Consider the following 114,134-nt stretch of genomic DNA (forward strand, 5'->3'; position numbering starts at 1 on the left):
TCCAAACTCAGGTGAGGGTAACAGCTTCCCATTTGTCATTCTCCATGCAAGGTTCTGTTTTGATACAGAATTTGCACTTCGTTTGTGAATCCACCTCCACTTATCGGAAGTACATCATAATAAGTTGCCATCTGCTTAAACCTATAACGTCTGGATGCCGCCGACCAGTTTGTGTCGAACCTTTTTCCTCTCTGCCTCGATCTTATAGCTCTAACTTTCCTCCTAAAGTCATCACTCCTACTCGACTGCGGACCCTAGAGCAGATGCAGCAAAGGGCACTAAGTCCGCTCAGCCGTCACTCGGCTTCGCTCTTGGCATCGTAAGGCGCTCGCCATCGCAGCGAAAGACTGCTTCGAGCCCATATTGACCGATGCTGCGCTCTGCGCGAACGGGCGCGAAGCCGATAAAGCTGCCACTACTGTTAAAGAAAGCAGCTCAGGATTAGAAACTGGCCTTCTGATTAATCGCTGGAAGACTGCACTCTCGTGATCGGCATCCGTTGACTTGTTAGATTTTCAAACCAGATATTGGTGCTGCGTTGAGCCATAATTCCTCGCGTCGATCCCTAGAAACCCGTTAGAAATTCCCTTCAAATGGGTCGTTTAGTCGATGTTTATCTTGCGCCATTGTTAATCGTTTCGCCTAGATCTTTGAGTAATCGATTCAGTTCATCCCGTTGCGTGGACGACAACCCCTGCAACAGCCGACGCTGTGTCTCAACGTGATCGCTGACGGCCTTCTCAATCGTCGAAAATCCTGCTTGGGATAATTGGATCAAGAATCCGCGTTTGTCTTCAGGATTTGGTACCCGTTCGACGAGGCCGGCTTTGACGAGCCGGTCTATCCGATTGGTCATTGTCCCTGACGTCACCATGGTCAGTTCAAGCAATTCACCGGGAGACAAACCCTCGGGCTTTCCCGATCGTCTTAAGGTTGCCAATACATCGAAGCTGGCAGGATTGAGCCCGTAAACTTTCCAGGTCTTCTCCATCTCACCTCTGAGCCGAGCAGTAAGCCGCGAGAGACGCCCAATCGTTTCCATTGGTCCAACATCGAGGTCGGGGCGGGCCTTATTCCATTGAGTAATGATGCGGTCAACGTGGTCCATAGATGGCACCTTATGAAATATTCTCTTGACGTCAAGATAAAAAACATATCTTGACATCAAGAGAAATGGAGGCCCACTATGAAACATCACTTGGACATTGCGCTCACAGCCGTTGCGCCGCTGGTCTGGGGCAGCACTTATTACGTGACAACAGAATTCCTTCCCGAAGGGTATCCCGTCACGATGGCTGCGCTGCGTGCGCTGCCTGCTGGTCTAATGTTGCTCATTCTGGCGCGGCAACTTCCACGAGGTATCTGGTGGATGCGCGCCTTCGTTCTTGGCGCGCTCAATTTCACGCTGTTCTGGGCATTGCTGTTTGTGGCTGCTTATCGGCTGCCCGGGGGTGTTGCCGCGACAGTCGGTGCGATTCAGCCGTTAATTGTCGTGTTTCTTGCGGCGCTGCTATTGGGTACAGCTATTAGGGCCACAGCGGTGATCGCGGCTCTGATCGGCCTCTTTGGCGTCGGGTTTCTTGTACTCGGCTCAGGGATATCGCTTGATCCGATCGGGCTGCTCGCGGGGATCGGCGGCGCAGTCTCAATGGCGGCTGGCACGGTTTTGACCCGAAAATGGCAAGCCCCAGTGCCGCTTCTTACTTTTGCCGCTTGGCAATTGACTGCCGGTGGCCTGCTGTTGGTCCCGCTCGCGCTTCTTGTTGAACCACCGCTTCCTCCTTTGGATGCGCCAAACATCGCAGGCATCCTCTATCTCACCCTGATCGGTGCGGCACTGACCTATATCTTATGGTTTCGAGGTATTTCCCGGATCGAACCGAGTGCCGTGTCAGCGCTAAGCTTTCTCAGCCCGCTTTCCGCTGTCCTGATCGGCTGGGTTCTGCTGGATCAGGCCCTGATGCCCACCCAAATCGCTGGAGCTGGAATTGTACTCGCCGCGATCTGGCTTGGTCAGCGCGGAGGGCGCGATAACCGTCCCATCCTTCCCAAACCATCCCAACCTAAAGGAGAATTTCCATGAAACTCATCGTATTTGGTGCTTCAGGCGACGTCGGCTCTCGTGTCGTGACCGAAGCTCTGGCGCGTGGCCATAACGTCGCCGCAGCCGTTCGAAACGACGCAGGGCTCGGAAAATTGCCCAAAGGCGTCACCCCGGTTGTTGCGGATATTGCGGACCCCGCAGCCGTTGCCGCTGCTATGGCTGGACAGGATCTGGCCATCAGCGCCGTGCGCTCACCTACCGGGCGAGAAGGTGAAATCGTTACGCTGACCCGATCCATTCTCGATGCCGCGTCGCTCACCAATCTTCGGGTGATTATCGTCGGTGGGGCAGCGCGTTTACGTCTACCAGATGGCAGCCCGCACACAGTCCTGTCTGATCCAAACTTTTTACCTGAAAGCATCGTCCCGACGGCTCGCGCATCGATGGCCCAGTGGGAACTCTGTGCATCTGAAGAGTCTGTAAACTGGACTTACGCCAGCCCCTCCGCTTTGTTACAGCCCGGCCAGCGCCGGGGTGTGTTCAGAACCGACACGGACAAATTGCTTGTTGACGATGCTGGCAATTCCGAAATCTCGATGGAGGATTTCGCTGTTGCACTGGTGGATGAGGCTCAATCGGCCAAATTCCCGCGCGCCGCGTTTACCGTCGGCTACTGACAACTCAACGCCAAAGCGCAATGAATGAACGTCCTGCCAGTCGGATCGCTGGCAGGACGTCTTGTATTTGCCGTTATTTTTGGTGACGCGAAGCGCGAAATCCGGACATTAGCGCAGGAGCAGCGAAAGCTCGCTAAGTCCCGCACAGCGGTCCTAGCTCTCAACAAAACCAACGGCAGCTCTGAGTCAGGAGGGAGGGTAGTCTTTTGAAAGGCTGGTAAGAATTTTACCACTTAATAAAATTCGCATAAGGTTCAATATGTTCAAGAATTTGAGTTGCGACACGGACCAGTCATTTTAGCAGGAATTCCGTCCAAAAAGGCAGTCTTGTCGGTAGCGATAATGGGGACCATTATTGGCCAAAGTCCGTTAGGAGACCTCAGACGGAATGAAGCGAAGGTCCGCAAAGAGTCCACCTTGCTCGATGCTGCGGCATGTCTGAATGGCAGCTTTGCATTCAAAAAGAATAACATGGGTCAGCCCGCTCTGGACTGACCCAAATGTTTGCAGATGTGTTTCTTTGGTGGTTCATGCAGCCGCCAACAACGCCCGGCCAATTTTCTCGACATGCACATAGTCGGTGCCGCAACACCCACCAAAGACATTCATTTTCGGATGAGCAGCCCTGATGTCAACGTACTGGCCCGCTAATTCATCGGGGTTACCTTCTTCGAGATGACCCAATTGGCACAAGGTACCATGATCTAAAGAAGATGCGTTGGCCCGCAATCCACGGATGCGTTGTGCCCATGGTTCGCTGGCTAATGCTGGGCCGAAATCAACGGGGTGCGAGCAATTGATCATGTAATAGGCGGGCGCGTTTGCAGTTGCTGCATCAACCGTTTCAATCGCTTGTTTCAAGGTCTCACCACTGCGCAGTTTGCGATCCTTTTCAATTGTGAATGCGATGACCGACGGCAAGCCCACTTTGGCCGCGGCCCTGGCAATGCCAATCGCCTCGTCCGTTGTGTTCAGGGTCAGCGCCGTTACGATATCTGCACCCGCTTCTTTGAACGTCCCAATCTGCTCGGAGTGGTATGTTTCGGCACTTTCAGGAGTTAAGTCTTGATTAGTTTGGTAGGCGTCGCCCTTTGGTCCGATACATCCACTGATCACAGTGTTTTCCGCTGTCAGCCCGGCCGCAGCAGCGCATTTACGATAAAGCTCGAAACACTTGTGGTTCATCTCGGCGAGCCCTTCCGTGGAATACCCAAGCAAAGCACCCCAGTCACGACTGGCGCGGTAGGTCAGGCTGTCAAAGATGAAGGGCGTACCAAGCTTCACCGCGACTTCCGCAAAAGCGGAATAGTATTCCCGCAAGGCCACTGCGGACCGGCGGTCGTTCAGCAGATGAAAGGCGCTGAATTCCGGAAGATCGAAACCGCGCTTGTACATTAGCCAAGTTTCAGTGCCACCATCGGTTAGGAAAATATCACTGGTTTCGTGCGGTAATCGGGGGGATGTCGGGGTCATATTATGCTCCTGTCGCGAAAATTATTGTGTGTCCTCAGCGTAGGTTTTGTTCGTTACATCTGGCAAACGATCATAAATTGACTAATAGCTTAGATTTTCTATGGTATGGTCGATGACCAGACGTTTGCCTTCACTTAACCAACTACGTGCCTTTGAGGCAGCTGCCCGCCATGAAAGCATCAAGGTGGGGGCGGAGGAATTATGCGTGACCCCTGCAGCCGTCGGCCATCAAATCAAAGGATTAGAGCTTGATCTGAACACGACTTTATTTCGGCGCAAGACCCGTAAAATCGTCTTGACGGACGCGGGCCGCGCGCTGTCTGAACACTTGGGCAAAGCGTTGGACACAATCGACCAGGCCGTCGCCCAGGCTCGAACGAGTGAACTGACCGGAATGCTGAAAATCACGATTGCGCCGTTCTTTGGCAACCGCTGGTTGCTGCCGCGTCTTTCGAGCTTTCACAATCAACACCCCAGTATCGAGATCAAACCATCGCTTTCATTCGACTATGTCGACCTTGGGAAATCTGGCTTTGACGCCGCCGTGCGCTATGGTTCAGGCGATTGGGACGGGATGTCTTGTGTGCTCATCTGCAATGACGCTGTTAGTCCGGTTTGTGCGCCGCAATTGATAGCCGGACGTCAGTTGCCTTTGTCGGCCCAAGACATTCTAGACCTGCCGCTAGCCTGTGGCAGTCGGTGGCGTGAGGATTGGCTGGCTTGGGCAACCGCGTTGGGGGCGGCAATCGATGATCCTGAAAAAATCACCGAATACGAAAGCCGCGCCTTCATGTTTGACGCGGCCCTTTCGGGGCAAGCGGTGATCCTTGCAGACTCTAGGATGACAGCAGCGGATGAAGCCGCCGGTAGCCTTGTTCAGTTAAGCCCGGTCAAGGTTGAGCGCCCGCAGGGACTTTATGTGGTGTCTGAAACAACTCCAAACCCGGATCCGAAGCTCGACCTGTTTACAAACTGGATAAAACAACAGGCGGGCGGATGATTCAATTGGAACTGGATCCGCCGCGCGAAAACACCCTGTCTGCAAGCTTTAGCAGCCATTGGTCCGCCCGCAGCGAACGGCAACAAAGTCACGCGACATGTGAGTTCGTGCACCGTGCAGCGAAAGGTCAGCTTGAGATCCGGCGCGGTTGACCCGTTTGAACGGCCGCTTCGGTTAAATATGCTGCGCCGCCAAACAACCATCGCCGCGGTTGCGAACAGATGCTGCGTCAGCAATAGCCGCGTGTGCACAAGTCCGGTTTGTCCCGCATAGCTACCATCGATTCGGGAGGTATTTAGAGGCAGCTTTGGACCCAAAATCCCGATGATAGTGGATATCGGAAACATCATCGGACAGCTAAAAGGATCACCTCCTTACGAAACCGATTACACTAGAAGGGGTTGCGCCGAGCCATAGAAGTCTCGCCCTTTGGTTGAGTCACAGTATCAGTCATGACAGATGACAACGTAACAAAACCCGCTGGAGCGTGAAAACTTGGAATGACCACCAGTGCAAACTATAGGTCAAAATATCTACTTTAGTAAATTTATTAACTGCAAATTGACTTGCACACCTGCGCTATGCAAGGGTTTCTTAAGCCGTCTTTGCCGTTATGCGATACGTGGCATCGACGTTGGCGGATGTACGGGTTCAATATCGGGGAGGATAGATGAAAACCCTTAGAGCGGCGGCTTCCAGCTTCAGCGTTTTGGTTCCCAACTGATGCGGGTCAAAACACCCCTTGCTTCGCCTGACGACAAGCCGTCGTGCACTCAAGCTATGCGTTACAAGATGAAGCTGACGATGCGCGAGCCGACGACCGCAGTTGGTTTTGTCGTCGCGATTATCTTCGCTTATCTCATCCTGCTTCCCGTGCTGTCGATCCTTCTAGACGCCGTGAAAGTCCAACTTGGCGATGCCCGGCGCATTGGCGGGGAGGTTGGGGATGGAACGCTTTACTACCTGCATCGGACGTTCCTTAGCCCCGTTGCGCAGAATTTTTTCTGGGGGCCACTGAAGAACACACTGTCCGTCGCGCTCGGTGCGATCTTGCTATCTTTCCTCATAGGCACGCCGCTTGCATGGCTGCTAAGCCGCACCGACATGTTCGCGCGCCGCTGGTTCGCGACCGCTTTGATCGTGCCATACATGCTGCCATCATGGACCTTTGCTCTGGCTTGGACGACCTTATTCAAGAATCGTACCGTTGGTGGCCAACAAGGATGGCTCGAGGCGATGGGCATGACGCCGCCTGACTGGATGTCTTACGGGCAATTCCCGATCACCATTATTTTGTCGCTGCACTATGCGCCGTTCATCATTTTGCTGCTGGGCAACGGGTTGCGCCGTTTGGACAGTCAACTGGAGGATTCAGCACGGATCCTTGGTGCTACACGCGGACAGATCGCGGTTCAGATCCTATTGCCGCTGATGCGCCCGGCGCTGTTTTCAGCGGCGTTGTTGATATTTGCCAAGTGCCTTGGCGATTTTGGCGTGACTTATGTACTAGGACTGCCCGTGCAGTTCGACGTTCTAGCGACATCGCTCTACCGCTCCATTGGATCGCGTCAGACAGGCGTCGCAGGAGTTCTTGCAGGGTCGATCATGGCTATGGGGATCGTCGCGCTGCTGATCGACGCATATGTTGTGCGCGAGGCGCGCCGGTTCGTGACCGTCGGGTCCAAAGGGTCGATGGACCGCAAGTCCCAGCTGAAGAAATGGCGCATCCCCGCGACCGGATTTGCCGCCGTCATCTTTATAATCAGTGTCGGCTTGCCGGTCCTGACACTGACGCTTTCAACCATCATGTTCGTGCCGGCAAAGTTCACTTTGGATAATTTCACTCTGCAATACTGGATCGGCACAGACCTTGAAACCGTCGCGATGCGCACCGGTATTTTATTGGCGCCGGATATGTGGTCTGCGGCATGGAATACCTTGCGCATTGTCGGTACGGCAGCGGTTTCCGCCGGATTCCTCGGGCTGCTCGTAGGCTATGTCGTGGTGCGAACGCCTTTCCGGCCTTTGTCGACCTTCCTGAGGCATGTGACGTTCCTGCCGTATCTGGTGCCGGGCATCGCTTTTGCGGCCGCTTACCTATCGCTGTTTGCCGTATCGCACGGTCCGGTGCCGGCACTGTATGGCACCACTGCGATCCTGATCCTTGCGCTGACAGCAGATCAGATGCCCTATGCCTCACGCGCCGGGATTTCGGCGATGATGCAACTCGGCAAGGAGCCGGAAGAAGCGGCGCAGGTCGCTGGTGCCGGTTGGGTGCGTCGCATGAGGTCCATTGTGATCCCAATCCAGAAGCGTTCGCTGGTGACCGGTGTCCTTCTGCCGTTCATTTCGGGCATCAAGGGGCTCAGTCTTTTCGTCATGCTGGCTGTCCCAAGTACTGACGTTCTGACGACCTACTCGCTCCGCCTGATTGACTACAACTACACGCAGGCCGCGAATGCCGTGGTCCTTATCATCGCGGCGGTGGCCTATTTTGGCACACTTCTGGCGCAGCGTCTGACGAATACAAATCTTGCTGAAGGTCTGGGGGGCTAACATGCCAACAATCGCACTTAGTCAGGTCAGGAAGACCTATCCCGGATCCTCTACCGATGCGGTACGGTCGCTGGACCTGGAAATCGCTGATGGTGAATTCATGTGTCTGTTAGGGCCATCGGGCTGTGGTAAGACGACAACACTCAGGATGATTGCTGGGCTGGAAAACCTATCAGCCGGGGAGCTGAGGATCGGCGACAGGGTGGTCGACAGCGCAGTTGAGTCAACGTTTGTGCCGCCAGAAGACCGCAAACTTGGTCTTGTATTTCAAAGCTATGCGCTTTGGCCGCACCTGACCATCGAACGCAATACCGATTTCGGATTGCGTTTGCGTAAAGTGCCCAAAGCGGAGCGCATCAAGCGAACCGATGACGTGATGCGCGCGCTTGGGATCGAACAATACCGCGATCGCTATCCTTCGCAACTGTCAGGTGGGCAGCAACAGCGAGTAGCGTTGGCGCGCATGCTGGCGGTTAGTCCGGGCGTTTTGTTGCTGGACGAGCCATTGTCAAACCTTGATGCGCGGTTGCGGCTGGAAATGCGCGCCGAGCTGAAACGCATTCATGGCAAATTTGGAACCACGATCGTTTTCGTCACCCACGACCAATGGGAAGCAATGACGCTGGCCACTACGATTGCGGTGATGAACGACGGCGTAATCCAGCAGATGGGCACGCCCGACGACATCTATGAACGCCCCGCCAACCGGTTTGTAGCGGAATTCGTCGGCTCGCCACCAATAAACCTGATTGAACAGAACGCGAAGACGCCAATTGCTGCGGCGATTGACAGCTATCTGGACGGTCGGCTGCACGATGTCGGGGCCGTGGCGCTTACAGGTATCCGGCCGGAAGCGATTGTTTTGCACACCGATGCCAAAGATGTTCCGCAAGACAGTTTCAATCTCCGCGCAGAGATCGAAGGGGTTCTGCCAACCGGCGGCAGTTGGATCGTCGAAGTTCGCGCGGGGGGGCAATTGCTTTTTATGACAACCCATGTAGCCCCAACCCTGTCGGCAGGGGACGATGTTACGATGGTCGTCGAGCCCGCCGCTTTTCATCTCTTCGATACGGATGGGCAACGGATGCTTAACGCCGACAAAGCGCTAGGACGCAGCGCCTGATGAAAACCACCGCCAAAGACGTGGAAGCTTCTTTGGCATTGTACTCTTGCATCACTGGGTCATCGACCCGGCGGCAAGGCCAACACGAAAGGGAGAAATAACAATGAGAATTATCGACAGGACACGCATCGCGACGACATCGGCAAGTTTCGCCGCCCTGCTAGCAGGCAGCCTTGGCATGGCGCATGCACAGGATTTCGACCTCGACGCGTTGATCGAAGCCGCGCGCGCCGAACCGCAGCTGACGGTTTTTGACAGCACCGGCAAAATCAAGACAATGGCCGAAGCTTTCTCGGCCAAATACGGTATCGACGCTGTCGGAACCAAGATGAAGGCCCCAGCCCAGATCGAGATGTTTGACCGCGAAGCGCGCGCCGGAAATGTTCAGGCGGACGTTGCAATCATTTCGGATGCCTCCGCTGTTATCGCCCAGTTAATCCCGACCGGCGCGGTCACTAGCTGGTCGCCACCCGACTTGGCCGACAAGATCGATCCAGACTATCAGAACCCGCTAGTTGTCGTCGCCTCGGCCAACCTATGGACCTACAACACTGAGCTCTATGACTCTTGCCCAGTCTCCAATATTTGGCAACTGACTGAATCCGAATGGAAAGGCAAGGTTGCGATGCAGGATCCACTGCGAAATCCTGGACTGACCAACTGGTTCAACCAGCTTGAAATGCATCACGACGACAAGGTCGCGGCCGCCTATGAAGCGCAATACGGCAAGCCGCTGGACAGCGACGCAGGCAGCGCAACTAAGGCTTGGCTGAAGGCGCTCGGTCAGAACGCGCCATTGCTGGGATCCTCCGACAGCGCGGCTGCTGAATCCGTTGGAGCACCGGGCCAAAGCGAGGGCTTCATGGGGCTGATGGCGTCCGCCAAGTATCGCGACAACGCAGATAGCGATTACAAGCTGGGTCTGTGCGATGGCATCAAACCGTTCGTTGGCTTTACCAGCGTTAATGTCGGGGTAATTGCAACAGGGTCGGACAGCCCGAATGCGGCCAAGCTGTTCTTGCATTATGCGATGACACCTGAAGGCATCGCACCGCAAAACAACGACGGCAAGATGTCTTCCAACTCTGACGTGGGGTTGCCCGCTGACGAGGCATCGGGCGTTGGAAACGTCTTGGATCAAGTGCAAAACTACCGCATTTCCTCCGCGGCAGATGACTGGGAGACTCGCCAGGACTGGCAGGATTTCTGGCTGCTGAACTACAGCCGCTGATCATTTCCCCACCTTTCGGGACGATACGAGTCAATCACTCTGTATTTAGGGTTCGCGTCCTTCGCGTCTCCGGGCTTATCTCAAGTTCGGGGAGGCGGGTTTCAAACTGTCGTCACACCTAGGAATACACTCATGTCACAGCAACCAGAGCCTCTTGATCACGGCGCGTTGAAAGCGCGGGCTGAATTTTGTCGCGACTTGATCGCGAGCGCATCAGCGCTTGCACTGGAAGGGTTCAACAACCGCAACACAGGTGCCAGTGAACGTAAGGGGCCGCAGGATTTTCTGACGGAAACCGATGGTGCGGTCGAGCGGCACATTCGTGCACGCATAGCCGAAGCTTTCCCTGAAGACGGCTTTATGGGAGAAGAAACCGGTGGCGCGCCGACAGCACGCGTCTGGGTGGTTGATCCTATCGACGGAACCGCGAACTTCGCACGGGGAATACCACATTTCTGCGTCTCCATCGCGTTTGTCGCTGACGGGGAAATCAAGATCGGGTCAATCTGCGCGCCCGCAACTGACGATCTGTATTTCGCGCAAGCGGGGCAAGGTGCCACCCGCAATGGTGCACCTATCCATGCAGCAAAGACGGAAGATTTTGATGCTGCCTGCGTTGAGCTTGGCTGGTCGGGGCGAGTTCCGCAGGACCGGTACTTGAAAATCCTGACCGGCATTCTCGATTTGGGGGCCAATGTGCGGCGTGGTGCCTCGGGCGCGATGGGTTTGGCCTATGTCGCCGATGGGAGATCCGACGCCTATCTTGAGCTGCACATGAATGCTTGGGATTGCCTCGCGGGTCTGCTACTGGCGCAAGAAGCCGGTGCGCGAATCTGTGATTTCCTAGGAGACGGCCCGCTTGAGGGTGGCGGACCGGTCATTGCCAGCGTCTCGGCACTTGCCGACCAGTTAAGCGATGTCAGTGGGCTTGCCTTAGCACCTGCCGCGCGCGATCTCGCGTACGCTACTTGAGTCAGACACGACTCGGCGTCGTCGATTACACGCCGTTCCAGAAAGGATGCCAGATGGGCACAGCACATTACGAACGACCTGCGATTAACCTAATCGAAGAAAACGTGACCCCGTTTGACGTCGCGCTTTACATTGGCGGGCGTGAAGGCACTGCCGATTTGCCGCTCCTGAAGAAGCACGGAATTTCCATCGTCGTGAACTGTGCGGTGAATCTGGATCTCAACTATGTCCTGACGGAGGAACCATCCCACATTGATGCCCCGGTTCCTTATGGGCACGGCGCGTTGCGGTACTACAAGATCGGCTTGGTGGATGGGGCGGGAAGCCCGGCGTCGATGATGCTGGCCGGCTACTACATTCTGCGCGGTGCGCTGGTGCAGGAAATGCCGGATCGCCCCAGCTACCCCCATCGCGAACGAGGGAATATTCTGGTCAATTGTCGTGGCGGACGCAGTCGATCGACGGCCTTGGTCAGCCTGTTCCTGCACAAATCCATGCCGAATACCTATCCGACCATGGAAGCGGCCCTTGCCCATGTCCGCGAACGGCGAGAGTTACGCCCGGACGAATGGCACGAAACACCGAAACAAGTTCTGGTCGATGCAATAAAGCAAGCGTCGGATTGGATTGACATGATCGGTCACGATGATGTGCCACGCTATGATGGAAAAGGCACGGAATGACCTCGCAATGGACGGGACAGGTCGCCGTTCTGGCCGATCCGCATCTGCATGATGTAGCTGCCGGTCGTGCCTATGGGCTGGTTCACGAAGATTGTTTTCGCAGTTTGGCGGACACGGCCTCATCGACCCGAGTGTTCAATGAGGGCGGTGTAGCGTTGGTTCGTGCATTGGACATACTGGTGGAACATGGCGTGCGACTGGTGATGATCGCAGGTGATCTGACCGATGATGGCCAACCAGCAAACTGGAATGCCGCTGCCAGTCTATTGCATAAATATACGCAAAAATACGGGATGAGGTTCTTCCTGACGCCGGGCAATCACGATCAATGGTATGGTGACGGCAAGGCGCTGAAAAAAGGGATGGTAACGCGAGACGGAGTTATCTTTGCTGTTGCTGGCGACCCATCCGAACCAAGCGCTGTCCACGCCCCCGCGATGCGGCAAGTCGGACAGGCGGAGATGCTGGACTATGCGCGTTCATTTGGATTTTGCCGTCACGACGACGATCTGCATTGGGAAACGCCCTTCGGAGCGTCCAACGCTTTGGTGGATAGGATTGGAGCCCTAACGGGTTCGGATGGTAATCCGGTGCTGGTCCCTGATTTGTCCTATCTAGTAGAACCGGTGGCTGGGCTGTGGATTCTGTCGGTGGACGCCAATGTCTACCTGCCCGGCACCGATGGATGGGTCGATTGTGGGCAACAGGGCTGGAACGCTGTTCTGCGCCACAAGGCATGGTTGTTGGACTGGATGCGCGACGTCGCCGCACGGGCCAAAGTGCAGGGCAAGCAGCTTTTGACCATGTCACATTTCCCAGCGATCGATCTGCTGAACGACGTGTCCGGCGGGCTGGCTGAACGGGTGATGCCCACGCACTTAACCGCAGATGCCACCACAGCAACGGGCGTGGGCCTGCATTTCAGCGGGCATTGGCATATCAACCGCACGGGCGCACGGCACTGTGACAAGGACTGGTTGGTGAATGTGGCGGTTCCGTCGACCGCAAGCTTTCCTGCCGCCTTTAAGTTGGTCAATCTGGAGCTGACCTCTGCCTGCATTGACACCGTTCAGCTGGGACAGGTTCCGGGCTTCGATGCGGGCTTTGCGCATTACCTTGCCGAGCAGCCCAATGCGACGCTTCCGCTAAGTGAAAGCTATGCCGATTTTTTGCGGGAACATCTGGATGAGCTCACCGGTCGGCGGTATCTGGCGCGTGATTGGCCCACCGAATTCGGGGCGCGGCTAGAGAGGGAAACGCTGGCAGATATCCTAACGCAAACAGGGCGCAACGCAGATAGTGCCACGACAAACATTCCCGCACGGCTGGCAATTGACGACTATTACTTCTTGGAGCGTGGTGGGCAGCTTGCCGAAATTCCGGCTGAACGTTTGTGCCTCTACATGGCACTTGATCCGGCCGAGCCAATCAAAGGCGGTGACAGCCAAAGACGCCTGATCATGGGATTGGCACGCTATAGTCAGGCACTTCCGGATGACAAATTTTCAGTAGATTTGGCCAATGGCTCGGTCACTTAACGCGGACGCACCGTGTTGCGCCAAATCGGCATGGTCTTTAACGCGATTTCACGCCCAACGCCGCCCAACGGCGGATCGCCCAATAGGCGCCCGATCTGTTCCGCAATCTCGGTAACTGGCTGCCGAAATGTTGTCAGTCGGTAGGAAGTCCATTGCGCTTGCTCAATATCGTCAAATCCGATCACGCAAAGATCGTTGGGTATGTTCAGTTGAAATTCCTGCCTCGCAGTGTCCATGAAGCCAAGTGCCAGTATATCCGTAACGCAAAACGCCGCATCCGGTGTCGATGCGCGTCCAAAAACTCTGCGCGCGGCTTCTGCCCCCGTGGCATAGCTGGTAGGGCCGACGGCTACGATCTCCACCTCGTCACCAATCGCCTTCGCTTTGGCGACATAGGCCAGTTCACGAGCCGCGAGGCTTGGTGTCAGACTGGTCGAGGAAACAACGACATGGCGACGACAGCCGGCCCGCTTGTTAAGTCGAACTGCCTCGGTTGCTGCTCCTTCGTTGTCGATTGAAATTCGGTCGGCACCGTCGCGTCGCTCGCCGCGGTTCAGAAGGATGACGTGCTGACCATTTGCCAGACAAGTATCAACTAGGTCGTATGAAGGTTGGCCGGACAATACGATCGTGGCCTCGGCCCTAAAATTCAGACTTTGCGTTAGGGCTTGTGCCGCACCGTCGTCAACACCGTCGGCGTTGATAACCAGTGCTACGCGGCCTGAGGCCTGGAGAACCCTAATTATCTCGTCCATCATACGCGACTGATAGGGATTGCTGACGGATCGAATGACCAGCGACACGATGTTAGTGCGGTCCGCCAAAAGCCCGCGAGCAAGGTGGTTGACATGATAGCCTAGCTCTTTTGCCGCCGCGATGACCTTTTGTCGGGTTTCGGGTGAAACACTGCCGCCATCGGAGAATGTTCGTGACACGGCAGATCGGGAAACGCCTGCCAATTCCGCAACCTTCAGGGCGCTTACAAAACCCTTATTATGCACCTTCGTGGGATTCTTCATATTCGGCTTTCGGTTGTAGCGCTGGTGACTGAACTATAAATTTTTAATACGTTTATCGCCAGCGGAAGAAATACTCAGCAGCGAGGTATTGGGATTGTCTTCGGTCATGATGTATCCCTGCCCAAGGAGTCTTGGGGCAGAACGAAGCCTGACGTTGACCTTAGTCAATAGGGGCGATCAGTGCGGAAGTCGCCCATATCGCCGGAACGCTTGAACGGACATTCGTTCGGCTGAGTTAAATGTTGACTAGGTCCCGATTGTGTTGAAAAACTCCGAAATTCGGATGTCCTAATTTTCCGGCAAAAGCCCGTTATACTAGGAAGTCAAATGAGAACGTTCCTGAGGCGAAGAGAGTTGGCAATTGAGCGGCCAGAGGTCAATTTGGCCGAGCCTCTCGCCACCAAAAACTCATCGGCCTGTACAGCGAAAAAGCCCGGCAGTAAGTACCAAAAGCGGTGTTTTACAACACAATCTCCGCATCGCAGTAGCCCAATAAACGTAAGTCCAACGTCAGCTTCAACGAGAAATCGGTCAAATCCCAACGTTTGTCCACCGCGCTATGAACCGTTTCGGAATGCTTCAACACCAAATCAATGTCGAGCGAGCCGAACCTCAGCCCCCGTGATCTGGCTAATAACTCCCCCTGTGTTGACTGCGCTGTAGATTGATCTCGGCGGACGGGCGGTATTGGTAACGCTCCTATGCACCCAGCTTCGCTCTTCCATAGATTTCAGAGTCTGCGACAAAGCACGATCCGTAATCGTTAACAGGTTTCGCCTGATCTCGTTAAAATGGCGCGGCGTTTGAAGCGTTGTCAAAACTGGCAATGTCCATGAACGACGCAGCAAGTCCTGATCTTCGTCTCCAGAAACACTTTGAACTTTATAAGCGATTGCGGCGGCCGTTACGCCACTTGGCGTCAGACGAAACTCTGGCCGCAGCGGATGGCCGTGGCCGGGGTTCCGTTCCAGAAGCCCACTCTCAATAAGGTGTTCCATGCTTTGGCCGAAGGCTGATCTGCTGGCACCTGTTGCAGTCAGCAGCGCCGCCTGTCGCCCAGCAACACCTTCATGCAGGTTCGATAGAATGGAAAGTGCCCAAGCGCGAGAAGTGATGTTGACAAGAAAATCAATGTCCATAAAGTATAGTTACTATATTTTTTAACCAAAAGGAAGCCCATGCCACTCGTTTCAATAGAAAACACCATTACTATCGCTTTGTCAGTGACGGATCGATACAAAAGCGCCAAGTGGTATGAAAACATGCTGGGGTTTCAGACAAATTTTCATTCGGATGAGGCAGGCTGGTCTGAACTCCAGACCAAAACAACTGGGGTCACTATCGGTCTTGGTGAGCATACCAAACCTGCCCCCGGCAACTGCGTGCCAGTTTTCGGAATTGCTGACTTAGATACCGCGCGTCAAAAACTGGAGCATGCCAAAGTTAAGTTTGATGGTGAAACAGATGTCGTAGAGGGCATGGTAAAGACCGCGACCTTCTATGATCCTGATGGCAACGCGCTCATGCTTGCAGAAGATCTGACGGGTGGTATCTAACGATGAGATGGCTAACAAAAACCTCAATGGCACTTCTTGCGTCCACTAGTTTTGCCTCGGCAGAGCCGTTCGGCGAAGTCACAGTCGGTGTCCCCGTCTCATCGATCGCAGAAGCGGAGACATGGTATCTCAACTTTCTAGGTGCAGAAACCGAAATAATGCGGCCCTTTCCCGGCGTTGTTGAATTCAAAGTTGCGCCCGACACCTGGGTTCAACTCTTTGAAGTCGAAAACCAACAACCGTCCGGGGCCATCATCAGATTCTTGGTGGAAGATATGGCAGATGCGCAGCGCGAGCGTGCTGAACTTGGCATCAATACCGGGGACGCAATCGATATTCCCGGTGTTGTGACATACTCCGAATTCGCCGACCCCTTTGGCAATGCACTCGGACTATATGACCTGCCATAGATAGTGCCGAAAACGACCTATACTGGTGAGCAGCTCGACCTACCAAGTGTTGGATTTGGTCAGGAGGCATCACAATGTGGAAGCAAATCAAGGAAATATGGGTGGATGTCATCCTGATGTTGGCCCTTCAAGAACCAAGCTGAAAGCGTGTACCGAACAGGCTGGATAAGAAACGAAAGGAGCTAAACACGTATGTCAAATGACTTGATCACGATCGCGACGGTCGCGGTTCTCTATGCAGCGGTTGTGGTGAGCCCCGGTCCGAATTTCACGCTCATATCGAGGCTCGCGATTTCAGGCGCACCTCGAACTGCGCATGGAGCGACACTGGGGCTTGCTTTGGCGGCAACGCTATACGCTGTTCTCAGCATGACGGGTCTTGCGGTGGTCTTGTCACATATTGGTTGGCTTGGCAGCTTTGTTCAAGTCGCGGGTGGGTTGTTTTTGATTTATCTCGGACTTCAGAGCTGGCTTCGGCCCAACGCGTCCAAATCGAAAAGCCCGACGGTGTTGTCAGACGACGCTTTCGAACGTGGTCTCAGATTAGGACTTCTGATCAATCTTTCCAACCCTAAGGCGATAACCTTCTTTGTCAGCCTCTATGCGGTCGCGATACCATCCGAGACAGGACTTGGCGCCAAGTCCGCCATTCTCTTTATAGGATTCGGGATGGAGGTCTTATGGTACACGATCGTTGTCGCGATACTGTCTACTGGTCCTGCCCGTGCGATTTACAACCGATTTGGCGTTTGGTTCGAACGCACGCTTGGAACAATTTTGGTAGTATTTGGCATTCGAATGATTATGGAGCGCCAGCCATGACCATTCGCAACGCGACCCCATCAGACGCGTCAAGCATGGCAGCAATCTCAATGGAAGTTTGGATCGGGACCTATCTCAAAAGAGGCGTGAGCGCGCTCTTTGCCGAGTATGCGTTAAAGACTTTCACCTTTGAAAGACGAGCGTCCTGATATCCGACCCATACCAGTTCATTTTGGTTTCTGAAAACGCAGAAGGAATTGATGGCTTTTTACGTGTAACGCCGAGAAGCCCCGCCCCCCGTTGAAGGCTGTTCAGACACGGAAATTGCAACTTTCTATGTCCAACCGTGCCACCACGGACAAGGAATAGGCAAACGACTTCTGAACACTACGCTTAAACACTGTCACAAGTAGGGCGTTAGTTCTGTCTGGCTGGCGACAAATGCCGAAAACTCTCCAGCAATAGCCTTTTACATATCTCAAGGCCTCAAGCATGTCGGGGAAACAGAATTTCGAATTCAAGATCAAGGATACCTCAACAATGTCTATTCTTACGGATTGTCCGCCTCTGGTCGATAACATCTTTCAGATATCTGCGGCAGATAAGAACTCTCGGTACGCGGACGATACCAGGACTGGGGTTACAAGTGTCTGACATTGAAAATACGTTAAGCAGCTCGCAAGCGGGAACGGCAACTGCAAGCAAGGAAGTCCCCCAGATTTCCATACGCGGGGCCGACATCAGCGACGCCACGACAGTTGCCCCATTTGTCCATGCTCTCGTGGACGAATTGTCTGGTGGTGAGACAGCTACAATGGAGGAAGTCTTTGAGATAACATCGCGCGTCGTTTCAGACGCTGGTGTTATCGCGTTGATCGCCTTTGCGGATCACCAACCTGTCGGAGCGATGACCCTCAACGAATGCACAGCAATCTATGCAGGCGGCAAACTCGGGGAAATTTCAGAGCTATATGTCGACCCAAACCACCGATCGCACGGAATTGCCAAGCAACTGTTGGGCAGCGCTCAATCGGAGGCCAAACCGCATTCGTCAAATGTTATTTGCTTTGGATCTTCAGGCTTTGTCGGATCCAGCAGTAGACAAGTTTCGGTGTCGCAGTCACGACTATCCTAGGTTGCTCGCGCACAATCTGGGGCCAAAGGAAAGAAATCCCATTTTCCGCGAGTTACTCCTTCTCCGTCCTTATGCGGTGAGTTGGGGTAGCCTAAAAACTAATGTCGGCTTCGCCGCGGGCGCGTCATCAAGTGTTTCTGCGAAAGAAAAGGCGGCTTCGAGCCCACTTCGACCAATACTGCGCTGAACACAAAAGTCGGCTTAGGGTGACAAAGAGGCCGTTGCGTGTCGTAGTCGAATTCGTTTTCCAGCTTGCTCTACAATCGTAAGTCGTTTTGACCAATTCTTTCCCGCATTGGCTCACACCCTAGCAACTGCGAATCCGCAAGCTATTTCAAATTGCGTGCAAAGTATCCATCGCGCGAAGAGCATTCGGATTTGAGAATCCGTTGTCAAAGTATAACACTGATCGAGATGAACCACTTAGACATCCCATGTCGTTACCCTCGCGGAGCAGGTTGGCAGGTGTTGATGTCGCGCGGGCGACTGCCTTCGACACGTCGTCCCCCGCATTGTTAATCATGATCGAGAGTGCGCGTGGTATTTCCAAATCGGCTCCTGCGAGCGTGCCATCGGCCAAGGTCAAGCGATGATCCTTCCTGAATGCCTCGCGACCATTGATCAAAAAACTATTGATCTGGGAACCGGCCGTAGCCATAGCGTCCGTGACGAGGAAAATCCTGTCGGACTGTGGTTTTGAAGCTAAGGCAATGCGGATGGCAGCTGGGTGGACGTGAATGCCGTCTGCGATAAGCCCCGCGTAGATGTCGCCACGTTCAAGTGTCGCGCCGACCAAGCCGGGCTCGCGGTTTCCCAATTGGCTCATGGCGTTGAATAAATGCGTCACGCACCGAGCGCCTGCATCAAATGCGGCGTGGCATGTGTCGCGGTCTGCGTCCGTATGGCCCAGCGAAACGATGATGCCCGCCTCAGCCATTGATCTGATCTGTGCCAGCGTCGTGTTCTCTGGCGCAACGGTTACCATGACATTTGGCAAGCGCTCTGCTGCATACAATATCAGCGATAAGTCCTCGTCAGCCATGGCGCGGATCAACTTTGGATCGTGCGCCCCTTTGCGCGCGACAGACAGGTGCGGACCTTCCAGGTGGATGCCCACGATGCCGCTGATCCTCTCCGCAATTGCCTGCTCGACCGCATCAATCGCGGCTCGTGTGCGGTCAGGCGTGTCAGTGATCAATGTGGGTAGCAAAGCTTGTGTCCCGGTCGTCGCATGGGCGCCGGCAATGGTGCGCAGGGCGTCCACAGATTGATCGTCGTTGAACATGACGCCACCACCGCCATTGACCTGCAAATCGACAAATCCGGGGGTGATCACGCCCCCGTTCAGTTTTTGCGTCGGGCAGCCTGACGGAAGACTGTCAATCGCCTGAACGCTAAAGCGGCCGTCACCGTCGACCACAAGCGCATGATTTTCATGGAGCACTTGCCCGTCATGAATCTGCGCTCCGACATAGGCTTTGGTCATGTCGCTCATACCGTTTCGGTCACTTTCTTGAGATGCCGAGGCGCGTCCGGGTTAATGCCGCGCGATGCGGCTGTGCGCTCGACCATGGCGTAGAAGCTTGCGATGAGCGAGATCGGATCGGTCAGCGCATGACCCGTCCGCGTCACGGGCAACGCATTAGCTTGCCGCACTTTGTCGCTCGTCGCAAAAACCGTAGCCCCTTTTGCGGCGATCTCGTCTGCAACACTGGCCAATGCATCTTCAGCCTCATCACCTGACGCAAGGGCGATGACAGGAAAGCCGCTGTCCACAATGGAGACAGGGCCGTGCAGCACTTCTGCGGAAGAGTAGGATTCAGCGTGGATTTGACAGGTCTCTTTGAATTTCAGCGCGGCTTCATTCGATATGGCATAGGCTGGACCTCGGCCCAGACAGAAAATCGAATTGCGCGACCCGAGTGCGGCGCGGGCGTCCGGCCAGTCAATATTGACCGCCTCTTCCAGCTTGCTGGGCAGATCATGGATGGCGGCCCGCAATGCCTCGTCTTCCGCCCATTCCGCCAGAAGCCAAATGCCGGATACTGTTGAGTTCACGAATGTTTTTGTCGCGGCGACACTGAGTTCTTCGCCAGCGTGCAAATTCAGCGTGTGATCCGCCACCTGCGCCAAGGGGCTATCTGGGTGGTTTGTCATCGCAATCGACAATGCGCCGCCATTTCGCGCCATCCGTGCCATTTCAACGATGTCGGGGCTTTTGCCGGATTGAGACACCGACAGGCAGACGCTGCCATCCAGATTGAGTTTGCGGCCATAGATCGACGCAATAGATGGCCCGATTGACGCAATAGGTGTCCCGGTCAGCAGCTCGGACGCGTATTTAAGATAGGTGGCGACATGATCCGACGAGCCGCGCGCGACGGTCACCATGTAGCTGGGAGTACGGGCGCGCATTGCATCGGCGGCACGGCGGATGTCGTCGCCACCTTTGTGCAGCAGGCGGTCCACAGCAACGGGTATTTCAAGCACCTCGCGGCGCATCTGTGTTTGAGATGTGATCATTTTGGCAGTCCTATTCTTTGGCAAGGCGCAGCTCGGCTACGAAGTTGTAGGCGTCTCCGCGATATATGGATTGTGTGAACTCGACCGTGCGTCCGTCGGCCAGATACGAGGTGCGTTCGATCCGCAGCCCGGCTTTTCCCGGCGCGACATCCAGCAATGCCGCATTGTCTTCTTCGAGATTGATTGCAGAGATTTTTTGCAAAGCCCGAACCGGTCTGAACCCAGCCTGTCCAAGGACTTCATACAACGACGTCTCAACCAGAAGCGGATTGGGCAGCATTTCGGTTGAAAGTGACGCGCGCTCGATGGCCATGGGCTTGCCATCCGCTGTTCTGAGCCGTGCGATGCGCGATACGGAATCGTCAGGTGACAGGGCAAGGGCAAGAACCTCGTCCGGCGACGGCATGTAAACACCGCGCTCAAGCCAGACACTTGTTGAGGACATACCCCGCCTGGACATGTCTTCGCTGAAAGATGTCAGGCGCGACAACGATTGTTCAATCTGTGGTGCGTGTGAGGCCACAAATGACCCAGACCCCTGCTTTTGGATGATGATCCCGTCCCTAGCGAGGGCCTGTATGGCCTTGCGTACAGTGACGCGGGACAACTCAGTTATTGACGCTATCTCACGCTCAGGCGGCAACGGGCTCCCCGCTTTCAGAAGCCCTTGATCAACGCCCTCTGTTAGCCTTTCGCGCAATTGGACATAACGCGGCCCACCATCAGATTGCAGCCACTTATCTGGCGTCAAGAAGGCGGCTATTGTCATCAGTTGCTCTCCAGCTGGTTGACCAAATTTGATCTGGCAAGTTGAAACGCGCCGTCGAGCGCGCTGCCGCGTGACTCAATGCGACCTGACAGAAACTCTGCTGCTAGATAGTCCGCGTAATGTGGCCCAACGCCGCCAGACAGACAGAGCGTATCACCGGGCAGAAATCCAAGTCTTGTGAGGCAGCGCATCAGATGATCCGCGCCCTTTTTCATTATGGATTGCCCCCACGGGTCCAACGCCTGCGCACCTGCAATAATTTCGGGCGCTAGAGTGCCGAAGTCGCCGGGCTTGGCCGCCATGCTGAAGGCGACAATGGCGTTGGGATCATCGTCAAATTTCGAAAGTAGCGCGCGTGTAAGACGGGTATGATCAGTAAGGCCGTCATGGCACAGCATGACCTGCTCTAAGGCCGCGCGACCGAGCCATGCGCCTGACGCCTGATCCGCCACGGCGAACCCCCATCCGCCAACATAAGTGAAAGTGCCGGACGTGCTGGCGGCTGCTATTGTTCCGGTTCCAACAGATAGCAGGTAGCCATCTTGGCCGCCCAATGCGCCGGTTACCGCGGTAGGTCGGTCATCGGTCACAGTCATCGACCCGTAGGGCAAGCCAGACACGACTTGCGCGTTTTCTATTGGTCCCAACACTCCTGCAACACCGATATGCGCCGCGGCTTTGCTCAATTCAGCCCGCGGAATGCCGGCGCGCTCTGCGGCAGCCTCAACTGTGGACGTGATGTTTTTGATCGAAAGCGCAAAATCAGAAGCCACGTTGGCGCGCCCGCCTTCAGCCCGCGCAAGCACACCGTCATTAGGCGTTCCAATGGCTGCGCGGCATCCTGTGCCGCCGCCATCCACGCCGATAATGAGTGTGCGCCCTGAATCAGTCATACGATACCTTTATAATACCTATTTTATGAAAGATAGACCAAATAGCACTATTAGTGGTTATTGGCATTATTTTTTCGGCCAAATTATGGCGATTAAAGAAAATGGTAGACAATAGGTATTTAAAAGGTATTAGTTTAGACAGGGAGAATCTGATGCTGCTGCCAACGACAGAAAAAATATCAGCAAGACAGCCTATCGATGAGCTTTCATCGGTCGATGCGGTGTTTGCGTTGCTGGAAGGCCAGCAGGCTGCGATCAGTTCGATTCACGCGGCGGCGGCGGATATTGATCGGGGTGCAGAAGTTATGGCGTCGGCGATACGCTCCGGGTGCTGCCTGACATATGCAGCGGCTGGCAGTTCGGGGTTGATGGCATTGGCGGACGCCTGCGAGCTGTCAGGAACATTTGGTATTCCAGCCCGCGCGGTGCGCATCCATATGGCAGGCGGGGTGCCTGCCGACGGGTACATGCCGGGCGACACAGAAGACGACGCTGGGTCGGCAGAAATCGCAGTCCGCGACGTGAAGTCTGGCGACGCCGTTATCGTGCTGAGCGCAAGCGGGACGACACCTTATGCTTTAGCCGTCGCAAAATTGGCAAAGGCCAAGGGCGGCACCGTCGTCGCTATCGCGAACAATCCCGCAACCCCGCTTCTAGAGACCGCAGACGTGTCCATCTGCCTTGAAACACCACCCGAAGTGATCGCAGGATCAACCCGGCTGGGCGCGGGAACAGCGCAAAAAGCCGCGCTCAACTTGATGTCATCGTTGATGGGTGTGAAGCTGGGTCATGTCTATCAGGGCATGATGGTCAATGTAGTGGCCGACAATGCCAAGTTGGTGAAGCGGGCGACGGGTATCGTGTCTCATATCTCGGAAGTTTCGATGCAAGCCGCCGAAACGGCCTTGAATGCCGCAAGCGGCAATCCAAAAGTCGCCGTTTTGCTCGCCAAAGGCTGCTCTGCGTCGCAGGCGCAAGACTTGCTGGCTGCACATGACGGGCATCTTGGCCCTTGTTTGCAGTCACTTAAAACAAACCAAAACTAGATCGTTAAATAGGGAGAAGACCATGAAGAAGACCACACTAATCGGAGCCATGCTGGCCACGACGATGATCGCAGGCACAGCCTCGGCGCAGGACGTAACGCTGACCATTGAGAGCTGGCGCAACGACGACCTGGCAATCTGGCAGGATAAAATTATTCCTGCCTTTGAGGCCGCGCATGACGGCATCAAGCTGAAATTCACACCGTCCGCACCTGCGGAATACAACGCGGTGTTGAACTCGAAACTGGATGCGGGCTCTGCTGGTGACATCATCACGTGCCGCCCGTTTGACGCCTCGCAGGCCTTGTTTGAAGCGGGCCATTTGGCCGATATAAGCGACATCGAAGGCATGGCGAATTTCTCGCCCGTCTCGAAGTCTGGCTGGAGCACCGATGACGCGGCCACTCAGTACTGCGTGCCAATGGCCAGCGTGATCCACGGCTTCATCTACAACAAAGATGCGTTCGCCGAAGTCGGCGTCGAAGTTCCAAAGACCGAAGCCGAGTTCTTTGCGGTCTTGGACAAGATCAAAGAAGACGGCAATTACACCCCGATGGCGATGGGCACCAACGACCAGTGGGAAGCCGCCACAATGGGCTACAACAACATCGGTCCAAACTACTGGAAGGGTGAAGAGGGCCGTTTGGCGCTGATCGCAGGCGACCAGAAGCTGACCGATGAAGCATGGGTTGCCCCATATCGCCAGCTTGCCAAATGGGCGCCATATCTGGGCGATGGGTATGAGGCGCAAACTTACCCTGATAGCCAAAACATCTTCACCTTGGGCCGCGCGGCGATCTATCCGGCTGGTTCTTGGGAAGTCTCCGGCTTCAACGGGTTGGCCGATTTCGAGATGGGCGCGTTTTACCCACCTGTGCAAAACGCTGGCGACACTTGCTATATCTCGGACCACACCGACATCGGTATTGGCATGAACGCCGCCACGCCGAATGCAGAAGCCGCGAAAACCTTCCTGAACTGGGTTGGCTCGTCCGAATTCGCTACGATCTTTGCGAACGCGCTGCCGGGCTTCTTCCCGCTATCCTCCGCGCCAGTCACGCTTGAAGACCCGCTTGCGCAAGAGTTCATCTCTTGGCGGGGTGAATGCGAAAGCTCGATCCGGTCAACCTACCAGATCCTGTCGCGCGGCACACCGAACCTTGAGAACGACACATGGAACGCATCCGTGGCCGTGATCAAAGGCGAGGAAAGCCCGGAAGATGCAGGCAAGCGTCTGCAAGAAGGTCTTGCCAGCTGGTACGAACCACAGAAGTAACCAAACCTCCCAAAAACTCGAGTGGCGCCCTCTTAGGGCGACACTCCCCCTCATTCACCCCGTTTAGCGGTAGGATTTCCTGATGCCCGATCTCCAGACAAAACCAAAGTTCAGATGGTACATTGTCGTTTTTCTTGCACCTGCGGTGCTCGTTTACACAGCGGTAATGATTTACCCCTTGTTCAACACCTTGCGCCTGTCGTTGTTCACTGAGATCGGTCAAGAGCGTGTTTTCGTAGGCCTGCAAAACTTCCGCACCCTATTCGGGGACACCGTGTGGTCCACCCAGTTCTGGAACGCATTGGGCAACAATTTCTGGTTCTTTATCGTGCACATGCTGGTGCAAAACCCCATCGGCGTCGCGCTGGCCGCGATCCTGAGCCATCCAAAGCTGCGCTTTGCCAGCTTCTATCGGTCTGCAATTTTCATCCCGACGATCCTGAGCTTCGTCATCGTGGGTTTCGCGTGGAAACTGATCCTGTCGCCGATCTGGGGCATTGCGCCCGGGATGTTGGACGCGGTCGGCTTGAAATCCCTTTACGCGCCGTGGCTGGGCAAGGAAGCATACGCGCTGACCGCCCTCTCACTGGTATCAGTCTGGCAATTTGTCGGCATCCCGATGATGCTGATTTACGCCGCGCTTTTGTCTATCCCGGACGAAATTCTTGAGGCTGCCGAGGTTGAAGGCATCACTGGTTTCGCGGCGTTTTGGAAGATCAAACTGCCGCTGATCCTGCCATCTATTGGCATCATCTCGATCCTGACTTTCGTGGCGAACTTCAACGCGTTCGACCTGATCTATGCCGCGCAAGGGGCGCTGGCGGGCCCGGACTTCTCGACCGATATTCTGGGGACGTTCATGTACCGGACCTTCTTCGGCTTCCAATTGCAACTTGGCGATCCGCATATGGGCTCCACCATCGCGTCGGCCATGTTCGCCATCATCCTCGTCGGTGTGTGTCTGTACCTCTTTGGTATCCAGTCACGCATGCGCCGCTATCAGTTCTGAGGAGAAGGACATGAACTCTGCACGTCAAAACCCTTTCAGCACATACGCTGCCCACGGCGCGCTGATCCTCTACACCCTGATCGCGTTGTTTCCGGTTTTCGTGATCGTAATCAACAGCTTCAAGACCCGCAAAGCCATTTTCCGCGAGCCCTTGGCGATGCCCAATTCTGACAGCTTTTCGTTGATCGGATACGAGACTGTGCTCAAGCAGGGGGACTTCTTCCTCTACTTCCAGAACTCGATGATCGTCACCGTGGGGTCATTGTTTTTCATCTTGTTGTTCGGAGCAATGGCGGCCTTCGCGCTGGCTGAATACCGCTTCAAAGGCAACATGATCATGGGGCTGTATCTGGCCCTCGGCATCATGATCCCGATCCGGATCGGCACCGTCGCCATTCTGGAAATGATGGTGCAGACGGGTTTGGTGAACACCCTCTGGGCGCTGATCCTCGTCTATACGGCGCAGGGCCTGCCTCTGGCGGTGTTCATCCTGAGCGAGTTCATGCGGCAGGTCAGTGATGACCTGAAAAACGCGGGCCGCATTGACGGCTTGTCCGAGTACCGCATCTTCTTCCGTCTCGTCCTGCCACTTGTGCGGCCTGCAATGGCGACGGTTGCGGTGTTCAATATGATCCCAATCTGGAACGACCTTTGGTTCCCGCTGATCCTTGCCCCCGCCGAAGAGGTCAAAACCCTGACCCTTGGCAGCCAAGTGTTCATCGGTCAGTTCGTCACCGATTGGAACGCAGTCCTGTCTGCATTGTCGCTGGCGATCTTGCCGGTAATGGCGCTCTACGTCATCTTCTCGCGCCAACTGATCCGCGGCATCACCTCTGGTGCAGTCAAATGAGAGTTGTCATTGCAGGTCTTGGCAATATGGGGCGCAGCCATGCGCTTGCCTATCATGCCCATCCTGAGGCAGAGATCGTGGGGCTGGTAAACCGCTCCGACGTCGCTTTGCCCGCAGAGCTAGAAGGGTATCCGCGATTTGCGACCTTCGACGAAGGTTTGGCGCTCAAGCCCGACTTGGTTTGCATCGCGACTTATTCCGACAGCCACGCCGATTACGCCATTTCAGCGATGCAGGCAGGCGCGGATGTGTTCATTGAAAAGCCACTGGCAACCACCGTGGCAGACGCAGAACGCGTTGTTGCCACCGCCAAACGGCTGAACCGCAAGCTTGTCGTGGGCTACATCCTGCGCCACCACCCTAGCTGGCAACGCCTGATCTCTGAAGCGCGCGATTTGGGCGGGCCATATGTCTTCCGCATGAATCTCAACCAGCAATCGGATGGTCCGACTTGGGAGACCCATAAATCGCTGATGCAAACGACCAGCCCTATCGTCGATTGTGGCGTGCATTACGTGGATGTGATGTGCCAGATCACCGACGCCAAGCCTGTACGCGTCAGCGGCATGGGACTGCGCCTGTCAGACGAGATTGCACCGGAGATGTATAACTACGGCCAGCTACAGGTGTGGTTCGCGGATGGCTCGATCGGATGGTACGAAGCCGGATGGGGACCGATGATGTCCGAGACCGCGTTCTTCGTGAAAGACGTGGTGTCGCCCAACGGGGCCGTGTCTATCACCGACGGCAACAAGGGCGCATCTGACAACGTGGATGGCCATACCAAGGTTGGCGGCCTGCTTGTTCACCGCACCACCGGTGACGAACTGATCGAGCTGCCTGACGAGCCCGGTCACCAAGAGCTTTGCAATTCCGAGCAAGCGTTCATGATCGACGCGATTTCTCAAGACATAGACCTAACCCGGCACATGACCGATGCCGTGCAATCCTTGGGCATTTGCCTCGCCGCTGATGAAAGCATCCGCACTGGCCGCCCCGTTGAACTAGGAGTTACCCAATGACCGCCCTGAGCCTCACAAATGTCTGCAAATCCTTTGGGTCTGTAGAAGTCCTGAAAGACATCAATCTGACCGTAGAGGAAGGCGAATTCGTTGTATTTGTCGGGCCTTCGGGTTGTGGCAAATCCACCTTGCTGCGTGTGATCGCCGGGCTAGAGGACGCAACGGCGGGCACGGTGAACATCGGCGGGAATGTCGTCAACAATATCCCGCCCGCCAAACGCGGCATTGCGATGGTGTTTCAATCCTACGCGCTCTATCCGCACCTAAGCGTTCACGACAACATGGCGCTTGGCCTCAAGCAAGAGAAACAGCCGAAATCTGTGATCGAAGAGCGGGTTGGCAAGGCCGTCGAGATGCTCGATCTGAGCGCATATGTCGATCGTCGCCCGTCCGACCTGTCCGGCGGGCAACGCCAGCGAGTGGCCATTGGGCGCGCCATTGTGCGCGAGCCACAACTATTCCTGTTCGACGAGCCGTTGTCCAACCTCGACGCGGCGCTGCGGATGAACACCCGCATCGAAATCGCCGAGCTTCACCGCACGCTAAGTGCCTCGATGATCTACGTGACCCACGACCAGACAGAAGCCATGACACTTGCTGATAAGATCGTCGTTTTACGGGACGGGCGGGTGGAACAGGTTGGATCCCCGATGGAGCTGTACAACAACCCCGCCAACCAGTTTGTCGCAGGTTTCCTTGGGTCTCCCGCAATGAACTTCCTGAAGAAAGCCCCGCTTGCGATACCCGAAAATGGGGCGTTGGGTATTCGTCCAGAACATCTGCGACCAACAAAAGGTGGGCGGATCAAGGGGACGGTGACGCATGTTGAGCGCTTAGGTGGCGATACCAACCTGTTGGTGTCGACTGATGAGCAGGAAGCGCTGACAGTGCGCATATTCGGCCAGGATGGGACGCTTGTTGGAGAGAAAATCGAATTGGATTTCGATGACCATGCTGCCTTTGCCTTTGACGCAGAGCAGCATCGGGTGACCTTTGCCGCCTGAAGGACTCTGATGGCAACCCAATGGAGATCTCAAACGTTACCAGTATAGGCGCAAGATCTTGAGACCCTCGGTAGCTCAGCCATTTGAGCCGAAACACATAAGGCGGTGACATTTTGCCAGTAAACGATTGCACGACATTAGGTGGGCAAGTCGTTGTCAGGAATAGATACGCAAATAGATCGCAATTAATAATCGGACCGAGGTCTAGTTCGGGCTGGAAGCAGATTTTGTGAAAGCTATTCTGGGCGACAGCATTGTCCAGCAGATCCGACTTCGACACCACCCATTACCGAACCTGTCTGACGGAAAGGGGTAGATGACTGCTTAGAGTCCATACCATAAAATTTCTGCATTGCGGCGAATGGCGACTACTAAATACCATTGGCAAAGTTGGGGTGTGACTGGTCAACTAATGCGACCTATTCAATCTAAATGAAAAAGCACAAGCTCCACCATGACCTAGCCACGCGCCGCTACGGTATTTATTACCATATGATGATAACAAGTTTAAGTTGTGTTTAGTCGCCCTACGCCGGCGCTGCGTGACATCACACGAACAATGACGCTGATTATGATGATGATCAGTACCAGCATCAAAGTCACAGCGCTGGAATGCTGTGCCATGTCTTGTTCTTGGTAGCCAAATATTAGGCCTGTCAGAACCATGTTGCCCGGTGAAATCAGCAAAATAATCAACGATAGCTCCCGCATAGCCGTAATGAACGTCAACAACATCCCCGCAACAACCCCGCTCATGGATAAAGGAATGATGATGCGGAACATGCGCCTGAACCAACCAATTCCTTGAACCCGCGCGGCCTCTTCTAGCGATTGGTGAATCTGCAAAATTGCTGCAATTCCGGTGCGTGAGGTGAAGGGCAAGTTCTTGATCACCGTTATCAGGATCAAAATAGTGAATGTGCCATAAAGCGCCGGAACAGGGCCGATACTTGTGGAGAACATGCCGATATATATCGCGCCGAGTGCGATGGACGGGAAGATATACGGGGCGAATGCGATTGCTTCCAGCCATTGTGATAAGCGTTTTCCGCGCCCGCGAACCACTGCATAGCCAACCAATAGGCCCAACACACCGTTGAATAATGCTGCCGCAAACCCAAGCTTTATAGAATTGATCAAAGCGCCCATGATGCCTTTGTTGTGGATTACGCCGGGCTCGCCGTAGGCTAAATTCACATTGCCTTGCCCGACCCAAAAGTAGGTCGTCAGATTGGAAAGGCTGTAATCTCCGGGTATGAGTGTGAGCGATTCCCAAAGCAGCAAAATTAGCGGCAAGGCGACGGTCATGCACAGGAACAGAATCACAAATACGGTCGCAGGCCAGCGCAGTTTTCCAAGGTCGCTTTCGTGCTTGCGAAAGCCTTTGCCCGTCATGGTCACATAACTTTTGCGCACGCCTATAATGCGGCTATTGATCCAGATGAACGAGATTGCGAGAACGATCAATACCAGTGCCAACACAAACGCATCACCTTGGTTGCGCGCGTTGATGGAGGCATAGATTTGCGTCGAGAATGTAAAGAAGCGAACCGGAAGGCCTAGCAATGCAGGCGTTCCGAATGTCCCCAAAATGCGAATGAATGTCAGCACGATGGCCGATCCGATGGCCGGCATCAACAGTGGCATGGTGATCACGCGGATGCGCTTCCATTTGCCCATGCCGCTTGTCGCACCCGCTTCCTCAAGCTCGCTGTCGACCGTTGCCAAGGCTCCAGAGATCAGCAGATAGGCGTAGGCATAATAATGCAACGCCAGCGTGATCACGATCGGAAATAACCCGTAGGCCACCCAGTCAGGTGCTTGCGTTCCGGTCCAATAGGTCAGCAGCCCCTCGGACCCGCCAACACGGTCATTTTTGAACAGGCTTAGCCATGCAATTGCCATCACCCATGACGGCATCATATAGGGAAACACCAACATAGCACCGAAGACGCCTTTGAAATGGACATTGGTTCTGACCATCAACCACGCAAGGGAAAACCCAACTGTCAGCGCAATCACAGTGACGAAAAATCCCATCTTAAGACTGTTGACCAGCGGCTTGTAAAACAGCGCCGCAGAAATGGGCTGGTTAAAAACGCGATCCAGATGGAATAGCGTGAACTCGCCTACAACCCCGTCTGGATTGTAGGCAAGATCATAGCTCTGGAACGTAAAAGCATCTTTGATGATTTGCAGCAACGGCACCAATACGACGAAGCTTAGGAATCCAAGCGCCAGAAGCCCGATGATCAATTCCGGTCGGTTTTTCAGCCGGTAAGCTTGATACGAGATGTTTTGCAAAGACCAAAACGCCGGTTTACCGCTGTCTGCCATTGCCATGGAGTTAACCCACCTTGTTGCGCAGATTTTCCTGCGTGTCGGTGTCAAAGAAGCTTAAGGACTCGGGATCAAATTGCAGCCATAGCTCGGTGCCTGCAGGCAACGTCATGAACCCAGGCTGCATCAATGTGATTGGCGTATCGCCTACCTTGACCTCAACGATTGTATTGGCTCCCGTTGGTTGCAAAATCTCGGTCCGCGCTTTGAGCCAGCCGTCTTTTGCAGTCTCAGACACGTGCATCTTCTCAGGCCGAATGCCTGCGATCAAATCGCCGCCGTGCCGGGCAATGGCGTCAGGCAGAGGAATTGAGACGGCCCCGCAATCAAGCACCCCGTTGGCAATCGTACCATTGAACAGATTGATCCCCGGGTCACCAATGAACTCGGCGACAAAAATATTCGCGGGATGATGGTAGATGTCATAGGGCGAGCCCTCTTGCATAATTCGCCCGTCGTTCATGATGATCACGCGGTCCGACAGGGTTAACGCTTCGATCTGGTCATGGGTCACATAAACCGTTGTCGCCTCAAGATCACGGTGCAGCCGCTTGAGGCTTGCACGCATCTCTGTGCGCAATTTGGCATCAAGATTGGACAGCGGCTCGTCCATCAACAAAATCGACGGTCGCAAAGCAATCAATCGTGCCACCGCGACCCTTTGCTGCTGCCCGCCGGACAATTCAGAAGGGTAGCGTCCGGCGTAGCCCGTTAGCTGCACCATCTCCAACGCATTTTCCAACCGCCTTGCGATATCAGCTTTGGAGATATTTTGTTCCTTCAAAGCCAATGTAATATTCTTGGCCACAGTCATATGCGGCCACAATGCATAGCTTTGAAAAATCAACCCGAGGCGCCGCGCTTCGGGCGGGATAACCACGCCGTCTGCGCGCGAGAAAACCACGCGCTCCCCGAGTTGAATATTCCCTTGGTCCGGCTCCTCCAACCCTGCAATCATGCGCAGGGTTGTGGTTTTGCCGCAGCCGGATGGCCCAAGTATGGTCAGGAATTCACCCGGCTGAACTGTGAGGTCGAGGTTCTTGACCACGACCTCTTTGCCATAGGACTTTACGATCCCATCAAGACGTATTTGTCCCATCCATGCGCCTCAATTCTACTGGCTGGAGTGTATTAACCAGAAGTCACGCAAACGTGGGCCTTGTTCCCACATAAAGTCAGCAGACACGTTCCAGCCAACCATCTCGTCCCAAATCTCACCGCCCAGAGGCAGCGGTACATCATTCCGCGGGCTAACCGACCCGGCATCATGATACGGGGCCAAACCTTGGAGCAAATCGAAGCTTGCGCCCTCAATATAGGGCTTCTCCAGCTTGGTCTCTAGCGTGATGTCGGGGCTGCCCAACAGATAGGCGATCAACACTTTGGCCGCATTGGGGTTTGGTGCATTGGCTCCGATAGACATGAAATTCGGATAGACCATGCGCGATGCCGGATCGAGGTCAGAGATAATCGCGTTCACATTTCCTTTGTCATCATTGCGCGAAATATAGGTCATGCTCGTCATTGCTATCATCGCATCGTCTTGACCCTTTGCACCAGCGGCATCTGCCAATTTGGAGCCCGATTTGAAGATCACAACATCATTGGCCAACAAACGGCGCACGAATTCATATCCCGCATCTGGCACTCCGTCGCCCAACACAATGTCCTCGCCTGTCAGACGTTTGTAGGCTGCCGCCATCTCATCTGGGAACTGCACCAAAACGGCCAAACCCATAAGCGATGATCCTGATCCCATCGGGTCTTTGATCCCAACACGGCCTCGGAATTCTTCTTGGGTTAGCTCCCAAACATTGCTGATCGGTGCGCCTTCGGGATAGGTTTCTGTATTGTAGAAAAATACCATCGCCTCGTTCACGCGGATAAGCAGCGGGTCACGGTTTTCTTCGGGAATCTTGTCTTTAAAATGTGCCGGCACGTAGTTGAATATACGGTTATTGGCCAAAAGTTCATGGATAACTTGTCCGGAGTTTCCGGTGGTAACGACATCAGCAGTAAAGATACCCGCGTCTTGTTCGCGCACGGTTTTCTCGATGGTCTTAACTGAGCCCAGATCATACACTGTCAGCGTGATACCTGGGTAAAGTGCCTGAAAATGGTCCACGACTTTGGCGATCCGACCAGACGCGGTGTAGACGGAAACCTCTCCTTCTTCCTTCGCTGCCGCAACGATCTCGTCCCAGTTTTCTTCGCCCATCGCATGGGCCCCGAGAGCGTTCTCTTTGAGCCAGGCGTCAAGCTCTGCGGAAACCTCCTGAGCCGACGAAATAGAAGCCGTTGATGAAAGCAATGCCACCGTTGCCAAGCGTGTTAGCATTTGCAGGAAATATCGTTTCGTCAATTTCATCGTCATCCTCCCAGATGTATTTGTATCGCTCTAGTCTTAAATACTTCTTATTTTACAGGTCTATGAGGCTAAAGAGCCGAATGCGTTGTTGCAACAACAATTGCCTGTAGGCTATTGCGCCATAGTGTTTAAACTGTGCAATTGAACCAGACTTACCGTACGAAAAGTAAGTTTGACGCACGAGACGTCTATCGCGCAAGTTCCACTTGATGGGCAATGCTTAGGCCTTAAACGCAACAGCCGAGGTCTGACATCCCGTGACCCAATATCTAGATAAAATCTCAACGATTGCTTCAAACTACGATGCAATCGTTTTCGACCAATGGGGCGTTTTGCACGATGGTAGCGCGCCCTATGCGGGTGCGGTCGACTGTCTTGAACAGCTCGCGAACCGCAGCGTCCGTATGGCAGTGCTGTCCAATTCAGGCAAACGGAGTGCCCCCAATGCGGCTCGGATCGCAAACAAGGGGTTCGCCACCTCCTTATTTGAATTCGTAATGACCAGCGGCGAGGCGCTGTGGCGCGACATCGCAAACGCGTCAATTACCGAAGCTCGGTTCTTTCCCGTTGAGCGCGTCGCAGGCGACGCCGCGACGTGGGCTGATGGTTTAGATATCGAAATCGAAACTTCGGTGGAAACCGCTCAGGCTATTTTGCTAATGGGGTTGCCCGATGGTGATAGCGCAGATCAGTGGCAAGGCATTTTAGACCAAGCCTACGCAGCCGCGTTGCCAGTCTATTGCTCAAACCCTGATCTCAAAAGCCCGCGCGCAAACAGCCAGTTGGTGACCTCAGCCGGCACTTTGGCACATCAATATCACAAGCGTGGCGGCAAAGTTGTCTTTTATGGCAAGCCTCATCGCCGTATTTTTGACGAGTTAAGAGCAAAGCTTAATGCAGACCGGTTGTTGATGGTTGGGGACAGCTTGGAACATGACATCGCAGGCGGGCAAGCTGCTGGCTGGGATACGTTGCTCATCCAAGGCGGGCTTCATGCCGCTGAATTCAGTCACGGATCCCATGATGCTGTACTGGCCCGACTGGTTACGGAAAAAAACTGTGAGACACCCACTTACTCTATCGAGAAGTTGAAGTGAGAAAGGTCATTTCTACGTGATGCCAACCCGAATTCTCCCAGATTTGGACTGCCTGTATCAGAAGCTCGAAGGAAGTCAGTCGCAGTCTTCTAGGGCTGATCCTGACCCCTTTGAAGCGCTCATAAATTCTTTGATGCGTACTCGATAGTAGACGTTGATGCAGTTGCAGCGAAGTGACGCTTTGTCCCGCTTAGCCGCCACTCAAACATCCAATTTAGGGCGTAAATCGCTACTGCGGCGATGGTCTGCTTCGAGCCCAATGTGGGAATTTGCTTTTCTCGCTGCATGCGCTCGCAGCGAGGGAAATGCTGCGTCAGCGAAAGATTCGGTACTGCCGCGCAGCGGAAAAACCAGCCATTCGCGCAGAGTGGAGCGAGGATCAAAGGTTGAGCTGACAGACGGCTGGACTAAGCCGACTTAGGCCCACAGATCCAATATGCGCTAGATACTCTTGCGAAGCCAGGTAGCTTAACCCCTAGCGATGCATTTGCCGTTTACGATTTCGGGTGCGCTGCGTCGCCTCTTCCGAACCATCGTGATAGGTACCGAACCACTTATCCCAGGGCATTTCGGCATTGCCATAGTTGCACTCGTAATATCGGTGATGCAGTTGGTGAAAGAACGCACCAAGCAGCAGGGCTTGACGATCCCGCGTCCAGATCGCCTCGTATCCTGAATGCGACGAGGCAGCACCCAGCATCAGCCAATAACCCAGAAACAGCATATGTACCGGATGGCTTGGCAGGACGAAAACAATCAGGATCGCGCTGAGATATGCCAAGGCTTCGACGGGGTGCATCGACATGCCAGACCACGGGCCAGTATTGACGTTACGGTGATGCACTGAATGCACATGTTTGTAGATAGACGGCTGATGCAAGATGAGGTGCACACCATAAAAGTGAAAGCTCTGCCACAACGCAAGCAGAGGAAACAGCAGAACGAACCAGACGGGATGCGCGCTAAACGACAAGGTTCCGATCAATCCGCTGGCGTAGGACCAGCGCAGGAAACACTCCAAAACTGAAAGACTGGTGGCACCAAACGCCATTGAGTAATAGATGTTGTCCCAAGTCTGGTAGCCAAATGCGAACAATGCGTTCTTGCGTTTGAAATAGGGGCGTGGGTCGTATTTTAGTAATTTTCCCTGCCCGTCGATCCCGTAGAACCAGTGGTGTAGACCTCCGGCAACGATGCCCAGAAATAGCCAGTTTCGCAAAAATACCCATGCCACCCAGCCAAAACCGAGGCTTGCTTGCTCTTGCCCGACAGGTTGCAGCCAGAAGGCGACCAGAAACGCGAGCACCAGAAAGATCGAGCGATCCGAGAACTGCAGCCAATTCTGCCAAACCCATTTTGCCAAGGCGGCAGGTTTGGGCGGCCACAGCCAATAGGGTGCGTGCTTGACTGGCAGTTCTGGATGCCAGTGCCATTCACGGCTCATTGGTTCGGTGTCGGTCTTCTTCGTCATCTAGTCTTCACCTTGTTGGCATAGTGAAGACTATCCTGTCTGAATGTCAGTGCGTCTTATCCAAAAGCGACGTCCAGCACCCTGCAAACTGCCTTTCTCCTTGTTGGTGGGTAGGCGTCGAAGTCGAAGATGCCCTAAGCATTGCCGAGAAGATCGAGATCTGAATATTTGGCTAACGGCACTCTCAGCCGTTCGCCTTCCATAAGCAATCATGCGTCATCAGATGCCTGCGAGACGGCCCTTTGATTGCATTCAATTTTACGCAGCTTCTAAAAAACCAACACTTTGCGCAACGAACTCGTAAGCCTAGGATTACTGTCTGTCTTGCGAACTGCGATGTGGCTTGTGTTAAAAGCTGCAATCAAGCTCACTGTCTATGGTCAAGGGCGGCACACCCATAAAGGGCCGCGAAATCGTCTTCGATTGTGAAAAGACTTGGGGTTCGGGCGCCAAGGATGTCGCAAGGTTGCGCAAAGACTTCGATAAGTCGAGCCGTTGATATGCCTACAACAGCTCGGGCGACGCTGCCTGCTAGGTAGACGCCACAGGACGGTATGTAAGCCAGCGACAAATCACGCAACAGCTGTCCAATCAGGGCCGCGTAGTGATCAATGGCGTTGGAAATGGCAGGGTTGCTTGACGTCTTGTAGGACTGGATCGCAGTGGTACCGAGCAGGGTATTGTCGCCGGTAAACTGTTGGCAAAACAACGTAAAGCCGCGCCCTGAAAACAGTGTTTCGATCGTTGGAAACAGGTCTGGTGAAAGGTCGATTGCCTTAAGCATGTCCGACACGTTTTTCGGCATAGAAATATGCCCTGCTTCGACGGCGAGGCAATGAACGCCATTGAGTGTACTCAAAACGGGGCTAACGTTAAATCCCGTCCCAATCCCGACGACCAAAGATTGCCCAGTCTTGGACGGCAACGCAGGGCCGTTATAGATGCGCCGTAACTGGGTTGGGAGCAGTGAAGGGACCGCATACCCAAGTGCCGACAAATCATTGACCTGAACCACGTCCTTACAGCCGAACCGTTGGAGCAATTCGGTCGTTAGAATTGTCCACTTCCGGTTGGTCAGCACCGCTTTGTCGCCGTGAACTGGCCCCGCGACGGCGATGACCATGTCATCTAGCGGCGCGGGCGCGTGGTCTTTGAGATAGGCCGCTACGATATCGTAGAGGTGCGGCCAGTCGTCATTGCTGAAATTGCGAACGGATTGCGGGACGATTGCACCGTCTTTGCACAAAGCCAATCGTGCATTCGTCCCGCCAATATCTGCCACCAAACGCATGCGGTTAATTCAGCCGTAAACCGGTCTCGGGTTCAAAATAGGAGACTTTTCCAAGATCAAACGCCAGACGTTGTGCAGTGCCTGCGGCAGCTGTTGTTTCAGCATGCAAGCGCGCGGTCACGTGTTTACCGCCAAGCTGCATCACAGCAAACGTATCGGCGCCTGCGGGCTCAACAATATCGATCAGACAATCCGCTTGTTGCGTGTCGTCAGTGCGGGCAAGGGCGGCATCTACGATATCTTCAGGACGCACTCCAATAATGACATTCTCTGGCAAGTCGGTATTGCGCGTGTCTGTCAAAACAATCGGATCGGCGTCTTTGCGTGCGATTTCGATCTGCATGCCTTTGCCGTTCGCTTTTGTCTTAGCTGGGATCAGGTTCATCGCAGGGCTGCCCATGAAATCGGCCACAAACAGATTGGCAGGACGGTTGTAAATCTCAGCAGGGGTGCCGATCTGCTGGATCACACCGCCTTTCATCACCACGATCTTGGTCGCCAATGTCATGGCTTCGATCTGATCGTGTGTGACGTAAACCATGGACGCGCCGAGCCGTTGATGCAGCGCTTTAATCTCGGTGCGCATTTCGACGCGCAGTTTAGCGTCAAGGTTGGACAATGGTTCATCAAATAAGAACAACTTTGGATCCCGCACCAAGGCACGGCCCATCGCGACACGTTGGCGCTGACCACCGGACAATTGGCCCGGCTTGCGGTGCAACAGCGGTTCGATCTGTAACTGTGTGGACACGTGCTTAAGTTTGGCGTCCTGTGTAGCCTGATCGATGCCGCGAACTTTCATCCCGAAGGTGATGTTCTTGGCCACGGTCATGGTCGGATACAAAGCGTAGGATTGAAACACCATCGCGATGTCGCGGTCCTTGGGGCTGACGTTTGTCATGTTTTGCCCGCCAATAAACAAATCCCCCCCTGAGATCGGCTCAAGCCCAGCGATACAGTTTAACAGCGTTGACTTACCGCAACCGGAGGGCCCGACGAGGACCAGAAAGTCCCCTTTTTCGATCGACACATTGATGTCTTTCAGAACCTCGGTTGCCCCGTAGTTCTTGTAGAGGTTTTTAACTTCGAGAATAGGTGACATCTGATTTATCCCTTTACAGAACCAGCGGTCAGACCGCGGATGAAATATTTGCCAGCAACGACATAGACAAGCAGTGTCGGCAGGGCAGCGATGATCGCTGCGGCCATATCGACATTGTATTCTTTGACGCCAGTGGTTGAGTTTACGATGTTGTTAAGAGCAACCGTCACAGGCTGAGTGCCAGCTTGGCTAAAGCTTACCCCGAACAGGAAGTCGTTCCATATCTGGGTGAACTGCCAGATGACGGACACAACGATGATCGGCAGGCTCAGCGGCAGGAAGATCGACCAGAAGATACGAAAGAAGCCTGCGCCATCGACTTTTGCCGCCTTTGTCAGCTCGGACGGGATGCTAACGTAGTAGTTGCGGAAAAACAGCGTGGTAAAACCAAGGCCATAGATCACGTGGACGAAAATCAAACCCGGAATGGTGCCAGATATCCCCAATTTGCCCAGCACGATCGCCATAGGCAAAAGCACGACCTGAAACGGGATGAAGCACCCAAACAACAACAATGCAAAAAAGATGTTCGCACCTTTGAATTTCCATTGCGCCACAACGTAGCCATTCAACGCGCCGATGATCGTGGAGATAAGAACGGCAGGAATGGCGATCAGAAGTGAATTCAGGAAATAGGGGCGCACGCCTTCGCATTGGATACCCGTACAGGCACCAGACCATGCCGTGCGCCAAGCATCAAAAGTGACTTCGCGTGGCAGCGATACAAGATCGCCCGTGCGGATTTCATCCAAAGACTTCAGCGACGTTGTAATCATCACAAACAGCGGCATGAGATAAAACAGCGCAAAGACGCCAAGCAGGATGTAGAGGATAAAGCGCAGAACCAGTTTGGTCGTCGGGCTTTGGGTGCGGGTCGGGGCGTAAGACATATCAGTCATTTTTGGTCCTCAATTCTGAATAGAGGTAAGGGACAACAATCGTGAACACGACAAGCATCATGACCATGGCCGAACTTGCCGCCTGCCCGATGTCACCGCGCGAGAACGCCATGGCATACATGTAGGTGGCCGGAAGATCGGTCGCGTAACCCGGGCCACCGCCAGTAAGCGCGATGACGAGGTCAAAAGCTTTGATCGCGAGGTGGGCCAGCACGATGAACGCGCTGAGGAAAATTGGGGCCATCGACGGAATAATGATCGCGGAATAAACGCGCCAAGTGGGGATGCCATCAACCTGCGCGGCCTTGATGATTTCTTCATCCACAGAGCGAAGCCCGGCAAGGAATAGCGCCATAACGAAGCCGGAACTTTGCCAGACCGCGGCAAGCACAACGGTGTAGATCGCCATGTCCTGATCAACCAGCCAGTTGAATTCAAAATTGGCGAACCCCCAGCCCTTGACGGTGGCTTCGATTCCAAGTTCAGGGTTCAGGATCCATTTCCATGCGGTGCCTGTGACGATCATCGACAGGGCCATGGGATAAAGATAAATCGTGCGGATCGCGCCTTCGGTGCGGATTTTCTGGTCCAGCAGGATCGCCAGAAGCAGACCCAGAACCATAGCGATCACGATAAATAATGTGCCAAATATGGCGAGGTTCACCATCGCGGTCTCAAACCTTGGCGAGTCGGCGAGGCGTTCATACTGGATAAAGCTGTCCAGCTCGTAGCGCGGCATGAGACGCGAACGTGTCAGTGACACCCAAGCCGTCCAGCCGATAAAGCCGTATACAAACACCATGACGGCGATGAATGACGGCGCCAAAACGATTTTTGGCATGTTGTCTTGCAACCATCTTGTCATGTGAAGTCCCCCTTTGGTTGGTGGCCCTGCCCCAGATCGGGGCAAGGCCGTTTTCGTAATCTTTAAAAGATTACTGGGAGTTGGCGACAGCCTGAGACAACATCTGAACCGCTTCTTCAGAAGACATGTCAGAGTTGAAGTGCGCTGTAACAACGTCTGTGATCGCGCCGGACTGCGCACCAAACAGTGCCATCCCGTGTGCGTAAGATGGCATCAATGTGCCGCCCTCGTTCGTAGACGCCATGTCAGCAGCAGAAATCTGCGCGCACTCATCAAAGCCGGACAGATCAACGTCTGTACGGGCTGGGATGGAGCCTTTGTTCATGTTGAACACTTCTTGGAACGTTGGCCCCATGATGAGTTCAGCCAGCAGTTCCTGACCAGCGGCTTTGCCGTCACCTTCAACAGAGAACATCGCAAAGCTGTCTACGTTATAGAGGTAGCCGTCACCCGGAGTGGACGCACATGTGAAATCAACGCCTGGAACTTTTCCAGCAGCGAGGAATTCACCCTTTGCCCAGTCACCCATGATCTGGAAAGCGGCTTCGCCGTTCATGACCATTGCTGTGGCGAGGTTCCAGTCACGACCAGAGAAGTTTGGATCAACATAGCCGCGCATGGTGCGCATCTGATCAAACGCTGCAATCATCGTGTCAGATGTCAGCGCCTCTGGGTCGAGGTCTACGAGAGCTGCCTGATAGAACTCAGCGCCGCCGAGACCCAAAACAACAGTTTCGAACACAGTGGCGTCCTGCCAAGCCTGACCACCGTGGGCCAGTGGAATGATCCCAGCGGCTTGCAGTTTTTCGGCTGCGGCGTTGAACTCGTCCCAAGTTGTTGGCATCTCGATGCCGTTAGCAGCCAAGATTTCTGTGTTGGCCCAGATCCAGTCAACGCGGTGCACGTTTACTGGCGCCGCACACCAAGTGCCATCGCACTGCATGTGTGCTGCGATGGACGCTGGCAGCAGGTTTGCCCAGTCGTTGGCTTCTGCAACGCTGGAAATGTCAGCCAGAACGCCTTCCGCAAACCATTCCTGAATGGCTGGGCCTTTGATCTGTGCTGCTGTTGGCGCGTTGCCGGACAGAACGCGTGCACGAAGTGCCGTTCCAGCCGCGTCACCGCCGCCGCCAGCAACTGGCATGTCAGTCCATGTGCCGCCGTTTGCAGCGAACTCTTCTTGCAGAACTGCGACTGATTTCGCTTCGCCACCGGATGTCCAGTAGTGCAGAACTTCTGCTTCAGCGTGACCCTCAGCAAAAGCTGCGCCAGCGGCACAAACTGCAATCGCGGATGCGGTGCTCAATACGTAAGATTTCATTTTGGTTTCCTCCCAAAGAATTGCCCATCACGGGCTTGGTGCGGCGACATTGGTGCGGCGACATAAGCCATGCAACGGCTGACTAACGGCCTTTCGCCCTCATCATGCATTAATCTGGGCAAGCCGTTACAACTTGTTACGCAAGGCTCGATTTTGTTGCACAATGTTACGTAAGGATAGGGTCATCGCTGCTCGGGCGGCTGGCAAAGGGGGAAACAGACATGGCGATTCCACGCATCTTGGTTGTCGATGACGATGTAGAAATGCGCGCAATGATGACGCAGTTCTTGCAACAGAACGGGTCTATTGCCCTGCCTGCGGCAAACGAAGCGGAGGTGCGCCGCCACATCGACGGTGGCCGTGTCGATCTGGTGTTACTGGACGTCATGTTAGGCGACGAGAACGGTTTAGAGATTTGCAAGCATCTGCGCCGCGAGCAGGACGTGCCGATCATTATGGTGTCTGCCTTGTCTGCCGATCACCAACGTATGGAGGGGTATGCGGTTGGCGCGGACGACTACATTGCCAAACCGTTTAATCCTGAATTGTTGTTGGCGCGGGTCAAAGCGGTGCTATCGCGCACGCGACGGTCGGCGTCCTTAGTGCACCGTCGGAACACAAAAACCTTTCAGTTTCACGGCTGGACCTATGACGCAAAAACCAGCGAGGTCTTGTCGCCTACAAAGGTGCAAGTCGCCCTGTCGCACCGTGAAACCGCATTATTGCAAGTGTTGCTCGCCAACCCGCACATCCCTCTCACCCGCGAGGAAATTGCGGCCAACCTAGACGTCACAGGCGAAGGCCAGCCTCCGAGTGAGGCGACAGGTCGCGCGATTGATGTTTTGGTGGGGCGTTTGCGCAATAAGATCGAAACGAACCCGAAGGAGCCCAAAATTCTAAAAACGGAACGCGGGGTTGGGTATGTTTTCGCTGCGGATGTTGCGGTATCAGATACGTGAGAAACCCGCTAAACAGCCTGCGCATGATTGGGGCCATATTGGTTCTTGCGGCGCTTTTTATGGGTGGTGGCACGGTTTGGATGTGGGAAAAATCCACGTCCGATTGGCGCGCATATGGCACGGCGTCCTACGATGCTGGCGTGACTTTGTATTACGCACTGCAAAACGGAACCGCCCCGCCTGCTGGCATAAAGCTCACCCCCCTTCCCACCGACGATCAGGTCCATGCAACAAACGGATCATTCCGCCAAATTGCCGGGGCTCCGGCTGCCTCGCGGATCACGATTGTCCCAATCTTGCCCGATGTTGCCAATCAGATCACGGGTGCCTCTGTCACGATGGCGATCCTTTCCCCTGATCTCACCTATGGTCTTGCGGATCTGCCGCACCGTGACGGACAAACGGCGGCAGAAACCATGGGCGCGATCACCCGAAAACTGGCCACGTTCTGTAACGATCCGTTTGTCGTGGCCCGCATGGGTGATGCCGACTGGGTTGAAATAGACGGCAACGCCGTTTGGGGCTGCGCGGCTGCCCCCCCTGATCGCCGCATACTCGCAGCACTTTTGGCGGTGGTCGCAACAGGCATTCTCATGACCGTCGCGTTGAATTTGCCCGTTTCATTCTCGTCCTTCGCGGAACAGCTGAGCAATCGTAGACGCGTCGGTGGCCCCACCCGTTATGATCCGACTGGCCCGCAAGAACTGCAAGAAATCATAACAGCCGTTAACAGCTATCTGGAAGTTGAACGCGAACAATTGGCTGGCCGTGCCGCTGTCTTATCGGGTGTAAGCCACGACCTTGGCACACCTGCCACACGGCTGCGCTTGCGCGCTGCGTTGATCCAAGACACCGACTTGCGCCAAAAATTTGAAACCGACATCGACAGCATGACAGGTATCATCGAAAGCGTGCTGACCTATACCCATGTGGAAATGGGCGCCGAAGAACCGCGGAACCTGTCGTTGACGTCACTGTTGGACGCCATTGTCGCCAATTACCAGGATGTGGGCCGCCCGGTGACATTGCGCAAAGCCAAAGACGTCGTTTTACAGGGTGGGAAATCCATCTTCATGTCGCGCCAAGGCTACGGCGTGGTGTCCAATGATCGTGACACTGTGGTTTATGGCCGCCCCGTTTCGCTTGAACGGGCCATCACAAACCTGATCGAAAACGCGCTGAAATACGGCCGCCGCGCTACCGTTTCGCTGGAAGCAAACGCGCAGTCCGCGACGATCCTCATCGAAGATGAAGGCTCAGAAAGTTCAGCCGCCGAGATTGAAAAGCTTTTGGCTCCGTTTCAACGTGGTGAGAACACGGCAACGATAGATGGCCACGGACTTGGCCTGACAATTGTAGCGACCATTGCAAAATTGCATGGTGGCCAGCTGACGTTCGAAGATTCCGCAACGGGCGTGACAGCGCGGCTGGCTATTCAGAGATCTTAAGACACGGACCAAACAATAGACAGACACATCGTTTAGATCTGCAAAGCCTCAGCTGGCCAGAAGCGAGTTTTTCATTCCCGACAGCCGCCGGAATGGTCGGAGTTTATCATAAGGTTGTTACAACTCTCAAAAGGATGGTTCGTGCGGGCAGTAGATCATCGAGCCATCCGAAGCAGCGCAACCCTACAATGTTCGGTTTGGCAAAGTCGCAATTGGATTCTATTTTTATTATCAAAAGCCGCTGAAAGCCGAGAGCCGATATTGCATCCGTTGGCATGATCAGCGTCTCGTTGGTTCCAGCATTGCGCAACTGAAGTAAAATTTGGATTTGGCCTATAAGATCTAGATTGAACGGCCGCTTTGGAGACCCGTGCCGCTTGGCGGTGACAAGTATACCGCACGCGCGAGTAAATGCTGCGTCTGCGAAGTGGGAAAAACGAATGTCGGGAAAGTCCCGCATTGCAGACCTTGGCAGCTAAAATTCTGCGCGATTGACCAACGTGCGCGTTCTTTAAGCTGCGCCGCAGCTTCGCGAAGCTCTTCCAGTGTCCGCCATGGTGCAAAGGGAGACGAGGCACTGAACGGTTTCAAGTGCGTATCGCAATCCTAAATGGTTGCACCACCCTCGGCATCCCCGTCACGAAAACCATAGGATGAATCCGCCTGGGAAAGGGAGCCATGTCCGACAAATGAATTGTGCTACAGAGTCGCTACGCATTGTCACCCATCGCCTCGAGTATGCCGTCGAAGATCTTCGCTTTTTCAGATTCTGACAAATTTCGGGGATCGATCGTTTTCTTGATGCCAATGCTCTCCAGTACCTCAAAACGCCGACCATCTGACATCGTACCGTAGTGGCGTTCTGTGGTCCTCTCGCTTTCGTGTCCCATGTTGAGCGACCACGCTTTGCGTTCTTCGTGCGTGAGCGAGCGTATATCGCGTTCCGCACCGATGGTGTGCTTGGCAGCATGCGGCGTGTATTTAGTATCGCTATTATGGCAGGCGATGGCGAACGCTTCGGTTACGGCTTGCGTCGTGGACATGACCGGAACGGTTGCAGCTTTGCCATCATTCACGTCAATGCGATGCTTCAAATATTTGGAGTCGGGGAAAAGAGCATCGTCTTCTGAAAAGCCCAAGCCTTGAAGTACATCAACCCATCCGACAACGACATCCTCAAAAACTTTGGGGATCTGGAACCAAATAATGGCAAGGCTCTTGCCTGCTTTAGCGCGCACGACCCTGGCATCTTGCAAGATCCGCCTCCGTTGTATGTCAAAGTGCTTAATCTGAAGCGATACCAACGTGTCTGCTCTCAACGCGCCCAGAAAGGCCAAAGCAAAAAGCGCGCGAGCGCGTAAGTCGACCAGAGACTTGGATGGCATAGCGTTCAGGAGCTTTTCGGCCTCAAGAAGACTGGGAAATTTTCTCTGCTTAACTTGCGCAGATCGCGCCACGACTGCCTTTGGCAGTTTGAGATAACCTGCAAAATCTCTTGGCAAGCGTCTGTAGCCATCCTGCTTCAACAGCCAATCGAAAAATGTGCCGAGATGCGAGACAGTATGCTTGATCGTCGACGCCGACATACTGTCTGTCGCCTTTACCGCTGCACGCCTTTTCAACTCGTCGCGCACCGCCGAAAAATCATTTATCATGAGCTTGGCAAAGGGCTTTCCCTCTAGATAATCCTCAAAAAACCGTATTGCCGCGAGGTGCTTATCAATCGTCTTCTCGCTGTAGCTGCCGGCGTAGGTTTGCCATTGATGGATGATCCTATCGTTCTTGGCGTGAAAAACTGGGACATCTTTTTCCTCGGACATCCAAATACCCCCACGAACTAAGGTATTTCCTTCGTGTAGGCAGTCCGTGGGAGTATTTGGATTGCGACAATCCTCGACCAAGTCTCGATCAGTCTCAGCTGATATCTTTTTAAGCTTAGAAAGGCATTTTGGACACTCGGCAGAGTACATATGCTTACCGTTTTTTGCGACGCAATCTACGACCGTTTCGGTCCGAGGAAACACGGCGGTCTGGCATATGCGGCACTGAAACTCTCCAGGGCGAAAATTGCTTTGTACCCGTTTACGTTTTTCTCTGTGGAACTCTTGAACTGCCTCACCTCGAAACAGATACGGCCTTTGGTGATCCGACGTCCTCAAGCCTTCTCCAACCCAGTTTGATACCGTATTTGCGGTGACTGAATATGCTGCGATCAACTGCTGGACAGAATACACTCTGTGCTTTTTGAGGGTAACGCCTTTGTAGGATCTGCTCATCAGGCACCATCCAGGGCTTGCATTTTCACCTCGAACCTAACCAGCTCGCTTAACTTCCAGCGCGATGTTCCAGGGCTCAATTTGATCCGCCGGGGAAAATCTGGATTGTTTGTGTGCCAACGCCACACAGTGGCTTTCGAGATATCAAAGCGCGCGGCGACCTGATGGTCTGACAAATATTGCTCGGCACAATGAGAACAGGGCGTAGGAGGCTGGATTCGAGAACATTGTCTCGGTTCAGAGCTCGTTGCGACAGCTTCGAACAGACTCAACTGCTCGACTTTTTGCCTGATAGACATGATTAGCCCAAGCCACAGTCAAGTGATGGGCGATGGTTCGAGACTACGGACAGGGCACCATTCAAGTCCTGCAGGTGTATCGGGATTGGAAAACGCGTGGACATTAAATTACGTCGTTCGCGTTCGGGTCAACCCGGCAAGCCTCGGCCCACGCGTTCAAATCCACCCCACGGTAGATGACCTTCCGCCCGAGTTTGTAGAAGGCAGGGCCCATGTTTTTGTGACGCCACTGTGCGAGCTTGTCGCGGTCACCGATCAGATCAAGCTCGGGGTCGCCGAGGACGTAGTTTCGGTTGTTTTCAAAAAGACCGGGCACTCTGGGTGTTCCTTTCGCTGCCTTCAATTGCAACGAGTGAGTGCCGTTAGCTTACTCCGAAGGGCAGTCCCCGATTTCGAAATCGGGGACCCGAAAGTGTTGATATATATACTAAAGAAATCTGATTATTCGGATCAACATAGGGTTTTGAGATACCCTTGGGACAGTTTTGGCTAAGACTGCGACGAACTTGCTCAGCAATTTTCAGAATGTCTTTTTTCCGAGTGGGATTGCTCTCACAGAAATCAATGGCCATCCCAATGTGAGCTACGCCTCGGTAGGTACTCCAATTCTTCCGAATGACGTCCTTATCTTTCGCGCCCCTGATATTTCCTTCTCTCCCTGCATCCTGGACCTGCTGCAATATCCCATTAGGTGTTTGCACACCCTCAAATTTTCCATCTTGTATGGAATGCCAGATCAGTTTGCCGGTGTGTTCAGCGACGTTGAGTTTCTTCTCATGCTTTGCCTCATATCGCGTCTTCACCTCGGAGAACTCGTGAACCGCTTCGTGTCGCTCAGCAGCGCTATCCGCGATCCACCTTACGAGATCTGCGTTTCCTGGCTCAAGTGTCCAGTCAGGACCATACCTATCATTGAGCAGTGCCAGCCGCATCGCCACGATGTCATGTTTAACTGCTTTGACGGCTTTTAACCTCGCGCCTTGGGTCTCTTCGCTTAGCGCCACTCGAATGAGGTCAATTGAGAGCAGCTCTGGCTGATTAATAGGGATTGTTAACATGGTTGTTTGCCCGCATTCTGGTCACTGGTGATAAATTCGGACCACCTCTCCATAAGCGCTCGCCGTTTATCCAATAGATCAGACCGCGCGTATGCCCTCTCGACGTCCGATCCGACCCTGTGCGCCAAGCACATCTCTGCCACCTCTCGCGGCGCGTTGGCGACTTCGGACGCCCAGTCGCGAAACGTTGAGCGCAGCCCGTGCACCGTCGCGTCCCCTTTCGTTACTCGGCGCAGCAACATCAGCATCGACATATTCGATAACGGCCTATTCCGCTTCTGCCCTTCAAACACGAACTCGGAGTTCATCGCGCGCAAGTCTTCGACAATGGAGTGCATTGGGGATGTCAGAGGAACGCGATGCTCGACCCCCGTCTTCATGCGCTCCGCAGGACAGGTCCACAGACGCGCTTCAACATCCAACTCGTCCCAACGCATCTCAAGCACCTCAGTGGTGCGAGCTGCAGACAGCGCAGTAAACATCAGCGCCTTTGCAGCCATGCCGTCGCGCGTGCTCAGCACCTCAAACAGCCCTGGCATGTTTTGCCAACGAACCGCTTTGTGATGTTTTGGCTTCGCGGATACCCTCGGTAAAACCTGCGCGTCCTTGATTGCCGTCACTGGGTTCTCACCTGAACGAAACCCTTTCGATCTAGCCACGTCCAATACGATCTTGATACGCTGAGACAACCGACGCGCAGTTTCGTGCTTCTCGGTCCAGATCGGCGACAAGCACATCAGAACCTCCGGCTGGCCGATACTATCGATTGGCATGCGCCCGATCTTGGGAAAGGCATAGTCACGCAAGGTGTTGATCCATTGCTGCCCATGCTTGGGGTTCTTCCAAGTCGGCATACGTTCGATATGAACCTGCTGCGCGACCTCCTCGAAAGTCGGGATCTCGCGGGTGGCGGTGAATCTCGGGTTCAGACCTTGCTTCGCCATGCGCCGGTATTCTAGAGCGCGGTCTCGGGCTTGATTGATTGTGACGATATCTGCCCCGCCCAACCCAAAGTCGGTCCGCAAGGGAGCACCCTTCTTGTTCTTTTGACCTTTGACAACCACGCGAACAATCCAGCGCCGCGCACCGGATGGATCAACGACCAGATACAACCCGTTCCCGTCGCCATGCCGACCCGGTCCAAGGTTCTCTACCAACTTCTTCGTAAGCTTGCCGCCCAGCGCCGCCATCTAAAATACCACATTCCATACCACTCCAGAAAAGCATACGAGCACTATCGAAAGAAATCGAGGAAAACCGTAAAGTCACAAAAAATCCAATAAAACAAAGCAAAAGGGCCGCCCAAGGCGACCCAATCAAAGCGACCAAAAATGTATGGTGGCGGAGACGAAGGGATTCGAACCCTCGAGACCCTTCCGGGCCTACTCCCTTAGCAGGGGAGCGCCTTCGACCACTCGGCCACGTCTCCGCCGACCCGTTTAGCGATAGCTCGACAGGGCGGCAACCGAAAATGTGAGAAGTTGCGCAATCGGTTCAGGTCACTCGGTTTATCAACGATTATTCAATGCTCCACGGGCAAACGCCCGATCAGAACACGCCACCCGCTGCACCCACAACCAACACCCTTTCAGGCCGCTATCAGGTTCGCAGGGATGCCGCGACCGGAGATCATCCCAAGCTCGGCCGTTCGGGCAAGGATAGACCAATAGACCTCTGACGGAGCGCCACTGCGCAGGGCCATCACCTCGTCTGCCTCAACCGTGACGTCAGAGCTGCCAACCATCAGGGTGCCGCGCAAATAGACTAGCGACGGCAACATCTGCAGACGCTCCACAATCGGTGCCAACACATCAAGGTCTCCGGTCACCAACAGCGTCGGCCCGGACCGCGCCCCTGTGAGCTGCCACAGCAAATCACAGGGGCGGTCAGCAGACTCAAGCATTTGCACGTCAGACATGGCAGATCTCCTTTGCTCCGAACGTAAGGACGCAGCAGGAAACGCATCATGGGAAACCGCCGGAAATTTTCCCTCCCGACGACGACTGCACCGGTTGAATCTTCCAAGTCATCGGATACTCTTTTGCAACTATAGCTAACCCGCCTTGGGTTAAGATATTGCCAACGCGAGTGAATCTAGAGACCTCAGAGGCTAATCAAATGTTTGAGAAAACGCTCCACGGCGCGAACATTGCGACCTGCTGCGCGGCCTTGGCAACCGCCGCTGACCTGACCCTGACCGGGGGCGCGGCGGGCGCAATCGCGGCGGCGTTATCCGGTGTGGCTCTGTTCAAGAAGGCGGACACAACGACCCGTAACATGGCGAAGGACATGGCGGACGCGTTTGACGCGGCACTCGCACAGAACAACCTGCAAGGGGATCGGCGCAAGATCGCGGTACAGATGTTTGCGCACTTCCCGCCGTCCGAAGAGGAATTGGCCACGGGCAGCATGAGTCCCACAGTGATTGCAGCAAACATGCGCGCGCTCGTCGAAGCCACCGCTACCGACCCTGCGCATAAATCGGACACCGCCTTGAACGACTACACCGCAATTATCACCGCCGTCGCGACCCCTCTATGCGTCCCCTCCGATCAGAAAGAGGCGATGCTTGCGGAACTCCTGAAGCGCTCGGATCAATCGGGGCGGGCCGGTTCGTTGCGCGACGAAGGCATCACCGAAAAGGCCATCATCCGCCTCGCCCAGCGCATCGCTGCGGACACGGACGACATTGGCCAAGCATGGCTGGAATTGCAAAACGCCATGGACATCGCCGTGCGCGTGCAGGCAGAGGGGCAGGTGCAATCCAACCACGGCAATTTCGTCGACACCGTGCTGGCCCGCGTGGCGGAGCTAGCGAAGGACGGTGACTATACCGCCGCAGGGGCCGCGATTGATGAGGCCTTGGAGCAAGCCGAGGCGCAGGTTATCCGTCTTCTGGAAAGCGGCGTAGAGGTCGCTCTGCTGGATCGTGACACTGCCAAAGCCGCAGCCCTGTTGGTGCGCAAGGCGGATATGGAGGCAGGCGGGGTGGCGGAATTTGAAACGCTCAGTGCCCTGCAAGACCACTATTACGAGATCGGGCGCGACAAGGGCAGCAACCTCGACAGCATGCTTGCCATCGACCTCGCCAATTTGGTCCTCGCTCGCGCCACAACCCCAAATGAACGCGGGAATGCATGGAATGATCTTGGCTTGGCTTTGGGTAGGCTTGGAGAGCGCGAAAGCGGCAAGAACCGCCTTGAACAAGCCTTCACCGCCTTCATCCAAGCCTTCAAGGAAATCTCGCGAGACCGCACCCCGATGGACTGGGCCAAAATACAAGGAAACCTCGGAAACACGCTGGCAAGGCTGGGAGAACGCGACATTGGCTCCGACCGCCTAGAGCAAGCCGTCACTGCCTACACAGAAATACTGAAGGAACACTCCAGAGACCGCACGCCACTGGACTGGGCCATGACGCAAATGAACCTCGGCAATGCGCTGACAAAACTTGGAGAGCGCGAGAACGGTACAGCCCGCCTTTTGCAGGCCGTCACGGCGTATAGTCAGGCGCTCAAGGAATTCACCCGCAACGGCGTGCCGATGCAATGGGCAATGACACACTTGAACCTCGGAACCGTATTCTTAGCCCTCGGGGAGCGCGAGAACGCCACAGCACGTCTTGACCAAGCCGTCACCGCCTATACCGAAGCCCTCAAGGAATACACCCGCGACCGCACCCCGCTGGACTGGGCCATCACGCAGCTCAACCTTGCAGCTGTTGAAGGGGCCTACTTCGGCAAAACCAACGATCCGGCCCATCTTGATCGCGCGGCAAGTTTCGCTGACGTCGCTCGGGAGATTTTCGTGGAGGCGCAAGCCAGCCGATACATCATGATGACCGACCAAATCCTCGACGCCATCCAATCCCGCCGCTCTTAACCACTCCTTAGCGTGCGCCGCGTTAACCCCCGCGGAACCGCAGACCGGTGCCATACGCTTTGCCGACACGTTGCCGACGCATTGCAGACATCCGATTTGGCCTCGAAGCCCTTGTTAACCTGACGCCCAGCCCCCGACTCGCAAGCGCCGAAAAAATGCGCCCTACTTGTTAAACAAGAAGTGCAAAACGTCGCCGTCTTTGACCGTGTAGGCCTTGCCCTCGGCCCGCATCTTGCCAGCTTCTTTGGCAGGCTGTTCCCCGCCCAAACTGACGAAATCGTCATAGGCAATCGTTTCGGCGCGGATGAAGCCCTTCTCGAAATCGCCGTGGATAACCCCCGCCGCCTGAGGCGCCAGCGTGCCGTGCTTGATCGTCCAGGCCCGTGCTTCCTTGGGGCCAACGGTAAAATATGTCTCCAGATGCAGCAGCTCGTAACCCGCTCTAATCAAACGATCCAGACCCGCTTCTTCCAGGCCCATTTCAGTCAGGAACATCTCCGCCTCATCGGCCTCCAGCTGCGAAATCTCTTCCTCGATCTGGGCCGAGATCACCACATGCGCAGCCCCCTGCTCCGCCGCCATCACAGCGACTTTCTCGGAGAATTCATTGCCCGACGCAGACGACCCTTCGTCCACGTTGCACACATATAAAATAGGCTTAGACGTCAGTAATTGCAGCATTTTCCACTGCTTTACATCGTCGGCATCAACCTCAACAGTCCGCGCAGGCTTGCCGTTTTCCAACGCCTCCATGGCGGCTTTCATCAGGCGTTCCTGCTGGACCGCCTCCTTGTCGCCACCCCGGACTTTGCGCACGATATTGACCAGACGTTTCTCGATGCTTTCCATGTCGGCCAGCATCAACTCGGTCTCGATAACTTCGGCATCCGCGACCGGATCCACGCGGCCTTCCACATGGGTCACGTCGCCATCTTCAAAGCAGCGCAGCACATGAGCGATTGCGTCGGTCTCGCGGATGTTCGCCAAAAACTGGTTGCCCAACCCCTCCCCCTTGGACGCGCCCTTCACCAGACCGGCGATATCGACAAAGGTCATGCGGGTCGGGATGATCGCCTTGGAGCCTGCAATCTCGGCCAAAGTATCCAGCCGGGCATCCGGCACAGCGACCTCGCCCACATTGGGCTCGATGGTGCAAAACGGAAAGTTCGCCGCTTGCGCCGCCGCCGTGCGGGTCAGCGCGTTGAACAGCGTGGACTTACCTACGTTCGGCAGCCCGACAATACCCATCTTGAAACCCATGACACTCTCCTAGCTCCGGTTCGGGCGCATGTAGGGGCCGGGCGCGGGGCGGGTCAAGCATATATGGCTGTTAGCCGGTGATCGGTCGCGTCCTGCCCGCCACGCGGATCGGTGCCCCCGTCTCCGATTGTGCCGCCACATGCAGGCGGCTTGGCACGCCCATGTCGACGCCTTGCAGCACCTCGTAAGGCTGGGTCACCCCATAGGCATCCCGCAGATACCCCGCGACTGCCGAAGCCGAGGCACCGGTCGCCGGATCCTCATAGACCCCGTGGCCTGCGAACGGGTTGCGGGCGTGCATCAGGTCTGCACGCTCGAACCAAAACAATGGCAATGTGATAAATCCGTTGGCCCGCATGAACGCCGCCCCTTCGGCTTGGTCATAGGCCATGCTGCGCAGGTCTTCGTGCCGCGCCAAAGGAAGCGCTAGGAACTTGGCCTCGCCGGCAAAGGTAATGGCCGGGCGATAGGTGTCGCTGAGCACGCTTCGGTTCCAGCCGAACAATGCAAGCGCCTCTTGGACCATCTCGTCGGTCGCGTTCTCATACGATGTCGGTGGCGACACCAAGGCGATTTCACCAGTTGCGGAGGCCGTCACCGAAATGTCCCCGTCGTTCAGAATAAGCCGGTACTCCCCCGCCCCATGCGCCTTCATCAAGGCCGCGCCCAGTGCAATCGTCGCATGGCCGCAAAACGGCACTTCGGCTTCGGGGGCAAAGTAGCGCGTCCGCCATGCGTCGCCATCAGGGGCGGAAAACACCGTTTCGGAATAGCCGACTTCGGCGGCGACACGCTGCATGTCTGCCTCTGGTGGAAGCGTATCCAGCAGCACTACTCCGGCGGGATTGCCACCTGCGCCAGCTTCGGAAAAGGCGGCCAGTCTTTGCACGTTCATCACGAGTCCTCCGGTTGGGGTAGCCTCAAGCAAGCATCTTCTCCCCACCTTATACAAACGCCGATTTGTGATTGGCCCCATTCCTATGCAGAATAAATGCCCAAGCCCGTTGATTTCCCCCTGCATCATGGTGCAAACCGCTGTGAGCTATAAGTCAGGGGACGGCACATGACACGCATCGACGACACATTCGCGCGGCTGAAGGCCGAGGGCAAAAAGGCATTTGTCACCTATGTGATGGCTGGCGACCCTGACGCGACCCGCGCGCTGGAGATCGTCAAGGGCCTGCCCGCCGCAGGTGTCGACATCATCGAGCTGGGCCTGCCCTTCACCGATCCCATGGCTGACGGCGAGACCATCCAGCTGGCAGGCCAACGTGCCCTTGAAGCTGGCATGACGCTGGAGAAATTCCTGCAATTCGTCCGCGACTTCCGAGCCACCGATGACACCACGCCAATCGTCATGATGGGCTACTACAACCCGATCTATTCGCGCGGCGTCGAGCGGTTTCTGAAAGACGCCAAGGACGTCGGCATCGACGGCCTGATCATCGTGGACCTGCCCCCCGAGGAGGACGAGGAGCTGTGCATTCCCGCCCAAGCGGCAGGTCTGAACTTCATCCGTCTGGCAACCCCCACGACAGACGCCAAGCGCCTGCCCAAGGTCCTGCAAAACACTTCCGGCTTCGTCTATTACGTCTCGATCACCGGTATCACAGGTGCGGCCGAGGCCAGCGCCACCGACGTGGCCCCCGAGGTCGCGCGGATCAAGGAAAGCACCAACCTGCCCGTGATCGTAGGCTTCGGCGTCAAGACGCCCGAGACCGCGCAGGCCGTCGCGAGCGTCGCCGACGGCACAGTCGTAGGCTCCGCCATCGTGCAGAAAATCGCCAATGGCGACAGCGCGCGGGACGTGCTGACCTTCGTCAAGTCACTGGCCGACGGGGCGCATCGGGCCTGACGTCAGTTCCGCGCGTTGTCCAGGAAGACGCGGAGCTTGGTGAGGATTGGCAGAACCTGCTCCACCTCCCCAAGGCTGACGGCGGTTGCAATACCTTCGAACTCCGGGCCAAGTGCTGCTATCGTGGCGTCTCTCATTTTTCGCCCTTCAGGTTTCAACCAAACTTTCTTTGATCGCCCGTCCGCCGGGTTGGGCCGCATTTCCACCAATCCGTGCTTTTCCAAACCTGCCAAGGTATGCGTCATGGACGTCTTGGGCACTTGAAATGTCCGCGCCAGTTCCACCGGCGTGGACCCGTCGCCCACTGAAATCAAATGGTTGAGCACGCCGAAATGCGGTGCAATCAGCCCGTCCGGCAGCCGCGCCTCCAAAAAGGCGCGGCTGAGTTGCTCAAGGATGCCGATCTCTTTGAACAGCTGGAAGTAAACAGAATTGGCGGTATCAGGCATTGCGCAGGCGGGTCTCCAACGGCCAACGCGGGGTGCGTGGCGTTTTCGCACCGTATCCTAGTAGTCCGAGCATTTGAACCGTTTCGCCCGGTTGCGAAAATTCGCTTTGGATCGCCTCGAAAGGCCCCGCCATCTCTGGATATTCCTGCAAGGCCTGACTGACGGGCCGCAACGCCAGCCCCGCACCCGTGGCCGCCAGATTGAGGCGTAGCCATCGCGCCCCTGTCTCGATCTGGTCGATCCGGCTGTTGCCTGTGCTGGTCTGTACCACAAATGCCGGTGCCCCAAGGATTGCCGTGCGGGTGTCCTCAATCGCTCCTTGTGTGCCGGGGTTCTCCAGATCTGCTGCCGCCTCGCGAGAGAACAACCCCGCCAGCGCCAGACCTTCGAGGAACGGCCCGCCTGCATCAATTCCGTCTGGTTGCGCGTTGATCTCCACCTTTCCAATGCGCAACAGATCAATGCTTTCCTGCCACGCCGCAGGTGTGCTGGCTTCGATCATCCACGCCTCCACTGCAATCTCGCGGAGACGATCCGCCTCCGTGCCGCCAAGATATACTTGCCCAAAAGGTGCCAACGGCATGCTCGCCGCCTTGGTCACCTGTGTCGGCTCGAACGCGTCTTTGTGGCTGCGTCGCTCAAGCACATGCGCAAACAGGGGGTCACTTTGGCCTCCCCCGGTCAGTGTGCAATTCGCGACCGGCCCCTCATCGCCCTCGGGAAACAGATTCATTTCCAACGCTAGCCCCAGTTCACTTGCGGCCATACGGGTCAGTTCCAGAAAGCACCCCATCCCGATGGTCAATTGTCGCGCAAACGGGTCGGTCACCGGCAAATCGCGTTCGGGGTCCCGCCAAACGGTGAATTTGTCCTCCCCCTGAAGGTCGATCACCCACGGCTGGCGGTTATGCGGGTTCGGGGCAAGCAACCCATAGGACAGCGCCCAAAGTCGTGGGTCCGAAGGTTGTCCGGCTTGGTCCCATGGGGCCAGCGCCTTATGCGGCGTGCGTGTCACCACGAAGCCTGCTGATGCAGCAGTGGCAGCAAGAAGCGTGCCGCCACCGAGAAGTGCGAGGGTCTTGCGTCGGGTCAAGGTCATGTCAAATCTCCATCTAGTACGATATCGCATCATATATAGTTCGACATCGTATCAATCAAGTTGGAAACGTCGCATTGACTCGAAACACCCCGAATTGGTAACAAGACTTAACCAATTTGGACGGTAAGGGCTGGGAAATGGCTAAGATCACTGAAATCGAAGACCTGAAACGCATGTATAAGCGGCGCACGCCGAAAATGTTCTACGATTATTGCGAAAGCGGCAGTTGGACCGAGCAGACCTTCCGCGAGAACTCCTCGGACTTCGATCTAATCAAACTGCGCCAGCGGGTGGCGGTTGATATGACGGGCCGCAGCACTGCCAGCAAGATGATCGGGCAGGACGTGGCAATGCCTGTGGCGCTCGCCCCTGTCGGCTCCACCGGCATGCAGCATGCGGACGGTGAAATCCTCGCCGCCAAGGCCGCCGAGAAATTCGGCGTGCCGTTCACGCTTTCCACCATGTCCGTCTGCTCGCTTGAAGACGTGGCGGAGAACACGACCAAGCCGTTCTGGTTCCAACTCTACGTGATGCGCGACCGCGAGTTCACAAAACGTGCCATCCAGCGGGCCAAAGACGCCGGATGCTCTGCCTTGGTGCTGACGCTGGACCTGCAAATTCTGGGGCAGCGCCACAAAGACATCAAAAACGGCCTGACGGTGCCGATCAAACTGTCGCCACATACGTTGCTGGACCTTGCCACAAAATGGCGGTGGGGTTTGCAGATGCTGCAAACCAAACGGCGCAGCTTCGGTAACATCATCGGCCATATCGACGGGATCAGCGACATGAGTTCCCTGTCCGTCTGGGCGGCGGAAAGCTTCGATCCACAGTTGGACTGGGACTATGTCAAAGAGATCAAGGATCTGTGGGGCGGCCCGCTGATCCTCAAAGGTATTCTGGACGCTGACGACGCCAAAATGGCGTTGAACGTCGGCGCCGACGCAATCGTGGTCTCGAACCACGGCGGGCGGCAGTTGGACGGCGCGATGTCGTCGATCAAGGCGTTGCCGTCGATCATGGACGCCGTGGGCGACAAGATCGAGGTGCATCTGGACAGCGGTATCCGCTCCGGCCAAGACGTGCTGAAGGCTTTGGCCATGGGCGCGACAGGCACCTATATCGGGCGTGCGTTCGTTTATGGTTTGGGTGCGATGGGTCAGCACGGGGTCGAGGAAGCCTTGCGCGTCATCCACAAGGAACTCGACGTCACGATGGCTCTGTGCGGCGAGAAAAAGGTGCAGGACCTTGGCAAGCACAACCTGCTGGTGCCGCGCGACTTCTACGGCGACTGGGCTTAAGCGCCGCGTTTACGCAGCGCAAAAACCAGCGGCAAAAGCAACAACAGCAACAGCGCGACCGCCGCAAAGGCGGCGCGCAACCCGTAGCCCTCGGACACGAAACCCATGATGGTGGGGGCAGCAAAGAAGCCCAAGAACCCCAGCACCGCCGTGCGCGAGATTGCGACCGTGCGCAGCGAGGCCGGAACCAAGCGGCCCACCAATGCGAGGCCAAGCGGGCCGATCACAGATATGCCCAAGCCCATTGTGCCGAAGCCCAGATAGGCGACCAATGGCACGGGGGCGATCACCACCAGAACCGTGCCTGCCACCGCCAGCATCGTGGCCCATAAAATCACGCTGGTGTCGCTCAACCGTTCGCTGACGGCCTGCCCGCCAAAGCGACCAACGGCCATGGTCAGCCCCAGCATCGTTGGCCCCAACGCGCCTTCTGCCGCGCCTCCGCCCAAAGTGCGTTCGACATGCAAGGCGGACCATGTCTCGACAGCGGCCTCCGACATGAAGGCGATCAGCACCACCGCGCCGCATAGGATCACGATGCCCCAAGGCAGGGATGCCGGTGCGGAGTCGTCAGACGTTGCTGCGGGCTCCATCCGAAGCCTGCGCACGAGCAGCAAAACACCAAGCGCCAAAACCGCAAACAATACGCCGGGCTGCACTGCCGCCTCTCGGGCTAATCCTGTGGCGAACGCCCCGACGGCATAGGCCAGCGAGAACGATCCGTGGTTGGCGTTCATCAAGGATCGCCCCGATTGCGCCTCCAGATCGGACACGCGGGCGTTCATGATCACGTCGGTCAGGCCGGAGGCAAGCCCGCAGGCAAACATCGCCACAAAGAAGCCCGTCGGGCTGGTCACGACCCCCGGCAACAAGAAGGCTGCCGATAGCGACAGGGTGCTTAGCCCCATGGACCAGCGCCCCAGCCATCGGTCCACCATCGGGGCGAACCACATGGTCGTGGCCAGCCCGCACGCGGTGCCCAATAGCAGCAAGCCGAACAGGGCATCCCCCGCACCGACACGCTCTTTCAAGAGCGGCACGAAGGCGGCAAAGCTGCCCCAGTAGAGGCCAAGAATGGCAAAGGCCAAGGCGGGTATGTGTGACAGGCGAAGGGCGTTCAATACGGACATGTGCCTAGCGCTAGCGCTACGTCTGCGGACTGGCAATCCAAAAGCACGCAAAACCCCTTTCCAAGCAGGCGATTCCCTCCTATACGGCACTCTTCACGCGGCCCGACACCCTTGGAGGCAGCCGCACTAACTTTGAAAAGGAATATAGTCATGGCTGGTAAGATCCCTGATCTTGAAGTCGAGGCACGCGCGGGGACGGGCAAGGGGGCCGCTCGCGCAGCACGCCGTAACGGCATGGTGCCAGGTATCGTGTATGGTGGTGGTGAAGATCCGCAACCCATCCAGATCCCGTTCAACTCGCTGTTGAAGCAACTGCGCGCAGGCCGTTACATGTCGACGCTGCAGAACATGAAAATCGAAGGCCAAGACGACGTCCGCGTCATCTGCCGGAATGTGCAGCGCGATCTGGTCAAAGACCTGCCGACGCATATCGACTTCATGCGCTTGCGTCGCACCACCAAAATCAACCTGTTCATTCACGTTGATGTTGTGGGCGAAGACGTCTCTCCTGGCCTGAAAAAAGGCGGCACACTGACGCTCGTGCGTCCGGAAGTTGAGCTGATGGTCACCGCGGGCGATATCCCCGAGAGCATCACCATCGACGTCTCCGAGGCCGAAGTCGGCGATAGCATCACCATCTCCTCGGTGACGCTGCCAGAAGGCGCAAAAGCTACTATCGACCGTGACTTCGTGATCGCAACGCTGTCCGCTCCGTCCAGCCTGAAATCCGCAGGTGATGACGAGGACGAAGAAGAAGCGACAGAAGAAGGCGCAGAAGTACCAACAATTGACGAGACTGAAGAAGAGTAATCTTCTCCCGCTTCGAGCAACGATCCCAGAACGCGCGGCCTTCACGGGCCGCGCGTTTTTCGTTTTTGTTCAAGCTTGTAGGCAGCCCACCTTTAACGGAGCATAGTTCCTAACTCCCCAAGCATATACTGGCGCCAATTTAGGGAATTTCCGCTTCGAGCACCTCTTAGACGTTCAAATAGAGTTGATGTCGACTCTGCGCGGGTTTTCTGATGTTGTTTGGAAACAAGCCTTTACGTTTGGGAACGGCTAAACTCACGTAGATGGAAAACCCACTTGAAGCACGAGATTACATTCACCCGATTGCCGAAGATTGATCCGACCAAAATCATGGCTCATATGTCCGACCCTCGTGTTGCGGAGCATATGCCTCTTCTGACTTTCGAATGGGATGAAGCCGCCGTGGCTAAGTTTGTCGCCACCAAAGAGGAGCGCTGGAGCCGCGACGGACTTGGCCATTGGGCCATATTGCTAAACAGTAAATATGTCGGGTGGGGTGGTTTTCAAAAGGAGGGAAACGAGTGGGACTTCGGCTTAGTTCTCAAGCCAAACTCTTTTGGACTAGGCACACGCATCTCAAGAAAAGCAATTGAATTCGCCATTGCTGATGAACGCATCCCCTTCATAACTTTCCTGCTACCCCTGTCACGAAAAAACTTTGGTGCACTTGAGAGACTTGGGGCAACGCTTGTCGGCGAGATAGAATATGATGGATCAGCCTTCCTAAAATACCGGCTGGAAACCGAATGATTGCCAAATCCGCAAAGCGGACACTTGACTGCCCAAAAATTCCAACCGCCGATTGTAACCAGAACGCCTTTATCAAGAGCAACCAATGATCTGTCCAATCAAATTGCTACGCCCCAAAATTCTGCCCCCTCTGGCCCCCCGCACACGGACGGGATAAAACACCCAGATGAAACTCTTCGTAGGTCTCGGCAATCCGGGCGCAAAATATAGCCAGAACCGGCACAACATCGGCTTCATGGCCGTGGACCGCATTGCGCAGGACCACGGCTTTGCGCCGTGGAAATCCAAGTTCCAAGGCCAGATCACCGAAGGCCGTCTTGGCCACGAGAAGGTGATGATGCTCAAGCCCGCCACCTTCATGAACCTGTCCGGCCAGTCGGTGGGCGAGGCGATGCGATTCTACAAGCTCGACAGCACCGACATCACCGTCTTCCATGACGAGATCGACCTTGCCCCCGCCAAGACCAAGTGCAAATCGGGTGGCGGCCATGCGGGGCATAACGGGCTGCGTTCCATCCACCAGCATATCGGGCCGCATTACGACCGCGTGCGCCTTGGCGTGGGCCATCCCGGCCATAAGGACAAGGTGCCGTCCTACGTGCTGAACGACTTCGCCAAGGCGGAACAAGACTGGCTTGATGACGTGCTGCGCGGTGTCTCGGACGGTGCGCCCTATCTGGCGGAAGGGGACACTGCAAAATTTCTCAACGCGGTTGGGCTGCGGGTCGCCCCTGCCCGCTCCTCGACCACCAAACCGAAACCGACGGCCAAAGCAGACCCGACGCCAGAACCCGAAGACATCCGCAATCCGCTGCAAAAATTGATGGATCGCTTCAGCTAACCTGAGACCAACGGAGACCGCCCCATGCGACTGATCATGAAATGGGCCCTGCGCCTTGTCGCGCTGTTAGTGGTGGTTGCGGTTCTCGCGGGCCTCTGGAAGCGCGAAGAACTGACGCGCCTCATGGCGGTCAACTCCCTCTTCGCGCCCGAGAAGATCGTCGACAACTTCTCAAACATGAACAAGGCGTTCCTCTGGACGGAACTCACCTTGCCCGACGCCGCTCCAACTCCGTTGCCCAAAGGCCCTGATGCCACTCTGCCCGCGCGGACCCAAGACTGGGTCGAGGCACGCGACGTGACCGCACTAGTCGTCGTCAAGGACAGCCAGATCGTCCATGAGAGCTACTATAAAGGCACCGAAGCAAGCGACCGCCGCATCTCGTGGTCCGTCGCCAAAAGCTATCTGTCGGCGCTGATGGGCGTGCTGCTGGACGACGGCTCCATCGCCTCTATTGACGATCCCGTGACCAAATACGCTCCCACCCTCGTCGGCACCGCCTATGATGACGCCACAATCCGCAACGTGCTGAACATGTCATCGGGCGTGACCTTCAACGAAGACTATCTCGACAAGTCGTCCGACATAAACCGCATGGGCCGCGTGCTGGCGCTTGGGGGTACGATGGACGGGTTTACCGAGGGATTGGCGGAAACCTTCGCGGCGCCGGGACAGACATGGAAATACGTCTCCATCGACACCCATGTGCTGTCGATGGTCATTCGCGGGGCCACGCGCCGCTCCATCCCTGACCTCATGAGCGAAAAAATCATCGGCCCGATGGGTTTGGAAGTGCCGCCCTACTATCTGACCGACGGCGTCGGTGTGGCCTTCGTGCTAGGCGGGCTGAACATGATCACCCGCGACTATGCCCGCATGGGGCAGATGTTCTTGCAACGCGGACAACTCAACGGACAGCAGATCGTGCCTGCGACTTGGGTGGATGCCTCGACGCAAGCGACCGCCCCCACTGCGCAGGATGCCATCGGCTATGGCTTCCAATGGTGGGTGCCAAAAGGGGCGGATGAAGGCGAGTTCATGGCCCGCGGGGTCTATGGTCAATACATCTATATCAATCGCCCGCGGGGCGTGGTCATCGCCACCAATGCCGCGGATCGCCAATTTCGAGAGGACGGTGTAAACGACGAGAATGTCGCCATGTTCCGTGCTATTGCGGCAGCGATATGAGCTTGCCCGATGCCCTTCGCGATCAAGCAAGCCATTGCAAGGCGCTTGGATCGCCCTTTATGGCGCGCCTTCTCTTGCTGTTGGCGGATCGGCTGAACCCAGATGCGCCACTCACTCAACGCCTGTTTAGCTGGCGTGGTGACCTCAGCCCGCACGGTGATTCCGTGCCGCTTCGCCTCGCGGGTGCTTTACACGCTCATGTCCTGCGCGCGCCCGATAGCGAGCTTGCCCGCGCCTATCCGCCCCATGAGGTGAGCAACGAGAAACTTTGGGGCGCAATCAACCAAACTCTAAGTGCGGAGGCAGAATTCCTCGACGCCTTTCTCAACAGCCCGCCGCAGACCAACGAGGTCCGCCGCAGCGCTGCCGCCCTGCCCGCGGCCTTGGTTGTGGCTGACCATTTCGGCCTGCCCCTGACCTTGTCGGAGCTAGGGGCGAGCGCAGGGTTGAACCTGACGTTTGATCGCTATGCCGTGCAGATAGGTGGTCAAAGCTACGGCGCGCTTGACCCCGCACTAACCCTCACGCCCGATTGGACTGGCCCGCCACCCCCTGCGGTCCCGCTGACTGTCATAGATCGGCGCGGCGTCGACCTGAACCCTCTGACCGCGCCAGAAGATGCACAGCGTTTGCGCGCTTACCTATGGGCGGACCAGCCCGAGCGACGCGTACTGACCAACGCAGCACTCGCCTTGCCACGCCCTCAGATAGACCGTGCCGACGCGGCGGATTGGTTGGAGGAACGCCTCTCACAAATCCATACCGGCAGCACGCATTTTCTGTTCCACACCATCGCGTGGCAGTATTTTCCCGACGCGGTTCAAGCCCGCTGCGAAACCGCTATTCAAGCCGCCGCAGATCATGCCACGCCTGATGCCCCGCTAGCTTGGTTCTCGATGGAATCCGACAATGGCGCAGGCGGCGAGGGGGCCAAGCTGACCTTGCGGCTTTGGCCCGGAGCGTTAGTCTTGGACTTAGGACGTGCGGATTTTCACGGGCGCTGGATCAACTGGAGCTAGATCATGGAACGCGAGCCATCTCTCAACGTGCTAGGCGACGAGCTGCAAAGCTGCTCCCACGATCCCGTCACCGGGTTCTTCCGCAACGGGTGCTGCGACACGGGGCCGATGGATCAAGGCAGCCATACGGTCTGCGCGATCATGACGGCTGAGTTCCTCGCCTTCTCCAAATACTTAGGTAACGACCTGTCCACCCCGCGCCCGGAACACGGCTTCGCCGGATTGAACCCCGGTGACCAATGGTGCCTATGCGCTGCTCGGTTCTTGCAAGCCGATGACGAAGGTGCCGCGCCAAAGGTGCGGCTTGCGTCCACACACCAGCGTGCGCTTGATGTTGTGCCACTTAAGGCGCTCATTAAAAATGCGCTGGACGCGAACTGAGAGCACCACACAAAAAAGGCGCCTCAACGTGCGCCTCTTTCCTGACAATATGAAAGCCTGCTAGGCGAATTCGCCCATCTCGAAGTCCAACGCACGGGCGACGGTGAAGATGTCTTTGTCGCCGCGTCCGCACATGTTCATGCAGATGATATGATCCTTTGGCAGATCAGGCGCGATTTTCATCACATGGGCCAGCGCGTGGGATGGCTCAAGTGCGGGTATGATCCCTTCCAATGAACAGCACAGCTGGAACGCTTCGAGCGCTTCCTTGTCGGTGATTGCCACATATTGCGCGCGGCCAATCTCGTGCAACCACGAATGCTCCGGCCCGATGCCCGGATAGTCCAGACCGGCGGAAATCGAGAACCCTTCAAGGATTTGCCCGTCATCGTCTTGCAGCAGATAGGTGCGGTTGCCATGCAACACGCCGGGGCGGCCACCCGTGAGCGACGCGCAATGCTCCATCTTGGCGTTCACGCCCTTACCGCCAGCTTCGACACCAATGATCTCGACGTCCTTGTCATCAAGAAACGGAAAGAACAGGCCCATCGCGTTGGAGCCACCACCGATTGCAGCAACCAACGTATCGGGCAGACGTCCTTCGGCCTCCATCAACTGCACTTTGGCTTCGTTGCCGATGATGGCTTGGAAGTCGCGGACCATGGCAGGGTACGGATGTGGGCCGGCGACCGTGCCGATGCAATAAAACGTGTCGCGCACGTTGGTCACCCAGTCGCGCATCGCGTCGTTCATCGCATCTTTCAGCGTGCCGCGGCCGGACGTCACAGACACCACCTCGGCACCCAGCAAGCGCATACGGAACACGTTGGGGGCCTGACGTTCCACGTCATGCGCGCCCATATAGACGACGCATTTCAGGCCGAACTTGGCACAAACAGTCGCGGTGGCCACGCCGTGCTGGCCCGCACCGGTTTCCGCGATGATGCGGGTTTTGCCCATGCGGCGGGCAAGGATGATCTGGCCCAGCACGTTGTTGATCTTGTGCGCACCGGTATGGTTCAGCTCGTCACGCTTGAGGTAGATCTTTGCGCCGCCCAAATGCTCGGACAGGCGCTCGGCGTGGTACATCGGCGACGGGCGGCCCACGTAATGCTTCCACAGGAAATCCATTTCGTCCCAGAACGATTTGTCGGTTTTGGCGTGCTCGTATTGCTCTTCCAGTTCAAGGATCAGCGGCATCAGCGTTTCGGACACAAAGCGCCCGCCAAAATCACCAAAGCGGCCCTTTTCGTCAGGGCCGGTCTTGTAGCTGTTCAGCAGATCATCAGGCATTTTGGAACACTCCCGTTGCAACTCTGTTGATGTAGCCCGTGATCCGGTCGGGGTAAAGCGCAAGGCCGTCAGAGTTTCGTCGAAACTCTGTGTCCAAATCCTCGTCGAGGATTTGGCATCAAACACTCTTGGAGTGTTTGAACCTGCCCTGACGTGACCCAAACCTGATCGGCATTACAAAAAATCACCACTTGCCCTGCATTCTCAACCGCTGTGTATCCACGGCGGGCGAGTTCTTCGTAGAACCGCCTTCGCCCGACCATGCGTTCCATATCGCGGACCTTGCGGCGAACAATGCCACCATCGAGGGCGGCCTTGGCCTTGAACAGGTGCCGAAACCAAACTTCGGGCGTCATCGGAGGTACAGCGTGCATCATATGCCGATCCTGACACCGCAATGGTAAAAACCGAGTTTATTCCGCCTTTGCTGCCAAGCAAAAATCCCTGATCAGGGTCGCGTCCTTCACCCCTGGCGCGCTTTCCACGCCAGAGGACACATCGACCTGCTTGGCCCCCGTCAGACGGATCGCCTCCGCCACGTTGTCTGGCGTTAACCCGCCAGCAAGCATCCACGGAACAGACCAGCGACGGCCCGCGATCAGACGCCAGTCAAAGGCCAACCCGTTGCCCCCCGGCAGATCAGCACCCTTCGGCGGCTTGGCATCGACCAAAATCTGGTCAGCCACACGCATGTAATCCTCCAGCACCGCCAGATCGCCTTCATCGGCGATCCCGACCGCTTTCATCACCGGCAGGCCAAAACGGTCGCGCACCTCTGCCACACGCTCAGGGGTCTCCGAGCCATGAAGTTGCAGCATGTCCAGCGGCACCTGATCCAGCAAAGCGTCCAGCGCCGCATTATCCGCGTTGACGGTCAGCGCCACCTTGGCAAGGCCCAGCGGCACCTCCGTGGCAAGCGCGCGTGCGGCGTCCAAGCTCAGATGCCGAGGAGATTTTTCGAAGAACACGAACCCCACATAGGCCGCACCTGCCGCCGCACAGGCGGCCACATCAGCGGGGCGGCCCAAGCCGCAGATTTTGATACGGGTTGTCATGCGATAGACCTAGCGCGCGGCAGCGCTGTCGTCGAGCAAAGCCAGAACTTCGTCCTTGCCTTCATTCGACTTGCGTTTGAGGCCTTTGACCTCGCGCTCCAGCTTTTCTTTCTCACGCTTTTGCAGGCGGGCGTCGGCGCGGTGTTTGTGTTCGCGAAACCATTCCCAAACGAAACCGATCAGCAGGCCGACGATGATGCCGCCAAAGATCACGACGAACAGGGGCAGGTCATAAGACAGGGGCTGCCCCAGATAGGCCGCCATTTCTTCGGGCAGCAGTTTGATCGTGACCATGCCGCGGTTGGCAAGGGCGACCAGAATCAAGGAGAGGCCGACGACGGCCATAAACACATAGCGAATGTAGCGCATTTAGTTCAGCTTTCGTTTCCGTTGAGCCGATCTCGTAGCAGCTTGCCGGTCTTGAAGAAAGGCACATGCTTCTCTTCGACATGGACACTTTCGCCCGTGCGCGGGTTACGGCCTGTGCGCGCATCGCGCTTCTTGACCGAGAATGCCCCGAAGCCACGCAACTCGACACGGTTGCCCGAGGCCACGGCCTCAACAATTTCTTCGAAGATGGTGTTCACGATGCGCTCTACATCCCGTTGGTACAGGTGCGGGTTTTCATCGGCGATCTTTTGGATCAGCTCAGAGCGTATCATCAAATATCCTCCCCAGGACTTTGTTTGTGCAACGGGTGGCCACCGTGCTTCGGGGAACTATAGGACAAATAATCCAACTGAGGGAAGCGTTTACAAGGGGCGCAGAACGGTCATGCGTGAGAAAATGGCGTGAAAAATACCGCTTGGCACCGCAAATTGCGCCTATGCGTCACATAAATGGGCGCAAGGCGCATGGCGTGGCGGATCGAATTCCAGTCGATTCGGAGGCTCTACAAACGAAAACGGCCCCGCCAGTATTGGCAGGGCCGTCCTCAAACTTTATCGAGAAGATTACTCGTCGTCGGACTTCAGAGCCGCGCCAAGGATATCACCCAAGGACGCGCCAGAGTCAGAGGAGCCATACTGCTCGACTGCTTCTTTCTCTTCCGCGATCTCGCGTGCCTTGATGGACAGACCCAAACGGCGGGTCTTGGCGTCCACATTGGTCACACGTACGTCCAGCTTGTCTCCAACGCCGAAACGCTCGGGGCGTTGCTCGGCACGGTCACGCGACAGGTCGGAGCGGCGGATGAAGGATTTAGCACCCTCATATTCCACTTCGATGCCGCCCTCTTCGATCGAGGTAACTTCGACGGTGATAATGGAGCCGCGCTTGACGCCGTCCACAGCAGTGTCGAACGAGCCGTCCAGAGCTTTGATCGAGAGCGAGATACGCTCTTTCTCAACGTCCACTTCGGTGACAACGGCCTTAACCATGTCGCCTTTGCGGAAGTCGCCCAATGCGTCTTCGCCACGGCCGTCCCATGTGATGTCGGACAGGTGAACCATGCCGTCGATGTCGTTGTCGAGACCAACGAACAGACCGAATTCGGTGATGTTCTTGACTTCGCCTTCGATCTCTTTGCCGACAGGGTTGTTCTCTGCGAACACTTCCCATGGGTTGCGCTGTGTCTGCTTGAGACCCAGGGAAACGCGACGCTTGGCGCTGTCGATTTCCAGAACCATGACTTCGACTTCTTGCGAAGTAGACACGATCTTGCCGGGGTGCACGTTCTTCTTGGTCCAGGACATCTCGGAGACGTGGACAAGACCTTCAACACCGGGCTCCAGCTCAACAAATGCGCCGTAGTCGGTGATGTTGGTAACGCGGCCCTGATGCGTGGAATCCAGAGCGTATTTCGCGGCAACTTCGCCCCATGGATCGTCCTGCAGCTGTTTCATGCCGAGGGAGATACGGTGGGTCTCTTTGTTGATCTTGATGACCTGAACCTTGACGGTCTCGCCAATTGTCAGGATCTCGCGCGGGTCGTTGACGCGGCGCCATGCCATGTCGGTGACGTGCAGCAGGCCGTCTACGCCGCCAAGGTCGACGAATGCGCCGTACTCGGTGATGTTTTTGACCACGCCGTCAACAGCCTGACCTTCGGTGAGGTTGCCGATGACTTCTGCACGCTGTTCAGCACGCGATTCTTCCAGAATGGCACGGCGCGACACAACGATGTTGCCACGGCGACGGTCCATTTTCAGGATTTGGAACGGCTGCTTCAGACCCATCAGGGGACCAGCGTCGCGCACAGGGCGCACGTCGACTTGGGAGCCGGGGAGGAACGCAACCGCGCCGCCCAGATCCACGGTGAAGCCACCTTTGACGCGGCCAAAGATTGCGCCTTCGACGCGCTCTTCGTCTGCGTATGCTTTTTCCAGACGGTCCCAAGCTTCCTCGCGGCGCGCTTTGTCGCGGCTGATGGAGGCTTCGCCGCGGGCGTTCTCAACGCGGTCGAGGAAAACCTCAACTTCGTCGCCCACTTCGATTTTTGCGGATTCGCCTGGTTCTGCGAATTCTTTAAGATCGATACGGCCTTCCATTTTGTAGCCGATATCGATGATGGCCTGACCGGCTTCGATCGCCAGTACTTTGCCTTTGACAACCGAACCTTCGTCCGGTGTGTCCATTTCGAAGCTTTCGTTCAAGAGGGCTTCGAATTCGTCCATAGATGCATTTGTAGCCATGTGGCGTGGGTTTCCTAATCTAATGTTTATGCGGGCCGAGCGGTTGTCTCCGCCGGTCTTTGGGTTTCAGTTGGTCTTCGGGTTTTCAAAACAAGAAGGGCCGGAAAACCGACCCTGCTCGCCCTGAGACTGTTCTCGCCCCTTAGACAGTCGCGCGTATAGCGTGGGTTGAGCGGGAGGGCAAGTCTGTAAGGGTTAGCACTATTGCATCGCGCCCAATCGAGGCTTGGGTGCAAAACGCACCCAGTAGCGGTGGTTCGGGCGTTTTGGGGGAGCAGTGCTCAGGCATCCGAGGATTGACCTCGATGTTTTTTGGGCGGAACAACTTAAAACGCCCGTTCCCAATAGCGCAGTATGGTCCGCTTTGCGGGACAAACCAGACTTTGGTGTGCTTCCAACCAATGGCCGCTTTCACCGCACTGCATGTGCAGACTAGCGCGCCTTGGGCGGGGAGCGCACCCACACTACAGGTGCAAAGTTGCGAGGGCAGCAATGAAAAGCAGACTTCTGAAAGGTCGTCGGTTGGCTATGCAAGGATCTGTCGAGCCGAGAATGAGCCATCTGCGACCTACTGGATTCCCTACTTGAATTCGTGAAAGTCGCTAGGGGCTTCAACAAATAGCATTTTGACCTTCTCAATAAAGGAGGTGACCAGTTGCGAATTTCCCGTTGCGCGACAGGCAATGTGCAGCTCGATCCGTTGATCGCCATTCTCGTAGGGCACGAAAGATACGCCTGGCGGCGCGATCTCTTTGACCCAAGCGGGCGCCAAGCCGATCCCCAGCCCATGAGTGACAAATTGGAGCAGAGTGGACTTGTCGATCACTTCGCAAACGATGTTCGGTTGGCGGTTAATCGCGCGAAAACCGCTCCATAGCATTTCATGCAGGATCGGGCGGGCGTGTCGAGGATAGCCAACGATCGGCTCGTCGACAATGTCTTGAGCGCAAAGCATCTTGCGGCGGGAGAGTGGGTTGGCGTCAGACACAGCCACGACGACAGGCTGCGCGTGCAACAGCGTGCTCTCAAGAAAGTCATCGGTCGGTTGGCTGCGGACAAAGGCGATATCGGCGCGGTGGTTGAACAACTCCTGTGCGTGCTGATCCGACGACGAGATTTCCAGAATATGCAATGCGGCCTTCGGGAACTCTTTTCGGAACTCCACAAGTGCCACTGGAAGAACCATGGATATCGCTTCGTCCACGCCGCTGATCCGCAGAAGCCGCATGCCCTCCTCAGATTTCTGCTTAGCGTTCGAAATCGAGCGATTCACATCCGCCAGTATCTTTTTGGCGTCGCGCAGAAAATCAGCTCCCGCTTGCGTTACGCTGACCTGCCGCGTTGTCCGAAAAAAGAGCGCCAGACCCAGCTCATGCTCCAGCGCTGAGATCCGATCAGACAGAGCGGATTGACTAAGCCCCAAGCGTTCGCCAGCCTTTCGGAAGTGCAATTCTTCTGCGACGGCCACGAAACATTCCAATTGCCTAAGGTCCAAGTCGCTCTCCTATTTGATCACCCTGACACGCATCTTATCGGTCAAACCGGCCTCAAAGGCCCTGATGGTCTCCGCGTATTCCAGTGTATCGAGAGTATCATCGCCGCCCCGGATCAGCGCGTTTTGGGTTGCACCGTCAATTTGGAAGGGGACCGTGATATTGCTAGCAGTGATGGTACGCGTTTCGATGTTAATGCAGAACTCCCCTCCGTCTGGATCGGCGGCGAGGGTCATTAACTGATCCCTGACCTCCGGCGTCACGATGGGCAGGGCCAGACCGTTCTTGCGGGCATTGTCGTAGAAGATCCCGGCGAACCCGGTGCCGATTGCCGCAGTGAAGCCCAGTTGCGCCATGCCCCAAACAGCGTGTTCGCGGCTGGAGCCGCAGCCGAAGTTGTCGCCTACGATCAAGATCGTGGCCTTGTTCCATGGTGTCTGGTTCAGGATGAAATCAGGGCGTGGCGCTCCTGCATCGTCAAAGCGCAGATCCGCAAATGTGCCGTCGGCCAGACCTTCCCGCGTGATGGTGATCAAGAACCGTTTCGGCATGATCACGTCCGTGTCTACATTTGCCAACGGCAGCGGCGCGGCATGGCCTTTGATGGTCTTTGGCATCTCAACCCTCCTCAGTGCGAAACGTGCGTACGTCGGCCAAATGGCCAGATATTGCAGCGGCGGCGACCATCGCGGGGCTCATCAGATGGGTCCGGGCGCCGCGTCCCTGCCGACCTTCAAAGTTGCGGTTAGTGGAAGAGGCCAACCGTTCCCCGTCCATCGCGATGTCGTCATTCATCGCAAGACACATGGAGCATCCACTTTCCGGTCGCCAATCGAACCCCGCTTCGCGAAACACCTGGTCCAGCCCCTCGGCCTCGGCCTGCATGCGCGTGAACGTGGAGCCTGGCACAACAATCGCGTTCACGCCCTCCGCCACCTTGCGCCCCTTCAGAACGCTAGCGGCAGCGCGTAAGTCCTCGATCCGGCTGTTCGTGCACGACCCGATAAAGGCGCTGTCGATTGGGATGTCCTGCACCGATTGGCCCGCCACTAGCCCCATGTAGGTAAGCGCACGATCAAGCGCCGCTCGGGCCTTTGGTGTCATGTCGCGGGTCACAACCGGCACGGTGCCATCAATCGGCACGGATTGGTCGGGACTGGTGCCCCAACTGATCAACGGCGCAATTTGCGCGGCATCAATATGGAATACCTTGTCGTATTTCGCACCGGGATCTGCGGACCATTCCTCGGTATCGAAATGTAGCAAGTCGCTATGAGCCCGGCCAGCCGCCATGCGGTACGCCGCGTCATCCGCGTCCATGAGTGCTGCGCGCGCACCCAATTCGACTGCCATATTGCAGATCGTCATGCGGCCCGCCATGCCCTGCGTCTTGATGGCGGAGCCCGCGAATTCCACAGCATAGCCATTGGCCCCACCGGCACCCACCACCTGCACCACCTTCATGATGATATCTTTCGCGGTAACGCCCGGCCCCAAGTCACCGTCCACGACTACCTGCATTGTTTTCAGACGCTTATAGCGAAGGGTTTGGGTGGCTAGGACATGCTCAACCTCAGACGTACCAATTCCAAACCCAAGCGCTCCATAGGCGCCATATGTCGTTGTGTGGCTGTCACCGCAGGCGATCAGCATACCGGGCACAACCAGTCCCTGTTCGGGCACGACCACATGCTCAATCCCCTGGCGTTGATCGCCGAGACCGTAAAAAGCGATGCCGTGCTTTGAGCAATTAGCCTCAAGGTTTTCGATCAGAAGCTTGGAAGCATCGTCATGGGGGTCGCGCTGGCGCGTGGCATTGACGTGGTCGATCACCGCCAAATGCGCTTCGGGTCGCCAAACGTTCAATCCCTTCTGGTCCAGCCCTGAAAACGCCTGCGGGCTGGTGTATTCATTCATGATATGGAAATCGACATAGATCAGCATATCGCCGTCCGGCAGGTCACAGACTTTATGGGCATCAACCAGCTTATCGTAGAGCGTTCGGCTCATTGCGCGGCCTCCTGTTTTGACATATGGGGGTGAAAAATGCGATCATGTGTGCCAGAATTTCGTCCGGAATTTCTTCAGCCATGTAGTGTGTCGCGTCGACTTCGGTGCAGGTCACGTTTTCTGCCCGTTCGGCCCAAAGGGCCGCAGCATCGAAGCAGCGCCCGATGACCCCGTGTTTAGCCCAAATTGCTTTCAACGGCATCGCCAGCTTTCGGCTGCCGTCTTCATCGTCATGGCGCAAGTCGATTGTTGCTGCGGCCCGATAATCCTCGCATGTGGCATGAATCGTGGCGGGATCGCGAAAGGCATCCAGATATTCGGCAAGGGCGGCGTCCGAGAACGGATTATCGCCACCGGCCTGATTGAAGCACTTCAGCTTCCAGTAGCTTTCGGGATTTTCGCCGATCATGGTCTCGGGGATCGGGTAGTCTTGGATCAGGAAAAACCAATGCCAGTAAGCCTTCGCAAACGCATCGGATGTGTTGGCATACATCTCGCGCGTGGGCGCGATGTCGAGGAATACCATCGATTTGACCCGTTCGCCATGGTCCAGCCCCAACCGGTGGCAGACCCGTGCGCCCCGATCGTGGGCGCCAACATGGAACCGCTCATGACCCAGTTCGCTCATCACGGCAGCGATATCGCTTGCCATGGCACGTTTAGAATAGGGCGAGTGCTGGGCATCTGAGGGTGGCTTGTCTGACCTCCCATAGCCTCTTAAATCTGGACAAATCACTTGAAAGTTCTTGGCCAGCTCAGGTGCCAATTGATGCCACATCGCGGAGGTCTGTGGATAACCATGGACCAATACCAAGGGCTCTGCCCCAAGCGGACCCGCACGACGTACGAAGATTTTGGCGCCATTGCCGGCGATCATTTCTTCGGTGAAGCCTTCAAACATCTACATCCCCTTGCAACAGATCTTTATGCAGTATTTCAGATTTATTGCAGTATATTAATCGGAAAAACTGAACAGTTTTCGCGAATAATGCACCCGCCCCAAATCGCTATTCTTTGTACCAATGGACCTCTCGCTAGGTTCAGAATCACTTTTGGAACGAAGAGGGAGGTCTTCATGACAAAGACTATATTGACTGTAAGCGCGTTGAGCCTGATGGCCAGTGCAACACTGGCGCTGGCCGACGGCCACCAGGACCGGACCGGATGGCCCGAGAGCTTTACGCTTGGCACAGCATCGCAGGGCGGCACCTATTTTGCCTATGGCTCAGGTTGGGCTAACCTTGTGGCCGAAGAGCTAGGCATTTCCGGTGGTGGTGAAATCACTGGCGGCCCAATGCAAAACATGGCACTGGTTCACACCGGAGAGATCGCCTTTGGCCTGACAACCCTCGGGCCCGCGTTCGAGTCGTTGACCGGCAATAACCCAATCGCGCCCGGCCTGCAGATGACCAATGCCTGCGCGATGTTTCCCATGTACCAAACGCCATTCTCGATCACGACATTGAGTTCGTCGGGCATCACATCAGTGGCCGATATCCCCGCGGGGTCGCGGATCGGGTTTGGCCCAGCGGGTTCCACGTCGGACACCTATTTCCCTAGAATGATGGAAACGCTTGGTGTCGACTTCGAGCGCCGCAACGGTGGCTGGTCGGATCTGGGTGGTCAGTTGCAAGATGGTCTTCTGGACGTGATCGCTTTCGCTGCTGGTGTACCCGTTCCGGCGGTTAGCCAACTCGAGGTACAGGCCGATATCAATATCATTGAGTTCACCGAAGACGAACAGGCCCAGATCCTGGAAACCTACCCGGTGGCCCCATTCCAGATTTCGGCGGATAGTTATTCCACCATCGATGCAGATGTACGTTCGGTGTCGATGTGGAATTTCGCCATTGCCAATTGCGAATTGCCGGAGAGCTTTGTTTATGCGGTGGTCGACGTGATTATGTCCGACAATGAGCGGATGGTGAATATCCACCGCGCCTCGCGATCGACGATCCCTGAAAACTACGACCGCAACAATGTTCTGATGTGGCACCCGGGCGCCGCCCGCTGGTTCACCGAGAATGCAGGCGCCATGATCGATGACGGGATGATCCACCAAGACATGTAACGGGCAGCTGCCCCTAGCATTACGCTGTCGCGCTCGTTTCGTTCGGGCGCGGCGGCATCCATTCAATGGGATCTGCACCTGGGCGAGGACGCCTTGAGCGCAAACGGAGGGATCATGACAGATCAAACTGCAAATCAGGAGGATATCGTCCTAGCCGAGGGCGTGGATGAAGAACCGGTTGAGCGGAACAGACGACTTTTTTCAGGTAATAATCTGATCGTCTTCGCATCGCTGGCAACCTTATATGCCGCTTTTCACATGCTTGCACTAAACGGTGTCTCGATCAGCGCATGGACAGGCATTGAACTGCCGTTCTTGCCGCAGTTTCCGGTAGAGACCTGGAGTTTCCGCATCGTGCACATCGCAGGTGCTCTGGCACTTGGTTTTCTATTGTTCAATGCAAGGCTCTTCTCTGATGAAGACGTCTCTGCAACACCACTTCTTTCGAAAGCAGGCTATCTGCTCTTCATTCCTGCGGCGATCTCCCTCTATACCGTTTTTGGCTTCATGCAGCTGGTGAATTCCGGCACGCTGCCGGTAATGGGCGGGTTGACCTCTTGGGCCGCTTTCCCAGGGACCGAGATCTACCAGACTGAGATTGCCTGGTTTGGCGTACCGCTTCTGATCGCCGCACTTGGGGCCATCGCTCTGGGATGGTTTGAAAAGGCACCGCGTGACAGGTTTGCCACCGCGGACCTAGTCATGGCGCTTTGCAGTCTGATCGTCGCATTCTACCTCATCACGGTTTATTCGACGGCCGCGCGTAATTCGGTGGGCACGCCTTTTGTTCCTGTCGGAGTGGCTTTCGCGGCGACGGCAGGGGCTGGATTAATCCTGGAATTGACCCGCCGCGTCGCAGGCTTGGCGCTTGTGATCATTGCCGGAGTCTTTTTGGTCTACACATTCACGGCCCATCTGATGCCCGGCATATTGGCGGTATCGAACGCCTACACCTGGCAGCGTTTCTTTGGCCACGTATATTCCGACGCAGGTATCATTGGGCCAACCACGGCCGTGTCATCTACCTACATCATCCTCTTCATTATTTTCGCGGCGTTTTTGCAGGCCTCGAAAGTGGGCGACTACTTCGTGAACTTTGCCTTCGCTGCTGCCGGTCGTGCACGCGGCGGCCCGGCAAAGGTGGCAATCTTTGCCTCGGGCCTTATGGGGATGATCAATGGCACCTCGGCGGGCAATGTTGTGGCCACAGGGTCGCTAACAATCCCTCTAATGAAGAAAGTGGGCTATAAAGGTCGCACAGCAGGCGCAATTGAGGCCGCCGCCTCGACGGGTGGCCAAATCATGCCGCCCATCATGGGGGCCGGCGCATTCATCATGGCCGAAATCACCGGCATTCCCTATCAGGAAATTGCGATTGCCGCGATCATTCCAGCGATCCTCTACTTCGCGTCGATCTATTTCATGGTGGACCTTGAGGCCGCCAAACTGGGCATGACCGGAATGAACGAGGACGAGATTCCGAAGTTCAAGAAACTCGTGCGCCAGGTCTATTTGTTCATCCCGATCCTGATCCTGATATTCGCGCTTTTCTTGGGGTACTCGGTTATTCGCGCAGGCACATTGGCGACAGTTTCGGCTGCAATGGTATCCTGGCTAACGCCCCATAGAATGGGTGTCCGATCGATCCTGAAAGCCTTTGAACTGGCCGGGGTCATGTCGGTTCAGATCATCACGGTCTGCGCTTGTGCAGGCATCATCGTGGGCGTGATCAGTTTGACTGGCGTCGGCGCCCGTTTCTCGTCAATGCTGCTCGGTATTGCGGACGCAAGCCAACTGCTCGCACTCATCTTTGCAATGTGCATTGCGATCCTGTTGGGCATGGGTATGCCGACAACTGCAGCTTACGCTGTGGCGGCATCGGTGGTCGCACCAGGCCTTGTTAATCTCGGTATCCCAATGCTGACGGCCCATTTCTTCGTCTTCTACTTCGCGGTTGTCTCAGCGATCACACCACCCGTAGCTTTGGCGAGTTACGCTGCGGCGGGCATTTCAGGATCTAACCCGATGGCCACTTCGGTCACGTCATTCAAGATCGGCATCTCCGCCTTCGTCGTGCCGTTTATGTTCTTCTACAATTCCGCCATTCTGATGGACGGAACTTGGCTTGAGATCATGCAGGCAAGCGGCACCGCCCTTGTTGGAGTGTTTTTGTTGTCTTCGGGCATCCAAGGCTGGTTTGTAGGCGGGCGCATTGCGTGGTTCCTACGGGTGGGCCTTGTCGTCGCCGCACTGTTTTTGATCGAAGGCGGTTTCATCACCGACCTCATCGGTCTGGGGGGCACGGCCCTGGTCGTCTTTGTCCAGAAAATCATCAGACCATCGCCAAATCTACAATTTGAGGTCCGCGGTTCCGATTAGCAAAAGGTGCAGACGGCTGAGGCGATTGGTTGTCTGCACGAAGGCCCTTCAATCGCGAGCGTCAAGGTCACAATTGGCGTTCGCGCCGCATCAAGTACCCTTAGGTCTAAGGTTACCCCACGTTGAAATCTATGACCGTAAAGGACCATGTCAGGATATGTGCAGAATTTTCGGGGCTATAAATGATAGGTCGGTGGGCGAGGACAAACTACTGCGAGCTTCAGAGGCTATGTTCAGCGGCGGCCCTGATAGTCAATGGATAGAACAAGGCGATGGTTGGTCCGTCGGCACCAATCGCCTTGCAATTCAAGGGATCGATGGAGGAAATCTCTGCGGGTAAATTAGTGCAGTTACTACCTGATTGGAGCTTGCCTGAACAACCTATGGCCTTGATCTATCATCGTGACCGGTACAGGCCGCAAAGGCTAACAAAATTCATCGATTTCGTGAAGTCAGTTTTTAGGAGCCAACTCGCATAGCCGACATTTGAGGAATCTGCAGCATCAGTCACATTGGGCTCGAAGCCGCCATTCGCGCGTAGCCTCTTTGAATACCCCAACGCCCACTGCTACCCCAATTGACCTAACGCAACGACCAGGCACGCCAGTGCGTGTAAACTCAGGGGAGCACTTCAAACGAAACCCAGTAGGAGATGGCACCATGTACAAAAACATCCTCGTTCCGGTCGTTTTCGATAAAGACCACGAAACTCAGGCATCCTATGCCGTCGCGCGTGCGCTGGCCGATAAGGATGCAAAATTCACGGTGGCGCATGTGATAGAGGACATTCCGGACTACGTCACATCCTCTATTCCGCGCGACGTTCTGGCCTCGACGCGCCGCGAGGCCGAGGCTTCTCTGGCTCAGGCGGCCAAGGATCTTTCAGGTGCAGCGCCGAAGATGATTTCCGGTCACGCGGGGCGCTCCATCGTCGACTACGCCAACGATAATGACATCGACTGCATCGTGCTGGCATCGCACAGACCGGGGTTCAGCGACCTGTTTTTGGGCTCCACCGCCGCCAGAGTGGTCCGCCATGCAAAATGCGCCGTTCATGTGATCCGGTAGCAAAGGCACCGAACGCTGCCACCACCAAGCCTTAACGCGTCCGCCCTATACCCTGTCCTCGGTTAACCAAACGTGTGGCGCTCTTAACGCTACGCATTCGATCTGTGGTCCATGGCTCCGCGCAAGGAGTTTCCCGCGACCGCCGGCAGTATAGGGGACAGTAAACCCCGAAGGGATGCAGGGTAACGCCTGTAACAAAGATGACCGCAGCCCGAAATGGGCGGCCGCCTATCTATTATCAGTCTGAGACATCTTTCAGCCGCGCCCGAACTTCTCGGGCCGCGGCCGCAACTGCGTCGTCTATGCTCATGTCCGATGTATCAATCACCACCGCATCCGCCGCCGCCGCCAGTGGGGCCGCCTCGCGGTCACGATCCCGCGCATCGCGTTCCTGCAAATCGCGCAGCACACCCTCGCGTGTAACCTCGTGGCCGTTGCCGGAGAGTTCCAGATAGCGCCGCTCCGCCCGCACCTCGTCAGACGCCGTGACAAAGAGCTTCACATCCGCATCAGGGCAAATCACCGTTCCGATGTCGCGCCCGTCCAGAACCGCGCCGCCGTCGCGGCGGGCAAAGTCGCGCTGGAACTGCACCAAGGCTTCGCGCACGTCCGGGATCGCCGCAACCTTGGAGGCCGCTTGCGCCACAGCCGTGGTGCGCAGATCATCGCGGTCCATGTCTGTGGGTTTCAGAGCCTTCGCCGCCTCGACCGGATCAGCGCCGTCGATCACCCGCGCGCCGGTGGCGCGATAGAGCAGCCCTGTGTCCAGATGGGCGAAGCCGAATTCCTCAGCCACGCGCTTGGACAGGGTCCCCTTCCCGGCGGCTGCCGGACCGTCGATTGCGACTGTGAATTTCATCGTACTTGTGTCGTCAAATTGGGGTCGTCGGCATCCGCACAAGGCAGACCGTCAGAGATGTCGTAGTAATCGCCCTTGTCGGCGCAGTAGATGTGGCCTGCAAGTGCAAGTCCTGTGTCGCCGTCGATTGACCCTGCGGAGATCGACAGGTTCACACCCGCCCCATCCCAAAACATCTGCGAACCGCAGGTGCCACAAAACCCGCGTCGCGCGGTGGAGGAAGAAACGTACCACGTGACGTCGCCCATGATTTCGATGTCATCGCGCGCTGCGGATGTCGCCGCCACATGATGCCCGCTAGACTTGCTGCATTGCTTGCAATGGCACGCGATGACCGGGCGCATAGGCCCGCTGACAGTGTAGGTGATTTGGCCGCACAAACAGCTACCGTTGCGCATGGAAAACCTCCGTTGAAGGGTGATATTCAGACACCGAAGGCAATCGGCTCGCTCATCGCGACATGCTCGCCCTTTGCGACGCGTGCTGCCAGCGCGCTTGGCTTGGCGTCGAAGTCATAGGCGTCGTCGGCGTGCAGTTCGGAATCCATCAGCCCCTCGACCGAGGTAATGGTCGCCCCGCCCTGCTCCGCATCGCTGAGCATAATGCGCAAGCCTTGGATGGCGTTGTCGGCCTTCACGCCCACTAGCGCCACTTGGCCACCACCGCTTTTCACCGCCAACTCGACAAGCGCCATTTTGCAGCCACTTTCGGGCAAGGCCGCTGGCAGCGCACCGGGATAGGGGTCGCCTGCAATTAGGCGGCCGGGCTGAATGTCCATCGCTTTCACGGGGCCAAGGTTGATCGGGGCGTCGAAATCGCCCTCCTCGAAGTCGTCAAGCAAGGCTGCGCGGCGCAGCAACAAGAGCTTGGTGTCGTCTTGATCGAACGCCAGCATGAGTGTCGCCAGAAACTGCGCCATGCTGTCGGAATGTCCAACAAAAATACGGGAATTGGCGTCCAACTCCCCTTCGCCGCCGGTCACGACGCTTGCAAAATACTTCTGCATAATCCTCAATCCCTTGTAATATTCGCGCCCAAATCGCGCATCAAATCCTCAAAAATCGGGAAGGACGTGGCAATCGGCCCCCCGTCGTCAATATGCACGGGCTTCTGCGTTCCCAGCCCCAGCACCATGAACGACATCGCAATCCGGTGATCCAGATGGGTGGCACAGGTGCCGCCGCCCGGCACCCCGCCCGCGCCCATACCGTGCACGATGAAGGTATCCTCGTCTTCCTCGACTGTCACCCCGCAGGCTTCCAGCCCGCGCGCCATGGCGTCGATGCGGTCGCTTTCCTTGACGCGCAATTCCTTGACGCCGCGCATGATTGTCTTGCCGGTGGCGAAGGCCGCGACGACCGACAGCACCGGATACTCGTCGATCATCGACGCTGCGCGCTCTGGCGGCACCTCGATGCCCTGCATGTTGTCGGAGAACTTGGCCCGCAGGTCCGCCACAGGCTCGCCGCCTTCTTCGCGCATGTTCTCGAATGTCAGGTCCGCGCCCATGTCTTGCAACGTGGTGAACAGCCCCGCGCGGGTCGGGTTCAAGCCGATCCCCGGCACCAGCACGTCAGAGCCTTGGGCGACGATCCCCGCACAGACAGGGAATGCGGCGGAGGATGGATCGCGCGGCACGGTGATGGTTTGTGGCTTCAATTCGGGTTGGCCTTGCAGCGTGATCACGCGGCCTTCCTTGGTGTCGTCCACGCTCAGGGTCGCGCCGAAGCCCGCCAACATGCGCTCCGAATGGTCGCGGGTGGCTTCTTTCTCGATCACCACGGTCTCGCCCGCCGCGTTCAGGCCTGCCAGCAGCACCGCAGATTTCACCTGCGCCGAGGGCATCGGCACGGTGTAGCGCACAGGTGCCGCATGTTCCGCGCCCACCAGTGTCATCGGCAAACGGCCTTGTTTGCGCCCGTAGCTTTGGGTGCCAAATAGAGCCAGCGGATCGGTGATCCGTCCCATGGGACGACCATTGAGCGAAGCGTCACCTGTGAAAGTCGCAGTGATCGGCGAGGTCGCCATCGCCCCCATGATCAACCGAACGCCAGTGCCGGAGTTGCCGCAGTCGATCACATGATCCGGCTCGGAAAAGCCGCCGACGCCGACGCCATGCACCGACCAATTGCCGCCGCCGTGGTTGACCACTTCGGCCCCGAAGGACTGCATCGCGCGGCCCGTGTCCAGCACGTCTTGCCCCTCCAGCAGGCCGGAGACCTTGGTCTCCCCCACAGCCATCGCGCCCAAAATCAGCGAGCGGTGGGAGATGGATTTGTCCCCCGGCACATGCGCCTCGCCGGACAATGCGCCGCCAGCGCGTGAGGTCATTGGAATGGGGTCACCGTGGCCGGACATAGGGCAATTCTCTCTGGTCAGTCAAAAGCCCTGACGTGATAGCCCAGTGGTGCGGAAGGGTCCATCGTCGTTTGTGGTGGGGTGGTGATGGCTTACTTGAACCAACCCCCCTGCACCATCTGGGGCGAAGGGAAGCTATGCGGACAATCCAGCCGCTCGGTAAAAACTAGTAGTCAAGTTTGCAGGACGCGCTACTGATAGGGTATGAAGATACTGATTTTACCCGGCCTAGATGGCACAGTTGCACTCCTATCAGAAATCGTAGAATTGCTAGACTCTAAGCATGAAGTGACTGCCGTTCGATACCAGCCAGACGTGTTCTGCTACCAAGACCTTGAGACGAGAGTCGAAGCGCTCTTGCCTGCCGACGAATACATCATTGTCGCAGAGTCTTTTTCCGGCCCACTGGCCGCAATGATTTCCGCTAAGAAACCCAATGGACTGCGAGGCCTCGCGTTCGTTGCGACGTTTGCAACGACGCCGATAAAGGTACCAGCGTTCCTAACTTACCTCGTTGATATTGCTCCAACTAAGTCCCGTCTGCTGATACGACTGGCTCAACCCTTCCTAATGGGAAGGTGGGCGACACCAAAGTTTACTACGGAGTTCCAACAAGTGATGTGCGCGGTTCCAGCATCGACAATAGCAGGACGGTTACGAGAAGTTCTGAAGGTCAATGTCGTTAAACAGCTAAACGGTATAGAAGTTCCAACCATCTATTTAGCCGCAAAAAATGACAGATTGGTTCCGTCAAGAATGGCATCAGATTTCTGCCAGTCTCCACATACAGTGTTTGAGATTGAAGGGCCGCATTTCTTACTTCAGGCAAACGCAACAGATGCTGCCAAGTGTATATTAGATTTTGCTGCTCGGTTCGACTAAATCCACTTCAGCACGTTTGGTAGGTCTGGGCTCAAAGCGGCCGTTCGCGGCGCTCTGAACCAGCGTCTACTCAGTGGTATAAGCTGCCGCTCATCAGGGGCCAGAAATACCAGCTTGCTGAAAACCACAATGTCACTGCTGATTGAATTAGACCGCGTCATACACCAAGCGAAAACCCGTATGTGATGTTGAGGTGTCCTGTGAGCCGCTGTTTCGGGCCGCGATGCGGTATCGGTAGCAATAGCTGCGATGGCACAGGAACGATCCTCCTTTGCTAAGTTTGAACCCTTTTTTCCCAGCATGGGCTGCGATCACGTCTTTCTTGAGGGACCGGACTTTGAACAATTCGGACGTAAGTTCCCAGACATTACCAACCATATTGTAAAGACCGTAGGCATTGGGCGCGAAGCTGCGGGCGGGTGCGGTTCCGGTGTATCCATCAAACGCCAGATCTTGATGCGGAAACCGGCCTTGCCAGATGTTGCAGGGTTGGAAGTCTGTGTCGTCAGGCTCTTGATCGCCCCATGGGAACGGAACATCGCCCAAGCCACCGCGCGCCGCGTGCTCCCATTCGGCTTCGGTGGGCAAGCGACCACCGGCCCACCCCGCGAAGGCCACCGCATCGTTCCACGAGACGTGGACCACTGGGTGATCGTCCATCAGGTGATCTGCGGTGTCTGGTCCAAATAAATCACGCCAATTGGCGCCCTGGATCATCCGCCACCAAGGCGCATCTGCGACGGCGTGACTGGGGGGTGTTCCTTTTGGCAAAAGGCCCTGAAACACCAAGGAGTCGCCAAAACGCTCGGCATCCGTGACGTACCCCGTGTCGGCCACAAAATCGCGGAACTGTGCGTTGGTGACAGTGGTCGCGTCCATGCGAAACGCGGGCATTTTCTTTTTGCGCAATGGCCCTTCGCCATCGACGGGAAAGAACGGGTGATCTGTACCTAGCAACGCGCGCCCACTTGGAATTTTTACCACCTCAGCATGGTCACGCACAACATGCTGCCCAAGAGGCAATGCCTCGCGCTCGGGCGTCGTTCCAGCCGTTTCTCGGCTTGGAGTGCAGCAGGGTTTCATCGCGCCAACAGGGTCCGTTTCATGGATATACTGCGCGCATTAAACATCTCAAGCCCCCAGCAATCCAGCCTACTTCTTGCTTTGCCTTGGATGCTGCGGAGGCGTGACAGGCACATACGGATAGCGCCCACGCTGTTTGGTGGCGGTGGTGCTGGGATCGTTGCCGCCCCGCACATAGACCTTGGACGGATCGTATCTAGGCCCGAAATCCCATGACGGGAAGCGCCCGTGCTTCATTGCGTCGTGAACAAACAGGCGTTTGCGCTGTGACGCGCGGATACGCTGGTCCAGATCGTCCTCGTCCCAACGCTGCTGCATTTCGGCAAACATCGCGTTCAGGTCGTCGCGGTAAGTGGGATCATCTGCCAAATTGGTCAGCTCAAGGGGGTCAGCCGCAAGATCAAAGAGCATTTTCGGATCAGTGCGGCTGTGAACCAGTTTCAGGTTGCCCTTGATCATGATCATCGCAGGCGCATATAGCCCTTCGCCGTTGAACTCGATGAAAACCTTATCCTCTGCGCTGCCCCGCGCGGGCAGATCGAGCAAGCTGCGACCGTCATAGGGCGCTGCATAGCTGTCAAACGTGCCGTCACTGGCGATGTCGGTGAAGGTCGGCAACAAGTCCACGAGCGAGGCCAAGGCGTCTTCGCGGTGGCCTGCTTTCAACTTTGGACCCTGCGCAATAAGCGGCACGCGCACCGAGGCTTCAAAGGGGTTGAACTTGAACCACATGCCGCGCTCGCCCAGCATTTCGCCGTGGTCGGACGTGATGAAGATGTAGGTGTTGTCCAACTCGCCGATGCTTTTAAGCGTCTCAACCAGACCGCCGATCATCTCGTCAAAATGCGTGCACATGGCGAAATAGCCGCGCCGCGCGTTGTACAATTGCTCTGGCGTAATATCGAATTCGTCCTGACGGATGGTCAGGTAATAGCGTTGCGCCCACGGGTCGCGATCCTCGTAGGGGATGTGGGCGACTTCCGGCTCCGGGATGTCGACGCCCTCATACATGTCCCAGTATTTCTTGCCCGCAACGAACGGATTGTGCGGCTGGGTGAAGGACACATGCAGCATGAAGGGCTGGTCATCGGTGGAGCGCGCGTGGTTGTACATTTCTTGTTTTGCGGCGGCGAAGACCTCCTCGTCGTAGTCTATCTGGAGGTTCCGTTCGCAATGCCCTGCCTCAACCACACTGAGAAGGCTCATCACCGAAGGGGCATAAGGCTCGTCGGTCTGGTCCCAGTCGGCGGTCCACGCGAAATCGGACGGGTAAATGTCTGTTGTCACGCGCTCCTCGAAGCCGTGAAGCTGGTCTGGGCCGACGAAGTGCATCTTGCCGGACAAAGTTGTTTTGTAGCCTAACGTGCGCAGGTAATGCGCGAAGGTCGGCTCGGATGGCAAAAACTCGGCGCCATTGTCAAAGACGCCCACATCAGATGGCAACCGCCCCGTCATCATCGAGGCCCGCGACGGGCCGCAGACCGGATTGTTGCAATAGCTGTTGGTAAATGTCGTGCCATTTTGCGCAATCTTGTCGATGTTTGGCGTGATCGCATAAGGCTTGCCGTAGGCGGACAGGCAAAGGGCGGTCATTTGGTCGGCTTGGATGACAAGAATATTCGGGCGGGACATGGCAGGATCCTTGATGTGGAAAGTCCCACCCAAGCCGCCAACGTGACGGCCCGGGTGGGCGGGAGAGACGGTTTTATCCGCCTGTTCTTGCAACGAATTCCTCAATGCCGGGCACATTGATTTCGCGGTAGTAGCGCAGCGCGCCTGGGTGCAATGGCGAGCCAAAGCCGTTCAGGATCGTGTCAGCCGACATTTTGCCAAATGCGGGGTGAACACCAGCAAGGGCTTCGAGATTTTCAAAGACGGCTTTGGTCATCTGGTAGACGCGCTCTTCTGGCACATCGGCGGAAATCACCAAGCCATTCGCCAAGCCGAAGGTGGGCGTGTCAGCGGTGACATCCTCGTAAGTGCCGCCGGGGATGGACAAGCGGAAATACGGTGGGTAGTCGGCGCGCAGCGCGTCAAAGAAGTCGTCTTCGACGGGGATCAGTTTCAGATCACGTTGCGCGTTCAGCTTGATCACTGGGGCCAGCGGGAAGGACCCATTCCAAAGTGCCGCGTCGATATTGCCATCGCTCAGCATGTCGACCATGTCGCCAAGGCGCACGCGGAACGGCTCGAAATCCTCGCCTGCGATTTTGGCCATCAACACGTTTGCGTCCAACATCGACACGCCACCGGGCTGGCCCATGCCGACGCGCTTGCCTTTCAGATCAGCAACCGAATTCACCGGCCCGCCTTCAAGCGCGATAATGTGCATCGCAACCGGTGCGATGGACATCCAAGCCATGATCTTGCCCGGCTCGGTGCCCTCATAATTTCCGGTGCCAGCCCATGCCTCGTAGGCCGACAGCGAGGTCGCCATGGAGGCTTCCAACTCGCCGCCCTGCATCAAGGCAATATTGGCGACGTAGCCTTTGGTTTCTTCCGCCGTGGCTTGTACGCCTTCGACGTTCTTGTTGATCACGTCCGCGATGCCAGCCGACCATGTGTAGGCCGTGCATGTGACTGGACAGGAGCCGATTGACAGGAAGTCAGCGGCTTGGGTCAGGGTTGGTGTTGCAAGCGTCGCCATCGCGAACATTGCGGTCTTAAAGTCGAGTTTCATTGGTCGTCTCCCTATTGTGTTTGGTCCGGCGGGTTTTGCCCCGCCACGTTTTCTGGTTCTGCTGATTGAGAGGCGCGGCGTGTCGTCCAAACGACGAGTCCCGCGAGTATGGCAAAGGCGGCAAGGTCGACGCGCCAATCGGAGTTCATGAACAAGATCGCAGTTGCCGCGAAAAGCAGCCGCTCGATGACGTTCAGTCGTCCGGTGAAGTGGCCGAGCATTGCGGCACTCGCGCAAATGCCACCGACGATGGCCGTCACAAACGACATGCCCATCTGCACCCATGTCACGTCGATCCCTAAGATTGCTGGGTCGTAGACAAAGAAATACGGCACTGCGAACGCCGCCATACCGAACTGGCAGGCCAGCACCGCGATCTTAAGCGGATTGCCGTTCGCGATGGACGCAGCGGCGTAGGCAGCAAGTGCAACGGGCGGCGTGATGGAGGACAGCATCGCTGAATACAGCACGAACAGGTGCGCGGCCAACAGGCTGACCCCAAGGTTCACCAAAGCCGGTGCCACCAATGTCGCCACCAAGATGTAGGCCGCAGCCGTCGGCAAACCCATGCCAAGGATCAGGCAGGTCAGCATGGTCAAAACCAGCGCCAATGGCAGCGAGCCGCCAGACAGTGCCACAACAAGCGTCGAGAACTTCAACCCGATCCCCGTCAGCGTGATGATCCCAATGATCACCCCCGCAGCGGCGCAGGCCAAAGCTACCGGAATGACTGCGTTTGCGGCAGCGACACAGGTGTCTACGATACGGCGTGGTGTCAGGGCCGTGGACTTATTGAGGTAGCTGACCAAGGACGACGCCACGATGGCCCAGAAGGACGACAGCATGATGGAATAGCCGTTGAGTAGCATGCTGACAAACACGGGCAGCGGGATCAGCAGATACGAATTCCGCAGGATCAAGCCCCAGTCCGTCACCGAGTCCGCGTCGCGCAGGATTGGGATTTTCCGCTTGGCGGCCTCGAAATGGACCATCGCCAACAGCACGGCATAGAAGATCACCGCAGGCAGGAATGCGGCCTTGGCAATGGTGAGGTAGGAGGTCTCTGTGAACTCCGCCATGATAAACGCCGCGGCCCCCATGACAGGTGGCATCAGCTGCCCGCCGGTCGAGGCGACAGCCTCAATCGCGCCCGCCGCTTCCTTGCGGTAGCCGCTTTTGCGCATCAGCGGGATCGAAATCGGGCCCGTTGTAAGCACATTGGCCACCGCCGTCCCCGAGATCATTCCCATCAAGCTGGACCCGACCACCGCCGCCTTCGCTGGCCCGCCGCGCATCCGTCCTGTCAGGGCCGTCGCGAAATCCATCAACACCTGTCCCGCTCCGGTTTTCTCAAGCAAGGCACCCAGAACCACCACACCCGTCACGAAAGTCGCACTGACCCCCAGCGGCGTGCCAAATATCCCGCCGCCCCCAAGATAAACCTGCGACGCGACGCGTTTGAGCGAATAGCCCCGATGGGCCAGCGGATCAGGCAAGTAAGCGCCAAAAAGTCCGTAGAGGATGAACAGGCTCGCCAGCAGCACAATCGGCAACCCAATCGTGCGGCGGCACGCATCAAAAAGCGCAATAACGAGCATCGTGCCAAAAACAATCTCGTATTGGGTGATCGCCCCGTAACGGTTGTTTATGGCCTCAAAGTTGAAAAACTGATGGCCAGTCGCGATCAAGGCGCCGATCAGGGCAATGACAATCCACCCTCGCCGCAGCCAAATACCAGCCCCTGTCGCAGCGTCGTCTTCAGCATCCAATGTCGCCCGAAAAGCCGTCGCAAACACAAGGATCATCACAAGCAAAAGATGCGCGCTGCGCTGAATGCCGTCGGGAAAGACACCGAAATAAGCCGTGTGTAGCGTCAGACCAACCAAAAGAACCGCAGCGCCTGCAATGACGCCAGATAACAGCTTGAATGGCATCGGCTTACCCATGGGTTACTCCATGCGCCTGCTCCGGGGCATCTGCGAAGCGGTCATAATCCAGCCGGTCCGAGTAGCAAAACGCGTGCAACGCCAGCAATGCGGCGGCATCCACCGAGGAAATGGTGCCCTTCACCAATTGGAACGAGCCCTGAGGGTCATAGTCAAAATGGCGCTCAAGCGTGCCCTTAACGGACGCAAAGTAAGTCTCGTTCGTGCCAAGGTAACCACTCAGGATAATCATTTTCGGCCCAAGCAGCTTGGCAGTGCTGTCCAGCGCAGGCGCAAGTTTCTCACCTGCCTCTGCAACAAATTCAGCCGCGTCCGGATCATCCAACGCATCAAGCAGCGAGGCCGCGTAAAACGACAGCTTCGAGGTGTCAAAAGCGCGGTGCTCCAGCTTGCCCAACTGCGACAACAGCCCAAAGCCCGTTGCGGACAGGTTCAGGCAATCATGCCGCCCACACACACAGGTCAGTGGCCGTTCTTCCGCGCGAAAATGGCCCAAGAGGCCAGAGATACCGGAATCGCCACGCACCAAACGGTTGTCGGACACCACGCCTGCGCCAACAAACGTCGCAGCGTGAATGAGTGTAAAATCCGCCACATCACGCGCGCCGCCGAACCGCATCTCTGCAATGGCCAGCGCATTCGAGATGTTCTCGATCTCGATTGGCAAATCAATGATCTTCTGGATTTCACGGCAGAACTGGCCACCATCATTGGCCCAGCCGAAATAGTCAGATGTCACGATTTCGGCACGGTCCGGCAGCGTCCTGCCAGACAGCGCCACCCCGATCCCCACAATCCGGTTAACATCAATCTCAGATACTTCTATCAAGTCACGCAACGCCTCGGCATAGACCCGAGCGGCGTCAACGACATCACCAAGTGGAACATTCTCGGGGCGGCTGCTTGCGCACAGCTTCCCGTCCGCGTCGCAAATCGACACTTCCGAGTGATAAGCAGAAACGGTGATGCCAACGGCAAACAGGCCGTCTTTCACAATGTGAAGGCCTGTTTTAGGGCGACCGACGTGCTTCTTCTTTTCTTTGGCTTTGTCGGTTGCACTCGACTCTTGAATGATCCCAGCGGCCAGCAATTCCCTAACGATACGGGTTGCGGCCATTTCCGAGAACCCACACATCCGAGCAAGTTCCGCCCGCGAGATGCCCGGCTCTGCCTGAACCCGCGATAGGATCATACCGCGATGCGTCTTCCGTAAACTTGCAGGCGTAGCGCTTGAGCGTAACTTAATAACCATCTGTTAGTTAATAATAGGGCTCACATGATTCGATCAAGACTTTCCTGTCTGAAGCCGTCCCGACTATCTCTTCAATGTAAGAGGCTGCGCCGAGTATCGAGGTATCCGATTTCACAATAGAGGACATTCGACACTCCGCAGCACTCATGCGGTTTGGGCTCAAAGCCGCCATTCGCAGCATGCAGGTAAAGGTCGTACCTACACCTTAGCGTCCGCCGCCTCGTAGGCCTCGATAATGCGGGCGACCAGCGGGTGGCGGACCACGTCTTTGGCGGTGAAGTAGCTGAAGGACACGCCTTTGACGCCCTTGATCAAAGTCTCCGCCTCGCGCAGGCCGGACTGGACACCGCGGGGCAGATCGACCTGCGAGCGGTCCCCTGTGATCACCATGCGAGACCCCTGCCCCAGACGGGTCAGGAACATTTTCATCTGCATGGTCGTGGCGTTCTGCGCCTCGTCCAGCACCACGAAAGCGTTGGACAGGGTGCGGCCCCGCATGAAGGCCAGGGGGGCGATCTCGATGCGCTTTTCCTCGATCAATTTGGCGGTCTGCTTGCCCGGCAGGAAATCCCCCAAGGCGTCATAAAGAGGCTGCATGTAAGGGTCGACCTTGTCCTTCATGTCGCCGGGCAGGAAGCCCAGACGCTCCCCTGCTTCCACGGCGGGGCGGGACAGGATAATTTTATCGACCTTGCCGGTGATGAACAAAGATACGCCTACGGCCACGGCCAGATAGGTTTTGCCGGTGCCGGCAGGGCCGATGCCGAAGGCCAGTTCGTTGTTGAACAGGGCGTTGACGTATTCTTTTTGCGCCTGCGTGCGCGGCTCGACGGTTTTCTTGCGGGTCTTGATCTCGACGCCCGCGTTGAACATCTCGATCTGATCGCCGTCGCGAATGCCGGTGTTGTCGGCGGAGCGGCCCATGCGGATTTCCGCCTCGATATCCGCCATCTCGACCGAGCGTCCACCTTCAAGCCGGATATACAGCGCCTTGATTACGTCAGCGGCCTTCTCGGCGGCTTCGCCCATCACCGCAAGCTGATTACCACGGCGCACGATTTGCACGCCAAGCACCTGTTCGACTTGGGCAAGGTTGCGGTCGAACTCTCCACACAGGTCTATCAGTAACCGGTTGTCGGGAAACTCCAGAAGGATTTCAGACGGGGCGACATCCGTGGGGGTCACGGTCAGATCACTGATGGTCAACGAGCTCTCCTGCGTTGGGGCTTAAGGCAAGGGTGCATGAGGGGGCACGGGGGTGCAAGGGGTGGCTTGCATGTTTCGCAGGATTGAGACGAAAAAGGCTGCCCCTGCGGGCAGCCTTTTCCAAACTTGCGTAAATGCGGTTCACCTAGATCGGGTCGCGCACATCGTCGGAGCCGCGGTAGTTGCCAGTCGCGTAGCCGGGAGGGGCTGCACCGGAACACACAGGCTTGCCCTTGCGGTCCAGGCGGGCGGACAGGTAGCCCTCGATGCCGTCATCAATGATCCAGTGGTCGCACCCGCGTGGGTCGACCCAGATACCGGCTTCCAGCTGGCTCAGATCCTTACTGCCACGGCCAAAAATGCCGCTGCCATAGTCGCGTGTCTTGTCGCCGTTGTTGTTTTCACCGGTACACGCGGTCATTGCGCCCAAGGCTGCGACGGCGATGATTGTCTTGCTCAGTTTCATGTCATCGTTCCCTTAGCGGATGCACTTGATTTCAACACGGCGGTTCGCCGCCATGCCGCGCGCGGTGCGGTTGGATGCCTTCGGCACCCGCTCGCCATAGCCGCGCGTCGATGTGACCCGAGCCCCGACCGAGCGTGCGACCTGCGCAACCGCATTGGCGCGGCGCTGAGACAAGTTCAGGTTGTAAGCATCGCTGGCACGGCTGTCGGTGTGACCTTCAATCGCGTAGGCTGTGGCGCCCCCAGATTGGAAGAACTTCTGCAAACGCTTCTTGTTGGCACCGCTGATGCTCGCTTGATTGGTGGCGAATAGCTGGTCCGAGTTCATTACCGCGCAGGTATTGCCGCGACGACAAACAGGAATGCCCTGACGGGTCACGTGCGGCGTCATGAACCCCTCAAACCCATCATCCATAACCCAGTGCTCGCACCCATCGGGGTCTACCCAGATGGTCGGAATGTAGCGTTCGGCGCGAACCGTGTTGCGACGGACAATCTTGCCATTGGCTACGTCACCTTGGCTAAAACCATCTTCGGTATAGACATATTTTTGCTGCGCCGAGGCGTCAGTTGCCGACAACGTCAAAGCGGACACCAAAACGGCAAATCCCCCCAACGCGCTTCGCAGGATTTTTGAAAGATTGAGTGTCACTGCCCTCGTCCTTATGCGTGTTAATCGTAAATCTAGTGCCACGGCCTCTAGGCCAGCCGCAGGTGAGTTCACCTATATCTGTGCGAGACTAGCAAACTTGAGTATAAATTAAAGCGCTTTTTACCATATATAGTTGCCGGATCGGCAACAGTGCCACTGTTTGACCGCAGATTATCTGAAGTCTGGAACCCTACCCGCGAGACGAAAGCAGCACACCTTTGAGCGAATTCGTCACGCTAGACTCGATTAGCACCCGCTGCACGGAGCCGATCATATGCTCTGGCGCGTCGCAATGGACTGCGTGCAAGTAGTCTGATTTTCCAACGAGTTGCCCGTCGAGACGCCCCTTTTTCTCGAACAAGACGCCGACCTCGCGGCCGACCATGCTGCGCTGTGCTGCGTATTGCTGCTCGGTCAGCAACGCCTGAAGGCGCTGCAAGCGTTCAGATGCAATGTCGTCGGCTACGGCCTCTTTTTCAGCAGCGGGTGTGCCGGGGCGGGCGGAATATTTGAACGAGTAGGCCTGCCCGTAGTTTACCTTACGGACCAGATCCAGCGTGGCCTCAAAATCTTCCTCGGTCTCGCCGGGGAAGCCGACGATGAAGTCGCCGGACAACAGCAAGTCGGGACGCGCGGCGCGAATGCGGTCGATCAGCTTGATGTAGCTGGCGGCGGTATGTTTGCGGTTCATCGCCTTGAGGATTTTGTCGGACCCTGACTGCACGGGAAGATGCAGGTAAGGCATCAGCTTGTCGCAGGTGCCATGTGCATCGATCAGCGCATCTTCCATATCGTTGGGGTGCGAGGTGGTGAAGCGGATACGTTTCAGCCCCTCGATGTCGTTCAGAGCCCAGATCAGACGGGCGAGACCCCATGTGCCGTCCGCGCCCTCGCCGTGATAGGCGTTGACGTTCTGGCCCAGCAGGGTGATCTCGCGCACGCCGCGTTCCACTAGATTGCGGGCCTCGGCGATCAGGCGTTCGGGCGGGCGGGAGACTTCCGCGCCGCGGGTATAGGGCACCACGCAGAAGGCGCAGAACTTGTCGCAACCTTCCTGCACCGTCAGGAACGCCGACGGGCGGGCCTTGCTTTCACGTTTGGGCAAATGGTCGAACTTGTCCTCTTCGGGGAAGTCGGTGTCGAGGGCTTGCTCGCCCTTGTTCACCTTCTCCATCAGGTCTGGCAGCCGGTGATACGTTTGCGGGCCGACCACCAGATCGACCATCGGCTGACGGCGCATGATCTCGCCCCCTTCGGCCTGTGCCACGCAACCGGCGACGCCGATTTTCAGATCGGGATTTTCCTCCTTCAAGGGACGCATGCGCCCCAGATCGGAATAGAGCTTTTCGGCGGCCTTCTCGCGGATGTGGCAAGTGTTGAGCAGGATCATATCCGCGTCACCGATAGCCTCGGTCGTTTCATAGCCGTCTGCGCCCAAAGCTTCGGCCATGCGTTCGCTGTCATAGACGTTCATCTGGCAGCCATAGGTCTTGATATAGAGCTTCTTAGCGTTCGACATGATACACCTGCGGGGTAAGGGTTGAGGCGGGGCATAACGCAGCCTGTGCGATCTTGCAATTCAAGGCGGTATGACAGAGTTTAGCGGCGAGCGAAGAAGGAAAGAACAACAGGCATGCGGCACAGCTCTCTCAGCGCGTTTTTGAGCGTCGCACCGACACAGCTTTCGCCCAAGGGGCCGTTCGCGCTTGTCTTTATCGAGGATGATGCTGAGGTCGAAAGCACCATCGCACATGTGCAAAAGATGGGCTTCCGTGACGTTTTGGCATTTGCAGCCGGTGATCTGCTGCCAAACGACCGCGAAGGCCTGCACCTGATTGAAACCAACGTGCACGAGTTGGACGCCTTTGCCACGATTACTACTGAAGTAATCAAGCTCTTTCCCGATGTCTGGATGCACTACTGCTTCAATGCGGAATACATGTTCTTCCCGTTCTGCGAGACCAGAAATGTGCGCGAATTGATTGCGTTCAACATTGAGGAACGGCGCCACACTGTGATGACCTATGTGGTTGACCTGTACTCAAAAGACCTTGGAAAACACCCGAATGCCGTATCGCTTGAGCAAGCGTATCTGGACAAGTCCGGCTATTATGCGTTGGCGCGATTTACCGAGGACGGGAAACCGCTGGAACGGCAGCTCGACTTCTTTGGCGGGCTGCGCTGGCGGTTCGAGGAACATATCCCATGGGCGCGCCGTCGCATTGATCGTGTCGGGCTGTTTCATGCTGTAAAAGGTCTTCAACTGCGCGGCGATCACACCTTCAACCTAGAAGAATACAACACCTATTGCTGCCCTTGGCACCACAACATTTCTGCCACGATCTGCTCGTTCCGCACGGCCAAGGCGCTGGTTTCCAACCCGGGCTCCATGTACGCGATCCCGCATTTCTGGTGGAAGAACTCAGCCAAGTTTGAATGGAATTCGAACCAATTGCTGGAGCTGGGACTAATGGAACCGGGGCAGTGGTTCTAGGTGAGAAACGCCCCCCGCAACGGCGGGAGGCATTCTATTCAGACGAGTGGCTTATGCCTCTAGCACTTTAGGTTCGGATGCCTTGCCAATCTGAATTTGGCGGGGCTTCAGCGCCTCAGGCACCTCGCGCACCAGATCAATGTGAAGCATCCCATCCGCATGGTTTGCCGATGTCACGCGGACATGGTCGGCCAAATGGAAGCGCTTCTCGAAGGCGCGGGTGGCGATGCCACGGTGGAGGTAGGTCTTGTCCTCGCCGTCGTCGGCTTTCTTGGCCGACACGATCAGCGCGTTTTCACGCTGCTCGACCGTCAGGTCAGCCTCGGAGAAGCCTGCAACAGCGACCGAGATGCGGTAGGAATCGTCGCCGATTTTTTCGATGTTATAGGGCGGATAGGTGGAGGTTGTGACTTCAGACGACATAACACGGTCCATCAGGTCGGCGACCTGATCAAAACCTACAGTGGCGCGGTGAAGGGGGGCAAAATCATAAGCTCGCATGGTTTTCATCCTTATCAAAAGCAATGTTAACGTTCCGGGCCTTCCACATGGACAGGCCCCGATTTGCAGTTACCGAACCCCATTCGGGCATCCGGTGATATTGATTTGGGAAAGGATGTTCAGGGTTTCAAGACCCTGCGTTTACGGTTTGATAAACAACGCGCCAGAAGGTTGAATGCCCATCTGCAACGCCACGCGGGACGCGCCTGTGTCCTCGCGGCGGAACACGCCATCATTGAGTTCAATTTCGTTTAGAAGCGTGGACAGGCGTTGATCGAGGCCCACACCAAGCGCCACTTTTTGCGACCGCCATTCGGCCTTCGCAGAGACCACCGACAAAATCACCGGCTCCCCGTTCTGGATGGCAAAGATCGGCGCGCCCGATGCGCCAAAATCCACATCGCATGACGTGACATACACACCGGGATCACGGGCGAGTACGTTGCAGGTTTCTTGGATGGAGGGGGAATTTGCGCGGTTTTTGGCGTAAGAGATCACCTGAACCTCCTGCCCACGCTCGACTTCAACGGCCGTCTCGAACGGGCGGATGGACGGGTTCTTGATCGGTTGATCCAATTGGATCAACGCCAAATCAGACGAAACTTTGTCGACATTGTTACGGCCCTTGAAGACGTAATCGGGATGGATCACCGAGCGTTTCGCCCCGCGATAGGCCGAAGCACGGCCATGTTGCCAGCCCGCGAGAAACTCTATCTCGGTATCGACAGTACGCTGCCCCGCGCTGTCAAAGAAACAGTGCGCAGCCGTCAGAACCAGATCAGGCGCGATCAGCGTGCCGGTGCAAAACCCGGACGTGCCCAGATTGATCCGGCCCACACCTTGCCATGCTTTGGTCGCGTCGAGCGAGGTTAGCGTCTTGAGAACACCTTCCGCCTGCGCCGACGTGGTCAGCAGAACTGCCGTGATTAGTGTTGCCAGAATTCGCATCAATCGCCCCGATATGCCCGTTTTGACCCTGATTAGAAAACAGTTAGGGCAAAAATGCGGCTAAGAGTGGTTCTTTTTGGCCCGTTAGGCCAGCACAGCCAGTGACACCAAGGTCAGCAGACTTGTCCAGACCACGATCTGCGCAATCGCGTCACTGCGGATATTATGCAGCAGTGCCAGACTGAACCCCATCGCGCCAGCGGGACCGGCCGACGCCATCAGGAATTGCGAGTTGCGCTCCCAGCCGTCGCCGTCGAACCTGCCCATTGTGGCGAAGACAGCCCACAGCAGCATTGGAAACGCGAAGAGCTTGATCAGCGTGAAGCTGATGACCACGCGATCCCATGCGAATTTGGTTTTCGACAACACCACTCCCAACGCGAACAATGCCACGGGGGCCGCCCCTGCCCCGTTGAATTGTACGAAAGTTTTGATCGGTCCGGGGATCGGAAATTGCGTCAGTCCGACGAAGACACCGCAAGCAATACCGACAATCAAAGGCGTTCGGATTAGTGACATGAAAACGGCGCGAGGCTGGGCCTTGCCCATACCGATCCATTGCAGCGCGATCATGGCCCCCGCAAAGGTCACGATAGAGTCGACCGTTACGACCGATGTCACCGGAAGCACGCCGTCGGGGCCGTAGAGCAGGATCGAGATTGGCAGCACGTAGAGCGCGTTGTTCACAAAGATGCAGCAAAACGCGAGCAGGACGGATTCCGCTGGATCGCGGTGAAACGCATAGCGCGCAAGTAGGAAAGCACCGGTGAAGATCACCACTTCGACGACAGCATACAGCACAACCTCGCCCAGCGGGAACTGCGCCATGGGGGCCGTTGCGATCAGGTTGAACACGAAAATCGGCAACAGCACCGTCATGGCGAAGCGATTGATCACCCGCGCGTCAGCGAGGCTGACCCAGCCCGCGCGACCCGCGACGAACCCACCCGCCATGATCGCGAAGACCGGCAAGATCGGGTTGAAAAGAACCGTTAGAACATCCATCAGCGCAGAACGGGAATGCCCATCGGGCGGGTGCCGCCGTTTTCCGCCGCCAGCATGGCGGACGGTTTCGGGCCACCTGTGGCCCAGTCCAGAAGCTCGACCGTGTGGACGATCGGTATTTCGGTGCCGGAGCCGATTTGCATCATGCAGCCGATATTGCCGGCGGCGATGATGTCGGGATTTCTGGCCTCCAGCGTTTGCACCTTGCGATCTTTCAGCTGCTTGGAAATCTCCGGCTGCATCAGGTTATACGTCCCCGCCGAGCCGCAGCACAAATGCGGGTCTTTCGGCTCCAGCACCGTAAAGCCCGCACGTTTGAGCAGGTCTTTCGGGTAGGTCTTGATCTGCTGGCCATGCTGCAGCGAACAGGCTGCGTGGTAGGCGACTTTCAACTCCTGATCCGCGCCTTGCGGCAGGTCCAGCTTCATCAGCACCTCCGAGACGTCCATGGCGATTTTCGACACCGCGTCGGCCTCTTTGGCCAGCGGCTCGTTGCGGAACATATGGCCGTAATCCTTCACCGTCGTGCCGCAGCCGGAGGTATTGATGACGATGGCGTCCAAACCCTTGCCCCTCATCTCCGCATCCCACGCGCGGATGTTCTTGGCGGCGGTGGCGTGGCTTTCGGAGGTTTTGCCCATGTGGTGGGTCAGCGCCCCGCAGCAGCCAGCCCCCTCGGCCACCACGACTTCGCAGCCCAGACGGGTCAGCAGGCGGATGGTGGCATCGTTAATATCGGTGTTGAGCGCCTTTTGCGCGCAGCCGGTCATCAGCGCCACGCGCATTTTCTTCGGCGCTTCGGGCGCAAAGGTCTGCGGGTCGTCATTGCGCGACACCGGCGGGATGGTTTTCGGGGCCATTTCCAGCATCGCCCTGAGCCTCGCATCCGGCATGAAGCGGGCAAAGGGCCTGCCGATTTTTGCGCCTAATAAGGCCAGACGGAAGCGGTTCGGATAGGGCAAAATCCGCGCCAATACCCATCGCAACGCGCGGTCGGTCAAGGGGCGGTTGTAATGCTCCTCGATATACTCGCGCGCATGGTCGACCAGATGCATGTAGTGCACACCCGACGGGCAAGTCGTCATACAGGCAAGGCAGGACAGGCAGCGGTCGACATGCTTGACCGTCTTGGCATCCGGCTTGCGGTCGTTCTCCAGCATGTCCTTGATCAGGTAAATGCGGCCTCTGGGGCTATCCAATTCGTCGCCAAGGATCTGATAGGTGGGACATGTCGCAGTGCAAAAGCCGCAATGCACACAGGTGCGCAACACCTGTTCGGAGCGGGCGGTGGCAGGGTCTTTGAGTTGCTCGGGGGTGAAGTTGGTTTGCATGGTTTACCCCATCAGTCCGGTGTTCAAAATGCCGCGCGGATCGAACTGCGCGCGCAGGCCGTTGGAGATCATGGCAAGGGCTGCGGGCTCTGGATGAAATGTCGGCGCGCTACCCCGTAGACAGGTCGCATGGCCCGCGATGCCGCCCAGCGCAGCGCGAATGTCCGCGCCTTCAGGTACGACGGCCCAAATCAACCCGCCGCCCCAATCGAGCGACAGCTTTGCGCCGTCGGGCAACTGCTTGACCACGTCCGGCGCGTCGCTTGGTTTCACCGAAATGCGCCACAAATCGCCATCGGTCCCTGCGAAATGCGTCACGTCGCGGGTGGCGGCCCACAGGTCGCGGGACGCGTCGCCATGCAGCTCTTCCATATCACCGAACCCGTCCAGAAGGGCGCGGAGCTGCGTCATGCGATACGTTACAGACGCCTCAAAACCCTCTAAGCGGAGTGTTGTCTGACCTGTTTCAGGAAAATGCGCAGCCGCCGAGATTTCGAACGGGGAACCCAAGGCCATCGACATCGCCTCCACGGCGCGGGTCACATCCAAGCCGTTCAACACCAGTGTCGCGGTGGCCTCGATGCCCGGCAACACCTTGAAGCCCACCTCGGACATAACACCCAATGTGCCATGGGATCCTGCCATGAGCTTCACCAAATCATAGCCGGTGACGTTCTTCATCACGCGCCCGCCATTCTTGATGACAGTCCCCTGCCCGTCCACATAGCGCACGCCGATCAGGCTGTCGCGGCAGGCCCCCGCTTGAATGCGGCGCGGGCCGGAGGCGTTGGTGGCCACAACGCCGCCAATCGTCGGCTCCCCCTTGCTACCCAGCAACGCGCGGTGATCCATCGGCTCGAACGGCAGCCGTTGATTTTCCTTGGCCAACGCCGCCTCGATCACCGCTACAGGCGTGCCCGCCTTCGCTACCAGCGTCAAAGCGCCCGGCTCGTATAGTTCGATACCGGACAAGCCGGTCGTGGACAGCACCTCGCCTTCCGCCTGCCCAATGGGCCGCGTGCCGCCGCCTTGAATGCGCAAGGGGCCTTTTGCGCCTGCGACCGCTTCGGCCAGCGCTGCTTCACTGTCAGGTGTCATCATGTCGGGTCAACTTCTTCAAAAGCGTTTCATCTTGGCAAAAATATTCCCCCCGGAGGGGCGGTTTCAGCCTGCGCGTCGGGTCTCGGTTACGCTCAGCGGGAAGACCTTGGCGGGGTTCAGCAGCCATTTCGGATCAAACACATCCTTGACCTTCATCTGCGCCTCCATGTCTTCGGGCGCAAACTGATCGAACATCAGATCGCGTTTCTCGATGCCCACGCCATGCTCGCCGGTCAGACAACCGCCGACTTCCACGCAAAGCCGCAAAATGTCGGCGCCCATTGCCTCACACAGCTCCAGATCACCTTCCTTGTTGGCGTCAAACAGGATCAGCGGATGCATGTTGCCGTCACCCGCGTGGAACACGTTTCCGACATCCAGTCCGTATTGCTTGGACAACTCACCGATGCGTTTGAGCACATAAGGAAGCTCTGACACCGGAATTGTGCCATCAAGGCACATGTAGTCGTTGATCTGCCCCATCGCCCCGAAAGCGGATTTGCGGCCCAGCCATATCTTGGCGCTTTCCTCGGCCGAGGTGCTTTCGCGCAGCTCAACCGGATTGTGACGACGCGCGATTTCCATGATCTTGCCCAACTGCTCGTCGATCTCGCCCGGGGAGCCTTCGACCTCCACGATCAGCAGCGCCTCGCAATCCGGGTAGCCTGCACCTGCGAACGCCTCGGTGGCACGAATAACCGGACGGTCCATGAATTCAATCGCGACCGGCAAAACGCCCGCCTTGATGATATCAGCGACGCACGCGCCCGCGACCTCGTTATCGTCAAAGCCCATCAGCACGGGCCGCGCACCTTCAGGCTTGCGCAGGATGCGTAAGGTGGCTTCGGTCACCACGCCCATTTGACCCTCGGAACCACAGGTCAGGCCCAGCAGATCGTAGCCGCCTGAATCCAGATGCGCGCCGCCAATCTCGACGATTGTGCCATCCATCTGCACCATGGTCACGCCCAGCAGGTTGTTGGTGGTCACACCGTATTTCAGGCAATGCGCCCCGCCGGAATTCATCGCGATATTGCCCGCAATGGCGCAGGCTAGCTGCGAGGATGGATCGGGCGCGTAAAAGAAATCGTTTTCTTCGACCGCGCCTGTCACCGACAGGTTGGTGCGGCCGCTTTGGACACGGATGTAGCGGTCATCATAGTTGGTTTCGAGAACGTCATTGAGTTTGGCGACCCCGAGGATCACGCAATCTGCTGTGGGCAGCGCGCCCCCTGCCAGTGATGTACCAGAGCCGCGCGGGACCACGGGGACGCCTTCCTCAAAGCAAATCTTCAGAACGGCTGCGACCTCTTCGGTCGACGCGGGCAGCACCGCGCAAAGGGGCGGGCATTTATAGGCCGTCAAGGCATCGCACTCGTAGGCACGGGTTTGGACCTCGTCATGGATGACCGCCTCAAACGGCAACACGGATTGCAGGCGCTCTACCAGCTTTGCCTTCATAGCCATGATTTTCACATCTGGAGCAGGCATTTCCATCGGTTATCCTCCTGTAGTCACGCCAATTGGTAAAAACATATTACCAATTTAGCCATATAGCAAGTCTTATGAATCGCGAGTAGCATTGCCCGATGACTATACTCGACCGCCTGTCCCTACTGACACTTCTCGATGCCGGCGCGCTTGCGCTGGTCGTATTTTGCTGGATTGTCATGAGCTGGTGGATCGAGCATCCAAGTGCGCGCCACCCGTCGGTTACCGTTATCATGGTGGAATATCGCCGCGAATGGATGCGTCAGTTGGTGACCCGCGATCCGCGAATCTTCGATGCTGCGATTCTGACCAATCTGCGACAAGGCACAGCATTTTTCGCCTCAGGCTGCATGATCGCCATTGGCGGCGTGTTGGCAATGATTGGCAATGCCGAGCAAATCCAGATGGTGGCGTCGGATCTCACGTCGGAATCCGTTCCCAGCATCGTTTGGCAGATGAAACTCCTGGTTGTGGCGCTCTTTCTGACCCACGGATTTTTGAAATTCGTATGGGCCAACCGCCTGTTCGGCTATTGCGCAGTGGTTATGGCCGCCGTGCCGAATGATATGACCGAGCCGACTGCCTACCCGCGCGCCGCCCAAGCAGGTGAGATCAACATTCGCGCCGCATGGAACTTCAACCGCGGGTTGCGAGCCATCTACTACTCGCTCAGCACACTTGTGTGGCTTTTGGGACCCATCCCCTTGATTATCGCCACAGCCGCAGTCACATTCATCATCTGGCAGCGCGAATTTTCGTCGTTGCCACGTACTATTCTGGAAGACGGCCCAGCTATGCCAGCCGCCACCAAGGAGACCTGAACCATGAGACCTCTATACGTTTCCGCATTTGCGGCGTTTGTTCTCGCCTCGCCTGTTCTGGCGGACCAAGCACAGGTCAAACGTGTCACTGCGCGTCAGGCCGGCGGGGGCTGGACCTTTGACGTCACCATCAGCCATCCGGATACCGGCTGGGACCACTATGCCGACGGTTGGTCCGTAAGCACACCCGACGGCACCGAGTTGGGGTTTCGCAAACTGGCCCACCCACACGAGACCGAGCAACCGTTCACCCGGTCTTTGTCCGGTGTGACTGTGCCAAGCGGCGTCAACGAGGTGATCATCCGCGCCCGTGACAGCGTGCATGGCTGGTCGGATCAGGCTTATACCGTAAAACTTAAATGAAGTGGCCCCTTGCGGCAGCACTATGCCTGCCCCAGCCTGCTCTCGCGGATCAAACCGCATTCGTAGAAGCCAATCTTCTGTCGATATTCTACCATGAAATGGGTCACGCCGTGATCGACCTCATGGAGGTTCCGATCTACGGCCAGGAGGAAGACGCCGCCGACACCATGGCGGTGTTGCTGATTGATGCGCTGTATGAAGAAGACGCCGCACAAGCCATCGCTTACGACAGCGCGTTTGGCTACATCAATGACCCCGATGGGATAGAAGATGTCCCCTACTGGGATTTGCACGGCCCGGATGAGCAGCGCTACTACAACCATGTTTGCCTATTCTACGGGGCAGACATCCACGCGCGGGAAGAACTGGCAGACGACCTTGGACTGCCACCAGAGCGCGCTGAAAGCTGCGAAGACGAATACGAGCAGGCCATCGCAAGCTGGGGCAAATATTTGAAGAGATCGACGGCGGCGGTGAGAGCTTCACCTTAGCCCCAAGCAACGGGGACGAGCCTGCCGCGATCCGCTCGCTTATGGAAACCGAAGTCGCTGCGATTAACAAAGACTTCATCCTGCCCCAGCCTGTGGAAGTGCGCATAGAGCGCTGCGACGAGGCCAACGCCTTTTATGACCCCGAGAGTGTCTCCATCACCTTATGCACGGAATTTGTGGGCCATCTCGAGGATTTGTACCAGACGCTCGAACTGCCCTAACGGCGGCCTTCTCGCAGCCACGCGCCTACGGTCAGCACCATTGCCAGCAACAAGAACAACCAAGGCGAGACCAAGGGCGTCACCGTCACGTTTGTCGTGAGGTACGCGTTGCGGGGGGTCAGGCCGATCCAGCCACGGCCCGCCGCGTTACGCCCCTCGCCGACCATGCGCAGGTTGGGGATACCGTCCTCCAGCCGCAGAATGCCACCACGGGTCGCATCGACCAAATCTTCCAGCTTGTCACCGGACGCAATCGTCTCGATGAATTCGCGTGGGGCAGCTGGCCCCAAGGCGACGACGCTTTCCTGATCGCCTTCCTTCAGGCGATAGAGACCGGGTTCCGGCCCCTCAAACGTCGCGGTAAAGCGACCGGGACTGGTCTCCTCAAGCGGCAGCATTGTGACGGTTCCGTCTGGCGCAGTGATTTCCAACTCGCCGATTTCGAGTTCCAAAGTGCGGCGCGTGAGGCTCATAGTCTGGCCTTCGGCAATCGCGGTCAGGGCCTCCTCTTCAAGGTCGGGTTCCTTCATCATCCAATGCGCAAGGCGGCGCAGCAATTCGAGTTGCGGCCCGCCGCCCTCGAACCCGCGATGCCACAGCCACGCCTGATCCGACGCCATCAGCGCGATGCGCCCCTCGCCCACGCGGTCCAGCGTCAGCAGCGGGCGCTCTTCGATGCCGGTCATAACGGTCTGGCCTTGAAGCGGCTTTACCTCGATCTGCCGCATCCAGCGACCCCAACCGGGGATGCCGTCGACGGTCGGATTGGGTGCGAATTTCTCCAAGCCTTCGGTGACGGGATGGCGTGCACCAAGCTCGGAAATCAGCGGCGTGAAGCCCTGATCCAGCACCCGCGCGGTCGGCTCGGCTGGCATGATGTCCCCCAAGGGCGAGCGGTAGATGCTGTCGGCAGAGGCGAAATCGGGACCAGCGGCAACCAGCACGGCACCGCCTTTTTCCACGTATTGACGGATGCTGTCAAAATAGAGCGCGGGCAGGATGCCACGGCGTTTGTAGCGGTCGAAGATGATCAGGTCGAACTCGTCGACCTTCTCTAGAAACAACTCGCGGGTCGGGAAGGCGATCAGGGATAATTCGGACACCGGCACGCCGTCCTGCTTTTCGGGCGGGCGCAGGATGGTGAAGTGGACGAGGTCCACGGCGCTGTCGGATTTCAGCAGGTTGCGCCACGTGCGCTCGCCTGCGTGCGGCTCGCCGGAAACCAAGAGCACGCGCAGGCGGTCGCGGACGCCGTTGATCTGCACGACGGCGGAGTTGTTGCGGTCGGTCAGCTCGGTCTCGTCAGCGGCGACGTTGAATTGCAGCACGTTCATACCGCCGTGTGGCAACGTCAGGGGCAGTTGCAGATCCTCGCCCGTGGGGACTTGAAATGTCTGCGCCTCCGCCCCGTCGATGACGATAGACAGGCTAGCTTGTTCTGGGATGTCACGCGGCGCCGCACCTTGGTCCTCTATGCGCAGAGTAAGGGTGATTTCCTCGTCGAGAATGGCGAAGGCAGGGGCGTTCTTGACGATCAGGCGGCGGTCCCAGTCGGTGCTGCGACCCGTGAGCAGCGTATGCAGCGGGGCCTCCAGCGTGGGCGCACGCTGAGCGTCGTGCAATTGACCATCGGTCAGAAGGATAGTGCCCGCGATGCGCGATTTCGGCTCCTCGGAGAGGGTGTCTTTGAGGGCAGTCATCAGCTCTGTGCCCGCGTCGCCCTGCCCGTCCGGCACGGTGACCGTGCGCAACTCCATCCCGCGCGAGGTGAGGTCGGTGGTCAGCGCCTCCACCGCTTGCGCGGTCTGGCTTTCGCGGTCGGACAGGCGTTGCGAGGCGCTTTCATCGACAACCATCACCACGATGTCGGACAACGGATCGCGCTCCTCGTCCTGCAAGGACGGGTTTGCGAGGGCCAGCAGCAGCACCGCCATTGCGGGGGCGCGAAGCCACCAGCCGCCCAAGCCGCGCCAGATGGCGAGGATGGCGAAAAGCGCTGCGATCGCGGCGGCAACGTAGAGGGCGGGCCATGGCACAAGAGGGGAGAAAATCACGTCCATCTCAGTTCCCCAACCTTTCCAAAAGGGCAGGAACATGGACCTGATCGGATTTGTAATTGCCGGTCAGCACATGCATCACCACGTTGACGCCAAAGCGGATGGCCAACTCGCGCTGACGCTCTCCGGCGAAACCTCGGCCCACCGGATAGCGGGGATTGCCGCGGTCGTCGCGCGCCCATGCAGCGGCCCAGTCGTTGCCGCCAATCAGCACAGGGGTCACGCCGTCGTTGAGGTCGCGGAAGGGCAAACCGTCGACGACCTCCGCATCGGCTGGGGCGGCCTCGACCCAGATATCGCGGGAGGTGAAGCGACCGGGGAAGTCTTGCAGCAGGTAGAATGTGCGGGTCAGGACATGGTCTTGCGGGATCGGCTCAAGTGCTGGAATGTCCAACGGCGCGGCCAAAGCCTGCAACTTGCGTCCTTGCGGGGTAGACGTTCCGAAGCCCCCGATATTGCCGTCGCGGGTGTCGAACAGGATCATCCCGCCGGTGCGCAGGTAGCGGTTCAACTTGGCGTAGGCGTCTGGCGACGGGGTGGGCTGGCTTTCGGTGATCGGCCAGTACAGGATGGGGAAGAAGGCAAGCTCGTCCGTTTCCAGATCGACGGCGATGGGGTCCGCAGGTTCGACCGAGGTGCGACGGAACAAGCTAACCGACAGGCCTTTCAGCCCTTCGTTCGAAAGGCGATCCAGCCCCCTGTCGCCGGTTTTGACATAGGCCAAGGCGACCTCGGAGGTGGCTTTCAGCGCGCGGGCGTCGTCTTGAGCGCGGGATTGTTGCGGCAGTGTTGAAACTGCAATTAGGACCAGCGCGGTGGTGGCCGCGCCGCGCAGTTTGCCGGACAGCGCCAGTGACGCGATAATGTCGATCAGCAGCAACGCAAGCGCCAACGACAGGAGCGCGCCCATTAGCGGGGTTTCCTGTGCGACGACGATGCCCTCGACTTTGGTGCCAGCGGGCCATGCGGAGGGCGCGAGCGATGCTTCGGCAGGTAGGACGTTCAGCGCGATGCGGCGATCCTCGCCTGCATAAAGACCGGGCGGCAAGTCAGGGCCGATGGGGTCTTCGGCGATGACCTCTCCCGCCACACCTGCCAGATTGCCCGCGTCACGGACCACGCCGAACGCGTCCAGCGTTTCTTCGGGGACCCATGTTGTGCCTGCCAGATCCTCGGCGGCGACTTCAGCTGGGCGGGTGGAGATTGCGAGGCGCTCCAGCATTTGCACGAACAAACCGGACAACGGCAGGGTGGACCATTCGGCGTTGGCGGTGACGTGGAACAGGATGATCTGCCCGTCGCCCAACGGCTTGCGGGTGACCAGCGGCGTGCCATCGGTCAGCGACGCGATGGTGCGCTCGGCCAGATCGGGGTCAGGCTGCGCCATCACTTGCGAGCTGACTTGAACGTCATCGGGAATGTTCAGGCCGAAGAACGGACTGTCGCGGGTGAACGCGCGCAGGGCTTTCGGCTCGCCCCATGACATGGCCCCACCGATGCTGCGGCCGCCCGCGCGCAGGCGCACAGGCATCAGCGGGTCGTTGCTTTCGATGTCAGCGGCGGCGGTGCGGGGGCCTGCGAAGCGGACCAGCATGCCGCCCTCGTCGGTCCAGTCCAGAAGGTCGTCGCGCTCGGCGCCGGAAACGGTGGCGATATCGGCCAACACCAGCACGTCAGGACTGGCGAGCAACATGTCCTGCAACGCGCCTTCGATCAGGTCGGCGGTCGGTACCAGCGCCTTGTTGAGATAGTAAAGCGGCGACAGCAGGTCCTGCGCCTCTTGATCGTTGCGGGCTGACAGAAGCCCCACTTCACGGCGTTTCAGGGCGTCGTCGGTGAGCGTCACAGCACCTGCGGAACGGGCGCCTTGCACCTCGAACCGGTTGACGCGGTTGCGCAGTTCAGTGGGCAGATCGAGCAGGATTTCCGCCTGATCCGCACCGATGGTGAAGGAGGCGGTGGCGGTGGCCAATTCCTGCTCCGTCCCGTTCGGGTCGGGGCCGATGGCGGATATGGTGATGTCGCGGGCGTTGGCGGCAGGGCTGCGCAACGCGGTGACCGAGATGCGACCGTCTTTGAACACGGCGGGTGTCAGGGCGTAGACGGGGCGCGGGGTCTCGATGACGGTGACTGTGCCGTTGTCGTTGAACGTCGCCAGCAGGTCGGCTCGGCTGTCTCGGGCGAGGCCATCCGAGAACCAGATCGTCTCAAACGCGGTGTCGCCAAGGCGGGTTTGCCAGACGGCGAGCGTGTCCGCATCCGGCTCCCATGCGCGGGGTTGAACCCCAGCGAGCGTTGCGGCGACGGTGTCTGCGGACTGGAAGGTTAGCTCGCCTGCGGGCGGGTCGGACAGCACGGCGATGGCGGCGGGACGGCCTTCGCGAGCGGCTTCGGCCAGCAGTTCCTCGACGCGGGCAGTGCGGGCGGGCCAGTCGCGGGCGCTGGCCCAAGAGCCGTCCATTGCGATCAACAGCGGGCCGGACCCTGCGCGGTCTTCTTCGGGGTTCAGGACGGGGCCTGCGAAGCCGATGATAAACGCCGCGACGGCGAGCATACGCAGCAGCAGCAACCACCACGGGGTCGTGTCGGTTTGGGTCTCGTCGTCGTTCAGGCCCAGCAGCAGCGCGATGCCCGGAAAGCGGCGCTTGATCGGTGCAGGCGGCACCGCGCGCAGCAGCCACCACAGGATCGGCAGGATCGCGAGGGCAGCCAGCAAAATTGGCGTAGTGAAGGCGAGGTTGGCGATCATGATGCCCCCCGCTCCAGCGATTGGTAGAGCCACAGCAGCGCCTTGACCGCCGGATCATTGGTGTGATGGCACATGTAGCGCCAGCCGGTTTTGCGGGCCAAGTCCTGCAATTGCGCTTTGCGCGCGGCGAGGCGGTCAAGGTAGGCGTCGCGCAGGGAATTAGCCTTCAAGGTCTCGAACTTAATCGCACCCGACATGCTCTCGAACACGGTGCGGCCGTCATAGGGGAACGCTTCCTCGTCGGGATCGAGTATTTGGACCAACGCACCGCGTACACCGTGATCGGTGGCGGAGGTCAACGCTTCCGCGACCTTGGACGGGTCGCCCAGAAAGTCGGAGATGAACACCGCGCGCGAACCAGCAGGCAGGATGCGGGCGTTGGGCGTGCCGTAGTCGGCCTCGCCCTGCGCGTTCATCAAATGGCGGGCGACGCGGGTAAGTTGCTCCTCGCCCCTGCGCGGCGGGGTGCCGCGATCCGCAAGGCCGAAACGCTCGCCGCCCTTGTTCAACAGCACGCAGAGCGCCATGGCAATGACGCGGGCGCGGTGGCCTTTGGCGGGGCGGTCCTTGCCGCCTGTGAACGACATCGACATAGCGTCGTCGACCCAAAGCATCACCGATTGTGCGGCTTGCCATTCCTTCTGGCGTACAAAAGTCGCGTCGGAGCGACCGGAACGGCGCCAGTCAATATCACGCAGCCCGTCGCCATGTTGCGAGGGGCGGTATTGCCAGAACTCGTCGCCCATGCCCGCGCGTTTGCGGCCATGCTCCCCCAAAAGAACCGTCGACGCCAAATGGTCCGCCTGCGCCAGAAGCGCGGGGAACGCGCTGGCATGCGCCTCAGCACGGTGCCGGAGGCTGGCGGGTGTGGACGCCGGATCGTTGGGGGAAGGCTGGGTCACGCGGCGGCTTTCCGTTGACCTGTTTGGGCAGCAACATCCGCGATGACGTCAGACAAAACGCGGCCTTCGGCGCGGGCGGCGAAGCTGAGGGCCATGCGGTGCGACAGGACCGGATCGGCCAGTGCCAGCACGTCGTCGGAGGATGGCGCAAGGCGACCTTGCAGCAAAGCGCGGGCGCGGACGGTGAGCATTAAAGCTTGCGCAGCGCGGGGACCGGGGCCCCATGAGACGGTTTCGCGGACAAGGTCAGTGGCTTCCGCCTCGTCAGGGCGGCAGGCGCGGACGAGGTCGAGGATGTGTTCGACCACCGCGTCGCCCACCGGCATGCGGCGCACGAGGGTTTGCGCGGCGATCAACTCCTCGCCGGTGAACACGGCGGTCGATTTGGCGGATGCGATGCCTGTGGTGGCCAGCAGGATATCGCGTTCTGTGGCACGGTCGGGATAGTCGACGTTGATTTGCAATAGGAAACGGTCAAGCTGGGCCTCTGGCAACGGATAGGTACCTTCCTGTTCCAGCGGATTCTGGGTCGCCAGAACATGGAACGGCGCGGGCAAGGCGTGGTCGGTACCTGCCACGGTGACGGAGCGTTCCTGCATCGCCTGCAACAATGCGGACTGTGTGCGAGGCGAGGCGCGGTTGATCTCGTCGGCCATCAGCAGTTGCGCAAAAATCGGGCCTTCGATGTAGCGGAAAGCGCGGGTGCCGTCGTCGGCGGTCTCCAACACCTCGGAGCCGATGATATCGGCGGGCATCAGGTCGGGCGTGAACTGCACACGGTTGGCACTTAGGCCCATCACGGTGGACAGCGTGTCCACCAGCAGCGTTTTGCCCAAGCCCGGCAGGCCCATCAGCAACGCATGACCACCGGACAGCATGGCGACCAGCGAAAGGTCCACCACATCTTGCTGGCCGATGATCTGCTGCCCGATACTTGCGCGGGCCGCATCAAGCTTCTCCACGAGGGTTTCAATATCTTTTACCATTTCTTGCGCGTCGGCCATGTGACAACTCCCTCGGGGCGGCTATACTCAATGTAGGTATAAAGGCAGATATGACGGAATAAGAGAATGGCAAAAGAAACCGATGCACAAAAGGTTGAGGTGCCTTCGGCGGAAAGCATCGCAGCCGCTGCGCAAGAAGGTGCCAAAGGCGGAATGCCGCCAGTAGACAAGTGGAACCCGCCGTTCTGCGGCGATCTGGATATGCGCATCGCGCGGGACGGGACGTGGTTCTATTTGGGGACGCCCATCGGACGGCCGGGCTTGGTGAAGCTGTTTTCGTCTATCATTCGCAAGGACGGGGATGATTACTTCCTTGTGACCCCCGTCGAGAAGGTCGGCATCACGGTGGATGACGCGCCCTTCGTGGCGCTGGATTTCAACGTCACCGAAGAGGCTGAGGACCAAAAGCTGCATTTCGAGACCCATGTGGGCGACACCTTCGTCGCCGGACCTGAGCATTCGATCCGCGTGGCCTATGATGATGACGGGGAGCCGTCACCTTATGTGCTGGTGCGGCGCAATCTGGAGGCGTTGATTGATCGCAAAAGCTTCTATCGGCTGGTTGATCTGGGCGTTCATCGCGATGGTTGGTTCGGCGTGTGGTCGGACGGTGAATTTTTCCCGATAATCCGCTCCGAGGCGCTGGAAACCTAGTCACACACGTGTGATCGCGCATATCCTTACCCTGCGTTTCAAAGGCTTACGGGCCTTAACGCGCACAGGCGCACACTGGACGTGCGTTTGCACGCTATTTCGACGCGCGCCAGCCAGCTACTGTTTTCAATATATACACCTCGCCAAAGGCCCCACTATGACCCGCTCCCTGTTGGCTCATTTGCTTTTCAGCGCCGTTACGTCGGCTTTGATGTCCTCGCTGGTCTGCGGGGTCGCGACCTATCGCATGGTTGGCGCGTCCGCTGCCTTCATGCATGTCTGGTCAGGAGCATGGTTTTTCGCGTGGCCAATCGCGTTTGTCGTGCTTGTCAGCATAGGGCCATTGGTGCGGAAAACTGTGTATCGCGGCTGCAAATGCCCGATGGCCGTGCCAGTGGATCAGGCAGAGGAACCGAACCGCATCACCCGCTAAACGCGGGATGGAATCGCACCTCTCCCACCGGGTCCGGCCCTGCGAAGCGCAGCACTTGGATGAAGCGACTTTGCTCACCCTGATAAGTCAACGCAGGGGTGTTTACGAAACCGAAGCGGCTGTAATAGTTCGGGTCACCCGCCAGCACGCAACCTTGTGCGCCGTCGCGCTGCAAATGGGCGAGGCCGTCTTGAATGAGCTGACTGCCAATCCCGTGCCCTTGGCGATCTGCCCGCACGGCAATCGGGCCAAGCGCGAACCACCCCGGAAGCGCCCCAACCGCCGCGGGTGAGAACGCGACATGACCGACGATTTCACCGTGCTCTGTTGCGACGGTGGACAGCGTCAATGCCGAGGCCGTCCGCAATGCGTCAATCAGTGCGCCTTCCGTTCCGTCGCTGAAAGCCTTCGGGCGAAATGCCTCCTCGGTCAGGATGCGGATGGTTTGCGCGTCATCGGACCGCTCAGGCCGCAAGGTTACGTCTGCAAGCCCGCTCAATGCGCCTCGGCCCAGTTCGCGCCCTGCCCCGCATCAACGACCAGCGGCACGTCGAACTTCACCGCAGGGTCAGAGGCGTTTTCCATGATACCGCGCACGACTTCGATGGTTTGATCGACCGCACCTTCCGGCACCTCGAAGATCAGTTCGTCATGCACCTGTAGCAGCATTTTGCAGGGCAAATCCTTGATCGCGTCCGGCATCTGGATCATTGCACGACGGATCACGTCAGCCGCAGTGCCTTGTATCGGCGCGTTGATCGCCGCGCGCTTGGAGAAGCCCGCACCCGGTCCCTTGGCGTTGATTTCCGGCGTGTTGATTTTGCGACCGAACAGCGTCTGGACGTAGCCGTGGTCTTTGGCGAACTGGATGGTCTCGTCCATATAGGTGCGAATGCCGGGGAAGCGCTCGAAGTAGCGGTCGATGAAGCCCTGCGCCTCGGCCCGCGGGATGCGCAGGTTGCGGGCCAGCCCGAAGCCGGAGATGCCGTAGATCACCCCGAAATTGATCGCCTTGGCCTTGCGGCGCACGTCTGGGGTCATCTCGTCCAGTGGCACGTCGAACATCTCCGACGCGGTCATCGCGTGGATGTCTTGGCCGTCTTTGAAGGCCTGTTTCAGCGCATCGATGCCCGCGACATGGGCGAGGATGCGCAGTTCGATCTGGGAATAGTCGAGCGAAACAAGCACATTGCCCTGCTCGGCCACGAACGCCTCGCGGATGCGGCGGCCTTCCTCGGAGCGGACGGGGATGTTTTGCAGGTTCGGGTCGGTCGAGGCGAGACGGCCGGTATTGGCCCCCGCGATAGAATAGCTTGTGTGGACCCTGCCGGTGTCGGCGTTGATGTGGGTTTGCAGCGCGTCGGTGTAGGTCGATTTCAGCTTCGAGAGCTGCCGCCAGTCCAGTACCTTGCCCGGCAGCTCGTGCTCGGTCGCAAGGTCTTCGAGGATATCGACGCCGGTGGAATAGGCCCCCGTCTTGCCCTTTTTGCCGCCTGGAAGTTCCAGCTTATCGAACAGGATCTCACCCAGCTGCTTGGGCGAGCCTACGTTGAAGTCCTGCCCTGCAAGTTCGTGAATCTCGGCCTCAAGCCCCGCCATTTTCTGCGCGAACGCGTTGGACATTCGGCTGAGCGTGTCGCGGTCGACTTTGACGCCGTTCCGCTCCATCTGCGCCAGCACGGGAACCAAGGGGCGCTCCAGCGTCTCATAGACTGTGGTGACGCCCTTCTCGTGCAGTTGCGGCTTCAATACCTGCCACAGGCGTAAGGTGATATCGGCGTCTTCGGCAGCGTAAGGCGTCGCCTCGTCAATCGGTACGCGGTCAAATGTGATCTGGCTTTTGCCCGTGCCCAGCAGCGATTTGATCGGGATCGGCGTGTGGCCAAGATAGCGCTCCGACAGCGCGTCCATGCCGTGATTGTGCAGGCCCGCGTGCTGCGCGTAACTGATCAGCATGGTATCGTCGAACGGTGCCACGTTCACACCGTAGCGGTGGAAAATCTTGGCGTCGTATTTCATGTTCTGACCGATTTTGAGGATGCTTTCGTCCTCCAGCATCGGCTTGAGCAGGTCGAGCGCCTCTTGCAGCGGCATCTGCCCTTCCGCAGGTGCGTCAGAGCCGAACAGGTCGTCGCTGCCGTCTTTGTGGGCCAGCGGGATGTAGCAGGCATGACCCGCGTTCACGCAGAGCGAAATGCCGACGAGATCGACGATCATTTCGTTCAGGCCGGTGGTTTCGGTGTCGACGGCGACATGGCCATGCTCGTAAGTCAGGTCGATCCACTTTTGCAGGGCGCCCGCGTCGCGCACGGTTTCGTAGGTCGCGTCCTTCAGATCGGGCATTTCCGGCGCGTCAGCGGCGGGCGGGGCGACGTCTTCGATGACAGGGGCTTCCGCGCCGAGTTTTTCAGCAATGCGCTTGGACAGCGTGCGGAATTCCATTTCAGCGAGGAAGCTCAGCAGTCTGTCAGGATCAGGCTCGCGGACCTCCAGATCGTCGATCGAGAATGTCAGCGGTGTGTTTTCGTCCAACTGCACGAGGCGTTTGGACAGCTCGATCTGCGCGCGGTGCTCGATCAGGGTTTGGCGGCGCTTGGGTTGTTTGATTTCCTCGGCACGGTCGAGCAGTTCTTCCAGCGTGCCGTATTCGTTGATCAACAGCGCCGCCGTCTTGACGCCAATGCCCGGCGCACCCGGCACGTTGTCGACGCTGTCGCCGGCAAGTGCCTGCACATCGACCACACGGTTCGGGCCGACACCGAATTTCTCCTCGACGCCCTCGACGTCGATCACTTTGTTCTTCATGGCGTCGAGCATTTCGACGCCGCCGCCGACCAGCTGCATCAAGTCCTTATCGCTGGAAATGATGGTGCAGCGGCCACCGAGTTCGCGCGCTTGCACGGCCAGCGTCGCAATGATGTCGTCGGCTTCGTAGCCTTCCATCTCCTCACAAGCGATGTTGAAGGCAATCGTCGCTTCGCGGGTCAGCGGCATCTGCGGGCGCAAATCCTCGGGCATGGCCTCGCGGTTGGCTTTGTAGAGGTCGTACATATCGTTGCGGAACGTATGCGATCCCTTGTCGAAAATCACCGCCACATGGGTCGGCGCGTCGGAGCCGTTGTTACCCTCGACATAGCGCTGGAGCATGTTGCAAAAGCCCGCGACCGCCCCGATGGGCAACCCGTCGGATTTACGCGTGAGCGGTGGCAGGGCATGGTAGGCGCGGAAGATGAAGGCAGAGCCGTCGATCAGGTGCAGATGGCAGCCCTTGCCAAACGCCACTAGACCTTGCCCTCAAAATCCTTGTGGACGATCTTTTTGTCGCAATAGGGGCATTCCACGAAGCCGGTATCGGCAGGGATTTGCAGCCAGACGCGCGGGTGGCCCAATGCCCCTTCGCCGCCGTCACACGCGATGCGCATGGTGTCCACAATTTCGATCTCAGGGGCAGCAGTGGCCATGGTGTATCGTCCCGTTTCAAGAGTAAATCAGAGGCCGCAATCATAACGCCCTCGCTCGCCCCTACAAGTGCCGAAAATCGTCGGCTAAACGTCTGCTAAACGTCTGCTGGAGTGGCCTCGTTGCCCGACGGAACGCCGCACGCACCACAGAATTTGTAGAAGGAGTTTTCACGCTCGCCGCAATTGGTGCATTTGCTGAATAGGCAAAACCCGCAGTGGACACAAAAATCCACGTTAGTTTCAGGCTGACCCTCACCTTTGCGGGGTTTCTTGGCGCTGAATTGCCGGTCGCAGCTGGGACACACGCCGTCCGAGATTTTCTTCACAGCGGTCTCATACTCGATCAGTTTACGCTTCTCGGTTTCAGGTCTTTTTTCCTCGTTCTTTTTGTTCTGCAGATACCGCGTCATGGCTTTGATCGAAAAATGCGCAAAAAGCAGGGCCAGAAGTATCCCCACAATGTATCTGACATATCCCCCGTAAGACGGCAGGTAGGGAACCAGTTCTACAAAGAATGCGAAGAGCGAGAACAGGATAAAGCTGCGGTAAATCGGCCAGTAGCTAGAACCGCGCTTCTTTAGGATCATCCATCCGGAGATCAAAAGCAGGGGCAAGGTGAGCGCCAGCCGAAGCATGAACACCTTCAAAACCTCGAATTTCCGCGCCTTTTCATACGGGGCATTGGCGTCATTCAGGATTTGACTGCGCTGCGACTGAAGGTCTTGCAACGCGCGGTTTGTTTTAACTGCTTCCTGCTCAAGCGCTTCTACCGTTCTTTGAGCTTTGCGTTCTTCTAGCTTGAGTAATTCAATGGCTTCGACCCGCTCGATGACCTGAGCATTCTGATTGCTTGATTCAGTTGCTGATCGCGTTTTAATCCAATTCTCGAAATTTGCGCGTTGGTTTTGATAGTCCAGAGTGCTGGAGTTGAGCAGGAAACGCGCGTCTTCGATGTCATTTTTGTTGTTACGCAGCGCGTCCTTAAGCGTCTCGATTTCAGTCTCGGTTGCTTCAAGCTGCGTCGAGTTTACAAATTCGCTCTTTGCGATCCGCTTTCCCGCCGTCGGGACGTCGGACATGATTAGCCCACCAAGTTGAATAAGCAGGGCCGCGATCACAATTGACAGCAACCACATTGCCAAACTGTACCAAAAGAGGGGTCGGCGTACGGCTTTCATTTCTCATCCAACGTTTTGTCTGTGAAGTGCTCCATGGCTACCGAAACAGCAAGGGGCTTGCAACAGACGTCCACGGCGCCGGGCACCAGCGCGATAGATGGGAGACCCCGGACACCAATTCACGTGCGTCAATCGACCTTCGACAGCATCCGCCCAAGAGGACGACCGCCAATGATGTGCACATGCAGGTGCGGCACCTCTTGCACGCCGTGCA

General features: G+C 57.1%; 109 protein-coding genes and 1 tRNA gene (1 of these 110 running past the window's edge). 45 read left to right on the forward strand and 65 right to left on the reverse strand.

What is annotated here, in order from left to right; genetic code table 11:
* Positions 1–613: 613 nt before the first annotated feature.
* Complete coding sequence (locus BCF46_RS08395; RefSeq protein ID WP_121023306.1) at positions 614–1,108, reverse strand: MarR family winged helix-turn-helix transcriptional regulator; 495 nt, start codon at positions 1,106–1,108, stop codon at positions 614–616.
* Between the two features lie 78 nt (positions 1,109–1,186).
* Here BCF46_RS08395 and BCF46_RS08400 point away from each other — a divergent pair, with 78 nt between their 5' ends.
* The gene (locus BCF46_RS08400; protein ID WP_121023307.1) at positions 1,187–2,083 is read left to right on the forward strand and encodes an EamA family transporter; all 897 of its coding nucleotides are present in this window, start codon (positions 1,187–1,189) and stop codon (positions 2,081–2,083) included.
* A complete protein-coding gene (locus BCF46_RS08405) occupies positions 2,080–2,721 on the forward strand; it encodes an NAD(P)-dependent oxidoreductase (RefSeq protein WP_121023308.1) in 642 nt (213 codons plus the stop codon). The genes BCF46_RS08400 and BCF46_RS08405 overlap by 4 nt, the downstream gene beginning before the upstream one ends.
* Positions 2,722–3,249: 528 nt before the next feature.
* Here the strand turns inward: BCF46_RS08405 and BCF46_RS08410 are convergent.
* Complete coding sequence (locus BCF46_RS08410; protein ID WP_121023309.1) at positions 3,250–4,194, reverse strand: homocysteine S-methyltransferase family protein; 945 nt, start codon at positions 4,192–4,194, stop codon at positions 3,250–3,252.
* A gap of 112 nt (positions 4,195–4,306) precedes the next feature.
* On the opposite strand from BCF46_RS08410, the gene BCF46_RS08415 reads away from it, so the two are divergent.
* The 7 genes from BCF46_RS08415 to BCF46_RS08450 all read left to right on the forward strand — a co-directional run bounded on the left by BCF46_RS08415 (position 4,307) and on the right by BCF46_RS08450 (position 13,297).
* Complete coding sequence (locus tag BCF46_RS08415; protein ID WP_170157897.1) at positions 4,307–5,194, forward strand: LysR substrate-binding domain-containing protein; 888 nt, start codon at positions 4,307–4,309, stop codon at positions 5,192–5,194.
* 792 nt (positions 5,195–5,986) lie between these two features.
* Complete coding sequence (locus tag BCF46_RS08420) at positions 5,987–7,750, forward strand: ABC transporter permease (protein ID WP_245989920.1); 1,764 nt, start codon at positions 5,987–5,989, stop codon at positions 7,748–7,750.
* Position 7,751: 1 nt separating this feature from the next.
* Positions 7,752–8,873 carry an ABC transporter ATP-binding protein gene (locus BCF46_RS08425; RefSeq protein WP_121023312.1) on the forward strand — a complete coding sequence of 374 codons (1,122 nt, stop codon included), beginning with the start codon at positions 7,752–7,754 and terminating at the stop codon, positions 8,871–8,873.
* Positions 8,874–8,976: 103 nt separating this feature from the next.
* The gene (locus BCF46_RS08430) at positions 8,977–10,104 is read left to right on the forward strand and encodes an ABC transporter substrate-binding protein (protein WP_121023313.1); all 1,128 of its coding nucleotides are present in this window, start codon (positions 8,977–8,979) and stop codon (positions 10,102–10,104) included.
* 132 nt (positions 10,105–10,236) lie between these two features.
* Positions 10,237–11,076 carry an inositol monophosphatase family protein gene (locus BCF46_RS08435; RefSeq protein WP_121023314.1) on the forward strand — a complete coding sequence of 280 codons (840 nt, stop codon included), beginning with the start codon at positions 10,237–10,239 and terminating at the stop codon, positions 11,074–11,076.
* Complete coding sequence (locus BCF46_RS19930) at positions 11,073–11,759, forward strand: dual specificity protein phosphatase family protein (RefSeq protein ID WP_245989922.1); 687 nt, start codon at positions 11,073–11,075, stop codon at positions 11,757–11,759. Before BCF46_RS08435 ends, BCF46_RS19930 begins: the two co-directional genes overlap by 4 nt.
* Positions 11,756–13,297, forward strand: a complete 1,542-nt coding sequence (locus tag BCF46_RS08450) for a metallophosphoesterase family protein (RefSeq protein ID WP_121023317.1) — start codon at positions 11,756–11,758, stop codon at positions 13,295–13,297. Before BCF46_RS19930 ends, BCF46_RS08450 begins: the two co-directional genes overlap by 4 nt.
* Here BCF46_RS08450 and BCF46_RS08455 read toward each other — a convergent pair.
* Both BCF46_RS08455 and BCF46_RS08460 read right to left on the reverse strand, forming a co-directional pair.
* Complete coding sequence (locus tag BCF46_RS08455; protein WP_121023318.1) at positions 13,294–14,316, reverse strand: LacI family DNA-binding transcriptional regulator; 1,023 nt, start codon at positions 14,314–14,316, stop codon at positions 13,294–13,296. The two genes, BCF46_RS08450 and BCF46_RS08455, sit on opposite strands and share 4 nt — an antisense overlap.
* 590 nt (positions 14,317–14,906) lie before the next feature.
* Positions 14,907–15,455: a winged helix-turn-helix transcriptional regulator gene (locus BCF46_RS08460; protein ID WP_121023319.1), complete on the reverse strand. Its 549-nt coding sequence runs from the start codon at positions 15,453–15,455 to the stop codon at positions 14,907–14,909.
* A 39-nt stretch (positions 15,456–15,494) separates the two neighbouring features.
* On the opposite strand from BCF46_RS08460, the gene BCF46_RS08465 reads away from it, so the two are divergent.
* The 5 genes from BCF46_RS08465 to BCF46_RS08485 all read left to right on the forward strand — a co-directional run bounded on the left by BCF46_RS08465 (position 15,495) and on the right by BCF46_RS08485 (position 18,179).
* Entirely contained in the window at positions 15,495–15,872 is a 378-nt protein-coding gene (locus BCF46_RS08465) for a VOC family protein (protein ID WP_121023320.1), read from the forward strand.
* A 26-nt stretch (positions 15,873–15,898) separates the two neighbouring features.
* Positions 15,899–16,282, forward strand: coding sequence for a VOC family protein (locus tag BCF46_RS08470; RefSeq protein WP_245989924.1), 384 nt, complete (start codon positions 15,899–15,901; stop codon positions 16,280–16,282).
* 192 nt (positions 16,283–16,474) lie between these two features.
* Complete coding sequence (locus tag BCF46_RS08475) at positions 16,475–17,104, forward strand: LysE family translocator (protein WP_121023322.1); 630 nt, start codon at positions 16,475–16,477, stop codon at positions 17,102–17,104.
* A 263-nt stretch (positions 17,105–17,367) separates the two neighbouring features.
* Complete coding sequence (locus BCF46_RS20165) at positions 17,368–17,457, forward strand: GNAT family N-acetyltransferase (protein ID WP_342768427.1); 90 nt, start codon at positions 17,368–17,370, stop codon at positions 17,455–17,457.
* Between the two features lie 233 nt (positions 17,458–17,690).
* A complete protein-coding gene (locus BCF46_RS08485) occupies positions 17,691–18,179 on the forward strand; it encodes a GNAT family N-acetyltransferase (RefSeq protein ID WP_121023323.1) in 489 nt (162 codons plus the stop codon).
* A gap of 334 nt (positions 18,180–18,513) precedes the next feature.
* On the opposite strand, the gene nagA is transcribed toward BCF46_RS08485, so the two are convergent.
* Genes nagA through BCF46_RS08505 form a run of 4 tightly spaced genes read right to left on the reverse strand, consistent with a single transcriptional unit; the run spans position 18,514 to position 22,364 of the window.
* Complete coding sequence (gene nagA / locus BCF46_RS08490; RefSeq protein ID WP_121023324.1) at positions 18,514–19,674, reverse strand: N-acetylglucosamine-6-phosphate deacetylase; 1,161 nt, start codon at positions 19,672–19,674, stop codon at positions 18,514–18,516.
* Complete coding sequence (locus tag BCF46_RS08495) at positions 19,671–20,702, reverse strand: SIS domain-containing protein (RefSeq protein ID WP_170157899.1); 1,032 nt, start codon at positions 20,700–20,702, stop codon at positions 19,671–19,673. The genes nagA and BCF46_RS08495 overlap by 4 nt, the downstream gene beginning before the upstream one ends.
* A gap of 10 nt (positions 20,703–20,712) precedes the next feature.
* A complete protein-coding gene (locus BCF46_RS08500) occupies positions 20,713–21,471 on the reverse strand; it encodes a GntR family transcriptional regulator (protein WP_121023325.1) in 759 nt (252 codons plus the stop codon).
* Positions 21,471–22,364: a glucosamine kinase nucleotide-binding domain-containing protein gene (locus BCF46_RS08505; RefSeq protein ID WP_121023326.1), complete on the reverse strand. Its 894-nt coding sequence runs from the start codon at positions 22,362–22,364 to the stop codon at positions 21,471–21,473. Before BCF46_RS08505 ends, BCF46_RS08500 begins: the two co-directional genes overlap by 1 nt.
* 152 nt (positions 22,365–22,516) lie before the next feature.
* Between BCF46_RS08505 and BCF46_RS08510 the strand changes: the two genes are divergently transcribed.
* From BCF46_RS08510 to BCF46_RS08535, 6 genes are all read left to right on the forward strand, one after another.
* A complete protein-coding gene (locus BCF46_RS08510; RefSeq protein WP_121023327.1) occupies positions 22,517–23,410 on the forward strand; it encodes an N-acetylmuramic acid 6-phosphate etherase in 894 nt (297 codons plus the stop codon).
* Between the two features lie 22 nt (positions 23,411–23,432).
* A complete protein-coding gene (locus tag BCF46_RS08515; protein ID WP_121023328.1) occupies positions 23,433–24,686 on the forward strand; it encodes an ABC transporter substrate-binding protein in 1,254 nt (417 codons plus the stop codon).
* An 82-nt stretch (positions 24,687–24,768) separates the two neighbouring features.
* Positions 24,769–25,695 carry a carbohydrate ABC transporter permease gene (locus BCF46_RS08520; RefSeq protein ID WP_121023329.1) on the forward strand — a complete coding sequence of 309 codons (927 nt, stop codon included), beginning with the start codon at positions 24,769–24,771 and terminating at the stop codon, positions 25,693–25,695.
* Between the two features lie 10 nt (positions 25,696–25,705).
* A complete protein-coding gene (locus BCF46_RS08525) occupies positions 25,706–26,545 on the forward strand; it encodes a carbohydrate ABC transporter permease (RefSeq protein ID WP_121023330.1) in 840 nt (279 codons plus the stop codon).
* On the forward strand, positions 26,542–27,567 hold the full coding sequence (locus BCF46_RS08530) for a Gfo/Idh/MocA family protein (RefSeq protein ID WP_121023331.1): 1,026 nt from the start codon (positions 26,542–26,544) through the stop codon (positions 27,565–27,567). The genes BCF46_RS08525 and BCF46_RS08530 overlap by 4 nt, the downstream gene beginning before the upstream one ends.
* Positions 27,564–28,571, forward strand: a complete 1,008-nt coding sequence (locus tag BCF46_RS08535) for an ABC transporter ATP-binding protein (protein ID WP_121023332.1) — start codon at positions 27,564–27,566, stop codon at positions 28,569–28,571. Before BCF46_RS08530 ends, BCF46_RS08535 begins: the two co-directional genes overlap by 4 nt.
* A gap of 507 nt (positions 28,572–29,078) precedes the next feature.
* Here BCF46_RS08535 and BCF46_RS08540 read toward each other — a convergent pair.
* The 3 genes from BCF46_RS08540 to BCF46_RS08550 are packed head-to-tail and all read right to left on the reverse strand — an operon-like array spanning position 29,079 to position 33,279.
* Positions 29,079–30,914 (reverse strand): ABC transporter permease, encoded by a 1,836-nt coding sequence (locus BCF46_RS08540; protein WP_121023333.1) that lies wholly within the window; start codon positions 30,912–30,914, stop codon positions 29,079–29,081.
* 4 nt (positions 30,915–30,918) lie between these two features.
* Positions 30,919–32,010, reverse strand: a complete 1,092-nt coding sequence (locus tag BCF46_RS08545) for an ABC transporter ATP-binding protein (protein WP_121023334.1) — start codon at positions 32,008–32,010, stop codon at positions 30,919–30,921.
* A 15-nt stretch (positions 32,011–32,025) separates the two neighbouring features.
* Entirely contained in the window at positions 32,026–33,279 is a 1,254-nt protein-coding gene (locus tag BCF46_RS08550) for an ABC transporter substrate-binding protein (RefSeq protein ID WP_121023335.1), read from the reverse strand.
* Positions 33,280–33,536: 257 nt separating this feature from the next.
* On the opposite strand from BCF46_RS08550, the gene BCF46_RS08555 reads away from it, so the two are divergent.
* Positions 33,537–34,376, forward strand: coding sequence for a TIGR01459 family HAD-type hydrolase (locus tag BCF46_RS08555; RefSeq protein ID WP_121023336.1), 840 nt, complete (start codon positions 33,537–33,539; stop codon positions 34,374–34,376).
* Between the two features lie 475 nt (positions 34,377–34,851).
* On the opposite strand, the gene BCF46_RS08560 is transcribed toward BCF46_RS08555, so the two are convergent.
* The 6 genes from BCF46_RS08560 to BCF46_RS08585 all read right to left on the reverse strand — a co-directional run bounded on the left by BCF46_RS08560 (position 34,852) and on the right by BCF46_RS08585 (position 41,325).
* Entirely contained in the window at positions 34,852–35,847 is a 996-nt protein-coding gene (locus BCF46_RS08560; protein ID WP_121023337.1) for a sterol desaturase family protein, read from the reverse strand.
* Between the two features lie 367 nt (positions 35,848–36,214).
* Positions 36,215–37,138 carry a glucokinase gene (locus BCF46_RS08565; protein WP_121023338.1) on the reverse strand — a complete coding sequence of 308 codons (924 nt, stop codon included), beginning with the start codon at positions 37,136–37,138 and terminating at the stop codon, positions 36,215–36,217.
* A 4-nt stretch (positions 37,139–37,142) separates the two neighbouring features.
* Positions 37,143–38,240, reverse strand: coding sequence for an ABC transporter ATP-binding protein (locus tag BCF46_RS08570; RefSeq protein ID WP_121023339.1), 1,098 nt, complete (start codon positions 38,238–38,240; stop codon positions 37,143–37,145).
* A gap of 5 nt (positions 38,241–38,245) precedes the next feature.
* A complete protein-coding gene (locus tag BCF46_RS08575; RefSeq protein WP_049835306.1) occupies positions 38,246–39,139 on the reverse strand; it encodes a carbohydrate ABC transporter permease in 894 nt (297 codons plus the stop codon).
* Entirely contained in the window at positions 39,132–40,004 is an 873-nt protein-coding gene (locus BCF46_RS08580) for a carbohydrate ABC transporter permease (RefSeq protein ID WP_121023340.1), read from the reverse strand. Before BCF46_RS08580 ends, BCF46_RS08575 begins: the two co-directional genes overlap by 8 nt.
* A gap of 70 nt (positions 40,005–40,074) precedes the next feature.
* A complete protein-coding gene (locus BCF46_RS08585) occupies positions 40,075–41,325 on the reverse strand; it encodes an ABC transporter substrate-binding protein (protein ID WP_121023341.1) in 1,251 nt (416 codons plus the stop codon).
* Positions 41,326–41,546: 221 nt separating this feature from the next.
* On the opposite strand from BCF46_RS08585, the gene BCF46_RS08590 reads away from it, so the two are divergent.
* Positions 41,547–42,284 carry a response regulator gene (locus BCF46_RS08590; protein ID WP_121023342.1) on the forward strand — a complete coding sequence of 246 codons (738 nt, stop codon included), beginning with the start codon at positions 41,547–41,549 and terminating at the stop codon, positions 42,282–42,284.
* On the forward strand, positions 42,281–43,732 hold the full coding sequence (locus BCF46_RS08595) for a sensor histidine kinase (RefSeq protein WP_245989927.1): 1,452 nt from the start codon (positions 42,281–42,283) through the stop codon (positions 43,730–43,732). The genes BCF46_RS08590 and BCF46_RS08595 overlap by 4 nt, the downstream gene beginning before the upstream one ends.
* Positions 43,733–44,442: 710 nt before the next feature.
* Here the strand turns inward: BCF46_RS08595 and BCF46_RS08605 are convergent.
* From BCF46_RS08605 to BCF46_RS08635, 6 genes are all read right to left on the reverse strand, one after another.
* Positions 44,443–45,552 carry a tyrosine-type recombinase/integrase gene (locus BCF46_RS08605; protein ID WP_121023344.1) on the reverse strand — a complete coding sequence of 370 codons (1,110 nt, stop codon included), beginning with the start codon at positions 45,550–45,552 and terminating at the stop codon, positions 44,443–44,445.
* 858 nt (positions 45,553–46,410) lie between these two features.
* Entirely contained in the window at positions 46,411–46,623 is a 213-nt protein-coding gene (locus BCF46_RS08615) for a MerR family transcriptional regulator (RefSeq protein WP_121023346.1), read from the reverse strand.
* A gap of 46 nt (positions 46,624–46,669) precedes the next feature.
* Entirely contained in the window at positions 46,670–47,365 is a 696-nt protein-coding gene (locus BCF46_RS08620) for a hypothetical protein (RefSeq protein ID WP_121023347.1), read from the reverse strand.
* Positions 47,359–48,555 carry a tyrosine-type recombinase/integrase gene (locus tag BCF46_RS08625; protein WP_121023348.1) on the reverse strand — a complete coding sequence of 399 codons (1,197 nt, stop codon included), beginning with the start codon at positions 48,553–48,555 and terminating at the stop codon, positions 47,359–47,361. Before BCF46_RS08625 ends, BCF46_RS08620 begins: the two co-directional genes overlap by 7 nt.
* A gap of 149 nt (positions 48,556–48,704) precedes the next feature.
* Positions 48,705–48,794 (reverse strand) — tRNA-Ser (locus tag BCF46_RS08630).
* Between the two features lie 159 nt (positions 48,795–48,953).
* A complete protein-coding gene (locus BCF46_RS08635; protein ID WP_121023349.1) occupies positions 48,954–49,283 on the reverse strand; it encodes a hypothetical protein in 330 nt (109 codons plus the stop codon).
* A 200-nt stretch (positions 49,284–49,483) separates the two neighbouring features.
* Here BCF46_RS08635 and BCF46_RS08640 point away from each other — a divergent pair, with 200 nt between their 5' ends.
* Positions 49,484–51,247, forward strand: coding sequence for a tetratricopeptide repeat protein (locus BCF46_RS08640; protein WP_121023350.1), 1,764 nt, complete (start codon positions 49,484–49,486; stop codon positions 51,245–51,247).
* A gap of 162 nt (positions 51,248–51,409) precedes the next feature.
* Here BCF46_RS08640 and ychF read toward each other — a convergent pair whose 3' ends face one another.
* Together ychF and BCF46_RS08650 are read right to left on the reverse strand one after the other, a co-directional pair.
* Positions 51,410–52,507, reverse strand: coding sequence for a redox-regulated ATPase YchF (ychF, locus tag BCF46_RS08645; RefSeq protein ID WP_121023351.1), 1,098 nt, complete (start codon positions 52,505–52,507; stop codon positions 51,410–51,412).
* A 70-nt stretch (positions 52,508–52,577) separates the two neighbouring features.
* Complete coding sequence (locus BCF46_RS08650; RefSeq protein WP_121023352.1) at positions 52,578–53,402, reverse strand: PhzF family phenazine biosynthesis protein; 825 nt, start codon at positions 53,400–53,402, stop codon at positions 52,578–52,580.
* A gap of 168 nt (positions 53,403–53,570) precedes the next feature.
* Here BCF46_RS08650 and trpA point away from each other — a divergent pair, with 168 nt between their 5' ends.
* Complete coding sequence (gene trpA / locus BCF46_RS08655) at positions 53,571–54,362, forward strand: tryptophan synthase subunit alpha (protein ID WP_121023353.1); 792 nt, start codon at positions 53,571–53,573, stop codon at positions 54,360–54,362.
* A gap of 2 nt (positions 54,363–54,364) precedes the next feature.
* Here trpA and BCF46_RS08660 read toward each other — a convergent pair whose 3' ends face one another.
* Both BCF46_RS08660 and BCF46_RS08665 read right to left on the reverse strand, forming a co-directional pair.
* The gene (locus BCF46_RS08660) at positions 54,365–54,811 is read right to left on the reverse strand and encodes a MarR family winged helix-turn-helix transcriptional regulator (RefSeq protein ID WP_121023354.1); all 447 of its coding nucleotides are present in this window, start codon (positions 54,809–54,811) and stop codon (positions 54,365–54,367) included.
* The gene (locus BCF46_RS08665) at positions 54,804–55,910 is read right to left on the reverse strand and encodes an Acg family FMN-binding oxidoreductase (protein WP_245989931.1); all 1,107 of its coding nucleotides are present in this window, start codon (positions 55,908–55,910) and stop codon (positions 54,804–54,806) included. Before BCF46_RS08665 ends, BCF46_RS08660 begins: the two co-directional genes overlap by 8 nt.
* 137 nt (positions 55,911–56,047) lie before the next feature.
* Between BCF46_RS08665 and BCF46_RS08670 the strand changes: the two genes are divergently transcribed.
* On the forward strand, positions 56,048–57,211 hold the full coding sequence (locus BCF46_RS08670) for an alpha-hydroxy acid oxidase (RefSeq protein ID WP_121023355.1): 1,164 nt from the start codon (positions 56,048–56,050) through the stop codon (positions 57,209–57,211).
* Here the strand turns inward: BCF46_RS08670 and BCF46_RS08675 are convergent.
* Complete coding sequence (locus BCF46_RS08675) at positions 57,208–58,341, reverse strand: MFS transporter (RefSeq protein WP_121023356.1); 1,134 nt, start codon at positions 58,339–58,341, stop codon at positions 57,208–57,210. The genes BCF46_RS08670 and BCF46_RS08675 overlap by 4 nt on opposite strands.
* A gap of 150 nt (positions 58,342–58,491) precedes the next feature.
* On the opposite strand from BCF46_RS08675, the gene BCF46_RS08680 reads away from it, so the two are divergent.
* From BCF46_RS08680 to BCF46_RS08705, 6 genes are all read left to right on the forward strand, one after another.
* The gene (locus BCF46_RS08680) at positions 58,492–59,151 is read left to right on the forward strand and encodes a 50S ribosomal protein L25/general stress protein Ctc (RefSeq protein ID WP_121023357.1); all 660 of its coding nucleotides are present in this window, start codon (positions 58,492–58,494) and stop codon (positions 59,149–59,151) included.
* Positions 59,152–59,481: 330 nt separating this feature from the next.
* Entirely contained in the window at positions 59,482–59,901 is a 420-nt protein-coding gene (locus BCF46_RS08685) for a GNAT family N-acetyltransferase (RefSeq protein WP_121024458.1), read from the forward strand.
* 166 nt (positions 59,902–60,067) lie between these two features.
* Positions 60,068–60,742: an aminoacyl-tRNA hydrolase gene (gene pth, locus BCF46_RS08690; protein ID WP_121023358.1), complete on the forward strand. Its 675-nt coding sequence runs from the start codon at positions 60,068–60,070 to the stop codon at positions 60,740–60,742.
* A gap of 24 nt (positions 60,743–60,766) precedes the next feature.
* Positions 60,767–61,930, forward strand: coding sequence for a serine hydrolase domain-containing protein (locus tag BCF46_RS08695; RefSeq protein ID WP_121023359.1), 1,164 nt, complete (start codon positions 60,767–60,769; stop codon positions 61,928–61,930).
* On the forward strand, positions 61,927–62,949 hold the full coding sequence (locus tag BCF46_RS08700) for a DUF2332 domain-containing protein (RefSeq protein WP_121023360.1): 1,023 nt from the start codon (positions 61,927–61,929) through the stop codon (positions 62,947–62,949). Before BCF46_RS08695 ends, BCF46_RS08700 begins: the two co-directional genes overlap by 4 nt.
* 3 nt (positions 62,950–62,952) lie before the next feature.
* The gene (locus BCF46_RS08705) at positions 62,953–63,330 is read left to right on the forward strand and encodes a DUF2237 family protein (RefSeq protein WP_121023361.1); all 378 of its coding nucleotides are present in this window, start codon (positions 62,953–62,955) and stop codon (positions 63,328–63,330) included.
* A gap of 60 nt (positions 63,331–63,390) precedes the next feature.
* Here BCF46_RS08705 and trpB read toward each other — a convergent pair whose 3' ends face one another.
* A complete protein-coding gene (trpB, locus tag BCF46_RS08710; protein WP_121023363.1) occupies positions 63,391–64,623 on the reverse strand; it encodes a tryptophan synthase subunit beta in 1,233 nt (410 codons plus the stop codon).
* 191 nt (positions 64,624–64,814) lie between these two features.
* Between trpB and BCF46_RS20170 the strand changes: the two genes are divergently transcribed.
* A complete protein-coding gene (locus BCF46_RS20170; RefSeq protein WP_170157901.1) occupies positions 64,815–65,027 on the forward strand; it encodes a hypothetical protein in 213 nt (70 codons plus the stop codon).
* 9 nt (positions 65,028–65,036) lie between these two features.
* On the opposite strand, the gene BCF46_RS08720 is transcribed toward BCF46_RS20170, so the two are convergent.
* The 8 genes from BCF46_RS08720 to BCF46_RS08755 all read right to left on the reverse strand — a co-directional run bounded on the left by BCF46_RS08720 (position 65,037) and on the right by BCF46_RS08755 (position 72,715).
* Positions 65,037–65,678: a phosphoribosylanthranilate isomerase gene (locus BCF46_RS08720; RefSeq protein WP_121023365.1), complete on the reverse strand. Its 642-nt coding sequence runs from the start codon at positions 65,676–65,678 to the stop codon at positions 65,037–65,039.
* 9 nt (positions 65,679–65,687) lie between these two features.
* Complete coding sequence (locus BCF46_RS08725; RefSeq protein WP_073145421.1) at positions 65,688–66,047, reverse strand: lipopolysaccharide assembly protein LapA domain-containing protein; 360 nt, start codon at positions 66,045–66,047, stop codon at positions 65,688–65,690.
* A gap of 5 nt (positions 66,048–66,052) precedes the next feature.
* The gene (gene ihfB, locus BCF46_RS08730; protein ID WP_121023367.1) at positions 66,053–66,340 is read right to left on the reverse strand and encodes an integration host factor subunit beta; all 288 of its coding nucleotides are present in this window, start codon (positions 66,338–66,340) and stop codon (positions 66,053–66,055) included.
* Positions 66,341–66,631: 291 nt separating this feature from the next.
* Positions 66,632–68,311, reverse strand: coding sequence for a 30S ribosomal protein S1 (gene rpsA / locus BCF46_RS08735; RefSeq protein ID WP_121023369.1), 1,680 nt, complete (start codon positions 68,309–68,311; stop codon positions 66,632–66,634).
* A gap of 580 nt (positions 68,312–68,891) precedes the next feature.
* Complete coding sequence (locus tag BCF46_RS08740) at positions 68,892–69,806, reverse strand: LysR family transcriptional regulator (RefSeq protein WP_121023371.1); 915 nt, start codon at positions 69,804–69,806, stop codon at positions 68,892–68,894.
* Between the two features lie 9 nt (positions 69,807–69,815).
* Complete coding sequence (gene leuD, locus BCF46_RS08745) at positions 69,816–70,421, reverse strand: 3-isopropylmalate dehydratase small subunit (protein ID WP_121023373.1); 606 nt, start codon at positions 70,419–70,421, stop codon at positions 69,816–69,818.
* A gap of 1 nt (position 70,422) precedes the next feature.
* The gene (gene leuC / locus BCF46_RS08750; protein ID WP_121023375.1) at positions 70,423–71,814 is read right to left on the reverse strand and encodes a 3-isopropylmalate dehydratase large subunit; all 1,392 of its coding nucleotides are present in this window, start codon (positions 71,812–71,814) and stop codon (positions 70,423–70,425) included.
* Positions 71,792–72,715 carry an alpha/beta fold hydrolase gene (locus BCF46_RS08755; RefSeq protein ID WP_121023377.1) on the reverse strand — a complete coding sequence of 308 codons (924 nt, stop codon included), beginning with the start codon at positions 72,713–72,715 and terminating at the stop codon, positions 71,792–71,794. The genes leuC and BCF46_RS08755 overlap by 23 nt, the downstream gene beginning before the upstream one ends.
* 174 nt (positions 72,716–72,889) lie before the next feature.
* On the opposite strand from BCF46_RS08755, the gene BCF46_RS08760 reads away from it, so the two are divergent.
* The 4 genes from BCF46_RS08760 to BCF46_RS08775 all read left to right on the forward strand — a co-directional run bounded on the left by BCF46_RS08760 (position 72,890) and on the right by BCF46_RS08775 (position 77,332).
* On the forward strand, positions 72,890–73,885 hold the full coding sequence (locus tag BCF46_RS08760; protein ID WP_121023378.1) for a TAXI family TRAP transporter solute-binding subunit: 996 nt from the start codon (positions 72,890–72,892) through the stop codon (positions 73,883–73,885).
* Positions 73,886–73,999: 114 nt separating this feature from the next.
* Positions 74,000–76,264: a TRAP transporter permease gene (locus BCF46_RS08765; protein ID WP_121023381.1), complete on the forward strand. Its 2,265-nt coding sequence runs from the start codon at positions 74,000–74,002 to the stop codon at positions 76,262–76,264.
* A 317-nt stretch (positions 76,265–76,581) separates the two neighbouring features.
* Complete coding sequence (locus BCF46_RS08770) at positions 76,582–76,743, forward strand: LysR substrate-binding domain-containing protein (RefSeq protein ID WP_245990044.1); 162 nt, start codon at positions 76,582–76,584, stop codon at positions 76,741–76,743.
* A gap of 181 nt (positions 76,744–76,924) precedes the next feature.
* Positions 76,925–77,332, forward strand: coding sequence for a universal stress protein (locus BCF46_RS08775; protein ID WP_121023382.1), 408 nt, complete (start codon positions 76,925–76,927; stop codon positions 77,330–77,332).
* A 238-nt stretch (positions 77,333–77,570) separates the two neighbouring features.
* On the opposite strand, the gene BCF46_RS08780 is transcribed toward BCF46_RS08775, so the two are convergent.
* From BCF46_RS08780 to aroA, 4 genes are read right to left on the reverse strand one after another with little or no spacing between them, the layout of a single operon-like run.
* Positions 77,571–78,191 (reverse strand): (d)CMP kinase, encoded by a 621-nt coding sequence (locus BCF46_RS08780; RefSeq protein ID WP_121023384.1) that lies wholly within the window; start codon positions 78,189–78,191, stop codon positions 77,571–77,573.
* A complete protein-coding gene (locus BCF46_RS08785) occupies positions 78,188–78,589 on the reverse strand; it encodes a GFA family protein (protein ID WP_121023386.1) in 402 nt (133 codons plus the stop codon). Before BCF46_RS08785 ends, BCF46_RS08780 begins: the two co-directional genes overlap by 4 nt.
* Before the next feature lie 26 nt (positions 78,590–78,615).
* On the reverse strand, positions 78,616–79,197 hold the full coding sequence (locus BCF46_RS08790; protein WP_121023388.1) for a hypothetical protein: 582 nt from the start codon (positions 79,195–79,197) through the stop codon (positions 78,616–78,618).
* A gap of 5 nt (positions 79,198–79,202) precedes the next feature.
* On the reverse strand, positions 79,203–80,549 hold the full coding sequence (gene aroA / locus BCF46_RS08795; RefSeq protein WP_121023390.1) for a 3-phosphoshikimate 1-carboxyvinyltransferase: 1,347 nt from the start codon (positions 80,547–80,549) through the stop codon (positions 79,203–79,205).
* A gap of 204 nt (positions 80,550–80,753) precedes the next feature.
* Between aroA and BCF46_RS08800 the strand changes: the two genes are divergently transcribed.
* A complete protein-coding gene (locus BCF46_RS08800; RefSeq protein ID WP_121023392.1) occupies positions 80,754–81,431 on the forward strand; it encodes an alpha/beta fold hydrolase in 678 nt (225 codons plus the stop codon).
* Positions 81,432–81,578: 147 nt separating this feature from the next.
* On the opposite strand, the gene BCF46_RS08805 is transcribed toward BCF46_RS08800, so the two are convergent.
* From BCF46_RS08805 to miaB, 9 genes are all read right to left on the reverse strand, one after another.
* Positions 81,579–82,433 (reverse strand): formylglycine-generating enzyme family protein, encoded by an 855-nt coding sequence (locus BCF46_RS08805; RefSeq protein ID WP_245989933.1) that lies wholly within the window; start codon positions 82,431–82,433, stop codon positions 81,579–81,581.
* A 150-nt stretch (positions 82,434–82,583) separates the two neighbouring features.
* The gene (gene betC / locus BCF46_RS08810; RefSeq protein WP_170157902.1) at positions 82,584–84,146 is read right to left on the reverse strand and encodes a choline-sulfatase; all 1,563 of its coding nucleotides are present in this window, start codon (positions 84,144–84,146) and stop codon (positions 82,584–82,586) included.
* A 73-nt stretch (positions 84,147–84,219) separates the two neighbouring features.
* Positions 84,220–85,194 (reverse strand): TAXI family TRAP transporter solute-binding subunit, encoded by a 975-nt coding sequence (locus tag BCF46_RS08815; protein WP_121023397.1) that lies wholly within the window; start codon positions 85,192–85,194, stop codon positions 84,220–84,222.
* Between the two features lie 11 nt (positions 85,195–85,205).
* Positions 85,206–87,140, reverse strand: coding sequence for a TRAP transporter permease (locus BCF46_RS08820; protein ID WP_121023398.1), 1,935 nt, complete (start codon positions 87,138–87,140; stop codon positions 85,206–85,208).
* Positions 87,133–88,332 carry an ROK family transcriptional regulator gene (locus BCF46_RS08825; RefSeq protein WP_170157903.1) on the reverse strand — a complete coding sequence of 400 codons (1,200 nt, stop codon included), beginning with the start codon at positions 88,330–88,332 and terminating at the stop codon, positions 87,133–87,135. Before BCF46_RS08825 ends, BCF46_RS08820 begins: the two co-directional genes overlap by 8 nt.
* A gap of 258 nt (positions 88,333–88,590) precedes the next feature.
* Positions 88,591–89,598: a PhoH family protein gene (locus tag BCF46_RS08830; protein ID WP_121023402.1), complete on the reverse strand. Its 1,008-nt coding sequence runs from the start codon at positions 89,596–89,598 to the stop codon at positions 88,591–88,593.
* 145 nt (positions 89,599–89,743) lie between these two features.
* The gene (locus BCF46_RS08835) at positions 89,744–90,064 is read right to left on the reverse strand and encodes a hypothetical protein (RefSeq protein ID WP_121023404.1); all 321 of its coding nucleotides are present in this window, start codon (positions 90,062–90,064) and stop codon (positions 89,744–89,746) included.
* A gap of 12 nt (positions 90,065–90,076) precedes the next feature.
* Complete coding sequence (locus BCF46_RS08840) at positions 90,077–90,715, reverse strand: OmpA family protein (protein WP_425454417.1); 639 nt, start codon at positions 90,713–90,715, stop codon at positions 90,077–90,079.
* Positions 90,716–90,905: 190 nt separating this feature from the next.
* Positions 90,906–92,234, reverse strand: coding sequence for a tRNA (N6-isopentenyl adenosine(37)-C2)-methylthiotransferase MiaB (gene miaB / locus BCF46_RS08845; RefSeq protein ID WP_121023406.1), 1,329 nt, complete (start codon positions 92,232–92,234; stop codon positions 90,906–90,908).
* Positions 92,235–92,348: 114 nt separating this feature from the next.
* On the opposite strand from miaB, the gene BCF46_RS08850 reads away from it, so the two are divergent.
* Positions 92,349–93,209 (forward strand): hypothetical protein, encoded by an 861-nt coding sequence (locus BCF46_RS08850; protein ID WP_121023408.1) that lies wholly within the window; start codon positions 92,349–92,351, stop codon positions 93,207–93,209.
* Positions 93,210–93,260: 51 nt separating this feature from the next.
* On the opposite strand, the gene BCF46_RS08855 is transcribed toward BCF46_RS08850, so the two are convergent.
* The 6 genes from BCF46_RS08855 to BCF46_RS08880 all read right to left on the reverse strand — a co-directional run bounded on the left by BCF46_RS08855 (position 93,261) and on the right by BCF46_RS08880 (position 99,592).
* Complete coding sequence (locus tag BCF46_RS08855; RefSeq protein WP_121024463.1) at positions 93,261–93,710, reverse strand: Hsp20 family protein; 450 nt, start codon at positions 93,708–93,710, stop codon at positions 93,261–93,263.
* Between the two features lie 141 nt (positions 93,711–93,851).
* Positions 93,852–94,658: a trypsin-like serine peptidase gene (locus BCF46_RS08860; RefSeq protein ID WP_121023410.1), complete on the reverse strand. Its 807-nt coding sequence runs from the start codon at positions 94,656–94,658 to the stop codon at positions 93,852–93,854.
* Positions 94,659–94,742: 84 nt separating this feature from the next.
* The gene (locus tag BCF46_RS08865) at positions 94,743–95,663 is read right to left on the reverse strand and encodes an AEC family transporter (protein WP_121023412.1); all 921 of its coding nucleotides are present in this window, start codon (positions 95,661–95,663) and stop codon (positions 94,743–94,745) included.
* Positions 95,663–96,994: a glycolate oxidase subunit GlcF gene (glcF, locus tag BCF46_RS08870; protein WP_121023414.1), complete on the reverse strand. Its 1,332-nt coding sequence runs from the start codon at positions 96,992–96,994 to the stop codon at positions 95,663–95,665. Before glcF ends, BCF46_RS08865 begins: the two co-directional genes overlap by 1 nt.
* A 3-nt stretch (positions 96,995–96,997) precedes the next feature.
* Positions 96,998–98,092 carry an FAD-binding protein gene (locus BCF46_RS08875; protein ID WP_121024465.1) on the reverse strand — a complete coding sequence of 365 codons (1,095 nt, stop codon included), beginning with the start codon at positions 98,090–98,092 and terminating at the stop codon, positions 96,998–97,000.
* Between the two features lie 66 nt (positions 98,093–98,158).
* Complete coding sequence (locus BCF46_RS08880) at positions 98,159–99,592, reverse strand: FAD-linked oxidase C-terminal domain-containing protein (protein ID WP_121023416.1); 1,434 nt, start codon at positions 99,590–99,592, stop codon at positions 98,159–98,161.
* Positions 99,593–99,684: 92 nt separating this feature from the next.
* Here BCF46_RS08880 and BCF46_RS08885 point away from each other — a divergent pair, with 92 nt between their 5' ends.
* The 4 genes from BCF46_RS08885 to BCF46_RS19940 are packed head-to-tail and all read left to right on the forward strand — an operon-like array spanning position 99,685 to position 101,482.
* Entirely contained in the window at positions 99,685–100,407 is a 723-nt protein-coding gene (locus BCF46_RS08885; RefSeq protein ID WP_121023418.1) for a DUF599 domain-containing protein, read from the forward strand.
* 3 nt (positions 100,408–100,410) lie between these two features.
* Positions 100,411–100,770 (forward strand): hypothetical protein, encoded by a 360-nt coding sequence (locus tag BCF46_RS08890; protein ID WP_121023420.1) that lies wholly within the window; start codon positions 100,411–100,413, stop codon positions 100,768–100,770.
* Entirely contained in the window at positions 100,767–101,261 is a 495-nt protein-coding gene (locus BCF46_RS08895) for a DUF4344 domain-containing metallopeptidase (RefSeq protein ID WP_245989935.1), read from the forward strand. Before BCF46_RS08890 ends, BCF46_RS08895 begins: the two co-directional genes overlap by 4 nt.
* A 41-nt stretch (positions 101,262–101,302) precedes the next feature.
* A complete protein-coding gene (locus BCF46_RS19940) occupies positions 101,303–101,482 on the forward strand; it encodes a DUF4344 domain-containing metallopeptidase (protein ID WP_245989937.1) in 180 nt (59 codons plus the stop codon).
* On the opposite strand, the gene BCF46_RS08900 is transcribed toward BCF46_RS19940, so the two are convergent.
* Genes BCF46_RS08900 through BCF46_RS08915 form a run of 4 tightly spaced genes read right to left on the reverse strand, consistent with a single transcriptional unit; the run spans position 101,479 to position 108,194 of the window.
* Positions 101,479–103,578: a hypothetical protein gene (locus BCF46_RS08900; RefSeq protein ID WP_245989961.1), complete on the reverse strand. Its 2,100-nt coding sequence runs from the start codon at positions 103,576–103,578 to the stop codon at positions 101,479–101,481. The genes BCF46_RS19940 and BCF46_RS08900 overlap by 4 nt on opposite strands.
* Entirely contained in the window at positions 103,544–106,288 is a 2,745-nt protein-coding gene (locus tag BCF46_RS08905) for a DUF4159 domain-containing protein (protein WP_121023424.1), read from the reverse strand. Before BCF46_RS08905 ends, BCF46_RS08900 begins: the two co-directional genes overlap by 35 nt.
* A complete protein-coding gene (locus BCF46_RS08910; protein ID WP_121023426.1) occupies positions 106,285–107,190 on the reverse strand; it encodes a DUF58 domain-containing protein in 906 nt (301 codons plus the stop codon). Before BCF46_RS08910 ends, BCF46_RS08905 begins: the two co-directional genes overlap by 4 nt.
* The gene (locus tag BCF46_RS08915) at positions 107,187–108,194 is read right to left on the reverse strand and encodes an AAA family ATPase (RefSeq protein ID WP_121023428.1); all 1,008 of its coding nucleotides are present in this window, start codon (positions 108,192–108,194) and stop codon (positions 107,187–107,189) included. Before BCF46_RS08915 ends, BCF46_RS08910 begins: the two co-directional genes overlap by 4 nt.
* A gap of 66 nt (positions 108,195–108,260) precedes the next feature.
* Here BCF46_RS08915 and BCF46_RS08920 point away from each other — a divergent pair, with 66 nt between their 5' ends.
* Positions 108,261–108,848, forward strand: coding sequence for a DUF1285 domain-containing protein (locus BCF46_RS08920; RefSeq protein WP_121023430.1), 588 nt, complete (start codon positions 108,261–108,263; stop codon positions 108,846–108,848).
* A gap of 157 nt (positions 108,849–109,005) precedes the next feature.
* Positions 109,006–109,281 (forward strand): DUF2798 domain-containing protein, encoded by a 276-nt coding sequence (locus BCF46_RS08925; protein ID WP_121023432.1) that lies wholly within the window; start codon positions 109,006–109,008, stop codon positions 109,279–109,281.
* On the opposite strand, the gene BCF46_RS08930 is transcribed toward BCF46_RS08925, so the two are convergent.
* From BCF46_RS08930 to BCF46_RS08950, 5 genes are all read right to left on the reverse strand, one after another.
* Entirely contained in the window at positions 109,271–109,780 is a 510-nt protein-coding gene (locus BCF46_RS08930) for a GNAT family N-acetyltransferase (protein ID WP_170157904.1), read from the reverse strand. The genes BCF46_RS08925 and BCF46_RS08930 overlap by 11 nt on opposite strands.
* Positions 109,777–112,563 carry a DNA polymerase I gene (gene polA / locus BCF46_RS08935; protein WP_121023434.1) on the reverse strand — a complete coding sequence of 929 codons (2,787 nt, stop codon included), beginning with the start codon at positions 112,561–112,563 and terminating at the stop codon, positions 109,777–109,779. The genes BCF46_RS08930 and polA overlap by 4 nt, the downstream gene beginning before the upstream one ends.
* The gene (locus tag BCF46_RS08940) at positions 112,563–112,742 is read right to left on the reverse strand and encodes a zinc-finger domain-containing protein (protein ID WP_073145345.1); all 180 of its coding nucleotides are present in this window, start codon (positions 112,740–112,742) and stop codon (positions 112,563–112,565) included. The genes polA and BCF46_RS08940 overlap by 1 nt, the downstream gene beginning before the upstream one ends.
* Before the next feature lie 95 nt (positions 112,743–112,837).
* A complete protein-coding gene (locus BCF46_RS08945) occupies positions 112,838–113,821 on the reverse strand; it encodes a coiled-coil domain-containing protein (RefSeq protein WP_147435981.1) in 984 nt (327 codons plus the stop codon).
* Between the two features lie 227 nt (positions 113,822–114,048).
* On the reverse strand, positions 114,049–114,134 hold the end of the coding sequence (locus BCF46_RS08950) for a histidine triad nucleotide-binding protein (protein WP_121023438.1). The gene runs 286 nt beyond the window's last position; only the last 86 of its 372 coding nucleotides appear in the window; the start codon falls outside the window, past its right edge; it ends in the stop codon at positions 114,049–114,051.

This window comes from Litoreibacter meonggei (genome assembly GCF_003663885.1).
Classification (GTDB): domain Bacteria; phylum Pseudomonadota; class Alphaproteobacteria; order Rhodobacterales; family Rhodobacteraceae; genus Litoreibacter; species Litoreibacter meonggei.

What these genes read in the sequence shown, in the direction of transcription:
- BCF46_RS08565 (WP_121023338.1), bottom strand. Translation starts at nt 37,138, where the DNA reads ATGCGTTTGGTGGCAGATATTGGCGGGACGAATGCACGATTGGCTTTG.
- BCF46_RS08550 (WP_121023335.1), bottom strand. Translation starts at nt 33,279, where the DNA reads ATGAAATTGACGAAACGATATTTCCTGCAAATGCTAACACGCTTGGCA.
- BCF46_RS08520 (WP_121023329.1), top strand. Translation starts at nt 24,769, where the DNA reads ATGCCCGATCTCCAGACAAAACCAAAGTTCAGATGGTACATTGTCGTT.
- BCF46_RS08455 (WP_121023318.1), bottom strand. Translation starts at nt 14,316, where the DNA reads ATGAAGAATCCCACGAAGGTGCATAATAAGGGTTTTGTAAGCGCCCTG.
- BCF46_RS08410 (WP_121023309.1), bottom strand. Translation starts at nt 4,194, where the DNA reads ATGACCCCGACATCCCCCCGATTACCGCACGAAACCAGTGATATTTTC.
- glcF (WP_121023414.1), bottom strand. Translation starts at nt 96,994, where the DNA reads ATGCAAACCAACTTCACCCCCGAGCAACTCAAAGACCCTGCCACCGCC.
- BCF46_RS08675 (WP_121023356.1), bottom strand. Translation starts at nt 58,341, where the DNA reads ATGTCCGTATTGAACGCCCTTCGCCTGTCACACATACCCGCCTTGGCC.
- BCF46_RS08720 (WP_121023365.1), bottom strand. Translation starts at nt 65,678, where the DNA reads ATGACAACCCGTATCAAAATCTGCGGCTTGGGCCGCCCCGCTGATGTG.
- BCF46_RS08900 (WP_245989961.1), bottom strand. Translation starts at nt 103,578, where the DNA reads ATGTTCCTGCCCTTTTGGAAAGGTTGGGGAACTGAGATGGACGTGATT.
- BCF46_RS08850 (WP_121023408.1), top strand. Translation starts at nt 92,349, where the DNA reads ATGCGGCACAGCTCTCTCAGCGCGTTTTTGAGCGTCGCACCGACACAG.
- BCF46_RS08890 (WP_121023420.1), top strand. Translation starts at nt 100,411, where the DNA reads ATGAGACCTCTATACGTTTCCGCATTTGCGGCGTTTGTTCTCGCCTCG.
- BCF46_RS08790 (WP_121023388.1), bottom strand. Translation starts at nt 79,197, where the DNA reads ATGCAGAAGTATTTTGCAAGCGTCGTGACCGGCGGCGAAGGGGAGTTG.
- BCF46_RS08395 (WP_121023306.1), bottom strand. Translation starts at nt 1,108, where the DNA reads ATGGACCACGTTGACCGCATCATTACTCAATGGAATAAGGCCCGCCCC.
- BCF46_RS08415 (WP_170157897.1), top strand. Translation starts at nt 4,307, where the DNA reads ATGACCAGACGTTTGCCTTCACTTAACCAACTACGTGCCTTTGAGGCA.
- BCF46_RS08590 (WP_121023342.1), top strand. Translation starts at nt 41,547, where the DNA reads ATGGCGATTCCACGCATCTTGGTTGTCGATGACGATGTAGAAATGCGC.
- BCF46_RS08820 (WP_121023398.1), bottom strand. Translation starts at nt 87,140, where the DNA reads ATGGGTAAGCCGATGCCATTCAAGCTGTTATCTGGCGTCATTGCAGGC.
- BCF46_RS08835 (WP_121023404.1), bottom strand. Translation starts at nt 90,064, where the DNA reads ATGAAACTGAGCAAGACAATCATCGCCGTCGCAGCCTTGGGCGCAATG.
- BCF46_RS08650 (WP_121023352.1), bottom strand. Translation starts at nt 53,402, where the DNA reads ATGAACGTGCAAAGACTGGCCGCCTTTTCCGAAGCTGGCGCAGGTGGC.
- BCF46_RS08575 (WP_049835306.1), bottom strand. Translation starts at nt 39,139, where the DNA reads ATGACTGATATGTCTTACGCCCCGACCCGCACCCAAAGCCCGACGACC.
- BCF46_RS08525 (WP_121023330.1), top strand. Translation starts at nt 25,706, where the DNA reads ATGAACTCTGCACGTCAAAACCCTTTCAGCACATACGCTGCCCACGGC.
- miaB (WP_121023406.1), bottom strand. Translation starts at nt 92,234, where the DNA reads ATGTCGAACGCTAAGAAGCTCTATATCAAGACCTATGGCTGCCAGATG.
- BCF46_RS08685 (WP_121024458.1), top strand. Translation starts at nt 59,482, where the DNA reads ATGGCTCATATGTCCGACCCTCGTGTTGCGGAGCATATGCCTCTTCTG.
- BCF46_RS08460 (WP_121023319.1), bottom strand. Translation starts at nt 15,455, where the DNA reads ATGGACATTGATTTTCTTGTCAACATCACTTCTCGCGCTTGGGCACTT.
- BCF46_RS08920 (WP_121023430.1), top strand. Translation starts at nt 108,261, where the DNA reads ATGGCAAAAGAAACCGATGCACAAAAGGTTGAGGTGCCTTCGGCGGAA.
- BCF46_RS08780 (WP_121023384.1), bottom strand. Translation starts at nt 78,191, where the DNA reads ATGAAATTCACAGTCGCAATCGACGGTCCGGCAGCCGCCGGGAAGGGG.
- BCF46_RS08905 (WP_121023424.1), bottom strand. Translation starts at nt 106,288, where the DNA reads ATGATCGCCAACCTCGCCTTCACTACGCCAATTTTGCTGGCTGCCCTC.
- BCF46_RS08755 (WP_121023377.1), bottom strand. Translation starts at nt 72,715, where the DNA reads ATGTTTGAAGGCTTCACCGAAGAAATGATCGCCGGCAATGGCGCCAAA.
- BCF46_RS08545 (WP_121023334.1), bottom strand. Translation starts at nt 32,010, where the DNA reads ATGGGACAAATACGTCTTGATGGGATCGTAAAGTCCTATGGCAAAGAG.
- BCF46_RS08855 (WP_121024463.1), bottom strand. Translation starts at nt 93,710, where the DNA reads ATGCGAGCTTATGATTTTGCCCCCCTTCACCGCGCCACTGTAGGTTTT.
- BCF46_RS08940 (WP_073145345.1), bottom strand. Translation starts at nt 112,742, where the DNA reads ATGGCCACTGCTGCCCCTGAGATCGAAATTGTGGACACCATGCGCATC.
- BCF46_RS08865 (WP_121023412.1), bottom strand. Translation starts at nt 95,663, where the DNA reads ATGGATGTTCTAACGGTTCTTTTCAACCCGATCTTGCCGGTCTTCGCG.
- rpsA (WP_121023369.1), bottom strand. Translation starts at nt 68,311, where the DNA reads ATGGCTACAAATGCATCTATGGACGAATTCGAAGCCCTCTTGAACGAA.
- BCF46_RS08515 (WP_121023328.1), top strand. Translation starts at nt 23,433, where the DNA reads ATGAAGAAGACCACACTAATCGGAGCCATGCTGGCCACGACGATGATC.
- BCF46_RS08620 (WP_121023347.1), bottom strand. Translation starts at nt 47,365, where the DNA reads ATGTTAACAATCCCTATTAATCAGCCAGAGCTGCTCTCAATTGACCTC.
- BCF46_RS08880 (WP_121023416.1), bottom strand. Translation starts at nt 99,592, where the DNA reads ATGGAAATGCCTGCTCCAGATGTGAAAATCATGGCTATGAAGGCAAAG.
- BCF46_RS08475 (WP_121023322.1), top strand. Translation starts at nt 16,475, where the DNA reads ATGTCAAATGACTTGATCACGATCGCGACGGTCGCGGTTCTCTATGCA.
- BCF46_RS08915 (WP_121023428.1), bottom strand. Translation starts at nt 108,194, where the DNA reads ATGGCCGACGCGCAAGAAATGGTAAAAGATATTGAAACCCTCGTGGAG.
- BCF46_RS08860 (WP_121023410.1), bottom strand. Translation starts at nt 94,658, where the DNA reads ATGCGAATTCTGGCAACACTAATCACGGCAGTTCTGCTGACCACGTCG.
- BCF46_RS08695 (WP_121023359.1), top strand. Translation starts at nt 60,767, where the DNA reads ATGCGACTGATCATGAAATGGGCCCTGCGCCTTGTCGCGCTGTTAGTG.
- BCF46_RS08450 (WP_121023317.1), top strand. Translation starts at nt 11,756, where the DNA reads ATGACCTCGCAATGGACGGGACAGGTCGCCGTTCTGGCCGATCCGCAT.
- BCF46_RS08420 (WP_245989920.1), top strand. Translation starts at nt 5,987, where the DNA reads ATGAAGCTGACGATGCGCGAGCCGACGACCGCAGTTGGTTTTGTCGTC.
- BCF46_RS08725 (WP_073145421.1), bottom strand. Translation starts at nt 66,047, where the DNA reads ATGCGCTACATTCGCTATGTGTTTATGGCCGTCGTCGGCCTCTCCTTG.
- leuC (WP_121023375.1), bottom strand. Translation starts at nt 71,814, where the DNA reads ATGAGCCGAACGCTCTACGATAAGCTGGTTGATGCCCATAAAGTCTGT.
- BCF46_RS08875 (WP_121024465.1), bottom strand. Translation starts at nt 98,092, where the DNA reads ATGACACCTGACAGTGAAGCAGCGCTGGCCGAAGCGGTCGCAGGCGCA.
- betC (WP_170157902.1), bottom strand. Translation starts at nt 84,146, where the DNA reads ATGTCCCGCCCGAATATTCTTGTCATCCAAGCCGACCAAATGACCGCC.
- BCF46_RS08530 (WP_121023331.1), top strand. Translation starts at nt 26,542, where the DNA reads ATGAGAGTTGTCATTGCAGGTCTTGGCAATATGGGGCGCAGCCATGCG.
- BCF46_RS08665 (WP_245989931.1), bottom strand. Translation starts at nt 55,910, where the DNA reads ATGACCTTGACCCGACGCAAGACCCTCGCACTTCTCGGTGGCGGCACG.
- BCF46_RS08700 (WP_121023360.1), top strand. Translation starts at nt 61,927, where the DNA reads ATGAGCTTGCCCGATGCCCTTCGCGATCAAGCAAGCCATTGCAAGGCG.
- BCF46_RS08585 (WP_121023341.1), bottom strand. Translation starts at nt 41,325, where the DNA reads ATGAAATCTTACGTATTGAGCACCGCATCCGCGATTGCAGTTTGTGCC.
- BCF46_RS08500 (WP_121023325.1), bottom strand. Translation starts at nt 21,471, where the DNA reads ATGACAATAGCCGCCTTCTTGACGCCAGATAAGTGGCTGCAATCTGAT.
- BCF46_RS08605 (WP_121023344.1), bottom strand. Translation starts at nt 45,552, where the DNA reads ATGTCCGAGGAAAAAGATGTCCCAGTTTTTCACGCCAAGAACGATAGG.
- BCF46_RS08580 (WP_121023340.1), bottom strand. Translation starts at nt 40,004, where the DNA reads ATGACAAGATGGTTGCAAGACAACATGCCAAAAATCGTTTTGGCGCCG.
- BCF46_RS08640 (WP_121023350.1), top strand. Translation starts at nt 49,484, where the DNA reads ATGTTTGAGAAAACGCTCCACGGCGCGAACATTGCGACCTGCTGCGCG.
- nagA (WP_121023324.1), bottom strand. Translation starts at nt 19,674, where the DNA reads ATGAGCGACATGACCAAAGCCTATGTCGGAGCGCAGATTCATGACGGG.
- BCF46_RS08925 (WP_121023432.1), top strand. Translation starts at nt 109,006, where the DNA reads ATGACCCGCTCCCTGTTGGCTCATTTGCTTTTCAGCGCCGTTACGTCG.
- BCF46_RS08635 (WP_121023349.1), bottom strand. Translation starts at nt 49,283, where the DNA reads ATGTCTGACGTGCAAATGCTTGAGTCTGCTGACCGCCCCTGTGATTTG.
- BCF46_RS08430 (WP_121023313.1), top strand. Translation starts at nt 8,977, where the DNA reads ATGAGAATTATCGACAGGACACGCATCGCGACGACATCGGCAAGTTTC.
- BCF46_RS08435 (WP_121023314.1), top strand. Translation starts at nt 10,237, where the DNA reads ATGTCACAGCAACCAGAGCCTCTTGATCACGGCGCGTTGAAAGCGCGG.
- BCF46_RS08495 (WP_170157899.1), bottom strand. Translation starts at nt 20,702, where the DNA reads ATGATCACATCTCAAACACAGATGCGCCGCGAGGTGCTTGAAATACCC.
- BCF46_RS08945 (WP_147435981.1), bottom strand. Translation starts at nt 113,821, where the DNA reads ATGTCCGACGTCCCGACGGCGGGAAAGCGGATCGCAAAGAGCGAATTT.
- BCF46_RS08535 (WP_121023332.1), top strand. Translation starts at nt 27,564, where the DNA reads ATGACCGCCCTGAGCCTCACAAATGTCTGCAAATCCTTTGGGTCTGTA.
- BCF46_RS08465 (WP_121023320.1), top strand. Translation starts at nt 15,495, where the DNA reads ATGCCACTCGTTTCAATAGAAAACACCATTACTATCGCTTTGTCAGTG.
- BCF46_RS08560 (WP_121023337.1), bottom strand. Translation starts at nt 35,847, where the DNA reads ATGACGAAGAAGACCGACACCGAACCAATGAGCCGTGAATGGCACTGG.
- ihfB (WP_121023367.1), bottom strand. Translation starts at nt 66,340, where the DNA reads ATGATACGCTCTGAGCTGATCCAAAAGATCGCCGATGAAAACCCGCAC.
- pth (WP_121023358.1), top strand. Translation starts at nt 60,068, where the DNA reads ATGAAACTCTTCGTAGGTCTCGGCAATCCGGGCGCAAAATATAGCCAG.
- aroA (WP_121023390.1), bottom strand. Translation starts at nt 80,549, where the DNA reads ATGTCCGGCCACGGTGACCCCATTCCAATGACCTCACGCGCTGGCGGC.
- BCF46_RS08825 (WP_170157903.1), bottom strand. Translation starts at nt 88,332, where the DNA reads ATGATCCTATCGCGGGTTCAGGCAGAGCCGGGCATCTCGCGGGCGGAA.
- BCF46_RS08540 (WP_121023333.1), bottom strand. Translation starts at nt 30,914, where the DNA reads ATGGCAATGGCAGACAGCGGTAAACCGGCGTTTTGGTCTTTGCAAAAC.
- BCF46_RS08895 (WP_245989935.1), top strand. Translation starts at nt 100,767, where the DNA reads ATGAAGTGGCCCCTTGCGGCAGCACTATGCCTGCCCCAGCCTGCTCTC.
- BCF46_RS08400 (WP_121023307.1), top strand. Translation starts at nt 1,187, where the DNA reads ATGAAACATCACTTGGACATTGCGCTCACAGCCGTTGCGCCGCTGGTC.
- BCF46_RS08470 (WP_245989924.1), top strand. Translation starts at nt 15,899, where the DNA reads ATGGCACTTCTTGCGTCCACTAGTTTTGCCTCGGCAGAGCCGTTCGGC.
- BCF46_RS08660 (WP_121023354.1), bottom strand. Translation starts at nt 54,811, where the DNA reads ATGCCTGATACCGCCAATTCTGTTTACTTCCAGCTGTTCAAAGAGATC.
- BCF46_RS08680 (WP_121023357.1), top strand. Translation starts at nt 58,492, where the DNA reads ATGGCTGGTAAGATCCCTGATCTTGAAGTCGAGGCACGCGCGGGGACG.
- BCF46_RS08785 (WP_121023386.1), bottom strand. Translation starts at nt 78,589, where the DNA reads ATGCGCAACGGTAGCTGTTTGTGCGGCCAAATCACCTACACTGTCAGC.
- BCF46_RS08815 (WP_121023397.1), bottom strand. Translation starts at nt 85,194, where the DNA reads ATGAAACTCGACTTTAAGACCGCAATGTTCGCGATGGCGACGCTTGCA.
- BCF46_RS08760 (WP_121023378.1), top strand. Translation starts at nt 72,890, where the DNA reads ATGACAAAGACTATATTGACTGTAAGCGCGTTGAGCCTGATGGCCAGT.
- BCF46_RS08705 (WP_121023361.1), top strand. Translation starts at nt 62,953, where the DNA reads ATGGAACGCGAGCCATCTCTCAACGTGCTAGGCGACGAGCTGCAAAGC.
- BCF46_RS08505 (WP_121023326.1), bottom strand. Translation starts at nt 22,364, where the DNA reads ATGACTGATTCAGGGCGCACACTCATTATCGGCGTGGATGGCGGCGGC.
- BCF46_RS08770 (WP_245990044.1), top strand. Translation starts at nt 76,582, where the DNA reads ATGGAGGAAATCTCTGCGGGTAAATTAGTGCAGTTACTACCTGATTGG.
- BCF46_RS08765 (WP_121023381.1), top strand. Translation starts at nt 74,000, where the DNA reads ATGACAGATCAAACTGCAAATCAGGAGGATATCGTCCTAGCCGAGGGC.
- trpB (WP_121023363.1), bottom strand. Translation starts at nt 64,623, where the DNA reads ATGCCTGATGATCTGCTGAACAGCTACAAGACCGGCCCTGACGAAAAG.
- BCF46_RS08775 (WP_121023382.1), top strand. Translation starts at nt 76,925, where the DNA reads ATGTACAAAAACATCCTCGTTCCGGTCGTTTTCGATAAAGACCACGAA.
- trpA (WP_121023353.1), top strand. Translation starts at nt 53,571, where the DNA reads ATGACACGCATCGACGACACATTCGCGCGGCTGAAGGCCGAGGGCAAA.
- BCF46_RS08885 (WP_121023418.1), top strand. Translation starts at nt 99,685, where the DNA reads ATGACTATACTCGACCGCCTGTCCCTACTGACACTTCTCGATGCCGGC.
- BCF46_RS08800 (WP_121023392.1), top strand. Translation starts at nt 80,754, where the DNA reads ATGAAGATACTGATTTTACCCGGCCTAGATGGCACAGTTGCACTCCTA.
- BCF46_RS08625 (WP_121023348.1), bottom strand. Translation starts at nt 48,555, where the DNA reads ATGGCGGCGCTGGGCGGCAAGCTTACGAAGAAGTTGGTAGAGAACCTT.
- leuD (WP_121023373.1), bottom strand. Translation starts at nt 70,421, where the DNA reads ATGCCAAAGACCATCAAAGGCCATGCCGCGCCGCTGCCGTTGGCAAAT.
- BCF46_RS08405 (WP_121023308.1), top strand. Translation starts at nt 2,080, where the DNA reads ATGAAACTCATCGTATTTGGTGCTTCAGGCGACGTCGGCTCTCGTGTC.
- BCF46_RS08510 (WP_121023327.1), top strand. Translation starts at nt 22,517, where the DNA reads ATGCTGCTGCCAACGACAGAAAAAATATCAGCAAGACAGCCTATCGAT.
- ychF (WP_121023351.1), bottom strand. Translation starts at nt 52,507, where the DNA reads ATGGGTTTCAAGATGGGTATTGTCGGGCTGCCGAACGTAGGTAAGTCC.
- BCF46_RS19940 (WP_245989937.1), top strand. Translation starts at nt 101,303, where the DNA reads ATGGAAACCGAAGTCGCTGCGATTAACAAAGACTTCATCCTGCCCCAG.
- BCF46_RS08425 (WP_121023312.1), top strand. Translation starts at nt 7,752, where the DNA reads ATGCCAACAATCGCACTTAGTCAGGTCAGGAAGACCTATCCCGGATCC.
- BCF46_RS08670 (WP_121023355.1), top strand. Translation starts at nt 56,048, where the DNA reads ATGGCTAAGATCACTGAAATCGAAGACCTGAAACGCATGTATAAGCGG.
- BCF46_RS08570 (WP_121023339.1), bottom strand. Translation starts at nt 38,240, where the DNA reads ATGTCACCTATTCTCGAAGTTAAAAACCTCTACAAGAACTACGGGGCA.